Source organism: Pedobacter sp. JY14-1, assembly GCF_029269825.1.
Lineage (GTDB): Bacteria > Bacteroidota > Bacteroidia > Sphingobacteriales > Sphingobacteriaceae > Pedobacter.
In genome coordinates this window covers 335488-450830 of record NZ_JARJHU010000003.1, presented here as the reverse complement: position 1 = coordinate 450830, position 115343 = coordinate 335488, and the positions used below count along the sequence as shown (strand labels likewise).

General features: G+C 47.8%; 105 protein-coding genes (2 of these 105 only partly in view). 37 read left to right on the top strand and 68 right to left on the bottom strand.

The window, feature by feature from the left end:
- The 4 genes from P2W84_RS08035 to P2W84_RS08020 all read left to right on the top strand — a co-directional run.
- Positions 1-228, top strand: partial view of a DUF1398 family protein gene (locus tag P2W84_RS08035; RefSeq protein WP_276089606.1) — the 3' portion only. The gene continues 201 nt to the left of window position 1, outside the view; the window shows 228 of its 429 coding nt (coding positions 202-429); the start codon falls outside the window, past its left edge; the stop codon is at positions 226-228.
- 58 nt (positions 229-286) lie between these two features.
- Positions 287-850 carry a DUF4256 domain-containing protein gene (locus P2W84_RS08030; RefSeq protein ID WP_276089605.1) on the top strand — a complete coding sequence of 188 codons (564 nt, stop codon included), beginning with the start codon at positions 287-289 and terminating at the stop codon, positions 848-850.
- A 30-nt stretch (positions 851-880) separates the two neighbouring features.
- The gene (locus tag P2W84_RS08025; protein WP_276089604.1) at positions 881-1948 is read left to right on the top strand and encodes a HesA/MoeB/ThiF family protein; all 1068 of its coding nucleotides are present in this window, start codon (positions 881-883) and stop codon (positions 1946-1948) included.
- 98 nt (positions 1949-2046) lie between these two features.
- Entirely contained in the window at positions 2047-2469 is a 423-nt protein-coding gene (locus tag P2W84_RS08020) for a hypothetical protein (RefSeq protein WP_276089603.1), read from the top strand.
- A gap of 86 nt (positions 2470-2555) precedes the next feature.
- Here the strand turns inward: P2W84_RS08020 and P2W84_RS08015 are convergent, their stop codons facing one another.
- Positions 2556-3335, bottom strand: a complete 780-nt coding sequence (locus tag P2W84_RS08015) for an SDR family oxidoreductase (protein WP_276089602.1) — start codon at positions 3333-3335, stop codon at positions 2556-2558.
- An 87-nt stretch (positions 3336-3422) separates the two neighbouring features.
- Here P2W84_RS08015 and ileS point away from each other — a divergent pair, with 87 nt between their 5' ends.
- The 5 genes from ileS (at position 3423) to P2W84_RS07990 (ending at position 9013) form a co-directional block, all read left to right on the top strand.
- Entirely contained in the window at positions 3423-6809 is a 3387-nt protein-coding gene (gene ileS, locus P2W84_RS08010; protein WP_276090076.1) for an isoleucine--tRNA ligase, read from the top strand.
- Between the two features lie 5 nt (positions 6810-6814).
- Positions 6815-7195 carry a TraR/DksA C4-type zinc finger protein gene (locus P2W84_RS08005; protein WP_276089601.1) on the top strand — a complete coding sequence of 127 codons (381 nt, stop codon included), beginning with the start codon at positions 6815-6817 and terminating at the stop codon, positions 7193-7195.
- Entirely contained in the window at positions 7195-7797 is a 603-nt protein-coding gene (locus P2W84_RS08000) for a lipoprotein signal peptidase (RefSeq protein ID WP_276089600.1), read from the top strand. The genes P2W84_RS08005 and P2W84_RS08000 overlap by 1 nt, the downstream gene beginning before the upstream one ends.
- An 82-nt stretch (positions 7798-7879) precedes the next feature.
- A complete protein-coding gene (locus tag P2W84_RS07995) occupies positions 7880-8584 on the top strand; it encodes an SIMPL domain-containing protein (protein WP_276089599.1) in 705 nt (234 codons plus the stop codon).
- Positions 8585-8698: 114 nt separating this feature from the next.
- The gene (locus P2W84_RS07990; protein WP_276089598.1) at positions 8699-9013 is read left to right on the top strand and encodes a hypothetical protein; all 315 of its coding nucleotides are present in this window, start codon (positions 8699-8701) and stop codon (positions 9011-9013) included.
- Between the two features lie 83 nt (positions 9014-9096).
- Here P2W84_RS07990 and serS read toward each other — a convergent pair whose 3' ends face one another.
- Entirely contained in the window at positions 9097-10368 is a 1272-nt protein-coding gene (gene serS, locus P2W84_RS07985; protein ID WP_276089597.1) for a serine--tRNA ligase, read from the bottom strand.
- A 38-nt stretch (positions 10369-10406) separates the two neighbouring features.
- Between serS and rsmI the strand changes: the two genes are divergently transcribed.
- The 3 genes from rsmI to lnt are packed head-to-tail and all read left to right on the top strand — an operon-like array spanning position 10407 to position 13459.
- Positions 10407-11120, top strand: coding sequence for a 16S rRNA (cytidine(1402)-2'-O)-methyltransferase (gene rsmI / locus P2W84_RS07980; protein ID WP_276089596.1), 714 nt, complete (start codon positions 10407-10409; stop codon positions 11118-11120).
- 21 nt (positions 11121-11141) lie between these two features.
- Positions 11142-11792, top strand: a complete 651-nt coding sequence (locus P2W84_RS07975) for a PH domain-containing protein (RefSeq protein ID WP_276089595.1) — start codon at positions 11142-11144, stop codon at positions 11790-11792.
- A 20-nt stretch (positions 11793-11812) separates the two neighbouring features.
- Positions 11813-13459 carry an apolipoprotein N-acyltransferase gene (gene lnt / locus P2W84_RS07970; protein ID WP_276089594.1) on the top strand — a complete coding sequence of 549 codons (1647 nt, stop codon included), beginning with the start codon at positions 11813-11815 and terminating at the stop codon, positions 13457-13459.
- A gap of 12 nt (positions 13460-13471) precedes the next feature.
- Here lnt and P2W84_RS07965 read toward each other — a convergent pair whose 3' ends face one another.
- Positions 13472-15112, bottom strand: a complete 1641-nt coding sequence (locus P2W84_RS07965; protein ID WP_276089593.1) for an NAD+ synthase — start codon at positions 15110-15112, stop codon at positions 13472-13474.
- A 3-nt stretch (positions 15113-15115) separates the two neighbouring features.
- Positions 15116-15784 carry a porin family protein gene (locus P2W84_RS07960; RefSeq protein ID WP_276089592.1) on the bottom strand — a complete coding sequence of 223 codons (669 nt, stop codon included), beginning with the start codon at positions 15782-15784 and terminating at the stop codon, positions 15116-15118.
- Between the two features lie 54 nt (positions 15785-15838).
- On the opposite strand from P2W84_RS07960, the gene gldB reads away from it, so the two are divergent.
- A complete protein-coding gene (gldB, locus tag P2W84_RS07955; protein WP_276089591.1) occupies positions 15839-16897 on the top strand; it encodes a gliding motility lipoprotein GldB in 1059 nt (352 codons plus the stop codon).
- A gap of 30 nt (positions 16898-16927) precedes the next feature.
- Here the strand turns inward: gldB and P2W84_RS07950 are convergent, their stop codons facing one another.
- From P2W84_RS07950 to P2W84_RS07920, 7 genes are read right to left on the bottom strand one after another with little or no spacing between them, the layout of a single operon-like run.
- Positions 16928-17641, bottom strand: coding sequence for a 2-phosphosulfolactate phosphatase (locus tag P2W84_RS07950; protein ID WP_276089590.1), 714 nt, complete (start codon positions 17639-17641; stop codon positions 16928-16930).
- A gap of 28 nt (positions 17642-17669) precedes the next feature.
- Positions 17670-18749 (bottom strand): glycine cleavage system aminomethyltransferase GcvT, encoded by a 1080-nt coding sequence (gcvT, locus tag P2W84_RS07945; protein ID WP_276089589.1) that lies wholly within the window; start codon positions 18747-18749, stop codon positions 17670-17672.
- A 40-nt stretch (positions 18750-18789) separates the two neighbouring features.
- Complete coding sequence (locus tag P2W84_RS07940) at positions 18790-19953, bottom strand: glycosyltransferase family 4 protein (RefSeq protein WP_276090075.1); 1164 nt, start codon at positions 19951-19953, stop codon at positions 18790-18792.
- Between the two features lie 55 nt (positions 19954-20008).
- On the bottom strand, positions 20009-20620 hold the full coding sequence (locus P2W84_RS07935; RefSeq protein WP_276089588.1) for a ribonuclease HII: 612 nt from the start codon (positions 20618-20620) through the stop codon (positions 20009-20011).
- Positions 20621-20646: 26 nt separating this feature from the next.
- The gene (locus P2W84_RS07930) at positions 20647-21693 is read right to left on the bottom strand and encodes an ABC transporter permease (RefSeq protein WP_276089587.1); all 1047 of its coding nucleotides are present in this window, start codon (positions 21691-21693) and stop codon (positions 20647-20649) included.
- A 2-nt stretch (positions 21694-21695) separates the two neighbouring features.
- The gene (locus tag P2W84_RS07925) at positions 21696-22832 is read right to left on the bottom strand and encodes a glycosyltransferase (protein WP_276089586.1); all 1137 of its coding nucleotides are present in this window, start codon (positions 22830-22832) and stop codon (positions 21696-21698) included.
- The gene (locus P2W84_RS07920) at positions 22810-23787 is read right to left on the bottom strand and encodes a hypothetical protein (RefSeq protein WP_276089585.1); all 978 of its coding nucleotides are present in this window, start codon (positions 23785-23787) and stop codon (positions 22810-22812) included. Before P2W84_RS07920 ends, P2W84_RS07925 begins: the two co-directional genes overlap by 23 nt.
- 43 nt (positions 23788-23830) lie before the next feature.
- Between P2W84_RS07920 and ruvC the strand changes: the two genes are divergently transcribed.
- On the top strand, positions 23831-24394 hold the full coding sequence (gene ruvC / locus P2W84_RS07915) for a crossover junction endodeoxyribonuclease RuvC (protein WP_276089584.1): 564 nt from the start codon (positions 23831-23833) through the stop codon (positions 24392-24394).
- A 50-nt stretch (positions 24395-24444) separates the two neighbouring features.
- Here the strand turns inward: ruvC and P2W84_RS07910 are convergent, their stop codons facing one another.
- The 9 genes from P2W84_RS07910 to P2W84_RS07870 form a co-directional block, all read right to left on the bottom strand.
- Positions 24445-24660, bottom strand: a complete 216-nt coding sequence (locus P2W84_RS07910; RefSeq protein ID WP_276089583.1) for a hypothetical protein — start codon at positions 24658-24660, stop codon at positions 24445-24447.
- Positions 24661-24715: 55 nt separating this feature from the next.
- Complete coding sequence (gene atpG / locus P2W84_RS07905) at positions 24716-25600, bottom strand: ATP synthase F1 subunit gamma (protein WP_276089582.1); 885 nt, start codon at positions 25598-25600, stop codon at positions 24716-24718.
- Between the two features lie 4 nt (positions 25601-25604).
- Positions 25605-27179 carry a F0F1 ATP synthase subunit alpha gene (gene atpA, locus P2W84_RS07900; protein ID WP_276089581.1) on the bottom strand — a complete coding sequence of 525 codons (1575 nt, stop codon included), beginning with the start codon at positions 27177-27179 and terminating at the stop codon, positions 25605-25607.
- A gap of 54 nt (positions 27180-27233) precedes the next feature.
- The gene (atpH, locus tag P2W84_RS07895; protein ID WP_276089580.1) at positions 27234-27782 is read right to left on the bottom strand and encodes an ATP synthase F1 subunit delta; all 549 of its coding nucleotides are present in this window, start codon (positions 27780-27782) and stop codon (positions 27234-27236) included.
- A gap of 26 nt (positions 27783-27808) precedes the next feature.
- Complete coding sequence (locus P2W84_RS07890; RefSeq protein ID WP_276089579.1) at positions 27809-28303, bottom strand: F0F1 ATP synthase subunit B; 495 nt, start codon at positions 28301-28303, stop codon at positions 27809-27811.
- A gap of 85 nt (positions 28304-28388) precedes the next feature.
- Positions 28389-28604: an ATP synthase F0 subunit C gene (gene atpE, locus P2W84_RS07885; RefSeq protein ID WP_276089578.1), complete on the bottom strand. Its 216-nt coding sequence runs from the start codon at positions 28602-28604 to the stop codon at positions 28389-28391.
- Positions 28605-28645: 41 nt separating this feature from the next.
- On the bottom strand, positions 28646-29809 hold the full coding sequence (atpB, locus tag P2W84_RS07880; protein WP_276089577.1) for a F0F1 ATP synthase subunit A: 1164 nt from the start codon (positions 29807-29809) through the stop codon (positions 28646-28648).
- Between the two features lie 17 nt (positions 29810-29826).
- Positions 29827-30171: a hypothetical protein gene (locus P2W84_RS07875; RefSeq protein ID WP_276089576.1), complete on the bottom strand. Its 345-nt coding sequence runs from the start codon at positions 30169-30171 to the stop codon at positions 29827-29829.
- Positions 30172-30263: 92 nt separating this feature from the next.
- Entirely contained in the window at positions 30264-30488 is a 225-nt protein-coding gene (locus P2W84_RS07870) for an AtpZ/AtpI family protein (RefSeq protein ID WP_276089575.1), read from the bottom strand.
- Positions 30489-30660: 172 nt separating this feature from the next.
- On the opposite strand from P2W84_RS07870, the gene P2W84_RS07865 reads away from it, so the two are divergent.
- From P2W84_RS07865 to uvrC, 3 genes are read left to right on the top strand one after another with little or no spacing between them, the layout of a single operon-like run.
- Positions 30661-33321, top strand: coding sequence for a tetratricopeptide repeat protein (locus P2W84_RS07865; protein WP_276089574.1), 2661 nt, complete (start codon positions 30661-30663; stop codon positions 33319-33321).
- A complete protein-coding gene (locus P2W84_RS07860; RefSeq protein ID WP_276089573.1) occupies positions 33318-35543 on the top strand; it encodes a transglycosylase domain-containing protein in 2226 nt (741 codons plus the stop codon). The genes P2W84_RS07865 and P2W84_RS07860 overlap by 4 nt, the downstream gene beginning before the upstream one ends.
- A gap of 22 nt (positions 35544-35565) precedes the next feature.
- Positions 35566-37365 carry an excinuclease ABC subunit UvrC gene (uvrC, locus tag P2W84_RS07855; protein ID WP_276090074.1) on the top strand — a complete coding sequence of 600 codons (1800 nt, stop codon included), beginning with the start codon at positions 35566-35568 and terminating at the stop codon, positions 37363-37365.
- 71 nt (positions 37366-37436) lie between these two features.
- Here the strand turns inward: uvrC and gldN are convergent, their stop codons facing one another.
- The 10 genes from gldN to P2W84_RS07805 form a co-directional block, all read right to left on the bottom strand.
- The gene (gene gldN / locus P2W84_RS07850; protein WP_276089572.1) at positions 37437-38318 is read right to left on the bottom strand and encodes a gliding motility protein GldN; all 882 of its coding nucleotides are present in this window, start codon (positions 38316-38318) and stop codon (positions 37437-37439) included.
- A gap of 5 nt (positions 38319-38323) precedes the next feature.
- Positions 38324-39862, bottom strand: a complete 1539-nt coding sequence (gene gldM / locus P2W84_RS07845) for a gliding motility protein GldM (RefSeq protein ID WP_276089571.1) — start codon at positions 39860-39862, stop codon at positions 38324-38326.
- A gap of 48 nt (positions 39863-39910) precedes the next feature.
- Positions 39911-40723, bottom strand: a complete 813-nt coding sequence (gldL, locus tag P2W84_RS07840) for a gliding motility protein GldL (RefSeq protein WP_276089570.1) — start codon at positions 40721-40723, stop codon at positions 39911-39913.
- Between the two features lie 45 nt (positions 40724-40768).
- Positions 40769-42133 carry an SUMF1/EgtB/PvdO family nonheme iron enzyme gene (locus P2W84_RS07835; RefSeq protein WP_276089569.1) on the bottom strand — a complete coding sequence of 455 codons (1365 nt, stop codon included), beginning with the start codon at positions 42131-42133 and terminating at the stop codon, positions 40769-40771.
- 100 nt (positions 42134-42233) lie between these two features.
- Positions 42234-43004 (bottom strand): uroporphyrinogen-III synthase, encoded by a 771-nt coding sequence (locus P2W84_RS07830; protein WP_276089568.1) that lies wholly within the window; start codon positions 43002-43004, stop codon positions 42234-42236.
- A 16-nt stretch (positions 43005-43020) separates the two neighbouring features.
- Positions 43021-44016 (bottom strand): DUF4271 domain-containing protein, encoded by a 996-nt coding sequence (locus P2W84_RS07825; RefSeq protein ID WP_276089567.1) that lies wholly within the window; start codon positions 44014-44016, stop codon positions 43021-43023.
- A 1-nt stretch (position 44017) separates the two neighbouring features.
- Complete coding sequence (locus P2W84_RS07820) at positions 44018-44842, bottom strand: SGNH/GDSL hydrolase family protein (RefSeq protein ID WP_276089566.1); 825 nt, start codon at positions 44840-44842, stop codon at positions 44018-44020.
- 86 nt (positions 44843-44928) lie between these two features.
- Positions 44929-45609: a DUF4397 domain-containing protein gene (locus P2W84_RS07815; RefSeq protein ID WP_276089565.1), complete on the bottom strand. Its 681-nt coding sequence runs from the start codon at positions 45607-45609 to the stop codon at positions 44929-44931.
- Between the two features lie 114 nt (positions 45610-45723).
- Entirely contained in the window at positions 45724-46713 is a 990-nt protein-coding gene (locus tag P2W84_RS07810; RefSeq protein ID WP_276089564.1) for a glycoside hydrolase family 5 protein, read from the bottom strand.
- A gap of 8 nt (positions 46714-46721) precedes the next feature.
- Positions 46722-49502: a substrate-binding domain-containing protein gene (locus P2W84_RS07805; protein WP_276089563.1), complete on the bottom strand. Its 2781-nt coding sequence runs from the start codon at positions 49500-49502 to the stop codon at positions 46722-46724.
- A 120-nt stretch (positions 49503-49622) separates the two neighbouring features.
- On the opposite strand from P2W84_RS07805, the gene P2W84_RS07800 reads away from it, so the two are divergent.
- The 5 genes from P2W84_RS07800 to P2W84_RS07780 are packed head-to-tail and all read left to right on the top strand — an operon-like array spanning position 49623 to position 56126.
- Positions 49623-50954, top strand: a complete 1332-nt coding sequence (locus P2W84_RS07800) for a sugar porter family MFS transporter (RefSeq protein ID WP_276089562.1) — start codon at positions 49623-49625, stop codon at positions 50952-50954.
- A gap of 37 nt (positions 50955-50991) precedes the next feature.
- Positions 50992-51903: a carbohydrate kinase gene (locus tag P2W84_RS07795; protein WP_276089561.1), complete on the top strand. Its 912-nt coding sequence runs from the start codon at positions 50992-50994 to the stop codon at positions 51901-51903.
- A gap of 26 nt (positions 51904-51929) precedes the next feature.
- A complete protein-coding gene (locus P2W84_RS07790) occupies positions 51930-53582 on the top strand; it encodes a glycoside hydrolase family 32 protein (RefSeq protein ID WP_276089560.1) in 1653 nt (550 codons plus the stop codon).
- Positions 53583-53622: 40 nt separating this feature from the next.
- Complete coding sequence (gene hemW / locus P2W84_RS07785; RefSeq protein WP_276090073.1) at positions 53623-54762, top strand: radical SAM family heme chaperone HemW; 1140 nt, start codon at positions 53623-53625, stop codon at positions 54760-54762.
- Positions 54763-54806: 44 nt separating this feature from the next.
- Positions 54807-56126, top strand: a complete 1320-nt coding sequence (locus tag P2W84_RS07780; RefSeq protein ID WP_276089559.1) for a DUF3472 domain-containing protein — start codon at positions 54807-54809, stop codon at positions 56124-56126.
- 26 nt (positions 56127-56152) lie between these two features.
- On the opposite strand, the gene P2W84_RS07775 is transcribed toward P2W84_RS07780, so the two are convergent.
- The 3 genes from P2W84_RS07775 to P2W84_RS07765 all read right to left on the bottom strand — a co-directional run bounded on the left by P2W84_RS07775 (position 56153) and on the right by P2W84_RS07765 (position 61424).
- On the bottom strand, positions 56153-57421 hold the full coding sequence (locus P2W84_RS07775) for a DUF1501 domain-containing protein (RefSeq protein ID WP_276089558.1): 1269 nt from the start codon (positions 57419-57421) through the stop codon (positions 56153-56155).
- A 29-nt stretch (positions 57422-57450) separates the two neighbouring features.
- The gene (locus tag P2W84_RS07770; RefSeq protein WP_276089557.1) at positions 57451-59184 is read right to left on the bottom strand and encodes a DUF1800 domain-containing protein; all 1734 of its coding nucleotides are present in this window, start codon (positions 59182-59184) and stop codon (positions 57451-57453) included.
- Between the two features lie 92 nt (positions 59185-59276).
- Positions 59277-61424 carry an alpha-galactosidase gene (locus P2W84_RS07765; protein ID WP_276089556.1) on the bottom strand — a complete coding sequence of 716 codons (2148 nt, stop codon included), beginning with the start codon at positions 61422-61424 and terminating at the stop codon, positions 59277-59279.
- A gap of 155 nt (positions 61425-61579) precedes the next feature.
- Between P2W84_RS07765 and P2W84_RS07760 the strand changes: the two genes are divergently transcribed.
- The 7 genes from P2W84_RS07760 to P2W84_RS07730 all read left to right on the top strand — a co-directional run bounded on the left by P2W84_RS07760 (position 61580) and on the right by P2W84_RS07730 (position 68939).
- Positions 61580-62080 carry a DinB family protein gene (locus P2W84_RS07760; protein ID WP_276089555.1) on the top strand — a complete coding sequence of 167 codons (501 nt, stop codon included), beginning with the start codon at positions 61580-61582 and terminating at the stop codon, positions 62078-62080.
- A 120-nt stretch (positions 62081-62200) separates the two neighbouring features.
- Positions 62201-63082 (top strand): cupin-like domain-containing protein, encoded by an 882-nt coding sequence (locus tag P2W84_RS07755; protein WP_276089554.1) that lies wholly within the window; start codon positions 62201-62203, stop codon positions 63080-63082.
- Between the two features lie 91 nt (positions 63083-63173).
- The gene (locus P2W84_RS07750; protein WP_276089553.1) at positions 63174-64055 is read left to right on the top strand and encodes a cupin-like domain-containing protein; all 882 of its coding nucleotides are present in this window, start codon (positions 63174-63176) and stop codon (positions 64053-64055) included.
- Between the two features lie 69 nt (positions 64056-64124).
- The gene (locus tag P2W84_RS07745; RefSeq protein WP_276089552.1) at positions 64125-65219 is read left to right on the top strand and encodes a VWA domain-containing protein; all 1095 of its coding nucleotides are present in this window, start codon (positions 64125-64127) and stop codon (positions 65217-65219) included.
- Positions 65220-65222: 3 nt separating this feature from the next.
- A complete protein-coding gene (locus P2W84_RS07740) occupies positions 65223-66737 on the top strand; it encodes a sigma 54-interacting transcriptional regulator (RefSeq protein WP_276089551.1) in 1515 nt (504 codons plus the stop codon).
- Between the two features lie 2 nt (positions 66738-66739).
- A complete protein-coding gene (locus P2W84_RS07735; protein WP_276089550.1) occupies positions 66740-68014 on the top strand; it encodes a metallophosphoesterase in 1275 nt (424 codons plus the stop codon).
- A 19-nt stretch (positions 68015-68033) separates the two neighbouring features.
- A complete protein-coding gene (locus P2W84_RS07730; RefSeq protein ID WP_276089549.1) occupies positions 68034-68939 on the top strand; it encodes a hypothetical protein in 906 nt (301 codons plus the stop codon).
- Positions 68940-68943: 4 nt separating this feature from the next.
- On the opposite strand, the gene P2W84_RS07725 is transcribed toward P2W84_RS07730, so the two are convergent.
- From P2W84_RS07725 to P2W84_RS07715, 3 genes are read right to left on the bottom strand one after another with little or no spacing between them, the layout of a single operon-like run.
- Positions 68944-69636: a response regulator transcription factor gene (locus tag P2W84_RS07725; protein WP_276089548.1), complete on the bottom strand. Its 693-nt coding sequence runs from the start codon at positions 69634-69636 to the stop codon at positions 68944-68946.
- 2 nt (positions 69637-69638) lie between these two features.
- A complete protein-coding gene (locus tag P2W84_RS07720) occupies positions 69639-71309 on the bottom strand; it encodes a HAMP domain-containing sensor histidine kinase (RefSeq protein ID WP_276089547.1) in 1671 nt (556 codons plus the stop codon).
- 9 nt (positions 71310-71318) lie between these two features.
- Positions 71319-73208 carry a prolyl oligopeptidase family serine peptidase gene (locus P2W84_RS07715; RefSeq protein WP_276089546.1) on the bottom strand — a complete coding sequence of 630 codons (1890 nt, stop codon included), beginning with the start codon at positions 73206-73208 and terminating at the stop codon, positions 71319-71321.
- 88 nt (positions 73209-73296) lie between these two features.
- Here P2W84_RS07715 and P2W84_RS07710 point away from each other — a divergent pair, with 88 nt between their 5' ends.
- Genes P2W84_RS07710 through rfbC form a run of 3 tightly spaced genes read left to right on the top strand, consistent with a single transcriptional unit; the run spans position 73297 to position 75983 of the window.
- Positions 73297-75105: a tetratricopeptide repeat protein gene (locus tag P2W84_RS07710; protein ID WP_276089545.1), complete on the top strand. Its 1809-nt coding sequence runs from the start codon at positions 73297-73299 to the stop codon at positions 75103-75105.
- A 17-nt stretch (positions 75106-75122) separates the two neighbouring features.
- Positions 75123-75425 carry a DUF4286 family protein gene (locus P2W84_RS07705; protein WP_276089544.1) on the top strand — a complete coding sequence of 101 codons (303 nt, stop codon included), beginning with the start codon at positions 75123-75125 and terminating at the stop codon, positions 75423-75425.
- 3 nt (positions 75426-75428) lie between these two features.
- Positions 75429-75983 (top strand): dTDP-4-dehydrorhamnose 3,5-epimerase, encoded by a 555-nt coding sequence (gene rfbC, locus P2W84_RS07700; protein ID WP_276089543.1) that lies wholly within the window; start codon positions 75429-75431, stop codon positions 75981-75983.
- A gap of 78 nt (positions 75984-76061) precedes the next feature.
- On the opposite strand, the gene P2W84_RS07695 is transcribed toward rfbC, so the two are convergent.
- The 20 genes from P2W84_RS07695 to P2W84_RS07600 all read right to left on the bottom strand — a co-directional run bounded on the left by P2W84_RS07695 (position 76062) and on the right by P2W84_RS07600 (position 96066).
- Positions 76062-76904 carry an OmpA family protein gene (locus P2W84_RS07695; protein WP_276089542.1) on the bottom strand — a complete coding sequence of 281 codons (843 nt, stop codon included), beginning with the start codon at positions 76902-76904 and terminating at the stop codon, positions 76062-76064.
- A gap of 57 nt (positions 76905-76961) precedes the next feature.
- A complete protein-coding gene (locus P2W84_RS07690) occupies positions 76962-77618 on the bottom strand; it encodes a DUF2461 domain-containing protein (protein ID WP_276089541.1) in 657 nt (218 codons plus the stop codon).
- Positions 77615-78013, bottom strand: a complete 399-nt coding sequence (locus tag P2W84_RS07685; RefSeq protein WP_276089540.1) for a DUF983 domain-containing protein — start codon at positions 78011-78013, stop codon at positions 77615-77617. Before P2W84_RS07685 ends, P2W84_RS07690 begins: the two co-directional genes overlap by 4 nt.
- Positions 77997-78251, bottom strand: coding sequence for a hypothetical protein (locus P2W84_RS07680; RefSeq protein ID WP_276089539.1), 255 nt, complete (start codon positions 78249-78251; stop codon positions 77997-77999). The genes P2W84_RS07685 and P2W84_RS07680 overlap by 17 nt, the downstream gene beginning before the upstream one ends.
- Before the next feature lie 47 nt (positions 78252-78298).
- Positions 78299-78871, bottom strand: a complete 573-nt coding sequence (locus P2W84_RS07675) for a DUF420 domain-containing protein (protein WP_276089538.1) — start codon at positions 78869-78871, stop codon at positions 78299-78301.
- Positions 78872-78887: 16 nt separating this feature from the next.
- Positions 78888-79604: an SCO family protein gene (locus tag P2W84_RS07670; protein WP_276089537.1), complete on the bottom strand. Its 717-nt coding sequence runs from the start codon at positions 79602-79604 to the stop codon at positions 78888-78890.
- The gene (locus tag P2W84_RS07665) at positions 79604-79960 is read right to left on the bottom strand and encodes a cytochrome C oxidase subunit IV family protein (protein ID WP_276089536.1); all 357 of its coding nucleotides are present in this window, start codon (positions 79958-79960) and stop codon (positions 79604-79606) included. The genes P2W84_RS07670 and P2W84_RS07665 overlap by 1 nt, the downstream gene beginning before the upstream one ends.
- A 24-nt stretch (positions 79961-79984) precedes the next feature.
- Entirely contained in the window at positions 79985-80692 is a 708-nt protein-coding gene (locus P2W84_RS07660; protein WP_276089535.1) for a cytochrome c oxidase subunit 3, read from the bottom strand.
- A 30-nt stretch (positions 80693-80722) separates the two neighbouring features.
- On the bottom strand, positions 80723-81313 hold the full coding sequence (locus tag P2W84_RS07655; protein WP_276089534.1) for a cytochrome c oxidase subunit 3: 591 nt from the start codon (positions 81311-81313) through the stop codon (positions 80723-80725).
- Positions 81314-82195: a heme o synthase gene (cyoE, locus tag P2W84_RS07650; protein WP_276089533.1), complete on the bottom strand. Its 882-nt coding sequence runs from the start codon at positions 82193-82195 to the stop codon at positions 81314-81316. It abuts the gene before it with no gap.
- A gap of 3 nt (positions 82196-82198) precedes the next feature.
- A complete protein-coding gene (locus P2W84_RS07645; protein WP_276089532.1) occupies positions 82199-83266 on the bottom strand; it encodes a COX15/CtaA family protein in 1068 nt (355 codons plus the stop codon).
- Between the two features lie 93 nt (positions 83267-83359).
- Entirely contained in the window at positions 83360-85249 is a 1890-nt protein-coding gene (locus P2W84_RS07640) for a cbb3-type cytochrome c oxidase subunit I (protein WP_276089531.1), read from the bottom strand.
- Between the two features lie 20 nt (positions 85250-85269).
- Entirely contained in the window at positions 85270-86484 is a 1215-nt protein-coding gene (locus tag P2W84_RS07635; RefSeq protein ID WP_276089530.1) for a cytochrome c oxidase subunit II, read from the bottom strand.
- Between the two features lie 40 nt (positions 86485-86524).
- Positions 86525-87739, bottom strand: coding sequence for a quinol:cytochrome C oxidoreductase (locus P2W84_RS07630; protein WP_276089529.1), 1215 nt, complete (start codon positions 87737-87739; stop codon positions 86525-86527).
- A 14-nt stretch (positions 87740-87753) separates the two neighbouring features.
- Positions 87754-88344: a cytochrome c gene (locus P2W84_RS07625; protein WP_346348955.1), complete on the bottom strand. Its 591-nt coding sequence runs from the start codon at positions 88342-88344 to the stop codon at positions 87754-87756.
- The gene (locus tag P2W84_RS07620) at positions 88337-88873 is read right to left on the bottom strand and encodes a DUF3341 domain-containing protein (RefSeq protein WP_276089527.1); all 537 of its coding nucleotides are present in this window, start codon (positions 88871-88873) and stop codon (positions 88337-88339) included. The genes P2W84_RS07625 and P2W84_RS07620 overlap by 8 nt, the downstream gene beginning before the upstream one ends.
- Before the next feature lie 2 nt (positions 88874-88875).
- On the bottom strand, positions 88876-90348 hold the full coding sequence (nrfD, locus tag P2W84_RS07615) for an NrfD/PsrC family molybdoenzyme membrane anchor subunit (RefSeq protein WP_276089526.1): 1473 nt from the start codon (positions 90346-90348) through the stop codon (positions 88876-88878).
- Between the two features lie 31 nt (positions 90349-90379).
- Positions 90380-93475, bottom strand: coding sequence for a TAT-variant-translocated molybdopterin oxidoreductase (locus P2W84_RS07610; protein WP_276089525.1), 3096 nt, complete (start codon positions 93473-93475; stop codon positions 90380-90382).
- 48 nt (positions 93476-93523) lie between these two features.
- Positions 93524-94831 (bottom strand): c-type cytochrome, encoded by a 1308-nt coding sequence (locus P2W84_RS07605; protein WP_276089524.1) that lies wholly within the window; start codon positions 94829-94831, stop codon positions 93524-93526.
- A 254-nt stretch (positions 94832-95085) separates the two neighbouring features.
- Positions 95086-96066, bottom strand: a complete 981-nt coding sequence (locus P2W84_RS07600) for a deoxyhypusine synthase family protein (protein ID WP_276089523.1) — start codon at positions 96064-96066, stop codon at positions 95086-95088.
- Positions 96067-96405: 339 nt separating this feature from the next.
- Between P2W84_RS07600 and P2W84_RS07595 the strand changes: the two genes are divergently transcribed.
- Positions 96406-97536, top strand: coding sequence for a BamA/TamA family outer membrane protein (locus P2W84_RS07595; RefSeq protein ID WP_276089522.1), 1131 nt, complete (start codon positions 96406-96408; stop codon positions 97534-97536).
- On the opposite strand, the gene P2W84_RS07590 is transcribed toward P2W84_RS07595, so the two are convergent.
- A complete protein-coding gene (locus tag P2W84_RS07590) occupies positions 97533-98318 on the bottom strand; it encodes a class I SAM-dependent methyltransferase (RefSeq protein WP_276089521.1) in 786 nt (261 codons plus the stop codon). The two genes, P2W84_RS07595 and P2W84_RS07590, sit on opposite strands and share 4 nt — an antisense overlap.
- Before the next feature lie 52 nt (positions 98319-98370).
- Here P2W84_RS07590 and P2W84_RS07585 point away from each other — a divergent pair, with 52 nt between their 5' ends.
- Complete coding sequence (locus P2W84_RS07585; RefSeq protein WP_276089520.1) at positions 98371-99270, top strand: transglutaminase-like domain-containing protein; 900 nt, start codon at positions 98371-98373, stop codon at positions 99268-99270.
- Here P2W84_RS07585 and P2W84_RS07580 read toward each other — a convergent pair.
- Entirely contained in the window at positions 99265-100176 is a 912-nt protein-coding gene (locus P2W84_RS07580) for an alpha/beta hydrolase (protein ID WP_276089519.1), read from the bottom strand. The genes P2W84_RS07585 and P2W84_RS07580 overlap by 6 nt on opposite strands.
- Before the next feature lie 18 nt (positions 100177-100194).
- Positions 100195-101269, bottom strand: a protein-coding gene (gene prfB / locus P2W84_RS07575) for a peptide chain release factor 2 (protein ID WP_276089518.1) whose coding sequence is annotated in 2 segments (ribosomal slippage) — positions 100195-101208 and positions 101210-101269 — 1074 coding nt in all. Because the reading frame shifts where the segments join, the coding sequence is not laid out codon by codon here.
- A gap of 64 nt (positions 101270-101333) precedes the next feature.
- On the opposite strand from prfB, the gene pgi reads away from it, so the two are divergent.
- Both pgi and P2W84_RS07565 read left to right on the top strand, forming a co-directional pair.
- Entirely contained in the window at positions 101334-102980 is a 1647-nt protein-coding gene (gene pgi, locus P2W84_RS07570) for a glucose-6-phosphate isomerase (protein ID WP_276089517.1), read from the top strand.
- 83 nt (positions 102981-103063) lie between these two features.
- Positions 103064-103609 (top strand): DUF4251 domain-containing protein, encoded by a 546-nt coding sequence (locus P2W84_RS07565; protein WP_276089516.1) that lies wholly within the window; start codon positions 103064-103066, stop codon positions 103607-103609.
- An 87-nt stretch (positions 103610-103696) separates the two neighbouring features.
- Here P2W84_RS07565 and P2W84_RS07560 read toward each other — a convergent pair whose 3' ends face one another.
- The 9 genes from P2W84_RS07560 to P2W84_RS07520 form a co-directional block, all read right to left on the bottom strand.
- Entirely contained in the window at positions 103697-104788 is a 1092-nt protein-coding gene (locus tag P2W84_RS07560) for a glutaminyl-peptide cyclotransferase (protein WP_276089515.1), read from the bottom strand.
- Complete coding sequence (locus tag P2W84_RS07555; protein WP_276089514.1) at positions 104769-105131, bottom strand: YraN family protein; 363 nt, start codon at positions 105129-105131, stop codon at positions 104769-104771. Before P2W84_RS07555 ends, P2W84_RS07560 begins: the two co-directional genes overlap by 20 nt.
- A gap of 1 nt (position 105132) precedes the next feature.
- A complete protein-coding gene (gene dnaG / locus P2W84_RS07550) occupies positions 105133-107094 on the bottom strand; it encodes a DNA primase (protein ID WP_276089513.1) in 1962 nt (653 codons plus the stop codon).
- 11 nt (positions 107095-107105) lie between these two features.
- Complete coding sequence (locus tag P2W84_RS07545) at positions 107106-107771, bottom strand: SGNH/GDSL hydrolase family protein (protein WP_276089512.1); 666 nt, start codon at positions 107769-107771, stop codon at positions 107106-107108.
- A 67-nt stretch (positions 107772-107838) separates the two neighbouring features.
- Entirely contained in the window at positions 107839-108756 is a 918-nt protein-coding gene (locus P2W84_RS07540; protein WP_276089511.1) for a hypothetical protein, read from the bottom strand.
- A 35-nt stretch (positions 108757-108791) separates the two neighbouring features.
- Entirely contained in the window at positions 108792-109979 is a 1188-nt protein-coding gene (locus tag P2W84_RS07535) for a M20 family metallopeptidase (protein WP_276090072.1), read from the bottom strand.
- A complete protein-coding gene (locus P2W84_RS07530) occupies positions 109969-110424 on the bottom strand; it encodes an SPOR domain-containing protein (protein WP_276089510.1) in 456 nt (151 codons plus the stop codon). The genes P2W84_RS07535 and P2W84_RS07530 overlap by 11 nt, the downstream gene beginning before the upstream one ends.
- Positions 110425-110566: 142 nt before the next feature.
- Entirely contained in the window at positions 110567-113878 is a 3312-nt protein-coding gene (secA, locus tag P2W84_RS07525; RefSeq protein ID WP_276089509.1) for a preprotein translocase subunit SecA, read from the bottom strand.
- Between the two features lie 139 nt (positions 113879-114017).
- Entirely contained in the window at positions 114018-114323 is a 306-nt protein-coding gene (locus tag P2W84_RS07520; RefSeq protein ID WP_276089508.1) for a hypothetical protein, read from the bottom strand.
- A gap of 152 nt (positions 114324-114475) precedes the next feature.
- Here P2W84_RS07520 and purD point away from each other — a divergent pair, with 152 nt between their 5' ends.
- Positions 114476-115343, top strand: the 5' portion of a protein-coding gene (gene purD / locus P2W84_RS07515) for a phosphoribosylamine--glycine ligase (protein ID WP_276089507.1). The gene runs 404 nt beyond the window's last position; the window shows 868 of its 1272 coding nt (coding positions 1-868); it begins with the start codon at positions 114476-114478; the stop codon falls past the right edge of the window.

Here is a 115343-nt window from a genome sequence, read left to right as displayed (position 1 = left end):
TCAGAAGCCAGATATTCTGAACTTCCCATCAATGCTGATCCTGACCCTGAACTATTTCGCGCACACCTGCTTTTACATCAGCAAGGCGGCTCTGATTATCTTACTTTTTGCAGGCATTGCGCAGAAACAGGCATTACCAAATGGACCGCAGACCTCCAGGCAATGACTTGTATTTATTATGATGACGACGGCAATGAGGTCTTAACAGAAACCATTCCGTCGGTATAACTGCAAGAATTTCTTTCAGAAGTCTTAAATTAGCTTTCGATATAATCTGACAACTCTGATGACTCCCGGAAAAATACTTACCCCTGAAACGGCAACTGAGCTGCTCAGGATATTGAAGGACCGCTTTGAAAAGAATATGGACCGCCATAGCGGCATCGAATGGAATCAGGTAGCCGAAAGACTGGAAAAGCGCCCGGAAAAACTCTCGTCACTTGACGAGATGGAAGCGACCGGCGGAGAACCAGATGTCGTCGGCTTTGACGGGAAAACAGGGGAATATATCTTTTTTGATTGTTCGGCCGAAAGCCCCAGAGGCCGGAGGAGCCTTTGTTTTGACCCCCAGGCGCTGGAATCAAGAAAAGAACACAAGCCAAAAGACAGCGCCCTGAACGCAGCCGAAGAAATGGGCATAGAGATCCTGACTGAAGAAGAATACAGAAGATTGCAGGAACTCGGAAAATTCGACACCAAAACATCCAGCTGGATCGCCACACCAGACCGTATCAGGAAACTTGGCGGTGCCCTTTTTGCCGACCGCCGGTACGATACCATCTTTGTCTACCATAACGGGGCCGAATCTTATTATGCGGCCAGGGGTTTTCGCGTTTCGCTAAGGGTATAGGGGCTATCCGGATTTTCATAGGGCATAGAAATGATGTACAGCGAACGGTATGACAGACAGCTAAGGCTGGCCGGTTTCGGCCTCCAGGCACAAGAAAAACTGGGTGAAGCAAGGGTTTTAGTGATCGGCGCCGGGGGACTGGGCTGTCCGGCGCTCCAATACCTGGCTGCGGCCGGTATCGGAAATATCGGTATTGCCGACGACGATACCGTCAGCCTTTCTAACCTGCACCGCCAGATACTTTACCTGACGGAAGATATCGGAAGATCAAAGGTACAGGTGGCGGCGTCACGCCTGGACAAGATGAACCCCGAGGTGAGGATCAGGCCTCATGAGTTACGTATAGGAAAGGAGAATATTGTCAGCCTGCTTGAAGACTATGATTATGTCATTGATGGTACAGACAACTTCCAGACCAGGTACCTGATTAATGATAGCTGTGCACTGCTTGCCAAACCGCTGGTCTTTGCTGCGATAACAGGATTTACAGGACAGCTGGCTATTTTCAATATAGACCTGGGAGACGGAGCAGCCAATTACCGCGATATTTTCCCCTTGCCCCCTGCTGCAAGCGAGGTTCCCAACTGCGCAGAAAACGGGGTGATCGGCGTATTGCCCGGCATTATCGGGACAATGGCCGCCGCGGAGGTGATCAAACTCATTACGGGCATAGGTGAAGCGTTGATCAACAAGTTGTTACAGCTGGACGTGCTCACCTGGTCACAACACATCCTCAATATCAGACCGGGCAGCCTGTCCTCCTCTTCCCCTTCTGAAATTCCATCTTCGTCTGACCGCGGGGAATATACCGATATTGATGCTGCGGAGATGGAATTGCTGCGGCAGCAAGCGGATACCCTGATCATCGATGTCAGGGAACGGCATGAGCAGCCGGAACTGAAAGGAGAGCACATCCGGCAGGTACCTATGTCTGATTTCCAAGATCTCTTGTCTGAGGATATCCCCGCAACCCATATCATTGTCATGTGCCAGCATGGCCTGAGAAGCAGGGATGCTGCAGAAGCGCTGCAGGAAAAATATGGTGAAAAAAAGCAGATCTACAACCTCAGGGGCGGCATCGTAAGATGGATGAAGTAAGCGGCAGTTTCCGCGCAGTATAGATCTGCTTGATACTGACTGTAGCGTTTCATCTGCTGGTGCCGTTTGACCAGGTAAACCAGGATAATCAATCTGAAATGAAAAGGACCTCTATATTACTAATTGCGGGATTTGGCATGCTGACTGCCTGCGACAAAAAGAAAGATGAATGTGGCAAAGAACCCAAGATCTGCACAGAGGTGTTTGCCTTTGTGCCAGTCAGCTTTACTGACAAAGAAGGGGCAGCGGTCGGTGTTAAAGATTACAGTGCGGTTAATCAGCGTACCGGAGATACGTTGAAGAGCAATGTTGCGATGTACTCATCTTTTGTACCCGGCACTTATGTCATCGCAGATGACAGCCATCTGAAACAACTTTCAGCTGAGGGTGATGACATTAAGGTAAGCGGGACTTATCAGGCGACCGGTCAGACAAAATCGGCCATGGTGAAGGTAAAGGGAGGAAAATGCGCCTGTCATGTGGAAAAGGTTTCAGGCCCTGAAAAGATCGCCTTCGATTAACAGGATTTAAGCTGGGCGTACTATTCAATGTCGCGGACGGTTTCCCGTTTGGTGAAATTGCGAAAGCAGATGATATCAGGCTGCTCTCAGCGTTTATAGATGTTTGCCGTAATCTTCTCGATCCATGTCTTAGGCAGATGGGTGGCACCAAAGGCGGATACTTTATTCAGGAAGCCGGGAATGGCCTCTGCCTTTTTGTTGAACATGGCCTTTAATCCTGCCCTGGCCACCTCACCGGGCTGCATATTGAATTTTTTGGCAAGGTCTTCCAGCATATCGAGTCCTGCCCTGCTGGCAAAACCGGTTTCGGTGGGCCCGGGGGAAAGACAGGTTACCGAAACGTTGCTGTTGCGAAGCTCATAACGCAGTCCTCTGCTGAAGGAAAGTACAAAAGCTTTTGTAGCGGCATAGACGGTCATAGCGGGCATAGCCTGGTAGGCGGCAGTGCTGCACACATTGAGAATATACGACTGGCGCTGCTCCTTCAGCAGGGGCAACAATAAATGACTGAGTTCCACTACTGCGTTGATGTTGAGCTGGAGCATGGCCATCTGGTCGCTAAGTTTCAGCTCACTGAACCCGCCCCATACACCGAAACCTGCGTTATTGACCAGGACGCTGAGCGTACTGGTCTTTGCCTTACAGCGGGCGGCAAGTTCAGCGGCGGCACCGGGAAGGGAAAGATCGCAGGCAAAATACCTGGCTTCCACCTGGTAGGCATCGCTCAGTTCTTCACAAAGTGCCTTCAGTTCAGGTGCCGACCTTGCAGCAAGCAACAGGTGATAGCCTTTTGCCGCCAGCTGAATGGCCACTTCCCTTCCGATGCCCTTGCTGGCCCCTGTAACTAATGCGTATGTTTCCTTCATATCCGTTGCTGAACTAACAAAAGTAGGGTATTTTTTAATTCCAAAACCGTAACTTTGCAACCTTTAATTTTTGGAGATACTTTATTGATGTATAGGGAATTTAAACAATTAGAACTGGCTAAAATAGCGGAAGAGGTACTGGAATTCTGGAAGAAGGAAAACATCTTTGAGAAAAGCGTTTCGTCGCGCCCGGCAACCAATCCGTTTACGTTTTACGAGGGCCCGCCGTCTGCCAATGGCATGCCGGGCATCCATCACGTCATGGCCCGTGCTATTAAGGATATTTTTTGCCGTTACAAGACACAGAAGGGCTTCCAGGTAAAAAGGAAGGCCGGATGGGATACGCATGGCCTGCCTGTAGAGCTGGGTACTGAAAAGGAACTGGGCATCACCAAGGAAGACATCGGAAAGACCATTTCTGTGGAAGATTACAATGAAGCCTGCAAAAAAACGGTAATGCGTTATACCGATGTCTGGAACGACCTGACCGAAAAAATGGGCTACTGGGTAGATATGGGCGACCCTTACATCACCTATAAGTCTAAATACATGGAGTCGGTATGGTGGCTCCTGAAGCAGATCTATGACAAAGGCCTGCTATATAAGGGATATACGATACAGCCGTACTCACCTAAAGCCGGTACGGGTCTGAGCTCGCATGAGGTCAATCAGCCCGGGGCTTACCGCGATGTAACCGATACAACCATTGTAGCACAGTTCCTGACTTTACCCGAGACCCTGCCTGCATTTCTGCAGGGTTTCGGACCGGTGCATTTCCTCGCCTGGACGACTACGCCATGGACTTTACCTTCCAATACGGCGCTGACCGTCGGGCCTGCGATTGAATACGTGCTGGTGAAGACTTTTAACCAGTATACCTTCCTGCCGGTAAATGTGATTCTGGCAAAGGCGCTGGTGGGCAAACAGTTCAGCAAGGTATATTTTGAAAGTACTGCTGCTGAAGATTTTGAGAATTTTAAAGCTGGCGATAAGAAGATCCCTTACCAGGTACTGGCTTCCTTTAAGGGCAGCGAGCTGGTGGGTATCCGTTATGAGCAGCTGCTGCAGTATACCCTGCCTTATCAGTATCCGGAAAATGCCTTCAGGGTGATCTCCGGAGATTTCGTGACGACTGAAGATGGTACCGGCATCGTGCATACGGCCCCTACCTTTGGTGCAGATGATGCCCGGGTGGCCCGTGAGGCCAAACCTGAGGTACCACCGATGCTGGTGCTGGATGAGAACGGCACGCCTGTCCCTTTGGTTGACCTGCAGGGCCGGTTCACTCATCATATGGGTGAGCTCGCAGGCAAGTATGTAAAGAATGAATACTATGACGCGGGCAGCGCACCGGAGAAATCGGTGGATGTGGAGATCGCGATCAGGCTGAAGGAAGAGAACAAAGCTTTTAAGGTTGAGAAATATGTACACAGTTATCCGCACAGCTGGCGGACAGACGAGCCTTTGCTGTATTACCCGCTGGACTCCTGGTTCATTAAAGTAACGGATGTAAAGGACCGTATGTTCGAACTGAACGAAACGATCAACTGGAAACCAAAGGCTACAGGTGAAGGCCGTTTCGGCAACTGGCTGAAAAATGCTAATGACTGGAACCTTTCCCGTTCGAGGTACTGGGGTATCCCATTGCCGGTATGGCGTACCGAGGACAAGAAGGAAGAACTGGTAGTGGGTTCTGTAGAAGAGCTGTATAACGAGATCGAGAAGTCCGTTGCCGCGGGGATCCAGCAGGGAAATCCGTTCAGCGGATTTGAGATCGGCAACATGTCAGAGGAAAACTATGATAAAGTAGACTTGCATAAGAACGTAGTCGATCGTATTGTGCTCGTTTCACCCTCAGGTAAACCGATGAAGCGGGAGACTGACCTGATCGATGTATGGTTTGACTCGGGCGCGATGCCATATGCACAATGGCACTATCCATTTGAGAATAAGGACAAGATTGAGGGGAATACAGATTTTCCTGCTGACTTCATTGCAGAAGGCGTTGACCAGACCCGCGGCTGGTTCTATACTTTGCATGCGATCGGAACGCTGGTATTTGACAGGATTGCCTACAAAAATGTAGTATCGAATGGCCTCGTGCTGGACAAGAACGGGCAGAAGATGTCCAAACGCCTGGGAAATGCGGTAGATCCTTTCAAAACGCTTACGGAATTTGGTCCAGATGCTACGCGCTGGTACATGATCTCCAATGCAAACCCATGGGACAACCTGAAGTTTGACGCAGAGGGTATTGCTGAGGTGCGCCGCAAATTCTTTGGAACGCTGTACAATACTTATGCGTTCTTCGCGCTATATGCCAACATTGATAAGTTTGAAATAGATCAGAATAACCTGACTCCCGTTGCCGAGCGAACAGAACTGGACAGATGGATACTTTCCCTGCTGCAGAACCTGGTGGCTGAGGTAGACGAAAGCTACGCAGCTTATGAGCCTACCCGGGCGACAAGAGCGATCCAGAATTTTGTGGATGAACATTTGAGCAACTGGTACATCCGCCTCTCCCGCCGCCGTTTCTGGAAGGGCGAACTAACGGCAGACAAGAAGGCGGCCTATGAAACGCTGTATGCCTGCCTGAATACGCTTTCGCAGTTGATGGCCCCTGTAGCCCCTTTCTTTGCCGACTGGCTGTTCAGAAACCTGACGGCAGGCGATGCATCGAATACTGCGGAGTCCGTACACCTGACGGTACTGGCCCCTGCCGATCCCGCCTTGATTGACCGGGAACTCAACGAACGTATGCAGCTTGCCCAGGACATTTCCTCCATGGTATTGTCGCTGCGCAAAAAAACGGGCATCAATGTAAGGCAGCCATTGGCAAAGATTTTGATACCGGTGCTGGACAATGAATTTGCAGGTAAAGTGGAGAAAGTCCGCGAACTGATCTTATCTGAGACGAATATCAAGGGAATTGAGTACATTACCGACACTGCTGGTTTCATCACCAAGAAAATAAAGCCAAACTTCAAGGCGCTTGGGCCAAAGGTGGGCAGGGATATGAAGGCGGTAGCAGAGGCCGTGACCGGGATGACACAGGAAGAGCTAACGGCGTTTGAGCTTAAGGGCAGTTATGAAGTATTGGGATATTCGATTGACCTGACTGACGTGGACATTATTGCGGAAGATATTCCGGGATGGCAGGTTACCAATTCCGGCAGCCTGACGGTGGCACTGGATGTGACCATTACAGAGGAACTGAAACAGGAAGGATTATCACGTGAGCTGGTGAACCGTATCCAGAACCTGAGGAAGGAACTTGGCTTTGAAGTAACTGACCGCATCAGCGTGACTTTACAAAAGGATAACCTGATCGCAACTGCATTGCTTGCCAATAAGCACTACATTTGCGCCGAAATTCTGGCAGACGATGTCGTGCTGTCGGAGACATTGGACAGAGGAAACAAAATAGTGATCGATGATGTTGAACTACAAATTTTGATTGCACAACTATAAAAATTATGGAAAAAGAGAAAACAAGGTATTCGGACAGTGAGTTACAAGAATTCAAAGAGCTGATCCTCGAAAAACTACGTATCGCAAAAGAAGAGTTTGCAGACTTATCCAGCTCGCTGAGCAATCCGAATTCAAATGGCACGGAAGATACTTCAGGCACTTATAAGACCCTGGAAGACGGATCTGCTACCCTGGAAAAGGAACAGCTGAATCAGTTGGCTGCGCGTCAGAAGAAATTTATTGACAACCTGGAAGCCGCACTGGTACGTATTGAGAACAAGACTTATGGCATTTGCAGGGAAACGGGCAAACTGATCCAGAAGGAACGCCTGCGTGCAGTGCCGCATGCTACCCTGAGTATGGAGGCCAAACTGAAGCAGTCGTAATGAAGGGATATACCAAGCCGCTGCTCATTATTTTTTTTGTACTGCTGGCCGACCAGGCTTTGAAGACCTGGATCAAGACCAATATGTACATCGGCCAGGAGTTTAAGATACTTGGCAACTGGTTCATCATCCATTTTACAGAGAACAACGGAATGGCCTTCGGGCTGGAATTTGGTGGCGAGTTTGGTAAACTCTCCCTGTCACTGTTCAGGATTGCCGCGGTTGGCGGTATCGGCTACGGACTGCATTACCTGATCCAGAGAAAATACCACAGGGGACTTATCCTGAATGTGGCACTGATCTTTGCAGGTGCGCTGGGCAACATTATTGATTCGGTGTTTTACGGGGTGATCTACAAATATGCAGGCCTGTTTCACGGACGCGTGGTAGATATGTTCTACTTTCCCATTCTTGAAGGGGTATTCCCTAATTGGGTACCCATATGGGGCGGGGAGGATTACATCTTTTTCAGGCCAGTGTTCAATATTGCGGATGCCGCAATCTCTGTAGGTGTGATCATCATTCTGATATTCCAGAAATCTTATTTCAAGGAAGACTCCGTTGAAGAAATTGGACCTAATAATGAGGTTGTTGAGGAGTGATCAGCAGGCGTTTAACTTTTTCTTATGGAATTGGTATGATAATTTCATCTAATGATCAAACACAAAAAAGAATCAAATCGTTATGAAAAAGTTATTGACCCTTGCCTTCGTTGCCTTATTAAGCGTAAGTGCCATGGCACAACAAGTAGACCTGAGAAAAAAGATCAGTGTGAGCGGATCTGCAGAAACAGAAGTTACTCCTGATATTATTTACATCAGCATTTCCCTGAAGGAATATCTGAAGGATGGCAACAGCAAGAAAAAGGTGGACATTACCGAACTGGAAAACCAGCTGTATGCTGCAGTACAGAAAGCTGGTCTGGACAAGGAAAACCTGACCATCAACAATCTGAGCAGCTATACCATCACTACCGAGAAAAAGAAGAACCCTGATTACCTGGCCAGCAAACAATACCGCCTTAAGGTTTCCGATCTGAACAAATGGAATGCAATTATTGGCGCGATAGATCCTAAAGGCATTGCATACACCAATATCGATAGCTATGACTACTCAAAGATTGAGACATTGAAACGTGAGTTGAAGATAAAGGCGCTGCAGGCTGCAAGGGAAAAAGCCAGTTACCTGGTGGAAGCACTGGGTGATAAACTGGGTAGTGTCATCGACATTCAGGAGATAAACAATGAGGTTTACCCTCAGGCCATGTACCGCAACGTGATGATGAAGGCTTCCTTTGACGGTGCTGCAGAAAATGCACCGGCACCGGAAATCGACTTCAAAAAGATCAAACTGAACTATGTAATGAACACGGTATTTGAGATCAAATAATAGGGTGTGACTACAAGAATAGACAGTTTTAAACAAAAAACTGTAAGGGAACCTACCAAATCGCTTTGGTAGGTTTTTTGTTATGTATCCGGGGATCACTAAAACTTAAATGATATGAAAAAATTGATTTACACATTGGTACTCGTTTTCACATTGGTGGTAAGTGTAGACACCGTTTACGCTGCCAGCAATAAGGATAAGGTAAAAACTGAACTTACGGCAGCACAGCAGATTGAACTGAAACGGATCACTGACCGGGTCGAAGAGATCAAGGCGATGGACAAGTCGGAATTATCGAAAGATGAGCGTAAGGCGCTGAAGAAAGAGTTGAAAGAGCTTAAACAACAAGCCCGTGCGATGGGCGGCGGTGTTTACCTTTCTGTGGGTGCCATCATCATCATCATTCTGGTGTTGATCCTGATCCTGTAAAAGAATAACCACTTCCCTATATAATCATCACTGATAACACAAAAAAGCTTCCCAAGGGAAGCTTTTTTTATAGGTGGGTATTTTTAATCAATGTATTCAAAGCCGGTATATGGTACCAGGATCTCGGGTATCTTGATGCCCTTATCGGTTTGGTTATTTTCAAGTATGGAAGCAACGATACGCGGCAGGGCGAGTGCACTGCCATTGAGTGTGTGGGCCAGTTGGGTCTTGCCGGTTGCACCCTTAAACCTCAGCTTTAACCTGTTGCTCTGATAGGTTTCGAAATTGGATACAGAAGAAACCTCCAGCCAGCGCTGTTGTGCAGCGCTCCAGGTCTCCATGTCATAGGTCATGGCAGAAGCAAAACCGGTATCTCCGCCACAAAGACGCAATACCCGGTAGTGCAGACCCAGCTTTTGCAGCAGCGATTGAACATAGGCGCTCATTTCCTCCAGGATTTCATAGGAACGGTCCGGATGGGCGATCTGTACCAATTCTACCTTATCGAACTGATGCAGTCGGTTGAGCCCGCGCACATGAGATCCGTATGAACCTGCTTCCCTGCGGAAACAAGGAGTATAACCTGTATTTTTTACAGGAAGCTCTTCCTCCTTCAGAATGACATCGCGATAAAGGTTAGTCACCGGTACTTCTGCAGTCGGGATAAGATACAGCCCGTCGATGCCCACGTGATACATCTGCCCTTCCTTATCGGGCAACTGCCCGGTGCCGAACCCGGAAGCTTCATTGACCACATGGGGAACCTGCATCTCCCGGTAACCTTGCTCGGTAGCCTGGTCGAGGAAAAAATTGATCATAGCCCTTTGCAGCCTGGCACCCTTTCCTTTGTATACCGGGAAGCCGGCGCCGGTGATCTTGGTACCCAGCTCAAAATCGATGATGTCATACTTGGCAGCCAGTTCCCAGTGTGGCAACGCACCTTCAGGAAGTATTGCCGGACTACCGTGTTCCAAGATAACTTCATTGTCGTCTGCGCTGCTGCCTGCCTTTACCAGGTGGTGCGGCAGGTTGGGCAATTGCACAACTAAGTTGTGAAGTTGCTGTTCCTTTTCCGACAGTTGTTCGGATAGTTTCTTGTGTTGTTCCTTATTGGCTGTTGTTTCTGCCTTCAGGGCATCTGCCTCCTCCTTATTGCCGGTGCGCATGAGCTCGCCGATCTGTTTGGCGGCTGCGTTGGCTGCTGCCGAAAGGTTATCCAGCGAAGTCTGGAGCTGTCTGCGTTCTTCGTCGGTGGAGATGATCTCATCAACCAGTTCAGGGTGTTTGAAGTTGCGGACGCTCAGTCGTTCTAAAACTTTGTCTCTGTTTTCGCGGATATAGTTAACTTGCAGCATTATTATTGTTTTTTGCACAAAGATAAGATTGATTTGCGATGTCAGGTAAACTTTTTCTGGTCCCCACCCCAATAGGCAACCTCGAGGACATGACTTTCCGGGCCGTGCGTATCCTGAAGGAAGCTGATGTGATCCTGGCAGAAGACACCCGGACAAGCGCGCCGATGCTGAAGCATTTTGGCATTGAAAGAAAGGCCTATTCACACCATCAGCACAACGAACACCAGGCTTCTTCGGAGATTGTGCGTTTCCTTAAAGAGGGGAAAAAAGTCGCGTTGATCTCAGATGCAGGGACGCCAGCAATATCTGACCCGGGTTTCTTCCTGGTGCGTGAGGTACTGAAACATGACCTGGCGGTAGAATGCCTGCCGGGGCCTACTGCTTTTGTGCCTGCACTGGTGAATTCGGGCCTCCCTTGCGACACTTTTGTATTTGAAGGCTTTCTGCCGGTAAAAAAGGGACGTCAGACCCGCCTTAAAAAGCTCACTTCAGAACAACGGACGATGGTGCTGTACGAAAGCCCGCACCGGCTGCTGAAAACGCTGGAAGAATTTATCGGGTATTTTGGCGAAGACCGTCAGGCTTCGGTGAGCAGGGAACTGACAAAACGCTTTGAAGAGACTGTAAGGGGGAGGCTGGCCGAGATTAAATCACATTTCGAAAACAATATTTTAAAGGGAGAATTCGTAATTTGTATCGCAGGGGCACCTGAACCCGAAAAGAAGGCAAAATATAACCGGAACGACGAATAACCCGGCTTTAAAGAAAAAACCATGAATTTGATCGATAGATTTTTAAGTGACGAGCAGGACCCGAAGGCAGTTGAAAAGGTATTGGGAAAACTGAACGATATGCTGACCCAGGGGGAAGAACTGATCTACCTGGCTGTACAAAAAAAGCCCGCGGTGAACCTGTTGCCAGATTGCATCGCGGTAAGTACGAAACGTATGTTCTACTGCACGCCCGGCAACCTGGGCTTTACCATGAATTTCAAGGACATTTCCTGGAAGAGCATTAAGGAAGTATCCTTCAAGGAAGAGATTTTTGGTTCTAAGTTCATCTGTGTACCCCTACAGGGGGAAAACATCGTAACGGAATATATTCCCAAGGTACAGGCGAGGAAGCTATACCAGGCCGCATATGCGCAGCTGGAGGAATACAAGGAACAGCTAAGACAAACTGAACTGGAAGAACGGCGGTCGTCGACTTCTCCGGTAACAGTAAACACGGCCCCTGCTGCTGAGCCTGTGGAAGAACGTCCGGTACCGCCTGCCCCGGTATTTTCACCTCCCGCGGCGCCTGTTCAGGAACAGGAAGATGAGACAACGCTGAAACTCAGAAAGCTAAAGACCTTGTACGACAAGCAGCTGATCACGTTGGAGGAATATGAGTCAAAGAAGGCGGACATCCTGGACAGTTTATAGCCTTATAGCCGCTCTGTTGAATGAAAGCTGGTAAAAATCTGGTGCTTGCACTGCTGAGTGCCTTTCTGATGTGGCTCGCCTGGCCGCCGATCCCTTATACTACCCCCCTGCTGCTCGTCGGCTTGGTACCACTGCTTTTCGCTTTGCACCGAATTCGGGAAAGGGATCAGGCTAAACAGGGAAAACGCGTGTTCCTAACCGCCGGACTCACTTTCCTGGTATGGAACACGGCTTCGATCTACTGGGTGTACAATGCCATCAGCGCGGTAAATGACCCTTATTCGGCCATGGCGATCTCACTGATCCCTTTTGGCCTGGGCGCTCTGCTGATGACATTCGCTTTCTGGCTGTACGACCGCTTGTCAGGTATCAGCGGCAGGTTCCTGGCTTACGCAGGACTGATCTGTTTTTACATCAGCATGGAGTACCTGCATCAATCCTGGGACCTGGCTTTTCCCTGGATGACGTTGGGAAATGGCCTCTCCGGTATGCACCAGCTTGCGCAATGGTATGAATACACGGGTGTTTACGGCGGTTCCCTGTGGATCTTACTGAGCAATATCCTCGCATTTGAGGCCTTCCTTGCCCTTAAAGAAAAAGACAGGCACTTTGCCATCAAATTGCGCCGGATACTTGTCTGGCTGATCATTGTCTTGCTGCCCGCCGGATTTTCTCTATACCGTTATTACAGCTATGCTGAGAAAAGCGTTCCGGTAAACGTAGTTGCCGTACAGCCGAATATTGATCCTTATGAAAAGTTCGGACGTCTGTCATCTGCTGCGCAACTTCAGGTGCTTACCCATTTATCGGATTCCGTGGCCCAGCCCAATACAGAATACTTCATTTGGCCTGAGACGGCAATCCCCGACCCTACGGATGAGGAACGCATCCGGACGGACCGGAACTTTATAGCCGCGCAGACCTTCCTGGATAAGTATAAGAATGCAAGCCTGATTACGGGATTGGAGAGCATCAAGCTATACGGCACTAAGGAGACGGCTACTGCGCGACAATATGATTATCACACTTTCATGGATGTATTCAATGCCGCTGTCCAGATTGAAAATTCTGCGAATGTACAGTTCTATCATAAATCGAAACTGGTGCCCGGGGTAGAGAAAATGCCTTTCCCCAGTGTCCTCTCTGTGCTGAACCCGCTATTTGAAGGCTTTGGCGGCACGGTTGGCGGATATGGTGCACAGGACGAACCGGGTGTGTTTTATTCCTATAGTGGTATCGGTATGGCACCTGTGATCTGTTATGAATCGCTTTGGGGCAGCTGGATCGGCAAGGCAGTGCGCGATGGTGCACAGTTTATTGCCGTGATCACCAACGATGGCTGGTGGGGAAATACCTCCGGAAAGGACCAGCACCTGCTTTATGCGAAACTCAGGGCCATAGAAAACAGGCGTTACGTGGTCAGGTCGGCAAATACCGGGATTTCCTGTTTCATCAACCAGCGGGGAGATGTTGTAAAGAAAAGCAAATGGTGGACAAGGGCAGCATTGAAGGACGACATTAACCTGAACGATCTGCTGACTTTCTATACCCGGAATGGCGATCTGCTCGCGTTGGCCTGCTCCGCGGGAGCTGCCCTGCTGGCATTGTTCGTTATCCTGAAAAAATGGCTGGGCAGAAAAGCCCTGTCTGGTACGAAACAAAGCTGAAGACCTGTTCTGTTAAGACAGGTATTTCCCGACAATCGGCATTCTTCTTCCCATACCGAAAGCCTTGGGCGATACCCTTAGGATCGGTGGGGTCTGGTAACGTTTGAACTCCGCATTGTTGACCAGTTTGATGACCCTGTTCACCAAAGCTTCATCAAAACCCTGCGCAACGATGTTGGCGGAACTCTGCCTGCGCTCTATATACTGAAAAAGCACCTGGTCGAGGACATCGTATTCGGGTAATGAATCGGAATCCTTCTGGTCTGGCCTCAGTTCTGCCGATGGTGGCTTGACAATGGTATTTACAGGGATCAATTCCCGGTCTTTATTGATGTAACGGGCCAACTGGTAAACCTGGGTTTTGTACACATCGCCGATCACACCCAAGGCGCCGCACATGTCTCCGTACAGGGTACCATAACCTACAGCGCACTCGCTTTTGTTGGAGGTATTGAGCAGGATGTAGCCAAATTTATTGGACATGGCCATGACAACAATGCCACGGCAACGTGCCTGGATATTTTCTTCGGTAAGGTTTGGGGGCAACCCCTCAAAAACAGGGGCCAGCATGTGGTCAAAGGCTGCAGCGGCTTCTCTGATCGGCACGATCTCGTGTTTACAGCCAAAGTTCACCGCCAGGTCCAGTGCATCTTTAATGGAATGGTCAGAAGAATAAACGGATGGCATCAGAACAGCCATTACGTTTTCCGGGCCAAGGGCGCGGCAGGCAAGGGCACAGACCACCGCTGAATCTATTCCTCCTGAAAGGCCCAGGACAGCCTTTGTAAAGCCGGATTTTATGAAATAATCCTTTATCCCGGTAACCAGTGCATCATGGATCTGTTCAATATCAGGCACTTCGGTACGTTGCAGGGGCTGCAACCCGGTGAGCTGCTGTCCATCAAATTCAAACAACTGCAAGGCCTCCTTAAAATACGGCATCTCCGCGATCAGCTGACCTTCTTGGTTGAAAGCCAGCGATCCCCCATCGAAAATAAGCTCAGTCTGTGCCCCCACCTGGTTAACATAAAGTAAGGGCAACTGGTATTTGCGTGAATTTCCGGAAAGGACTTCGATCCGTTCGTCATCATGAAGATAGGAAAAGGGGGAGGCCGCAATATTGATCATGAGACCCGGTTGACCGCCGATCAGCACATCCATCGGGTTAGTCACATATTGCGGATTGCTGCTAATGTTCCACAGGTCTTCGCAAATGGTCAGTGCAATCCTGCTGCCTTTGAAATCGATACAGGCAAATTCAGTCGCAGGTTCGAAATACCGGTATTCGTCGAAGACATCATAGTTGGGCAGGAGTGCCTTCTTTACGATTTGTCTTACCTCACCATTTTCGATGAAATAGGCCGCATTGAACAGGTCCTTGCCGGCCTGCATCATATTTCTTGCCGGGGCACCGATGATACAGGCGATACCGGTGCAGTGTGATGCGATCTCTAATACAGATTTTTCACAAAGCCCGATAAACTCTTCAAATTCCAGGAAGTCCCTTGGCGGGTACCCGCACACCGCAAGTTCAGCAAAAACAACAAGATCTGCCCCCTGTGCCCTGGCACCGGAAATATGAGCGATGATCTTTTCAGTATTCCCGGCAAAGTTGCCGACATGGTAGTTGAGTTGGGCAAGTGCAATCTTCATATTTTAAAAAAACACGCCAAAGTTGAGCGCGATATAGTGGTTCCTGACGTTGTTGCCTTTATTATTGGTAATATTCGTAAACCCGTTATCGTAGCTGAGCCCGGCAGTAATGCTGGACTGTCCGCTAAGGTCAAACTCCGCTCCTGCGCCGATGATAAGTCCCGCACGGTAAAACTTAATGTCGTCGCTGATTTTCTTGTCACGGTAGACTGCACTTCCGTCGAGATCGGCATCCTGCTTTGCCCCTACATTGAAACCATTGGACAATCCGAACTGCCCATACCACCGTACGTCATTGATCCTGGCAGTACGAAGTTTCAGGGTAAGCGGAAGTTCTGCATACTGCAATTTATACTTCAGTTCGTAAGCAGCCTGGGTGGCCGGGTTACCCCCTGTTCCAGGTGTAGTGACGACCTCTGTACTCTTGCCGTTGATGGTCGTAATGGTAAGCCTTGTAGAAAAACTGTAATTCTCCGCAAAATTGAAGTCGCCCAGCAGGCCATAGGAGAAACCCAGTGAAACACTGTTGCTCTTCCCGATTTCGGGCTTTACCCAGCCTAAGGTAGGATGGGCCGTAAGCCCAAGCCTGAACCCGTAACTGCCTGCGGACTGCTGTCCGTAAGAAACGGTGGCTACAAATAAGAGCAATAATCCTGTAAGTATTCTTTTCATACAAATTCCTGATCAGTGTTCCGTATCGTGAGTTGTTTTTTATATTTGTCTGTAATGAAACATCATAAAAAACCCTGCCAAAGCTATTTATTTTTTCTTTTTATAGCGGCTTTTTTTTCGCTGCTCCTGTCTGGTTGCGGTAAAAGGGCTAAGCCTGACATCAGTAAAGTCATGATCGTCTTCCGGTCTGACCGCTTTGACCATGACCTGTATGCAAACCGCGACCGCCCCCTCGAGGTCACTGATAGTATCCTGGCTGCAAAATACGGGACTTTCTATCAGGATTATGCCTACCGTATGGTGGGCAACGGATCATATACTACCGCGCAAGTCATTAATTATGTCTATAAAGACAAGGCTTACCTGGATCTGCAAAAGGAAACAGACAGTGTTTTCAAAGACCTGAAGCCTTTTAACAATCAGCTGGAAGAGACATTTAAATACATCAAATATTATTATCCGGAAGTAAAGGTGCCACGTTTCGTCTACTTTGTATCCGGCTTTGCGGTTCAAACGCCGATTGGAGATGGCTATCTGGGTATCGGGCTAGATATGTTCCTGGGCAGGGACAGTAAATTTTACGGGGCTATTGTTCAAAGTGTACCGCGTTATATTTCCAGACGCTTTACGCCTGAATACCTGGTGCCTCGGGCAACGGAGACTTTCGCCAGGGAGGACCTCTTCCCGGAAAAGGATGAAGACAAAACGTTATTGTCTAAAATGGTCCACAACGGAAAGATCCTTTATTTCATGGACCAGGTATTGCCAGATAAGATACCGGACTCTGTGAAGATAGGTTATACCAAAAAACAGCTGGACTGGTGCAAAAAATATGAAGGCGACATCTGGGCCTATTATCTACAAAACAACCTCCTTTATGAAACCGATCCGCAGGCCATACAGGTTTATCTTACCGAAGGCCCTTTTACCCCCGGTCTTGGTGAAAAAAACGAATCTGCCCCCAAAATTGGCGTATGGACAGGGTGGCAGATTGTCAGAAAGTACATGGAGGAGCACAAGGAGATCACCCTTCAGCAACTGATGGCGGAAAAGGATGCGCAGAAAATCCTGAAGGACGCGAAGTACAAACCGAAGATGCAGGCCTGGAAGTAAATAGTCCGGGGCATCAGATAAACAGCTTTGTTATTGCAATGCGATGAGCGCGTCTCCCGTTAGCACCGGGATGGCGGTACAGAGATCCGTCTGAAGACAGAATTTCACGTCTTCTTCTATATTGAGCTGCTCCAGTCTGTGGCTGTGTGAGGATTTGCGCAGATAACCCCGCAGATCTTCCTTAGCCTGAAGATAAAGGTCTTCCGCTGCAACTGAGGCATCATCGAAATGGGTAAAGCCTGTCCTTAGCTTACTGACCACAGCCCCCGCAAACAGCGTGTCTTCGAGATTAAAATGATCTTTCCAGCCTGCACACAGCAACAACACACTGCGGTCCTGGGTCTTCAGCCAGTCACAGAGCGCCTGGAGGTTCAGAAAAGAACCAACCACTACCTGCCGTGCCGATGTCCGGGCCATGTGCAGGGCCTTGGTGCCGTTGGTAGTGGTCAGTACTATCGTCTTACCCGCAACCTTTTCCCTGGTATATGAAAATGGGGAATTACCGAAATCATAGCCTTTGACAACCTCACCGTCCCGTTCTGCAGCCAGAAGGTATCCTTTTCCGGCGTAGGTAAGACAATCTTCAACGTGTGCTACAGGAATAATCGCGGTAGCTCCGTTATCGATACCATAGACCATGGAAGAAGTAGCCCTCAGCACGTCTACGACAACAACAATATGTTCGCTGATGTCATAAAGATGGAGCAGGGCCGGGGTAAGGCAGACTTCGATTCGTTTGTGCATCTGAAATAAAAGCGGGCTTATTGACAGGTTATCTGTAGAAGGGAAACTTAACGACTTTCGCCGCGACCTTCGCGTTACGGATCAGGATGAACACCTCTGTACCTTCTTTAGCAAATGCCTTGTCTACATAGCCCATGCCGATGGCCTTTTGCAGAGAAGGTGACTGGGTACCAGAAGTTACTTTCCCGATGATGTTGCCTTCCGCATCTGCAATCTCATAGTCATGGCGCGGAATACCTCTCTCCGTCATTTCAAAGCCGATCAGTTTACGGCTAACGCCTGTTTCTTTCTGCTTTTGCAGCGCTTCCGAATTGGTAAACGGCTTGCTGAACTTAGTGATCCAGCCCAGCCCGGCCTCAATTGGAGAAGTCGTATCGTCGATGTCATTACCATAAAGGCAGAAGCCCATTTCCAGGCGCAGGGTATCCCGGGCGCCTAAACCTATCGGTTTGATGTTGAACTCCTTTCCAGCCTCAAATATGGCATCCCATATCTGATCGGCATATTGGTTTTCAAAATAAATCTCAAAACCTCCGGCACCGGTATAACCGGTCGCAGACACGATGATATTATCTATGCCCGCAAATCTCCCTTTGATAAAGCTGTAGTATTCCATAGAGCCGAGGTCAATGTCGGTAAGCGTCTGCAAGGCTTCAGCAGCTTTGGGGCCCTGAATGGCGAGCAGGGAGGTCTTGTCCGAGATATTGTGCATTTCAACGTCCTTATCGTTGAACTTGCTGATCCAGTTCCAGTCCTTTTCGATGTTGGAGGCGTTGACCACCAGCATATAGGTCTTCCCATCTATACGGTAAACCAGCAGATCGTCTACAATACCGCCCACAAGATTCGGCAGACACGAATACTGTACCTTACCATCATAAAGTTTCGAAGCATCGTTACTGGTTACACGCTGGATCAAGTCCAGTGCATTTTCGCCCTTGAGTATAAATTCTCCCATATGACTCACATCAAACACGCCTACACCTGTCCTTACGGTTATATGTTCGGCATTGATCCCTTCGTACTGGACTGGCATGTTATATCCTGCAAAAGGCACCATTTTGGCACCCAAAGTGACGTGTCTTTCTGTTAAAGCGGTATTCTTCATTTTTTTTACTCAATAAGTTTGGCCAAAAGTAAGTAAAAATTCATGCAATGGTCACCTTTTGGTAGATATCGAACATTCTTTTGGAAATTACAGAAATATCATGGTCTCTTTCCGCCGTCTTTCTGGCATTTTCACCGATATCCCGCCATTTATTCGGGTTGGTGATGCATTGCAGGATAGACCTGTAAAACTCGTCTGCCGTATCTGCGATCAGAATGTCCCTGCCATGTACACATCCGATACCTTCAGCAGCCATACTCGTGGCGATGATACATTTCCGCATGGCCATACCTTCGATGATCTTCACCCGCATACCACTACCGGATAAAAGTGGCACGATCATAATGGCTTTGGAGTTAATGAACTCAACGGCATCAAAAACCTCGCCCTCTACGACCAGGTTATCGGAATCATATTCGAAAAACTGCTTTTGCATGCTCTTGCCAGCAATATAGAAGCGCAATTCGCTGCTCAAGGTTTCAATGTCAGGCCATATTTCATCCAGAAACCATTCTAAGCCCTCCTTATTCGGCCTCCAGTCCATAGCACCCAGGTGAAACAATGTGGGAAAACTTGTCTTGGCGTTGTCTGTCTTATACTTTTCAAAGTCAAGGGCCACGGGCAAGACCTCGATACTGGCATCTCCTCCAAAACGCAGGATACTTTGTCTGTCCTGTTCACTGATCGCGAATATATAATGAAAACGATTGATCTGTTCAGTCTCATAAGTCTTGAGTCTCCTGGACAAAAATTGCAGGTATCTTCTCCGGGGTGTAAATTTTTCTTTCTGAGCCAGACGTTCCCATACATCAGATTCGATATTGTGTGCCCGGTAGATAACCTTGGCCTTGCTGTTGGATTTTACGATGTCCAGATAAGGTACGACAAAAAGCCCTTCAAACTGGATAATGTCAAAGTCCGTTTCCTTAAGCACTTCTTCCAGCAACCGGGCTGCATCCTCATCATAATACCTGGAAACATTATAAGACTGATTGGAAAAGATATTAAAAAAAGCATCCCAGACGTTTACTTCTGTATCCACCATCGTAGCATGAAAACGGATGGTCTCAAATACCGGATCATAGATGTCGTCTGTATCAACCCTGTGTTTGCTTGGGTTCAGACTGAATAAGGTAATATCCACACCCAGGCGCAACAGACCTTTCATAGTATTATAGACTACTATAGGATACCCGCTGTTCACGGGAAATGGCACCCGGCTGGTAAGGATCAGTGTTTTCAACAAGTGAAAATACGAATTATATGCCGTTTTCGGAAAAAAGCTCCAGTTGAGGATCGGTAATCGAAAAAGTCTTACGGTGAAATGGCGAAAGCCCATATTCAAGTGCAGCCCGGCGGTGCACTATGGTAGGATAGCCTTTATTCTGGTGCCATTGGTAGTGCGGGTAATCTGGTGAGATCCGTTCCATATATTCGTCCCGGTGGGTCTTGGCCAATACAGAGGCCGCGGCGATATTGAGGTATTTGCCATCACCTTTAACGATACAGGTATGCGGAATCTCGGGATAGGCTCTGAATCGATTGCCATCTATTGCCAGGTGCAAGGGACGGATATGAAGCTGCTGTATCGCCAGGTGCATGGCCAGGAAAGAAGCATTCAGGATATTGATCCTGTCTATTTCTTCATTATCTACTGCTGCTACTGCCCATGCAATTGCCTCCTTTTCAATAACCAGCCGGAGTTCATTGCGCTGATAATGGGTCAGTTTCTTAGAGTCATTCAAGCCATCAGACTGAAAATCAGCCGGCAGGATCACGGCAGCAGCGAAAACAGGCCCTGCAAGGCAACCCCTTCCGGCTTCATCGCAACCCGCTTCTACTACCTCCTTTTGATAACAGTTCAATAACATCGTTACAAAGTTAGGAGATAGGTATATTAAACGGAAACATTTTGTGTTCTGACATCAAAGGAATCTCTTAGCCCCGTTGCCAGCAGGTTAAAGGCATATACGGTGAGCATGATCGCCAGTCCGGGTAATATAGCCAGGTAGGCCGCATCCATCACAATATACCCGTAGTGCTCACGGATCATTCCACCCCAGCTGGGCACAGGCGGCTGAGCACCAAAACCCAGAAAGCTCAGACCGGTTTCCAGCAGGATCGCCGCGGCAAAATTGGCAGAGGCGATCACCAGAATAGGGCCGGCAATATTCGGCAGAATATGACGGATAATGATCCGGGCATCGGAATAACCCAGTGCACGGGCGGCTTCAACAAATTCCACCTGTTTCAGAGCCATTACCTGACCCCTGACCAACCTGGCAACATCCACCCAGGTAGACAGGCCTATGGCAATGAATATCTGCCAGAAGCCTTTCCCCAGAGCAAAGGAAATGGCAATGACCAGTAGCAATGAGGGTAAAGACCAGATCACATTTGTCAGCCAACTGATCATGGTGTCTGCCCCGCCCCCGAAATAGCCTGCTACAGCGCCGAGACTTACGCCAATCAATAAGGAAATACAAACCGCGACAAGTCCTACTGAGAAAGAAACGCGTATCCCCAATATCAGCCGGCTCAGCATATCTCTGCCATAAATATCTGTACCTAACCAGAAGGTTTGGGTATAGAGATTATCTTTTCCGGTAAACGGATACTGGACTTCCTCCCCGGTTTCATCGTCGCCGGTATACGCTCTTGCATAAACTTTACCCCCCGAAACTCTGTACGAAGTAATGGGGATGCTTTTAAAATCTGCATCCTCACCGTAAAGCATACGTCTGATCGGACTGCCTGCATTTTTATTCGCTCTGCTGATGATCAGGAACTTAAAGGTACGGCCAGGCTTCTTATTGCTCAGCTGAAGGTGCATGGTATTGGCGTTTGGGGTTTGATCCGGTATGATCAGATAACCCAATATACCCGCGATCGCCATTAAGACGATGAACAGCAGCCCTGCAAATGTCCATCTATTGCCAAACATAGCTACTTTACCATTCGGTCTTTCCAGTTGTATTTACCTGAATTTCCTGCAACCCCAATATAAATCATATAAATGATATGCAGAAAATTAAGTACAGGTAGTAGTCTCAGCAATTCACGGCGCTTAGCAAACGCAGTCACCCTTGCCAGAAATATAAATTCCATCAGCATTTTGGTGAGCAACTGTATCGCCGCAAGCTTGAGGAAAAAGACTGACCCCAGCCCTAATATAAGGTTAATTACTATCGTGACATTGAAAAGCCAGATTGCCACCCCCAGGAAAACAATGGACTTGTCTTTATATCTGGTGCTTTTTGAGGCCCAGCGTTTCCGCTGCTGGATAAAGGCTCCGAGATCAGGCTTTGCGTGCGTGTATACAATGGCCTGCCTGCTCTTCAGAAAGCCGATCTGTCCATCAAACGCAGCAGCCATTTTATGCAGCAGCAGTTCGTCATCGCCGGATGCAAGATCATCAATTCCTTTAAAACCCCCGACCTTATAAAAGGCCTTCTTCTCGTAACTGAGGTTAGCCCCGTTACAGGTCGAGGGGCGCTTATTTCCAATGGCCGAAGCGCCGAGACCAATCAGGAAAAGAAATTCAAGGGACTGCGCCCTTTCAAAGAAGCTCTTCTCCTCAAAATAAGCCACCGGTGAGGAGATCATTTTGTAATTTCCTGTCTCATAAAATGACACGACAGTACTCAACCAGGCCGGCCCCATCCTGCAATCGGCATCTGTAGTAACGATCAGATCTCCTGAAGCTCCTGCTATAGCGGTCTGAATTGCTTTCTTCTTATAAGAATTGAGTGCCTGGTCTTCATCGAGCACGATCAGCTTCACCCCCCTGTCGCTGAAAGAACGGATAATCTCTGCTGTCCTGTCTGTAGAATGATCGTCTACGATAATGATTTCGGTCAGGGATTTATCATAATCCTGTGCAATCAGATCTGTTAAAGTAAGTGCGATATTGTCCTCTTCATTACGTGCGGCAACAATTACAGAAACCTTTGTTCTGCCCGGGTCTCCCTTAGGCTGAAAGGGCTTCAGTTTTCGCCATCCCATGATAAATACAGCAAGAACAAATGCATATAAAAGTGTAAGAAAAACAGAAGTGAAACTAATGACGCTGATTGCTTCCAAAGAAATTAAGTTTAGAGACGAAATAAGTGCCTAATATAGCAGGAATAATGAGATTTATCAGCCATATACTCGCCGTACAGGCAATAACGGCTACTTCCTGATCTGTGACGGAACTAAAAAGATAAGCGGCCGTCAGGCTTCTCACACCAACATCAAATAAATCGAGAGAAGGTAATGTTGACTGTACAAAAAACAGGATACTTACCATCATCAGGATATCAAGGACATGTAAGCCGGGTATCAGCCAGTTGAACAAGATAAAATACTGAGAACTGAATACCAGGTAGCGGGCCAGACAATAACCCAGGATATTTAACAGTTCCCTCTTTTTGTATCTTGAAATGATATGATAAAATTTCTTGTATTTACGTGTAAAACGCATGGAAAGCAGAATGCTGTTCAGCCATCTGATGTTAAAGTAGAATACAATAAAGAACAGACAGAACATTACAGACAACACCACAACCGCGTAAAACAGACGATAGTCAATATCAACAAAACGATATATAAATATGCACAGGGCGATCGCGCCGAAAACATTGGTCAGCACCATCTGACCGATGTTACCAACCGCCATGGCCACGACTCCTATAATTCTCCTCTTTGGAGAAAGGAAAAATACCCTGCCACCATATTCTCCTATCCTGTTAGGGGTGAATACCGCCCAGGTCAGTCCGCAGAACACCGACTCCATAGCACTCCATAAACTGATTCTTTCGACCTGCCGGATCAGGCGTCTCCATTTCATCGCTTCAAGCCCCCAATTCAGCAGCATCAGCAAAAAAACAGAAGTCATAATAACACCGATCTCTATCCCTGGCAGCTCCCCGAGCAAATGGCCAAAGGTTCTTAAGTTCTCGTTAACCACAAGCTTCCGGTAAATGAACCAGAATGCAAGGATAACAATAACTGCCTTAATGCCAAGAGAAAGAACTTTCCTGATGTTAGCTGTCAAATTTAATCGGTTTACTCTTTACAAATATGCTTAATATTGTGCTATGTTGACAGGAAAAAAGGAAAGGGTGATTATGGGCATCGATCCGGGGACCACAATTATGGGATACGGAGCGATACTCGAAAAAGGTAATAAGATTGAACTGATTACACTTGGCGTGGTCAGGCTCGACCACCTTGATGACCATTTTCTTAAACTGCAGCGGATATTTGAAAGGACCACCGCCTTACTTGCGCAATACCAACCGGATATACTTGCGCTGGAAGCTCCATTTTACGGCAAGAATGTACAGGTCACACTCAAGCTGGGCCGTGCCCAGGGTGTAGCTATGACAGCTGCGCTCGCACGTGACATCCCTATAGCAGAGTATGCACCAAAAAAAATCAAGCAGTCTATAACCGGCAACGGAAACGCCAGTAAAGAACAAGTAAGTGCAATGCTTCAGAGATTACTCAATTTCAAAGAAACACCTGAATTTCTTGATGCCACAGATGGACTTTCAGTAGCTGTTTGTCATTCCTTTCAGCGAAGTAACAATGATGCTAAGGGAAAAAGCTATTCCGGATGGGAAGCGTTTGTCAGAGACAATAAAACACGGCTAAAATAACAAAGCCCCTCAGTATAACTGCAGGGGCTTTAAATCTATTTTAAGATAACTTAGGCAGCCAGAATCCTGAATACACCTTTACAGGCAATGATTGAACCGATCAGCAGAATCGCCCAGGATACAATAGAAAGCATTGTAGAATCAGCAGCAAAACGAAGATATACGCCAACAATACCTATAAGGGTACCAATCGTAATCAACTTGTAAATTGAAAGCTCATTAGCGCGCTTCATGCTCTCTGTGTTGTGCTTTGGTGTCTGTTCCATTTCAAATTCTGTTTATACCTGTAAAAGTAATATTTATTTAATAATTCCGTATAACTTATCCGTTAAGAGCAGCTGCACCGCTCACAATCTCTGTCAACTCGGTAGTAATCGCCGCCTGACGCGCCTGGTTATAGGAAAGCTTCAGGGCCTTCAGTAGGTCTCCGGCATTTTCTGTCGCTTTATCCATAGAAGTCATCCTTGCTCCGTGTTCCGAAGCATGTGAATCAAGGACAGCCTTATACAATTGAATCTTGATCGACTTAGGAATTAGCTGCGCTACGATTTCTTCCTGAGAAGGCTCAAGAATATAATCTGCACCAGAGATCTTGGCATCTGCATCCGCTTCCTGATTTTTAGGTAAAGGAAGTAGTTGCTCGGTTGTCAATATCTGCACGGCTGCGTTCCTAAACCTATTATAAACCACTTCAACCCTGTCAAAATCACCTTTTACAAAGCCATACATTATAGCCTCGGTAATTTTAGTAACATTTTCAAATGTAAGATCCGTATAGATATCGTTATTATTGCCGATTACCTTATAGTTACGCTTCTCGTAAAAATCCTGGGTTTTCTTACCTATTGCAATAATGCTAACATTGCCCTTTTTATATTGCTCACTGTATTTTTCAGCGATCAGGTTATTTGCCGTCTTGATTACATTCATGTTGAACGCACCCGCCAGGCCACGGTTAGAAGAAACGGTAACGATCAATACCTTGTTCGGTTCACGCTCCTGAATAAAAGGTGAGGAAGAACCTTCCAGGCTTGCAGAAAGGTTTCCCAGGATCTCCTTCAGCTTGGTTGCATAGGGCCGTAGCTGCACAATCGCGTTGGTGGCACGCTTAAGTTTCGCAGCCGAAACCATCTTCATGGCCTTAGTGATCTGCTGCGTGGACTGAACAGATGCAATACGGTTTCTTACTTCTTTTAAATTTGCCATTTACTTAATATTTTCCTGAAAGCTCTTTGGCTACAATCTCCAATACCCCTGTAATTTCATCATCAAACTTACCGGCTTTAAGGGCCTTCAAAGTCTCAGGGTGACGCAATTCCAGTTGCTGCAAATATTCAGCCTCAAATTCCTTCACTTTATTTACCGGGACAGAACGCATCAGGTTCTTAGTTCCCACATAAATAATCGCTACCTGTTTTTCAACAGTCATTGGCGAAAATTGTCCCTGCTTCAGGATTTCGACGTTACGTGCACCCTTATCCAGTACAGATTTAGTCGCAGCATCCAGGTCTGATCCAAATTTAGAGAAGGCTTCCAGTTCACGGTACTGGGCCTGGTCAAGTTTAAGCGTACCAGCTACTTTCTTCATCGACTTGATCTGGGCATTACCACCTACACGGGATACAGAAATACCCACATTGATCGCAGGACGTATACCAGAGTTGAACAGGTTACTTTCCAGGAATATCTGACCATCGGTAATAGAAATTACGTTAGTTGGAATATAAGCAGATACATCACCAGCCTGTGTTTCAATGATCGGCAGCGCAGTCAGTGAACCACCGCCTTTCACGATACCTTTGATGGACTCAGGGAGATCGTTCATTTCACGCGCGATATCGTCGTTTGAGTTAATTTTAGCAGCGCGCTCCAGTAAACGGCTGTGCAGGTAAAATACGTCGCCCGGGTAAGCTTCACGGCCAGGAGGACGACGTAGCAGCAGAGATACTTCACGGTAAGCTACTGCCTGTTTAGAAAGATCATCATAAACAATCAGCGCAGGTCTTCCGGTATCACGGAAGAATTCACCGATAGCTGCACCTGAAAAAGGTGCGTAGAACTGTAGTGGTGCAGGTTCTGCAGCAGAAGCCGATACGACAACCGTATAAGGCATCGCGCCGTTCTCCTCAAGCGTACGCACAATGTTCGCAACCGTACTTGCCTTTTGGCCACAAGCTACATAGATACAAAAAACCGGCTTGCCTGCTTCATAAAACTCCTTCTGGTTAATGATCGTGTCGATACATACCGCTGTTTTTCCGATCTGACGGTCACCGATCACCAGCTCACGCTGACCACGGCCGATAGGGATCATTCCGTCGATAGCTTTAATACCAGTTTGCAGAGGCTCAGTAACCGGCTGACGATAAATTACACCGGGCGCTTTGCGCTCAATCGGCATTTCGTAAGTATCGCCAAGGATAGGTCCTTTACCATCGATAGGCTCACCCAGTGTATTAACTACACGGCCCAGCATACCTTCACCCACCCTGATCGAAGCGATCTTCTTTGTGCGCTTAATGGTATCACCTTCCTTGATATTATCCGAAGGTCCCAGAAGAACCACACCAACGTTATCTTCTTCAAGGTTAAGAACGATACCCTGCAGGCCGTTCTCAAATTCAACTAGCTCACCGGATTGTACCTTGGTCAAACCATACACACGGGCAATACCATCACCCACCTGTAATACGGTACCAACTTCTTCCAGTTCAGCCTCTGATTTGAAGCCCGCCAATTGTTGCCTGATAATTGCCGATACTTCGTCTGGTCTTACCTCTACCATAGTTTTATGTTATTTCTTTTGTAAATCAGTAATGTTATTTGTTACCCCTGGGCACTACGCGATACCCTGGGCAAATTCTCTTTTAAGTTTGTTCAGTCCATGCAGGATACTTGCATCAAACTGACGGTCACCAACCTTCAGGATAAAACCGCCGATCAGTTTCTCGTCTATCTTCTGCTTTAGTACTACTTCGCTTGCACCGGTTTCACGCTTAACAATAGTTATAATTTCCGACAAACTAGATTCAGAAAGCTGGGAAGCAGAAGTCACATCAGCCGTAACGATACCCTTTTTTGCATTGTATTGTGTAATAAATGCCCTGGATGCGCCGAAAAGGATTGAAGAACGGCCTTTACGCACAAGTTGCCTGAAAAAAGCACTGGTGATTGCATTTACCTTACCATCAAACAAACCAGATAAAATACCAGTTTTTTTATCCAGTGGTACTATCGGGTTTTTCAGTATCGCTTCAAGCTCTGGATAGCTGTCTATTACCTCTACGATCAGCGCCATGTCATCCCTTACTTCCTCAAGCGCATGGCGCTCAACAGAAAGATCCAGTAATGATTTTGCGTATCTTGATGCTGCCTTATTTTCTAACATGATCCTTATATCTTATCAACTGCCGCTCAGTTCAGTTCTACGTCCTTTAAAAGATTAGATACCAGTTCCTGTTGTTTAGACTTATCATCCAGTTGGTTGCGCAGCACACGCTCAGCAATGTCCAGCGAAAGTGCAGAAACCTGGCTTTTCAGCTCAGACAAAGCCGCTTTCTTTTGGTTTTCAATCTCAATGCGGGCCTTTTCAATAAGTTTCGCACCTTCATTGTGGGCCTGAGTCTTTGCCTCCTGAACAATGCTATCCTTCAAAGTCTTCGCTTCCTTCAGTATACGGTCACGTTCTGCACGGGCCTCCTTCATTAATTCTTCATTCTGCGCAGTAAGACGAGCCATTTCCTGCTTCGCAAGTTCAGCCTTGTTCAAGGCCTCGTCAATTGACTGCTCACGTTCATGGATTGCAGAAAGAATAGGCTTCCATGCAAATTTCTTCAGCAAAATCAACAAGCAGATAAATGCTATCGCGGTCCAAAAAACTAATCCTATACTGGGGGTTACTAATTCCATCTTATATTACTTTATGCTTACTCTTCTACGTTAAAAACTGTTGGATAACCAATCGTCATCCAACAGTTTGTAATCTCAGTTTGAATTATTGAGGATTGATTCCTAATAATGCAACTACCACACCGAACAGCGCAGCACCCTCGATAAGGGCAGCAGCGATAATCATTGCAGTCTGAATTTTTGATGCAGCCTCTGGTTGACGGGCAATACCTTCCATTGCCTTTCCACCTACCTGACCGATACCGATACCGGCACCGATTACTGCTAAACCGGCGCCTATCGCCGCGATTGAACCTACCATAACTAATTTAATTTATATAGTTTTTAAAAAATAGTTTTCAATTAATGATGCTCTTCCACCGCCATCCCAATGAACAGTGCGGTAAGCAACGTGAATATAAAAGCCTGCAAAAATGCCACCAGCAGTTCCAGTACGTCCATAAACAACACGAAAGCGACAGAAACAGGGGCAATGGCCAAAGTCTTAAAAATAAAGATTAGCGAGATCAGACTAAGCACGATAATGTGACCAGCAGTAATATTCGCAAACAAACGGATCATCAGGGCGAAAGGTTTAGAGACCACACCGACCACCTCTACGACCACCATTAGCGGCCATAACCAGAAAGGAACATGAGGAAGGAAAATATGTTTCCAGTAATATTTGTTACCATTGATGTTTACAATGATCATAGTAAACAGTGACAATGTAAAGGTGAGTGATATGTTCCCGGTGACATTCGCGCCTCCGGGGAAGATCGGGATCAGACCCAGCAGGTTATTCACCCAAATAAAGAAGAAAACCGTAAGCAGGTAAGGCATGAACCTCGCATGCTTATGACCAATATTCGGCTTCGCAATATCATCCCTTACAAAAATAATAATGGGCTCGATCAGGGACTGCAAGCCCTTAGGAGCCTTACCGGAACGTTTTTTATAAGCAGCAGCAACCGACACAAAGATCACAACAATAATCAGCACTGCCAGAAACATCGCCGCAACATTCTTGGTGATCGAAAAATCCACTACTTTACCGGAAATCGCCTCGTCAACATGACCATCAGCACCGACAACCTTTATCTTGTCCTCTACTAACCTGTAAGTATATTTTGAAGTATAATCATGTTCGCCATGATGAAATTGGCCTGACGAGAAAAAATCCAGCCCCTGAGGAGTATAAAGGATTACAGGGAGCGGAAGCGAAGTATGACCCCACAAATGCCACATATGGGAATCCGCAATATGTTCCATGATTACCTTGGTGGGCTCAAACTTTTCATTTTCATGACCACCTGCCGCATGTTCGCCTTCACTGTGAACAGCCGCATGACCAGCCCCGGAAGTGACAGTATCAGCATGGACAACAGCAGCCACACTGTCAGCAACCACACCTGTAGAGTCTGCCTGAGCAAAAGCAACGGACGAACCTGAGAAAACCGCTAAAAAAAGCGCAAAAACAACAATTAACCTATTCACTTTAAACTCGAAAACGTGGCTACAATCCATTTAGTCGCAGATTTTTACTATTTATTTTGGTGGCGCAAGTTACGTAACAGAGCGTATATTTCAAAGAAGGAAAACAATAAATATAAAGAAAAAAAATTCAACACAAAAACCAACCCTCTTTCCTGCGTTTTAAGACTGAAAATCAGCACAAAAGCCATTAAAAAAAACATTTTAACTACAATCGCGCCCATAATCATCATTATCCCAGATTCAGGGCTTTTTTTCAGACCAAAATCTGCCACCAGGTAAGCAATTAAAGTAGCCCCTGACACTATTCCGTAAATCAACCAGAAATGCCTGGTCAGCAAAACCTCGTCCGGGAATAAAAACGGAACAGCATAGGCCACCAATGCGATGAACAAGCAATATATTAAATAGGAAAGAGAGAAACGGGCTATACTCAAAGTCAGATCTTTTTTTTGCAAAAGTAAATAGAAACCAACACTTTCAACAACTATGACCCGTTTTTATTTAATTGCTTCACCACCTGATAAAGTGCAACCCCAACCCCGATCAGACTCAACCCGGCAGTAAACATGGGCGTCTTACTCCCGCGGAATTTGTCAATCTTATAGCCTGCCAGGGCAAAAAGCCCGATGATAGCGATCATTTGAAAACTAATTCCTGAATACCGTGCAAAAACACCAAGTCCATTTTTCCTGCGATTATTGTCGTCCATCACTCAAGTTTTAAATAAAATATCTTTTGATGAAGAAGTTAGAAATGAATAGAATATTTTTGTATGCATGAGATACTATGCCATCCCTGGTTTAAAGTTATTATTATTTTCTTTTTGCATATGCATCATTTTTGCGTGCAGCCCGCAAAAAGACACCGCGCTTGGCAGAGGTATGCAAAACCTGACGGCACGTTACAATTATATCTATAATTCCGGAGTATTACTCACCGACCATCAGCAGTCCCTGCTCGAAGAAAACGACGACAACTACGATCAGATCCTTCCATTATACATCGGACCCGAACCGGACAACAGTCAGCCCGGTGGCTCACTTAACCTGAAACCAATGGAAGATATCATCAGAAAAGCCCAGGCCATCATTCTTGAAAAAAGCAACAGTAACTATCTTGATGAAGCCTATATCCTTCTTGGCAAGGCCAATTTCTTCAACGGGAATTATTATAATGCGGTAGAGTATTTCGATTATACAGCGAAGACTTACCGGAACAACACCGGCAGTTATCTCGAAGCCCTCAACTGGAAAGCGCGCAGCCTTATGCAACTGAAACGCATCAGTGAAGCCAATGATGTACTCGATACGCTTGAAGCTGTAATACCTGCTATAAAGCAAAAGAAAAAACTTGCGGATGGTTATGCCACCCTTGCCCAGATGTGCATTTACCTCAAAAATCACGAAGCAGCCACATCTTATCTTAAAGATGCGATCAGGACAACTGCCCAAAGCCAGAACAAGATACGCTGGACTTACATTCTTGCACAGCTCCTGGAAAGCCAGAAACAGTATAAAGATGCTTTCTCTTCTTATAAGAGGATACAGCACAGCAATGCTCCGTTTGAAATGTACTTTAATGCAAACCTTAGCCAGATCAGGCTACGTAACCTGCAGGGAATACCAGGTTCGGACAATGACAAAGCATTATTATCCTTACTGAAAGACGACAAGAACACAGAATACAACGACCAGATCTATTTCCAGGTTGCAGAAAACCACTTTGCCAAAAGCGAATACGGGGAAGCAGAAAAATTCTACGGCCTTTCTATCCGGAAAAGTACCAGCAATCCCTATCAGAAGGGACTTGCATATCTCAGAATAGCCGACCTCAGTTTTAAGCATTTGAAGAACTACCTCAAGGCAAAAGCCTATTATGACAGCGCCGTAAACACGTTACCCAAAAGCTACCCGGGCTATGACCTCATTCTGAAAAAAAGTCAGAACCTCCGGTACCTTACCAACCGGCTTGAACTCATTTCTATTGAAGATAGCCTGCAATATATTACTCAACAGCCAGAAGAAGTTCGTGCAGCATTGATCGATGCACTGGCAAGCACTGCAACAGACAAACAACCTGTACAGCCTGCAAATAATGGTTATAGCAACACAGTCCCATTGACGCCCGGCACCGGCAGGCAGCAGGTTCAGAGCACTTTTTACTTCAGTAATCCCGCTGCAGTCAGTATGGGATTTAATGACTTTAAAAAAAGATGGGGCAACAGAAAACTAGAGAACAACTGGCGGCAAAGCGTCAGGTTATCTTCACAGGAAACCACCCAGGAAGTTATCGCCAATACAAGCAATCTCCAAGACCCTGACCTGGTAGTTCCGGTTTCCAGAGACAAAGAAACCCTGATCAGGCAATATACCGAATCCCTCCCGCTCAACCCGGAAAAATTATCAGTATCCAACCAAAAGATACTTGATGCCTATTATGAAATTGCCAATTTCTACCTGCAGGAACTGCAGGACCCGACCGAAGCAGAACGCACCTACCAGGCCTTACTCAAACGGTTCCCGCAAAATAAATATCAGGACGCCATATACTATAGCCTCTTCCTCATTAACAAAAGTTCAAACGAAGCAAAGGCAAATGAGTACAGAGAAAAAGTACTTCGTGATTTCCCGGCCTCTGTTTATGCCAGGACCATACTCGACCCCTCTTTTTCTGTTAAACAATCCGCGCTGGAAGCGGCTGTCAATCAAAAATATAATGAGGTTTTCGACCTTTATCTGAAAAAGGAATTCCCAAATGTCATCCATCAGGTCAATGAAAATGATCAGAGAAACAAAAATCACTTGTCTCCACAGTTTGCCTATCTGAAAGCTATTGCCATAGGGCGCACCAGCAATGTCGACAGTCTGATCAGCGCATTCGATTCCATCACTACTCAATTCCCTGAAGACAAGCTTATTACACCACTTGTAAAAGAACACCTGGGATACATCAACGCCCACTTGTCCGATTTCCGGAAACGGCCAGTAGCATTAATCGATTTCGACCCTAACGAACCTCCGTTTGTCCAGCAGAATACTCCGGGCCCCATCATAACACAAAGCCAGCAGGTAAGCAAAACCACTCCGCCAATAACTTCACCGGTCAGTAAACCTATACCCGACGCTGCTGTCGCTGACACCAGGATCAAACCAGTGGAACCGCCTAAGGTAACTGGTCCTTTCAGTACCGCGAAATCCTCTGTTTATTATTATGTCATTGAAGTTTCTGATGCTTCACTCACGCTCAGCTCCTCCCGGTTCGGTATCGGACAGTTCAACCGCGGCAACTACGCAAGCAGCAATTTAAAGCACCAGCTCAAAGAATTTGACAATGAACAGCTCATTTATGTAGGTAACTTTAGTAATTTTGAAGACGCTGAAACCTATTCAGGCGGCATTACACCTCAGCTAAAACAGATCATGAAAGTTCCTGCAGGTATCTACAGCAGCTTCATTATCAGCAAGGAAAACTTCGACAAGATCTCCAGTAAAAGGCTGCTTGACCAGTATTTAGAATTTTATAAAAGCATTTATCAGAAATGAACAAACCACTTTCCCAGGCAGACATCAGAAGATACAATTTTAACCTATGGAAAATTCTTATAGGAGCACTGTTGATATTTGCCTTGTTCATCGTCGCCATTGGCTTTGGCGTATTTGGTGAGTTGCCTTCCTTCCGCGATATCGAACACCCGAAGAGCAATCAGGCTTCAGAGATCGTTACCGACGATGGCAGAGTACTTGGCACCTATTTTATACAAAACCGGTCCAATGTCGCTTACTCCGAGATCTCTCCAAACGTCATCAACGCCCTTATTGCTACCGAAGACATCCGCTTTCTGGAACATTCCGGTATAGACTTCAAAAGGACATTTACCATTGTCCTATACAACCTGATTGGAAAAAAACAAGGTGGCAGTACCATCACCCAACAGCTTGCCCTCAACCTTTTTTCTGAAGAAGGCCGGCAAAGAAATATCTTCAAACGTATGCTGCAGAAGTTTAAAGAATGGGTCATTGCCGTCAAACTTGAACGTAACTATACTAAGGAAGAGATTATTGTCATGTACCTCAACACCGTAGATTTCGGGAACCAGGCATTTGGCATCAAATCAGCAGCAAGGGTATATTATAATACGACACCTGACAAGCTCACCGTCCCACAGTCAGCGACGCTCATCGGCATCCTGAAAGGCATTACCAGGTATTCTCCTACCAGAAATCCCGACCGGGCATTTGCCAGAAGGAATACGATTATGGGGCTTATGGCCGATGCGGGGTTCATTACTTCCCAGCAGTACAATAAAGACAAAGAACAACCTCTTGGCCTGCAATTCAACGCAGCAACTGTAAATGAAGGTATCGCCCCTTATTTCAGGGCCGTACTGAAAAGCGATATCAAGAAAATATTTGAAGAGCGCTCCATTACGAAACCTGACGGAACACCCTATGATCTCGACCGCGATGGCCTGCGTATCATTACTACCATTAACTACGACATGCAGGTGTATGCAGAAGAAGCCCAGAAAGAATATATGAAAGAACTCCAGGCGTCCTTCATTAAAAGCTGGAAAGGGCGCAACCCATTCAAGGGTAAGGAACTGCAGATTGAGATGGGCATCAAACGTTCCGACCGCTATAAAGCCCTGCAGCTTGAAGGAAAATCAGAAGAAGAAATCCGCCAGGACTTTAATACCCCTACAAAACTATCCATATTTACCTGGAAAGGCAATATAGATACACTGATGAAACCCATCGATTCCGTCCGGTACTATAAGATGCTGCTCCGGAATGCCATGATGGCAATGGATCCCCAAACCGGCTATGTAAAAGCCTGGGTGGGTGGCATCAACTATGAGCATTTCAAATATGATCAGGTAAAAATGGGCACCAGGCAGGTTGGTTCTACCGCCAAGCCATTTACTTATACGGTAGCGGTGGAGAACGGTTACTCACCCTGCTTTACGGTATTGAACGAACCCGTTACCATAGAAGTACCCGGAAGCCAGCCATGGACCCCAAGATCAAGCGGTACGGTACCTGGCTATCTTACCCTCCAAAAGGGGCTTGCATTATCTCAAAACTATATAGCAGCCTATCTGATGAAGCAGGTTGGCCCAACAGCTGTTGCTACCCTGGCCAAGAAAATGGGCATTACCTCTGAAGTACCCGCTTACCCATCCATCGCACTCGGCTCATTTGATGCTTCCGTCTACGATATGGTAGGTGCCTACAGTACGTTTGCCAACAAAGGGGTCTGGACTAAGCCAACTTATATCCTGCGCATCGAAGACAAAAACGGCGTGGTATTGCACACAGAGAAACCAATTCCCGTACCCGCCATGAATGAAGAAGTTGCTTATGTCATGACGCGCATGCTGCGCGGCGTGGTTACCAACGGCACCGGCTGGCGACTGGCAGGACGTTATGGCGTCAAGGCACCTATAGGAGGTAAGACCGGCACCACCCAAAACAACTCAGACGGATGGTTCATGGGCATTACGCCGCAATTGGTAGCAGGAGTATGGACAGGTTGTGAAGACCGTGCATTTCACTTTACCAGCACTGCCCAGGGAGATGGAGCAACTACTGCACTGCCTATTTTCGCAGGCTTCATGAAACGTGTGTATGCGAATCCGAAGCTCAAAATCAGCCAGGCCGATTTTGAGCCACCTAAGAATGGCGTTTCCATCATCTACGATTGCAACCAGTATCAGCAACAGCAAGACCAGACCACTGAACTAGATGAGAAACTGGGTTTCTGATCCAACTTATCCCATATTTTACATGAGTGCCTTTGAGTATAAGAAAGCGATCGCCGATATCCCTCATAAACCTGGAGTTTATCAATACTGGGATGCTGAAGGTACGCTAATTTATATAGGCAAAGCCAAAGACCTCAGAAACCGCGTCGGTTCCTATTTCAATAAGGACACTCAGATGAATGGTAAAACCCGTGTGCTTGTCTCGCGCATCCGGAAGATCACCTTCACCATTGTTGATACTGAAATAGATGCCTGGCTACTTGAAAACAGCCTCATCAAAAAGCATCAGCCGCGGTACAATATCATGCTCAAAGATGATAAGACCTACCCTTGGATCATCATCAGAAAAGAACCCTTTCCCAGAGTGTTCTGGACACGTAAAATGATCAAAGACGGCTCTACCTACTTCGGTCCCTATGCTTCGGTAGGTATGATGCACACCATACTCGACCTCATCAGGGAAACCTATCCATTGCGCACCTGCAACCTGCCGCTTACACCTGAAAATATCAGCGAAGGCAAGTTCAAGGTATGCCTGGAATACCAGATAGGCAACTGCAAAGGCCCTTGCCAGGCCTATCAGTCTACTGATGATTATGACAACAACATTGAAGAGATAAAAGATATCCTTAACGGCAAGGTAGGCAATGTCATCAAAAATGTCCGAAAAGTCATCAAGACAGCAGTCGAAGCGCTCAATTTCGAATACGCCCATCAGTACCAGCTTAAGCTGCAGATACTCGAAAAATACCAGAGCAAGTCCACTGTCGTCAATAGTGCCATTACCAATATTGATGTCGTCAGCATAGCCTCCGATGAACGATATGCCTTCGTCAATTACCTCAAGGTAATGAACGGAAGCATTATCCAGACCCAAACCATCGAGATTAAAAAGCGTCTTGATGAAACAGACGAGGAATTGCTCACCATCGCCATTACTGAATTCCGGACCAAGTTTCACAGTACCTCCAGAGAAATCATCGTTCCTTTTGAAATTCCCTTCCTCGATGAAAACCTGAAGTTTACCGTACCTAAGCTGGGGGAAAAGAAAAAATTACTTGAGCTTTCACAAAAAAACGTCCTCTTCTTCAAAAAGGAAAAACTCAATCAATACGAAAAACTTAATCCAGACCTCAGGACAGAGCGTATCCTGTCTCAAATGCAAAAGGATCTGAGACTAACTCAGCTCCCCCATCATATCGAATGTTTCGATAACTCCAACTTCCAGGGCAAATATCCAGTTTCAGCTATTGTTGTATTTAAAGATGCAAAGCCTTCCAAAAAGGACTACAGGCACTTCAATGTCAAAACCGTGGAGGGCCCCAACGATTTTGCGACCATGGAAGAAGCAGTCTATCGCCGTTATAAGAGAATGCTGGAAGAGGAAAATACACTCCCCCAACTGATCATTATAGACGGCGGTAAAGGACAACTCTCCTCTGCTTTAACTAGTCTCAGGAAACTCGGCATAGAAAAACGTGTCACTGTCATTGGCATTGCAAAAAAACTTGAAGAACTCTATTATCCCGGCGACTCTTATCCGCTTTATCTTGACAAGAAATCTGAAACCCTGAAAGTTATCCAGCAACTGCGTGACGAGGCACATCGCTTCGGCATTACCTTCCATCGCAAAAAAAGAGATCAGGGCACCTTAAAAACCGAACTTGAACAAGTCCCTGGTATTGGAAAAACGACTGCAGACAAATTACTGCGACATTTCAAATCTGTCAAAAAGATAAAAGAAGCCAGTGAATCCGAGCTTTCAGCAATACTGACTAAAAAGCAAGTCCAGACATTACTTACCCATTTCGCACCGCAATAAATACAGATGGTCAATCCCGCGCATTACCCGGAACCACAGTAGGGAACGCGAAAACTCAATTGATAAACGCCCTAATATTCCCAGAGACTCTGTTCAAAATCTGCGACCGACTTCTTGATCCGCTCAGACTCATAAAGCTTTCTCGGATCCTTTGGATCCGTTATCCCCAACATTTCACCAATGTTCTTATTGCTTGGATTGCTCTCTTTCACAATATAACTGTAGAACAACCTGCGCACAAAGAAATCATCAAAAGTCAGCGTTGAAGCATCATTAAACGGATTCATTAACCGCTTAGCGCTTAGCAATTGCCTGGCTTCATCATAATAGATCCAGAATACAGGCTGCCAATTCCCCTCGACCATTTTCATCGGTGCAATGCCCACGATCCTTGGTTCAAAAATGGACCGCTTTGTGTCCAATATCCAGTCTTCCTTGATCCTGTATTTCAAAAACTCCTCTGATCTCAGCCGTCCAAGTTTAGGCGCTGCAATCTGGCCCGTAAGCGAATCAGCTTCACCTTCTACCATACCTCTTGCATTTTGCAATGCCTGTTGTGCAGTTAGTGCAATTTTAAAGGAGTCATTATCATCAAGTAACTTTCCAGCAGTTGTATCCTTGCTGGAATACGCAGTAAGCTCCTCATTGCCAATTGCCTCCAGTAAAACATCGATCAACTTTGCACCTTCTGCGCCCAGTACCGAATTCATGGTATCCCTCAGGTCAATTTCCCGCCATATGCGCTTAGAATAAAACACATCCTCATCACGTACGTCAGGATACGGTACCATGACATTGCTATCGATATCCTTCCTTGCAGAAAAACCATCCTTAGGCGGTGTCTTTAACTTAGACCGCTTTGCGGAATCCGTACGGACAGAAAGGCTGTCCTGGGCAATTAGGCCTGTACTCAACAGGACCAGAAAAACCAAAATACCAAAGATCCTTTTCATAACTGCTATTTTGCACTAAATGTGATCCCATCCAGCACTTTCTGTCTGCCATCCGGTCCTTCACATACAATATCCTTAAAAATAATTGTCGCACCAGGTTTCAATGAATTTAACGCTCCCTTTATCTGTGCGCTAAATCCTGCACCTGAGTTCTGCATGGTTACCGCATCCGATCGAGGATTGATGAAAGTCACAGCAAAACGGACAACATTGAACTTTACATCAAATACAAAGTCCTCGAGCTGAGTTTCCAGCACATTAGAACCAGAAATAAATTCTAGGGGAACATTTCCGCCTGATTTACCTTTAACATAAGCCCTTGGTGTAGGTAAGGCCTTTACTCTGAATTGCTGAGTCCCCAGGTTCAAAGTCTTGCCGCCGTTACTTGCCGAAACATTGACCGACAAAGTCTTACCCACCTGTGTGCCTGGAACGTTAACCGTGTATTTTCCATTACTGCCTGATATTGAGCCTCCGGAAATCGTCGCATGTACGCTTTCAAGCGGAAAACCCGCAGCCGAAACCGAGAACGGGTTCGGTATACCTGCATAAATCACATTCATTTTATCCGGGGAAACCGTAGCAGATGGCTTAGCAACCTGGTAAGTCTGCTCCGCTGTAGGATACTCCTTGATCTGCCCGTCGGTTTGTCTCACACGCACTACACCTTTCCACTTAAACACGCCAACACTACCCGTAGGTCCTGTATAAAGTGCCTTACCATCCTTGACAGGCAGGCTGCTGCCATTCACTGTAATCTCTGGGTTAGACCTGGAATCACTTGCCGTCAGGAAAACCTCTGCTGTATACGGCTGGCCCTGAACAATGTAGGAACTGGGTGCCACAGCAACCGCTGAAAACTGGTCCAGATTTACCATCGCTTTGTCCATGTTGCCAAACAGCTTCTTCACAATCTCCGCCTCAGCGTTCTTAACATCTGATTGGATCTTAGTCAAAATCGTATTCGCGGCAGTCAGGGGAGTGCCCTCACCAAAATTGATCTCCTCCCATTTTTTTGTCCTGTTGATCGCCTTCTCTGCATCCTTTGCCTCCAGTGTAAAGGTCACACCGGCCCGGTCCTTTTCATCCAGCAGTGCAATCAGCTTTTGACGGGTTTCATTGATCTTCGCCTTCAGCTTCACTCCCTCCTTCTGATTCAGCATGATGCTTTGCGCAATATCCATATTGTCGCGGCGCTTAAGGTCGCCAGTCTCCTCATCTATACCGTCACCCTCACGCTCAAACCTGTCCTTCAGTTTCTGCACATAATTATTCAGATCATCTGCGTAAGCCTTCGCCTGGTTAGCCTTTTCCCATATCGGTTTCGCCCTGGCCGGCTCATCTTTCAGCTTTGTATTTTGGAAAGAAGAAAATAACTGGTCAATACTGGTATTTACATTCGTCCTGGAATTCTCAAGACTATCATTAATATTTTTAAATGCGTTTAATATAGTGTCCGATACATTCAACGCAAGCATTGCCAGCAACACCAGGTACATGATGTTGATCATCTTCTGCCGCGTCGTTTCTTTTCCTCCAGCCATTTTAAAGATCTGTTAGTTTATAAAAATAAGAATAATTCGGGCCATCAATTATACGCGCGGCTGGTTCATCGCAGAAAGCATATTGCCGTAAATCGCATTCAAAGAAGCCAGATTTTTCGCCAGTTTACCAACTTCTTCTTTAAACTGCTTAGAATCCTCCATCGACTCATTGAAGTTATTCATCGTTAGTGAAAGATTCTGATAAAATTTGTTCATCGATTTCAGGTGTGCACTTGAATCCTGAAGTTCCAGCTCATACACTGCATTCAAAGCGGAAAGATTCTTAGCGAGTGTGTTTACCTGTTCATGATATGCCTGTGATGCCACATTACTTTCACCCATTTCTACCAATTGAGCCGTAGCCTTTGCAAATGCATTGTTTAAGTTGTCAAAGCTCGCCGAGGCGTTCCTTACTTTACCCGTAAACTCCGAAGTTGCCGCAGAAGCATCCGCAACACTAGAGATCGAAGCCACCTTATCACCAAAAGTCCGCAGGCCATTGCCCAGACTCTCGATCAGTTCAGGTCCGATCTTTGCGTCCGTCAGCATTTTATCCAGAGCGGCGGTCGAAGAAAAGGAAGGGGCAGCAACAGCTGCCGGCCTTGCAGAAGCTTTAGGAAGTTCTCCGTCAAAGTCATCACGAAGTTCCGGGTAGACCCGATCCCAAGGCAACTCTGATTCCGGCTGTCTGAAACCTGTCAGGAAGAACAGGAAAGCTTCCACAGCCAACCCTGCACCGATCGCCCAGTTACCAAATGCCCCGCCAATGTGCAAAATCTTAAACAGAGCTCCCAGAATCACCACACTAGCACCCCAGGAAATTGCCACATGCAACCAATCAAATTTTTTCTTTGCCGCCATATAAGTTTAATAAAATTAGAAAATAGGAATAATTAAGATTAGTAATTAGTTTCTGTAAGAAATATCGGTACCCGGATAAGCCGAAATACATCTGAAACCGATATATGACCTTGCCTGATCCTGATATTCATAGGTAGCAACGGCATTTTGCAGAAAAAAACCGATATCCTTCCAGGAACCGCCTTTAACTACCTTTCGCTTCATGTATTTACTATCATTAGTCTTAGCCACATAGGTGAAGTTCGGGTTAAAGTCCATGAGCATCGGAGAAGCACTCTGATTATAAGCGGTCACCGTCCATTCGGCAACATTACCTGCCATATTATATAATCCATAGTCATTTGGGAAATAAGACTTTACATTAACTGTATACATACCTCCGTCATCAGAATAGTTTCCTCGTCCAACTTTAAAATTAGCTTGCATACATCCCTTCGCATTGCGCACATAAGGTCCACCCCAGGGGTATTTAGTTTTCACGTTTCCACCCCTCGCCGCATATTCAAACTGCGCATCACTGGGCAACTGGTATTCGGGCCTTGCATTCAGCGGTTGTTTTCTAGCTACGGCAACAGATTCATAGAAACGGGTCCTCCATACGCAAAAAGCAGATGCTTGTTCCCACGTCACCCCTACTACCGGGTAATCATCATAAGATGGATGGTTAAAGTAAGTCTTCACCATCGGATCATTCTGGGAATAGGAATAGTCTGCTTTCCATACCATAGTGTCAGGGTATACCTGGATCGAAGGATGATGGTTCGGGTTGTTCGGATCGGGTGTATCTGTATAGGTAACGATGAAATCCTGTCTTTTTTTGTTAGGATCCTTTCTTCCTTCAGCAGCAAGATCCATACTCACATAGCTATAAGCATAACGCAATCTCCTAATGTCAACTTCATTCCTTCCAGGAATAGCGTCTGCACCGCTATAATACATGTCCGTCAGTTTATTGCCAAGCCCGTTACCTTTCGTGCTCCAGAGTGCGGAACCATTACCTACCTTGCGCCAGTCAATATTACGTTGTGCCGTTGCCGCACCAGGTCCCGCATTTGCAGGCGCCGGCTTATAGTATTGCGGTGCGCCGCCGGGCCCGAGCATCGTAATCGCCACAGAATCACGCACCCAATTTACAAACTGGCGATATTCTGCATTTGAAATCTCGGTCTGGTCCATAAAGAAAGCGCTAAACGAAGTCATCTTGCTGGGCGAAGTCTGACCACCTGTAATATCCTCATCCGACATCCCGATCAATGTACGTCCGGGTGGAATGTAAACCATTCCAAGCGGTATACGGTTATTCCTGAATTTCTTATTATAAGCACCGACCAGTTCTCCCTGGCCACCTTTCCCGCAGCTGGCAAGCATAACGGTAACAGCAAGGCAACCCAGCAAGTATATATTCCTCATAGTATAGTCAAAGCAATTTTATAACAATTTTATCGATAATCATTGAAATATACAATTATTAATGATAAAAGAACGCTTTAAATATAAAATCAGGCAGTAGCTATTTATTGGATTTCTTAATATAATTCTCGATGGCCATGATCATCGACGGAGCTTCGGGAGTTGGGGCTGCGATATCCACAATCAGGTTCGCATCTAGAATTGCCTTGTTCGTATTGGCCCCAAAAGCAGCAAGGCGTGTATTATTCTGTTTAAATTCGGGAAAATTCACAAATAAAGACTGAATGCTCGAAGGGCTGAAAAAGGCGATTACATCATAAAACACCTCCGCCAGATCAGAAAGATCGGAAACTACTGTGCGGAACAACACTGCAGGCGTAAAATTATATCCGTTCTTCTGCAGGAAGTTCATCGTATCCTCTGTAGCCACATCAGAACACGGATAAAGGAATTTCTCTCCGGCATGCTTCTTCAGTACCTCTGCAAGGTCAGCCGCAGTTTGTTTACCAAAAAAGATCTTACGCTTCCTGTACTGGATATACTTCTGCAAATACAATGCGGTCGATTCAGAAATACAAAAATACTTGAGATCGGCAGGGACATCATATCTCATTTCCTCACAAATGCGAAAAAAATGGTCAACAGCATTACGACTGGTGAAGATCACAGCAGAAAAATCGCCCAGATTTACTTTATCCTTTCTGAATTCCCTCGCCGGGACACCTTCAACATGGATAAAAGAGCGAAAATCAATTTTCAGGTTGTATTTCTTTGCCAGGTCAAAATAAGGAGACTTCTCAGTTTCCGGTTTTGGCAAAGTCACCAAAATACTCTTCACCTTTCGCAGTCTATCTTCTGTCTTTTCTTGCATTTTAACAAATTACAGCTTACAATCCTATTCCCTTGACCAAAATCAAAATTGGGCAAATTTCGAGGGCACAAAAGTACAAAAACAAATAGACTTTTGAAAATCGGTAATGGGATAAAATGTTTACTCCGGCCCTGATGAACTGAAAGGCAAAAATTATACATAACAGTACAAAGGAAGCGGCAACGTAAAAAGAGCCGTACTTTAGGGGAGAAAGTGCAAAGGCAAGCACCAGCGGAATAAACACTAAAGACAGGTTAAAATAACTCAAATATAATATGGTCACATACTCATTAACAGGTTTCTGCACATTAAAAAGATGCCCCAGTAACCGCAAGACGACTATCTTAAGTATGTACAACAAGATGATCATTACCGAGATACTGACATAAAACTGAAAGCCTGTTCCCGGAAAAGAGATATGATAGAACTGCGAGACCAGGTAGAAAAACATACCTACCGTAAAGCCAAACTGTATAAACAACAACAGAAAAGGCCATGAGGTAAACAAATTATCCTCCTTATTGAGATTATTGAGTACACGGTTACTAAAAAACGACTGCACGATCGAGTGTAGCTGCTTGGCGAACGAAACTCTCAGTGTAGCAAAAAGCAGTAGAAGCGTCAACACTACAGCCGGCACCCAGGATTGTCCTTTTGGCACCAGATCACCCAAACGGTATTTGCTTGCTTTCCTGGAAGTATAATCTTTATAGCGGTTGAGCAAGTCAGACACACCAATCGTGTTTGCCCGGATGATGCTGTCTATTATCATGTGCCTGTTCAGTAAAGAATCCGGGAACAGCCATGTATTCCTGATGATTGAATCCGTAACAAAGGCCTGCCGTTGCCTGAATGCTGCATCCTGTTGTTTCCAGCGAGCCATTTTCGCTGCCACTAAAGAATCTGCTGAATTTTCAGCCGGCTCCTGTATACCGGCATCTGGCTCCTGTGCCTTCACACACAGTGTCAATAAACCCATGGCCAGTATCAGCAAAGCCCGTTTCAGAACCATTCTATTGACCAATTGCCTTTATCAACAACTTAGTAATGACCTGATACCCCTCGTCAGAAGGATGCAAGCCATCGTAAGTCATGGCAATCGACTCCTTAGGATAAGGATATTCATCTTTCTCCGGCTCAAACGGCACATCGATAAAATCCGGATAAGTATATCCCCTGTAAGTACCGTTCGAAGGGTCCTTCAGCCATTTATATTTTACGAGGTGCTTCATCGCCAGCTTCCGCTCACGATACAAGTCCACTACTTTTAACCCTTCTGTTCTCCCGATCTCCCTGATTGCCTGCGCAAATTGCTCCAGTGATTGCCCGTTCTTTTTCTTATAAGATCCCCAGGCATTGTTCCTTGCATCCCGAAGGTACACAAAATCTACCCGCTGCATTGGTGTGATCAGAATAATCTGTGCCTGAGGGTTGAGGCTGCGCAGTTTATCTATAATAATTCTGAAAGAACCGTAGACCGTCACATTACCTCTGCGCTCCCTGTAGTCTTCAATTGTTCCCAATGGTCTGCCCTGCCACCAGTCATTCGTACCCAGAAAAACAGAATAAATATCAGATTTCACGAGCCCCAGCTGCTCAATATGTTCCGCTATACCTCCCGAAGTCCATCCGTTATGCCCCTGATTAATATACTTCAGTCCGGGCAGCCGGGCTGTCACCATTGTCATATATCCTTTTGTGATCCGGTTTCCTGCCTCATCCTGATGTTCGTTCATATAAGTAATCGAATCCCCTATCGCCGTCCAGAGGCGCTCCTTTTTTTGAGGAACGAAAGACATCAGCAAAAGAGCCAGGGCCACAAACAGAAGCTTTCTCATATTAATAATGATAATATGCACAAATGTAGCACAAATTCCAGGGCAAAAAAAAACGGCAAAGATGCCGTTTTTCTTTCGTCAAGGATTCAGTTATGTACAACCTGCCTGATCTGAATACTCGCGCCTGTAGATCCGGTCACATAGACGGTGTATATTTTTCCCGCGGCGAAGGCACTAAGGTCAAACGTTCCTAAACTTGCACTTTGTCCTGTTGCAAAAACCTGCAGTGACATTACCGATGGATCCACTTCAATATAATTGCTAATGTCATCCCGCTTCAGATTTACTACCAGGTTAGTCCCCGAACTTGTCCTGATGTCTATGTTATCAGGCGCTGCATTACTCAGATGTACAAAACGTATCTTTGCCTTTCCCGATGTCGGTGCGCTGAGATTGTCTTCATAAACCTTCACCCGGGCCGTCTGCCCCTCTCCAGCAAGAAAGATCGTATAATATTTGTTTTTATCGAGGTCATGCTCAGTAGTTGCGTAACCAGTAGCTGAGCCATCGTTCCTGAACTGCAACTCCAGGTTATTCCCTGAGTTTACCGAGATGTACCCATCACTCGTTTCTCCGAAAGCTAGTCCTCCCTGCACTACCACATTACCAGCCAGGTAGAAACCCTGATCGGTCGATGTATTCGCAGCATTCACGATCTTTACATTTGCCATTCCTTTTTCATCAATGTCATTTTTCTTACAAGACACCAATGCCACCGCTGCTACTATAGCAAGCGACAGTCCTTTTTTGTACCAATTGTTTTTCATTTTGTTAAGTTTAGTAGATGTATTAATTACTGCTTGAAAGCGGCAATTGCAGATGGGTATCAGACATAAACCAAAACCGTTCCAAAACATTGCTATCCCTTAACAATTTATCAATTACTTGTCATTATACTCTCTTAACTGCTCCCTGATATAAAAACCAGCAGGGCTCAGCTTATCTGGCGGCCAGCGGCCTTCAGGATTGGCACCCGGCAGCAACAATGCCGTCGTTTCATTTTTATCAGTGAGGTTCCAGTTTACCGAACTTAGCCGGTTCGCCTCTAACCAGTCAAACCACGTTTTCACCTTCTCCCGGTCAAAAATGCCATTGCCATCAGCTTCACCCACCCCCCATTCCGTAACTATTAAAGGCAACCCTGCTTTCAAAGCCACGTCCGCCTTCGCCATCAGCTTTTCCTGATGATGAGGATCAGAGGCATAAAAGTGAAAAGAATAAGCAATCTCGTCATAACCTGTGACCGGGTCTTTCGCGACCACATCCACATCCTGGTCCCAGTGCGGGCTTCCCACCACGATGAGGTTATGACGGTCGTTCTTCCGGATTACAGGGATCAGCTCCAGCGCATAATCCTTCACCACTTTCCATTCCTCACGCTCAGGCTCATTCCAGATCTCATAGATCACATTCGATTTCCCCGCATAACGCCTCGAGATCTTCTCAAAAAACCGCTTGGCCATAGCGGCATTTTTGCTGGCATGATGGTCATGCCAGTCCAGAAGCACATAAATTCCCTGCTTAATCGCCTCATCAGTAACCGCGACCACCAGCCGCTCCTGCGCTTCCGGCTGTTGTAAGTAACCGCCGTCAGGCTCCACACCCATTGCCACCCGCAGCAAGCTGACCTTAAAATCAGCAACCAGCCAGCGTACAACTTCCGGAGTATAATATTTTTTCCCCTCCCAGATACTCCAGGAAAGACTTATACCCCGAAGTTGTGGAGCCTTGCCATCAGCATCAACTATCTTTCCGTTCCTCACACTCAGCTGGCCGTGCCGCTCCACAGGCGTTCTCTCCTTCAGCTGATGCCCCTGTGCGAAACCGGCAACCGAATAAAAAACAATAAAAAATAAAATGACCTGTTTCATAACTGTTATCATGTCTGATTTCTCCTGTACGCTGAAGGCGTCACGCCAAAATACCCTTTGAAGATTGTAGAAAAATAGGCAGGCGATGAAACCCCAACCTGGTAGCTGACCTCAGAAACCGAATATTCCCCTGTGTCCAGCAGGTATTTCGCACGCTGCATACGGCGCTCCAGGATATAATCACTCACACTGCAGTTGAGCAGTGCCTTTATCTTACGGTAAAGCTGAACCCTCGATACCCCGATACTCCGTGCAATATCATCCACACTGAGGTCTTCGTCATCAAGATTTAATTCCACCAGGTCCGAAAGATCATTCAGGAATTTCTTGTCCAGCACACTGAACCCCGTCTTCTTCAGCACCGCGGAGGAGGAGACCGCACCGTGCCCCGCATATCGCTCCCTGAGCATCGCGCGGTTATGCAATAAGCTCTGCATATTTGCCTTCAGATGTTCAAGATGAAAGGGCTTTGTCAGGTAAAGGTCCGCATGGCTCTGCAAACCACTTATCTGCTGTTCCATACTGCCCTGTGCCGTCAGCAGAATTACCGGGATGTGAGAAGTCCGCAGGTCCGACTTCAGCCGATGAGCCAGCTCACGGCCCGAGATTCCAGGCATCAGCACATCGGAAATGATCAGATCAGGCACCTGTTCATAAGCCAGCACCAGCCCTTCATCACCCGAAGCAGCGCAGAATACCTCATATTCTGCTTTCAGTTTATCGGAAAGGTAATCCAGCAATTCGGCATTGTCTTCTACAATCAATACCGAATGTACATTAAAATACACAGGCAAGGATACCGTCTCCACCTTCGAATCCTGTTCCATCCCGGCAGTATAAACCTTCAACTCATCATAGGGCTTTTCGCTATGCTGCACCAGCGCCACTTTTTCCTCCTCTTGAAAATGGGACTCTCCCAAAGGCAATCTCAGTATAAATGTAGTACCTTCAACCTTACTGCTCTCGGCTACGATACTGCCATGATGCAGTTCCATTAACTCTTTGGAAAGCGAAAGCCCTAGTCCAGATCCCCTTCCAAACTGCGCATCCGACTGGTAAAAACGCTCAAATATCCGCGACAGTTCCTGCTCCGTCATCCCCACCCCGCTATCCTTCACACGAATCAGTACTTCATCCGGAGCAAGCGACAAATTCAGGTGTACGTAGCCCCCGTCCGGAGTAAATTTCAGCGCATTGCTCAGTAAGTTAAAGAACACTTTATCCAGCATATTTACATCAAACCAGACGGCAGGAAGGCCGCTGACACCAAACAACCGCAGGTCGATATTCCTTTTCTCGGCGTGGTGCCCGAAGCTTTCCACCACCCCTTCCAGAAATCTTAAAAGGTCATTAGGCGTCACATGCAGCCTGAATAGCTTCTGCTCAATCTTCCGGTAATCCATCAGCTCATTTACCAGCCGCAGCAGACGATATACATTCTTGCGGATCAGTTCCAGTGCCTTCGGTTTCTGGCCGCCTTGTCCAGCAAGCTTCAGCAGGTCTTCCAGCGGAGAAAGGATCAGTGTAAGCGGCGTGCGGAATTCGTGAGAAATATTCGTGAAGAAATTCAGCTTGGCTTCTGTAGCGGCCGCGGCCTTTTCCGACATATCAATCAGCTGGTTACGCTGGATAAGGATCTCCTCGTTTTTCTGCGCCAGGCTTTTGTTGATCTTGCGGTTTTCCAGCAGCGCAAAAAACGCCAGACCACCAAAAACGACTGCCAGCACAAGGGTAACGACGATAACGTTCAGCACCAGCCGCTGGTGCTCATAGATCCGGAACTGATCTGCCAGCATGGCCCGCTGCCGCTCGATGTCCTTTTGCTGGCTGCTGATGCGCGCCCATTGCAGCTTCATTGGCTGCACAGTACTACTGTCGATAACCATTGTCTGCAGAATGTTCTCTTTCCGGAAGCGCTTCCTGCCCAGTATATTTATGGCAATGCCGATGGCCTCCTTGCCACCGGTAGGATAAAGTACACTTGCATCCAGCACCTTGCTGCTGATCATATCAAGACCTCCTCCCACACCGGGAAGGGCATCTACGCCGATGACCTTCACTCCGTTATCAAGTCCCAGCTCACGCAGTACCTGACGGGCACTTGCGGCCATCTGGTCATTGTGGGCAAATATGGCCCTGACATCCCGCAGCTTTTCACGATTGGTGAACAGAATCCTGCGGGTATCTTCAGGTAGCCAGTTGCCATAAAGCCTGGCTGTCACCCTCAGCCCCGGATATTCACGGAACACATCGTCCATGCCCCTCGCCCTTTCAATGGCCGGCGAAGATGCCGGCAGCCCCATGATCTCCAGTACGTTTCCTTTTCCGGCAAGCTGCGCTGCCAGGTATTCTCCTGCCATGCGGCCCACCTGGTAATTCTCTGCGCCTACATAGGCTGTATAAAGCGATGAAGCCGTCTTACGGTCAATTACAATTACGGGTACACCCTGTTGGTAAGCCCGCTCCACTATACCTGTCAAAGGCTGTGCCTCATTGGGTGAAATGATCAGCAGGTCAATACCACCTTCCAGCATCGCGCAAACCTGCTTCACCTGCAGGGCACTGCTGTTGTTTGCATCGGCATAGACCAGTTCATTACCGGGATGCAGTGAAAGCTGCATCTGCATTTCCTGCAGCATCGTACGGCGCCAGAGGTCGGATCCTACACATTGAGAAAAGCCTATCCGGTAAGTCTTCCGCTCCGCATTCGGGCCCTGCCCTCCACACCCGGAGAAACCAGCCGCCAGGCACAGCAAAAAAAAGTAACAGACAAGATGAAAGGGCCTCATAAAAGGGAGAAATACTGGTCAGGGAGCATTAAAGGTAACAAAATTAAAAGCATTTGAAACCAATTTATACTTCCGGCAGGCCATCCGCACTGATCTTGCAGGCCAACCATTTATAAATATTTGTATATGAAAAATTCTGTTCTTGTATGGGCAATCTTGGTCGCACTTGGCGGCTTTCTGTTCGGCTTCGACACCGCTGTAATCTCCGGTGCCGAGAAATCCATACAGCAATACTGGAACCTCAGCGTATTCGAGCACGGGCTCACCATTTCCATCGCACTCATTGGTACCGTGATCGGCTCCCTGCTGGGTTCTGCCCCATCCGACCGCTTTGGACGTAAGAAAACGTTATACTTCGTCGCCATCGCCTACCTGCTCTCCTCGTTAGGTACTGCTTTGGCGCACAACTGGAGCTTCTTCCTGGTCTTCCGCTTCCTGGGTGGTCTGGGCGTAGGTGCCTCCTCAGTTACTGCACCCATTTACATCTCAGAAATATCACCCGCTGAACGCCGCGGCAGACTGGTCGGACTGTTCCAGTTCAACGTCGTTCTGGGTATCCTCATCTCCTATCTCTCCAATTACCTGATCAGCCAGAATGGCGAATCCTCCTGGCGCTGGATGCTGGGCGTACAAGCTGTTCCATCGCTTGCTTTTCTCATACTGATCGGTTTTGTACCCGAAAGCCCGCGCTGGCTCGTCCTGAAGAAAGGCATGAAGGAAAAGGCCCTCGGCATTCTCAAGATCATTAACCCGCTGAATGCCGAACAAGAACTGGAGGCCATCAGCAGCACCAGTCTTGGCGAAGGCAATAAAAGCAAAGAAAGCCTTTTCTCCGGTCAGTACACCAGCCCAGTCGTATTCGCCGTATTGTTCGCCTTCTTCAATCAGGTCTCCGGCATCAACGCCATTATATATTATGCGCCACGCATTTTCGAAATGGCCGGGCTAGGCGCACATTCCTCCCTGCTTTCTACCGTTGGCATCGGTCTCATCAACTTTGTCTTTACCTTGCTGGCCCTGAACTTTATCGACAAAGTAGGCCGCAGAGTACTTATGCTCATCGGCTCCTTCGGACTCATTGCCGCGCTCTTCCTCGTAGCGTTCACCTTTGCTTCCGGCAAGTTCAGCGGTCTGGCCATTCCCATCTACATGATGGTATTTATCGCATTTTTCGCTTTCTCACAGGGTGCCGTCATCTGGGTATTCATCTCAGAGATCTTTCCCAACCAGGTGCGCGCCAAGGGGCAGACACTCGGCAGCTCAACACATTGGATCATGGCAGCGATCATCGCTTTCAGTTTTCCTTATTTCGCGGAAAGTCTGGGCGGAGCCGTTACCTTTTCCTTCTTCGGCACCATGATGGTCTTACAGCTCATCTTCGTGTGGCGCTTCATGCCCGAGACCAAAGGCAAGTCGCTGGAACAAGTCGAAAAAACCATAGTTTTACATTAAGTTCAGGAATAGTTCAAAGCAGGACAGATCAAGAAACATGGAAAAAACAGCACAACATGACCGGATTATATGCTTCGGGGAAATCCTTTGGGACGTACTGCCTACCGGTGCCCAGCCTGGCGGAGCACCGCTAAATGTAGCCTATCACCTGAATAAACTTGGTGTCCCCGCCAGCCTCATCAGCAGGGTAGGCACCGACAACAACGGCGTTAAGCTCGAACAGCTCATGAACGACTGGAACATCCCCATTTCATTACTGCAAAAAGACCCGGCGCATGATACCAGCGAGGTCCTTACCCGGATGAACAACGGTAACGAAGTCACTTATGAGATTGTGTTCCCGGTTGCCTGGGATTTCATCTCGGCCACCGAAGCAGCTAAGACTGCTGCCGGCAATGCAGATTACTTCGTCTACGGCAGTCTTGCCTCCCGCAACGACATTACACGCAACGCATTACTGCAATTGCTGAACACCGGCGCCACCAAAGTATTTGACATCAACCTCAGGCCACCCTTCATGAACCGCGGCCTCCTGGAAAGCCTTTTTCTCAAAGCCGACATCGTCAAATTCAACGAAGTAGAACTCGACGTCGTACAGACCATGTTCCGGGGCACCTATACCAGAGAAGCCGGTAAAGTGGCCTTTATCAGTGAACGCTTCGGCATTCCGGAAATCATCGTAACCAAGGGCGAATTCGGTGCAGCTTATTACAAAGCTGGCAAAGCCTATCATGCCTGGAGCCATGAGGTTAAGGTAAGTGACACCATCGGGAGCGGTGATTCCTTTCTTGCCGCCTTTCTGGACAGCCATGCCAAAGGGCTTGACCCGCAGGAAACGCTGCTGAATGCCGTCGCCATGGGAAGCTTTATCGCCACACAAAAAGGCGGTTGCCCGCACTACGACATCAGTGATTACCTGAATTTCAGAAACCAGCTATTTAAACCCTAAAACAACTATAGAACCATATGCACCCAATGAACAAATACTTGCTGACAGCCATGCTGTTAACCGTTACACTACTTACCATTATGCAGCCGGCCGCAGCAGCCGACATCACCATCAAAGTCACCAAACGCTACCTCAACTTGCCGGTATCGCACAAGCAGGAACGCAAGGCAATGACCTATACTATCGGAGGCAAAGAAGCGCAACGCTTCGTCATCCGCCTCAGTGCCGAACCCGAATACTGGGTATTTTCCGATCTGAGTGCCTATAAAGGTAAAACCATTAAGATCAGCTATGAAGGCGATGCCGCAGGACTCGGCAAGGTTTATCAGGACGATAAGATCAATGGACAGGATTCGCTGTACCATGAACAAAAACGCCCGCAATATCACTTCTCCACACGCCGTGGCTGGATCAACGACCCCAACGGACTCGTTTTCTATGAAGGCGAATACCACCTGTTTTACCAGCACAACCCCTTTGAGCGCGACTGGGAAAACATGTCCTGGGGCCACGCAGTCAGCAAGGACCTGATACATTGGGAAGAACTGCCGGTTGCCCTGCATCCGGACAAGATCGGCACCATGTTCTCCGGATCAGCAGTGATCGATTACGACAATACCTCCGGCTTCGGCAAACCTGGCAAACCCGCAATGGTGGCCGCCTACACAGCAGATAATCCCGACCGTCAGGTACAATGCATCGCCTATAGCCTCGACAAGGGACGCACCTGGACCAAATACAACGACGGCAAACCGGTCATCGACTCTAAGGAAAAATGGAACAGCAAGGATACCCGCGACCCGCGTGTGTTTTGGTACAAGCCAGGCAAGCACTGGGTAATGGCGCTCAACGAACGTGATGGCCATTCGATCTATATCTCCGACAACCTTAAAGACTGGAAATTCGAAAGCCATACCACAGGCTTCTGGGAATGCCCAGACTTGTTCGAACTACCCGTAGATGGTGATCAGAACAATAAGAAATGGGTCATGTACGGTGCCTCCAACACTTATATGATTGGCTCATTCGATGGCAAGGCCTTTAAACCTGAAGGCGGAAAATACTATTTCTCCTCCGGCTCCATTTACGCCGCACAGACCTACAACAATATTCCCGAAGCTGATGGCCGCAGGATACAGATTGGCTGGGGTCGCATCCCGCAGCAAGGCATGCCCTTTAACAATATGATGCTGCTGCCCACCGAACTGACCCTGCGTAAGACTAAGGATGGCATCCGTCTGTTCAGCGTACCGGTAAAGGAAGCAGAACAGTTATTCAGTCCTGTACAAAAATGGACCAATCTTAGTTCCAGCGAAGCCAACCAGAAGCTAAAGGAGTTCTATAAAGCCGATAAGCTGCGCATTAAGACTACCATTAAGTTGTCCCATGCCACAGATGCAGGCTTCAACCTGTTCGCGCAGCGGATGATCGGTTACGACATGAACTTCAACCAGCTCAATGGCATGTTCTATTCACCACAAGATCCGACCAGTATGGAACTGACCGCAGACATCTTCATTGACCGTTCCTCTATCGAGGTATTCATCGATGGCGGTACCTACTCCTACTCCATGGAGCGCAGACCCGACCCCGGCAATACGGAAGGGTTCCATTTCTGGGGCAACAACATCGAGGTCAAAAACCTGGAAGTGTTCTCCGCTAAATCGATCTGGAGGTAAGTACCGGTGCCATTTGGCCCGGAAATCCTATCTTTGCGCCGTGGCCGGCATTTATATCCATATTCCCTTTTGCAAGAAAGCCTGTACGTATTGCGACTTCCATTTCAGCACTTCACTGAAATACATGCCGGATATGGTGGCTGCCATCTGCAGGGAACTGGAGCTGAAAAAAGAACGCATCGGCGGAGCAACAGGAAGCATCTATTTCGGCGGCGGCACGCCATCGGTGCTTCCTGTTGCTGCTTTTGAGCAGATCTTCAGTACAATCTCGAAGCATTATCAGATATCCTCAGATGCGGAGATCACCATCGAGGCCAACCCCGACGACCTGGACACCCGGAAGATCAGCGAGCTCCGGCAATTGCCTGTTAACCGCTTCAGCATCGGTGTCCAGTCTTTTTTCGACGAGGACCTGCTCTGGATGAACCGAGCGCATAACTCGGGGGAGGCCGACTCCTGTATCAAACGCGCACAGGACGCCGGTTTCGAGAACCTGAGTATAGATCTTATTTATGGTTACCCATTGCTGAGCGACCGGAAATGGCAGGACAACATCCGCCAGGCCCTGGGCTACCAGGTACCGCACATCTCCGCCTACTCCATGACCGTAGAACCCCGCACCGCGCTGGCCAGTGCCATCAGGCGCGGCAAAGACGTACCGCCCAGCGACGAGCAGTCAGCTGCGCAGTTCAGCAGCCTGATCGAAAAGCTCGGCGGGGCAGGTTATGAACATTATGAGATTTCCAATTATGCCCTTTCCGGTCATTATGCCGTGCACAACACCAATTACTGGCGCGGCGTGTCTTATCTTGGCATAGGGCCCTCAGCACATGGCTTCGATGGGTACAACCGCTTTCACAACGTTGCCAACAATGCCCTTTACCTTGGCAAACTCTCAGGTGGACAGCTCGCTGAAGAGATAGAAGCGCTCAATCTTTACGACCGTTTCAACGAATACATCATGACCTCGCTGCGCACCATATGGGGTACGAGCCTGCAAAAGATTGAAAGCGATTTCGGTAGTCAATTCCTCAAAGATACCCGTCGTTATGCCATCCAGTTCCTGGAAAAAGGCTGGCTCCTCGATACCGGCGGCCACCTGCTGCTGACTCCGGCGGGTAAACTGTTTGCCGACCATATTGCTTCCGAACTCTTTTTGACACAAGAAGATCACGATTAGAAAATTTTTCACTATATTCATTCAACCAAACACAAAGAAACCGAATGAACAGAACCACCACCATGGTTCTGCTGGGCCTGCAGCTGCTATGCATATCACTTTGCTTTGCCTCCGGACACCCAGCCGAGCCAGCAACCATTACCGTACCCCTTGGCGGCAACGGATGGGTAAATAAGAACGCAAAAGCCAGGATCAAACCCGAAGGCATCACCAACTGGTCTTCCGCGAGCGATGTCATCTCCGTATATTTTAAGGTCAGTACACCCGGCAATGCCGATCTATCTATCAGGGTCAGCGTACCTGAAGGCAGAAGCAAGATCAGCCTGACTGCTGGTGAAACTACACTGATCAGGGAAATTGGCAATCTGGGTGCGGCAGTCGTACCCATAGGTAGTTTCGAGATCAGAAAACCTGGCTATGTGCGGGTGGACTTTAAAGGCATATCCCGTACCGGCGTAGTCTTTGGCGAGATTTCCGATCTCATTGTTAAGGGCAGCACCGTGGCCAATGAACCGGCTTATGTGAAAAACAACGAAGGTAATTTCTTTTACTGGGGACATCGCGGACCTTCCGTGCATCTGGGCTATTCGATACCTGAACCGGAAAATAAAACCGAATGGTTTTACAGTGAAATCGTTGTACCACCCGGCGAAGACAAACAGGGCTCCTATTACATGGCCAACGGTTTCGGTGAAGGCTATTTTGGGATACAGGTGAATTCGGCTACCGAACGCAGGGTACTATTTTCGGTATGGAGCCCCTTCCACACTGATGACCCGAAGGTCATTCCTGAAAATCAGAGGATCGTGCTGAAAAGAAAGGGTAAGGCCACGAAAACCGGAGAATTCGGCAATGAAGGTTCCGGAGGACAAAGCTACCTGGTCTACCCCTGGAAAGCCGGCAGAACTTATGCTTTCCTGACCAGGGCACAACCAGATTTTGCACACAACACTACTACCTACACGGCTTATTTCAGGGAAGCAGGAAAGCCCGCTGAAGCTGGCAAGCGTGAATGGATACTGATCGCAAGCTTTGAACGCCCGCTGCTGGCTACCTATCTGAAAGGGTTGCATTCCTTTCTTGAAAATTTTGATCCCGAAACCGGCGACCAGTCACGTATGGCAAATTATCAGAACCAATGGGCTATAGATTCGCAAGGACATTGGCACGAAGTGACCAAAGCCGTCTTTACTGCAGACCAAACTGCCCGTTCAAATTACCGGAAAGATTATGCAGGCGGAATCTCCGACGAGGGGTTTTATCTCAAAAACTGTGGCTTTTTCGACGATTTTACGCCCATCAGAACCACCTTTATACGTAAGTCTTCAGGAAAGCCTGTTATTGATTTCTCAAAACTGCCTTAGCGTATTTCAGTCCGGGAATACCAGCCCTATACCATAACGCCGATCCGAGTGGCCTGCCAGTCAGGGAAAAGCACTTTATCGTTACCTATACCCAGATGTCTGTCTGCTACTTCGCTGAACACGGCCCGGAAATCCGTTGTCACCGCAAGGTCTCGTCCGTCTTCCAGGTTTTCGACAGCCAGCACATCTACCTTTCCATGTACCAGGCCACCCTTTACACCGCTACCAAGAATAAAATTACAGGAAGCCCGGCCATGATCGGTACCACCGGTACCGTTTTGCTTCACCGTACGGCCAAATTCAGTCATGGTCATTACCGTGACGTCATCCTGCAGGGTACCCATATCATTCCAGAATGCCATGATGCTTTCGCTGAGGTCATTCACGTTACGCGCAAAGATTCCTGTATCCCTTCCCTGATTAAAGTGCGTATCCCAACCCCCGGATTCAGCAAAGGCAATTTCGAGTCCCACATCCATTTTGATCAGCTGTGCGATCTGCTTTAATGAGTTTCCCAGTGAGGTATTCGGATAAACCACACCACTGACAGGTTTATATGCCTTCAGATCTGTCTTTTGCAACATCCTGATGGCATCGAAGCTTTCCTTGCCTGTTTCCCTCAGTAGTCCCGATGAGGTCTGGTCGTAAAGGTCTTCAAAACTCCTGGCCGCAATACCGGCGGCCCTTGGATTGCCGCGCATCTGCAGGTTGAAATCCTGCAGGTTACTGATGGCGAGCGCCGCATTTTCCCCATAAAATGACCGGGGCAGCGAAGAAGTAAGGCTGACACCCTGAAACGGGGTAGCTCCATCATGTCCAAGCAGACCGACAGCCCGGTTCAGCCAGCCGCTCTGTGTACTCTTTTTAAATGGAGTACCTGATTCCATAAAATCCTGGGCATCGAAATGAGATCTGGTATTATTGGGAGAACCTATCCCATGCACAATTGCCATCTGTTTGGTTCTGAACGCTTGTTCAAAAGCCGCCATAGCTGGATGTAATCCGAAATGCCCGTCCAGATCAATCAGCGGCTTACCTTGCCCATTGCCCCTGGCTGCAGACATGAAAAGCCCGGGCCTGGCGGCTTTGAGATACTCGTCTGTAAATGGTGTTATCGCCATTAGTCCATCCATTGCCCCACGCTGGAAAATGCACACCATGATCTTTCTGCGCTTAAACAATCCCGGTGCTTTAGTCCCTGCAACGGCGTCGGCTAAAAAACCGGGTACACCACCCAGGCCGATACCAAACAACGCGAGCCCCCCGGCCTTAATAAATCCTCTTCTTGAAGTCATGACATTCTGGTTTTATTGACTTAGTCAGTTTATTTCCGCTGAAACTCCGGCGACCCGATAATAACACCTACCACCTGTGCCAGCATATTTTCGTTCACCACCGGCAATTCTGTCTTTTGCATCTTATCCTTATCCTGCCCGGCCACCACATTCTTTTCAGCCGCCTGCTGTAAACGATTTGCCAATCCAGGGTTACTGAGCATAGGCTTCAGTCGCTTCATCGTCTCGGTAAGGTTCCGTTCAGGCATGATCAGTCTGCTGTAAATGAGCAGGGCCGAATCGGCACTCTCTGGCTCCCGGTTATTGTTCAGGGCTTTCAGATCAATATGTACCCCTGGAATACGCTGCGTCGCCAGTGCCAGGCCAAAATTCATCCTGCTCAGCAGGGAACCGGTATTGATCCAGTACTGGCCACGGTCAGGAAAACCAGTAGGAGCCTGATAATAATAGATCTTCTGCCCCATTTTATTGATCCAGGAAAATAGCTGGTATGGCTGCGTAATCTTTGCATCCAGGCTCCTTACCGCACTTATTACCAGTTCGAAAGGAGATTTGGTCTTTTCACGCAAGGCAGCCCTATCCCAGAATTCCGGTTCAGATACCATCGTCATCAATACCTGCGCAATATCACCGCCGCTTTGCGTAAAGGTCCTGGCCATCTTATTTATCAGCTTAGGTGAGGGGGCATCGTTTACAAATCTGACAGCCAGCTTATGGCTGATGAACATAGCTGTAGCAGGATGCCGGGCCAGCAGCGCCAATAACTCCACCCCCTCTTCATAACCGCCCCCGGCCGAAAACTGGTGTCCAAGTACCACTTTTTCGCCCTGATCATGTCGCCTTGGTGTAAATAGAAACTCCTTGCTCGCAGGTGCGATAGTCCAGCCTGTCAGTACCCTCGCTGCCTGCGTCACGTCATTCTGGGAATATCCCCCGTCAACACCCAGGGTATGTAACTCCATCACTTCACGGGCATAGTTCTCATTCAACCCCGATTTTTTCGGCTTATCCGGTTTTATTCCCGCCTGTCCGCCGCTGCTGGTAAAATTATCAAGGTAAGTGAGCATCGCCGGCGATTTTGCCGTAGCGAGCAGTAAATCGCCAAACTTTCCGGTCACATTCGGACGGATTACATCACGCTCAAACGCAGGAACAAATGAAGCACACTGGTTCTTGGTCAGGGAAACGTTAAAGTGGTTAAACCAAAAATCAGTCAGTATTTCTCTTAACTGGTTCCGGGTATACACTGCCCGGAGTATTTTCTGGTTGATAAACTGCCTGTAAAGTTCCTGCTGCGGCTTCAGACCATTCTCTCTCCTGTATTCCTGCAACTGCGCGCGATAAGCTTTCTGATCTCCCTTGTTCACCGAATCTTTACTGATGCCCCCGTCCCTGATGGCCATCCGCAGCACCTTAGCATTTCCCGGGAATCTCTCTTCGACCTCAGCATTGCTCAGATTAATATCTTCATATCCCGCAAGCAGGGTGTCCAGCTGCCGGTCTTCCAAGCCACCCTTCAGCTGCTGCGTAAACCACTTCTCCAGACCAGTTTTCAAGACCTCATCTACTTCACCTTTCTCTGCACCATAAGTGAACCGGCTCAGCAGGTGCGCTGCCGCCTGCCTGTCGGTGAGCCCTGCGTGCCTGTAAGGAAAGGCCAGTACGGCATGGTTGTTACCATAATTGCTATTAAACGATGAGAAAAACAGTGCAGCACAAAACAGCACCATTGACAAGCCGCATACATTCAGAAATGTTTTCATCTTTCAGTCAGGGTATTCACACCTATGACTTGATCAACGATGAAAAGATTAATGAGGTATAAAATTTAATGCTTTCTTACCTCAGGAGTAGTTCACTCTATTACGAGCCAGGTATAGGTTTCCGGCTCAAGGATCAGCTCATATGCTACACTATAACTGCGATCCAACCGGTAAACGCTCGATTTTCCGTCCTTTTCCCTTATCCTGGCAACATCCGTCAAGCCGGTATAATATAAAGGGATATTTACTTTTCGTCTGATCTTCTCTTTTAACGGATTGAATAACAACACCATACCCTTTGTCCCTAAGGTGGGGTCGGCATGCATAATGCCGTCCCAGTCGCGACCGTCAGCCCTGCGCAAATGAATAATATCTGCATTCAGAATATCTCTGTACTTCTTGTACCAGGTCACTACCCCGGAAACCATTTTACGGGTTGTCTCGGTATCATATAACCTGGGGCCGCGGTAGCAAGCTTGCACCCCAGCACCATAATACTGAAACATAAGATTCTCATAATCAGAAATATGGTCATTCAGAGGTTCGAGTACCGCCTCCTCGCTGCCACCGTGATAAGCAGTTAATGGTACAAATCCCCAGCCCATAGAAGGCGTTTTTTCCCAGGTACCGTCAAAGATATTCTGACGGTTAAGTATTTTCTGATTTTCCCTGGGCAGCGAAAAATTCACTTCCCGGTAGCCCAGCGCGATCTTATGGGTACCGTCAAGAAAATACCAGTCTGGCGCATTGATATACACCCCCATGTTATTAAGCCAATGATAAAGTTCCTTCTGGATCTCCATCTGACGCCACTGCGAATCTTCCAGCCCCCTATGTCCGGGATGCGAGACAGAAGCACATACATCTCCGGGGTAGGGTCCGTCATTCTCCCAAATATCAAAACCCGTCAGACGGTAAAACGTCTTTACCTTATCACGGAAACCCAATCCCCACTTACTTCCGAAACAGGGGGCATTACCAAAAAAAGCACCCCCAGGCTTTCCCGTAGCAGGATCAATGACATCGTCTTCAGGACTGATCTTTCTCGAGCTGAATAATGTATAGCTCCCGATAAATATCTTTTTACTGTGCGCATAGTCCGCCAGCCGTGTCCATCTTGCGATATTGGCCGCACTTGTGTCTTCGGTATTACAGTGGCTGCCAAAACTCAGGATCAGTGCTTCATAGCCAGTAGCAACACATTGGTCAACCGCCGCCTTAACTTCGTCATCATTTTTACTGACCAGGTGCATAAAAATAGGATTGGCCAGGGTCCAGGGCGCTATCGTACGGTACATCTTCCTGATCGCCAACCCCCTTCTTTCCCTGTCATAACTGTCCATCAGCAATTCGTGCGTCCGAACAGATTCAAATTTTTCGCCCGGAGCAAGGCCTACGCCCGGCCCCTTGTCAGGATAAACCTCAAGGAGGCAAGGAGTCTCATAATTGTAATTTACCTGCGAAGTATAAACGGAGTCCGTCTTCCAGTGTGTCGTCTGGTCGCTCAGGTCATAGCGCATGGCATTATTGAAGGCATAATTAGTTTCGAAATAAATACCCAGGGGCTTAACCATCTGTTCAGGTTTGCCAACTACTGCACTCTGCTCTTCAACCATACCCAGTATTTCACTCACCACCCGGTCTATTCTAAAAGTTCTGCCTGAACTGTTCATGATACCTAACGATTTTACTATAAGTGGAAGATGGTCATATAATTCATAAGCAACCATAACTTCCAGTCCTTCTAGCTCATGTAGCTCCGACCGATAATAAAAGACTATCCGAAGTCCCGAAGGCTGCAGGTAACGGCCTGACCAGAATTTACTTTTCCATTCCTGAACCGGATGAATCATCTCTTGCGAATACCGCACCATATGGAAATTATTCTGCCCTGGTTTCAGGTGATCTATCCATTCACTTTTCAGGTAGGCCTGTTCTTTTTGCCCGTAAAGACCCCCGATATTATATTCCCTGCCGTCAATCCTGATACGGGCTTCAGGTTTAACCGCTCTTAACAGTTGTTGTCCGGTTGACACGTTCACATAGCCGGTACAGGCAACATCCGGCTGTAGTCTGAATGTCCGCCTTACCAGCCCGTTGTCCAGGGTTAGTTCTCCTTCTTGCGTCCTGACGCCCGCCTTGTATGGTTGCGGATCGATCAGCCAATCATTACCTGCAGGGGACTGCGCACAAGTTCCCAGCGCTGTGAAAAACAGATACAAAAAAAATATTCCTCTCATCAGCTATCTTTGGGTTTACCAAAATAAATATAGGCAAAACAATCTTTATCACATCCTTTAGCTTATCAGGAAATCAGCCTGTTCATTTTGTTCATTTCCTCTTGCTTTGTGCTGCAAACTTTCTGAAATTAGCGCCCACCAAATACTAAAGAAAAATGTACCGGAGTATAGATGATTTCCTGAAAGACTGGAAAAACGAGGAAGCTTTTACGCTGAAGATTTTTGAGATGATCACCGAACAGGCGAAATCAAGTAAGGTATTTGGGACTGTACGCTCTCTTGAACGTCTGGCCTGGCACCTTACCCAGACCATTACCGAAATGGGCCACCGGGCGGGCTTACTTGCCGAAGATATGTTGGAACAGCAGTCCCTCCCCGATACGATGCAGGAAATCGCCGACCAGTATAAAACCAGCGCCGAATTGCTCTGCAAATCAGTAAAACTGAAATGGACAGACTCCGCCCTGGGCGATAAAGTGCCGATGTACGGTGAAGACTGGCCTAAAGGACAGGTACTGCGCGTGCTGATCGCACATCAATCGCACCACCGCGGGCAGATGACCGTGATCATGCGTATTCTCGGTCTCCCTGTACCCGGGATTTACGGTCCGTCCCGTGAAGAATGGATAGAGATGGGTCTCGAAGCACAGGATTAAACTGACTTTCACCTGCTTTTTGTCAGGATATTTTAAATTTTTATCCGTTGATAAACAGCGCAGTCGAATATTAAATAATTTAGCTCGGTTTTAACATTGCATTAACATAGCACGAGCAATATGAATTTCGACTTGTCTCCCATCGACGTTGTAAACGAGATTTCTAAAGAAGATTTTGAAAAAAACTACCTCAGGCCGCGCAAGCCACTGGTCATTAAAAATATGGCTAGAACATGGCCTGCTTATGGCAAGTGGGACCTCGATTACATGAAAACAGTGGTAGGTGACCAGACCGTACCCCTATATGACAGTGCTAAGGCAGACCCTTCCAAACCCATTAACGCTTCCGCAGCGGAAATGAAGTTTGCCGATTATATCGACCTGATTAAAGAAACCCCCACCGACCTGCGCATCTTTTTGTTCGATCCGATCAAACATGCGCCAAAACTGCTTGATGACTACCGGGCACCAAAAGACCTGATGGGCGGCTTCCTGGACAGTTATCCTAACATGTTCTTCGGAGGCAAAGGGTCGGTCACTTTCCTGCATTACGACATCGACCTCGCGCATATTTTTCATACTCATTTCAATGGCCGCAAACACGTGATCCTGTTTGACTATAAGTGGAAAGAAAGGCTCTACCAGATTCCATTCGCAACCTATGCACTTGAGGACTATGACGTCGAAAAACCTGATTTCGACAAATTCCCTGCACTGAAAGGTGTAAAAGGTACGGAAGCGTTCCTGGAACATGGCGACACACTTTTTATGCCTACCGGCTACTGGCATTGGATGAAATACCTGGACGGTTCTTTCTCCATCAGTTTGCGCGCCTGGGACCGGAGCTGGGCGGTAAAGGCAAAAAGCCTCTACAACCTGACCCTGCAACGCAAATTTGATGATTTCATGAAAGCCAATTTCCGGGAGAAATATATGAGCTGGAAAGAAGGACTAGCCGTGAAGCGTGCAAACCGCGCACTCGCCGGCCAGAAACCTTACTAATACACTCTTTTATTTTGGATTTTAGTTTACATTTGCGCTAATAAGGTCAGTAACTGCATTCAGCCGTTAACAGGTATCTTACTCAATTAATATGAGCTTTATTTTAGAGCCGGTGGATACTGTTGAAAATATCAGCCCCGCTGACTTCAAAAAAAACTATCTGGACGCGGGAAGACCCCTGGTCATTAAAGGTCTGACCAAAAACTGGCCTGCCCGTGAAAAATGGACTACAGACTATTTGAAAAGTCTGGCAGGTGAAGTGAACGTGAGCCTGATGGACAACTCCAAGGCCGACCCCAGTAAACCCATCAATGCTTCAGTAGCCAATATGCGCTTCGGCGATTACCTTGACCTGATCCGCTCTCAGCCTACCGAGTTACGCATCTTTTTCTTCAACCTGTTTAAGCATGCCCCCGGCCTGGTAGACGATATTGTAATTCCCAAAGATCTGATGGGTGGCTTCATAGAAAGTATGCCTGCTATGTTTTTCGGTGGCTCAAATTCAGTGACCTTCCTTCATTACGACATCGACCTCCCTCACCTTTTCCATACGCACTTCGGCGGCAGAAAGCATATTATCTTGTTTGACAACAAATGGAAGAAAAGGCTGTATTGCATCCCCAATGCCACTTATGCGCTGGAAGATTACGACGTAGCCAACCCGGATTTCGAAAAATTCCCGGCCCTGAAGGGCGTTGAAGGCTACGAAGTGATCCTGGAACATGGTGACACCCTCTTTATGCCTACCGGCATGTGGCACTGGATGAAATATCTGGATGGCTCTTTTTCACTGACGCTGCGTGCCTGGGATGCTTCATTTGTCAGGAAGGCACAAAGTGTATTTAACATTGCTGTAAAAGGAGGTCTGGACAGCGTCTTAAAGATGACCTTCAAGGCCCCCTATGCGAAATGGCGGGAACGTCTGGCCGTGAAACGTGCCAACCGCGCGCTATCCTCGAACAGCCCGCGCTGATTTTTACAAGCACTTAACATTTGTACAGCAGTAAACATTTACCTTCGGTATACCGTTGATCAAGGTATTATGAGAGGATTCAGCTTTTCCGACTTTACACCCAGTGATTTGCCCAGGGGTAGTTTCGATGACCTGCTCAAACTGTTTACCCAATTGCTCAATTATACGGCCGGCGACGCCTCGGAGGCACTGTCCTGGATGAATGAACTGGACAAAAAATACCAGCTGACCACAGACGAATATGGCATGGGCGATTTCATTGAAGACCTGAAAAACAAAGGATATATTAATGAAAATGGCGACGGGGACCTGAAGATCACCGCTAAAACCGAGCAAACGATCCGGCAATCGGCACTTGAAGAGATCTTCGGCAAGCTGAAGAAAGCGGGTAAAGGCAACCACAACAGCAATATTTCAGGAACAGGCGAAGAAAAGAACGCAGACAGGCGCGAGTTTGCCTTCGGCGACAGCCTGGATCAGATTGACATGACTGCTTCGATACAAAATGCACAGATCAATCATGGCCTCGGCAATTTCACCCTGACAGAGCGCGATCTGGAAGTAGAGGAAAAGGATTATAAAACCTTAACCTCCACTGTTCTGATGATCGACATCTCGCATTCGATGATTCTGTATGGTGAAGACCGCATCACCCCGGCCAAGAAAACAGCAATGGCGCTGGCTGAGCTGATCCGGACACGCTATCCCAAGGATACACTGGATATTGTGGTCTTTGGTAATGACGCCTGGCCGATTACGCTGAAAGACCTTCCTTATTTACAGGTGGGGCCATACCACACCAACACCTTTGCGGGACTCGAGCTCGCGGCCGACCTGCTCCGAAGGCGAAAAACCCATAATAAACAGATCTTTATGATCACCGATGGTAAGCCCACCTGTCTGAAAGAAAACGGACGCTATTACAAGAACAGTATGGGGCTCGACAGAAAGGTCGTGAACAAGACGCTGAATATGGCTGCGCAATGCAAGCGGCTGAAAATCCCCATCACCACCTTCATGATCGCCCGGGATCCCTATTTACAAAGTTTTGTGAGGCAGTTCACCCAGATCAACGGTGGCAGGGCCTTTTACAGTTCCCTGAATGGCCTGGGAGAATATATTTTTGAGGACTACATAAAAAACAGAAGGAAAACAGTAAGGTAGCAAATGGACAACAACATAAAAATACACGAGATAAAGACGCTTGGCGACCTGAAAGCCTCCGGATACCAGCCCCTTTCCGTAAAGGATGAACTGCGGAGGAATCTGATCAGACAGCTGAAAGACAAGAAAGAAGGCTTCGAAGGTATTCTGGGTTATGACGAAACAGTAATCCCTGAACTCCAGACCGCGATTCTTTCAAGGCACAATATCCTGTTGCTTGGGCTGAGAGGCCAGGCAAAGACACGCATCGCCAGGCTGATGGTCAACCTGCTGGATGAATACATTCCGTACATAAGCGGCAGCGAAATCTTTGACGATCCGTTAAACCCCATCAGTTGGGCAGCCAGACATGAAATCCATATCCACGGCGACAATACCCCTGTCAGCTGGCTGCACCGTTCAGAACGCTATACTGAAAAACTCGCAACACCTGATGTGACCGTTGCTGACCTGATCGGCGATGTAGACCCTATTAAAGCGGCCTCATTAAAGCTCACCTATAACGATGAACGCGTTATCCATTTCGGGCTGATCCCTCGCGCGCACCGCAGCATCTTCGTGATCAACGAACTGCCCGATCTGCAGGCCAGGATACAGGTGGCCCTTTTCAACATGTTGCAGGAAAAAGACATACAGATCAGAGGCTTTAAACTCAGGTTACCGCTTGATGTCCAGTTTGTATTTACGGCAAATCCTGAAGACTATACAAACAGAGGTTCCATTGTGACCCCGCTGAAGGACCGTATCGAGAGTCAGATCCTGACCCATTATCCCAGAACAGTGGCCGTTTCCCGCAAAATCACCTTTCAGGAAGCCAGACTGACCCCCGAGCAAAAATTGATTGAGGTGGACGGCCTGGTTAAAGACCTGGTGGAGCAGGTAGCCTTCGAAGCCCGCAAAAGTGAGTTCATCGACCAGAAATCGGGAGTTTCTGCCCGCCTCACAATTTCCGCATATGAAAACCTGGTAAGCACTGCAGAACGCAGGATGCTGGTCTGCGGAGAGGAAAGCACTTTCGTACGCATGTCAGACCTGGCGGGTATCATTCCTGCAATAACCGGTAAAATCGAGCTGGTCTATGAAGGCGAACTGGAAGGCCCGGCAAAAGTTGCCAATATTCTGATTGGAAAAGCCATAAAGAGCCTGTTTATACTTTTCTTCCCGGACCCGGAAAAGGCAAAGAAAAGCAAAATAGCCAATCCCTACACTAAAATTACGGACTGGTTTACCGAAGGCAACACGCTGGACATCTCCGACAGCCTGAACCTTCAACAATACAGGAAAGTACTGATGGGAGTAAACGGCCTCTATGACCTGGTAAAGAAATTCCATGCCAAACTAAGTGAGAACCAGACGCTGCTGCTCATGGAATTTGTTCTCCACGGACTGGCAGAACATTCCCAGCTGAGCAAAAATTACCTCAACAGCGGTTTCGGTTTCTCAGACATGTTTGAAAGTCTTTTCAGTCCGGGTACTGCAGACTACGAAGATGACGATAACGAGGATACAGGATACTGATCATGGGGCGGCTATTTCTGATCCTGGGCCTGTCGGCTTTTCTGCTTGTATTTGATTATTACTGCTTTCGTGCTATACTAGGCGTGTTTCCTGGTTGGAAACACCGTACAAAACGATGGTTCAGCACCATCTGGTGGAGCTATACATTCCTGCTGATACTAGGCGTCTTCGTCTCCATCTATATAACCCTGCCCATATTTTACCTCTCGTTGCGTTCCATAGTACTGGTAGCATTTTTCCTGACCGTAGTTTGCAAATTTGTTATGCTGCCTTTTCTCCTTGCCGACGACATCAGGAGGCTGGTGATCAGGTTGCGCAGGAATCCATCCTTTACAAAACCCACTACCGGGGAACCCTCCTCCGGACAGATGAGCGCAGGTGAGCCGATAAGCCGTTCTGCTTTCCTGATAAAGGCAGGGCTGATTACTGCCGCCGTACCGCTGGGCTCACTCACCTGGGGAATCACCTCGGGGGCCTATGATTATCACGTAAAAAGGCGCAAGCTCATATTGCCAAATCTGCCGAAAGCCTTCGAGGGCATTCGGCTGGGCCAGATTTCTGATATCCATTCCGGAAGCTTTTACAACCCACGTGCGGTAAAAGGCGGGGTGGAAATGCTAATGGCGGAAAAACCCGACTTCATCTTTTTCACCGGTGACCTGGTCAACAGCCTGGCTTCCGAAATGCGCGATTACCAGGATATCTTTACAAAGGTAAAAGCTCCGCTGGGTGTTTATTCCAGTCTGGGCAACCACGATTACGGCGATTACTATTTCGGGAAAGGGCCTTCTGCTGAAAAGGCAAAAAATCTGCAAAGTCTGATCAGGACCCACGAGCTGATGGGTTGGGACCTGCTGATGAACGACAACCGGAGACTAAAAGTGAACGGTGAGGAAATTGGCATCCTTGGCGTTGAAAACTGGGGCACAGGCCGCTTTCCGAAATATGGCAAAATGGACCTCGCGGTAAAAAACACCGCCGATTTACCGGTCAAACTATTGCTTTCGCACGACCCTTCACACTGGCGGGCGGAAATATTGGAAAAATATCCGCAGATCGACGCCATGTTCAGCGGCCATACCCATGGGATGCAGTTCGGCCTGCAAACAGAACATTACCAGTGGAGCCCCGTTCAGTACCTTTACAAAGAATGGGCAGGGTTCTACCGCGAGGGAACACAACAGTTATACGTCAATGTGGGGTACGGCTTTCTGGGTTATCCGGGCAGGGTTGGAATTCTGCCGGAAATCACGATATTTGAATTGAAGCGGGCCTGATTTCCCTGTTTCAAAGCAGATGATAAAGCGAATCTCCCTTTCTGTTCTTGACTTCCTGCTATTCAGTAATGTGTTCATCGCCTTGTGTGCAGTCGCCCAGGGAATGGTGACTTATCATCTGCTCAAAATGCCGGCAGACAAATATGTGCTGGCTTTCCTTTTTTTCTCTACACTTGCCCTTTATAACTTCGCCATGCTGCTGTCCAAACCAGCCGCTCCCGAAAAGTCACCGTACGTCAGGGTCAGATGGATCTTTTCCCACCACAGGATGATCATTTCCATGACCATGATCTCAGTGCTCTGTCTCATCCCTCTTGGCCTATGGTACCTGAGCATCGAGTCTAAAATGCTGATGCTCTTTACAGGTTTGCTGGCAGTAGGTTATAATATGCCCTTTCTGGTGCTCAACCAGCAGAAGATCGGCCTGCGCAATATCCCGGGTATAAAACTCTTCCTCATTGCGCTGATCTGGGCAGTAAGCTGCGTACTGCTGCCCATCGTAGAGCTGGAACGCAACCACCAGGTCAATATCTCTTCAGCAGAAACATTATTACTCGTATTCAAACGCTTCCTATTCGTTGCGGCCATTACGGTGCCCTTCGACATCAGAGACCTGTTCCAGGACAAGCTTTATGCGCTAAAGACGATTCCGGTCATGCTCGGAGAACGCAAGGCATACATCTTCTGCCAGTTTCTGCTACTCCTGTATCTGCTGCTGCTCATCCTTTTTGACCAAGCCGCGGTTCCAGACATCATCGGCCTGGGCCTTACCCTTTTGCTCACCGGCTGGCTCATCTTCAAATCAGAGATCAGGAAAGATGAATATTACTATTTTCTATACCTGGATGGTACTATGCTGCTTCAATATATCGCATTGCTTGTCGCTTCGGGTATCACACCCCTGCTTTGTATGCTGGGTGTATAATTTCTCAGGAACCAGGATTAAACCGGTAGCCTACGCCACGTACAGTCTGCAGCAGTTGTGGGTTATCCGGGTTAGACTCAATCTTTTTCCGCAACCTGACAATATGCATATCCAGCGTGCGCGTATTGACATCGGAATTATAGCCCCACACCACCAGCATCAGTTCATCTCTGTTAATGACCTTATGCGGGTTTCGCAGAAAGTACAGCAGTATCCTGTTCTCCAGTATCGTCAGCTCTATCTTTCTGCCGTTCTTAAATAAGGTATGTACATTAGGGTGGTGCTCCATATCCCCGAAACGATGGATCTCCGAACGGTCATTATTGAGCAGGAACTTCACTTTATTGTCAAGCATGGCTACCAGCACATCCATATTAAAAGGCTTGGTCACATAGTCGGATACGCCGAAATTATACGCATCGATCTTGTCTACATCCTGGGCCTTGGCCGTCATCATAATGATCAGGTTGTCGAAGCCCTGCGCCCGTACATGCGCACAAACCTCTGATCCCTGCTTTCCAGGCAACATCCAGTCCAGTAATACGATATCCGGCTTCTCTCCCAGGATCATACGCTCTCCGGCTTCCCCGTCGCCCGCTTCCAGCACCTCATAGCCCTCAGCATTCAGGCGGTGTACAACCAGAAAACGCAGGTTCTCATCATCTTCCACGATCAGTATTTTAATTCCCTTAGACATATTCAATCATTAAATGGTAATACGATTTTAAATTCGGTGCCCTTATCCACTTTACTTCTTACCGTGATCTCACCCTCCATAAAGTTAACGACTTCCTTACAGAAAGCCAAGCCAAGGCCCACGCTGCCGTTTTGGTTGTATTGGTTTTGTACACGGAAGAATTTCTTGAAGATATTCCCCAATTCCGATGCCGGGATACCGATACCCTGATCAGTAAAATGGAATACGACCTTACCCTTGATCAGCTTAGCAGCAACATGCAGTTTTTTACGATGGGCAGGAGAATATTTATAAGCGTTTTCGGCCAGGTTGTCAAAAAGGCTGCCCAGTAATACAGGATCGGTAACAAAGCTGCTGAAACCCTGGACTTCATAGGTAAAATCGAAATCAGGATGTTTCAGCCTGTGCGTATCGACCGTGCCCGACAGGAACTCATCTATATCCACACGGTCCCTGTTCAGCTCAATGGACTTGTTTTCGATCTGGGTAAAGGCGAGCAGTTTATTCATCAGGCCATTGAGCTTATCGGCTTCCTCATCCAGTATCTTCCCATAAGTACTCAGTTCCTTCTGTGAAAGGCTGCCTGCACTCCTGATATTATTCCCCGCAATCTTAATGACACTCACAGGCGTCTTAAACTCATGGGTCAGGTTGTTCATAAAATCATACTGTAGCTTGAACATCTTCTGATTGATGTTCAGGTTCCGGTAAATCAGAAAAGCCACCAGCACGACAATACCGTAAAACACCAGGATACCGGTAGCAACCGGCAGGAAATAACTGAGTATTTCCCGGTCAATGAAAGACCGCGAAGAAACAAAGTAAAGCTTATAGTCTGAAAAAGGGCCGGGCAAAGTAATTTCCGTTGTCAGGTAGGCTTCGGAAAGGGTCAGCGGATCATAGGTGACCGGTTCAATGCGGATGTTCTGATACAGCAGGGGCCTGGAATTAATGATGCGTATTTTGCCCGGGTCAAGCTGGAAAGTCATCATGTCCTGCTGGTACACCGGCATTGACTTCAGTTCGCGCCTGATCATCGTCTTATAAGTTTTCAGATCCTCGATACGGGGAATATTGAGATAGGTGATCTTGTTCGATCTAATATTACTGAAGTTGCTGAACAGTTCTTCCTGACTGGGTGTTTTACTGGTATCCAGGGTTTCAATATAACTCACCAGCTTAATGGCCAGCGCATTAAAATCATCACCGATGACGAAGTTTCGTGGCCGCTCCCGTGAGAAAAGCTTCACCGAGTCCAGTGGTACAAGCGGCCCGAACTGATAGATGCTTTTAGGACCAAATGAAAACCTGCCCGTGTTGAGTCCGTCAGCTACAGGTGTGTTCCGTACCTCCGAATCGTAAAAGATCACTTTAGAGACAAAGGGGTACTGCATCAGCAGTGTATCCGCAAAGCTCCCGGCGGTAGCAGAATCAAGATAACCGTTATAGTAAGAAACCTCGGGCAGCTTCTTCTGAAAGAAATCATTATAAGGCCTGATACTCTGTTCAAGTACATTTACCTTCTCCGAGACAAATTCATTTTCAATAAACTTTGTACTGAAGCGGTAAGCAAGGGCGAGCGAAAGCAGAAAGAGTACCGACATCAGGATAATGAAGGTAATGATCAGGGAAAAATTTTTCCTATAGCCCGTCTTCAGATCCTTTGCCGCCATAGCCGCTACTTATTTCTTATTCAGGTTTATTTCCAGGAAAGCTTCCAGTGCCGTATAGAATTTCCTGCGGTTCTCTTCGTTCTTGCCGAAAACAGGGTTACCCTCGTTCTCCAGGTAGGTCACGGCAACGCCCCTCTTCTGCAGGTTTTTGACAAACTGTATCGTTTCCCCTAAATTGACATTGGGATCTTTGACATCTTGGGCGACAAACAGCGGTGCATTGATCTTATCCGTCTGGAAAAGTGGCGAAGTCTGTTTCATCCGGTCCGCATCGGTCACCGGATCGCCAATGATCTCATAGAACATCTGCAGGTTGGGTTTCAGAAATGGCGGAATAGACTTCAGGTATGTAAATAAATTGATGACTCCTGAATTGACAGCGGCACAGGCATAGGTACCCTTACCGGATGATAAACCACTCAGCGCAATGAAGCCCCCGAAACCAGTACCATAGACCCCGATCCTTTTCGGATCAGCGATCTTCTGACCGATGAGCCACTGCACTCCGTCATTGATGTCGTGCTGTACCTTGCAGCCCCATTGCTTAAAACCCGCGGCACCAAAAGCCTTGCCATAACCTGTGGAACCACGATAATTGATCTGAAACACCGCATATCCCCTGTTGGCCAGGAATTGCACCTCAGGATTATAACCCCAGAGATCCCGCCCGAAAGGTCCATCATGCAACAGCACTACAACCGGCAGCTTTTCGGGCTTTCTGCCACGCGGCAAGGTTACATAGCCCTGTAACTGAAGACTGTCACGGGTTGCGAAAGTGACCGGCCTCATTTCACACATTTCCTCTTCACGTATAGCAGAGTTAAAATCACTTAGTTTACGCAGACGCCGGGCCTTCTCAAAATAAAGGTAATAAGATCCGGGATTACGGTCTGTAAAAGTCCTGACGATAAATACCGACTCTGCCCGGTCACGCTCAAATACACGACATTCCGTTTTAGGCAGCAGACTGTCCAGATTATGGTATAGGTGTTTTACCGAGTCGTCCAGGAAGTACTTTTCTTTTTTCCAGGTTTCATAAACAACAAATGAAATGCGCTTTTTCCGCTTAGAGTACTGAGCCTCAGTAACATTTAACTTAGGATTACTGAACAATACCTTTTGCTCCCTGCCCGTATTGCAGTCCACCTGTACCAGTGCAGATTTATCCCTGTTAATATTGGAGATCGCATAAACAGAGCCAGGCTGTCCCGGCACAAAGGCCACCGGCCGGAATGTCGTCTGAAAATTATTGGTGAAGACCGGCTTAAAGGACCGGCTTTCGTTTTCACGGTACAGCAGGGTCTGGTTCACCCCGTCGCTGCTGATTGCCAGCCTCAGCTTACCTTCAGCATCCGTGATCCAGTCGGTTATGTTTCCAGGGTTGCGCGCAGCCATTTCCATGTTGCCATTACGTACATTGAGCCGGTACACATCAAATACGGTCGAATCCCGTTTATTGGACGACACCAGCAGGTAACGGTCATCGATCAGCTGATCTTCAAGTATCTTGATCCTGCTCTTTTCGTTATTGGTCAGCTGCCGTTCATTACTGCCATCTTTGTTGATGATGAACATATCAGCCCGCCGCCTCTCCGCATCAAACTCTTTATAATACACCAGTTCGCTGTTGCTGACCCAAAGATAAAAGACAATGTTCCTCTCCTCAAGACTCGTGATCTTCCTTGGCTTTCCGGTAGCGATCTCCTCAATGTAGAGGTTTTGACTCTTTCCCTCCAGTTTCAGATAAGACAAATGCTCGCCATCAGGAGATAACCGGTAAGCAATCTTATCCTGTGATTTGAAGAAAGCATCCACTGGCAGCAGTCTGGCCTTGTCCTGCCGGCAGGAAGCCGCAAAAACAAGCAGGAGTAACAGAAAGCAGCGCAGGTAACCAGTCATATTTTATTTCTTCCTGCAAAGCTACACAACAGGGTCTAAGTGTGAACATTATCCACCAATATTGTTACTGAATGTGTACTTTAGGCTTATGAAGAAAAACATCCTCTTCCTCTTGCTGCTGTTCAGTTGTCTGTATTCCAGATCGCAACAAGGCATAGATGATGCACTTGGTTTTCAGTATTATCAACAGGGACAGTATGAACAGGCGGCAGAAATCTTCAGCAGACTCTTCAGCAACACCAAGAACGATACTTATTTCGATTTCTGGTACAATTCCCTGATTCGGCTGAAACGCCTGGACGAGGCCGAAAAAATAACCACCAAGCTGGCCAGGCAAAACCCAAAGAATTTTCATTACAGCCTCGCATTGGGCAGACTTTACCAGGAAAAAGGACAGGCAGAGCAGGCCACCAGGCAGTTTTTGAGTACCATTAATGAACTGCCTGCCGAGGAATTTAAAATCAGGGAACTCGCCAATCTCTTTTATGGCTTTCAGGCTTATGACCTGGCCATCACAACCTTTCTGCAAGGGCGGAAGCTGCTTAAAGATGAAAAACGCTTCACTTATGAACTCCTCAGCATATACCGTTTTAAAAAGGATAAGCAAATGCTCATCCAGGAATATATCACTGCCTTAGGCAGCGAGCCGGAATTGCTGCTGCAGGCAGAAACCGTATTGGCTTCGGTCTTTGAGGACAATGCCGACTACCAGTTACTGCAGGGTGCACTGCTCAAAAAAATTCAGAAAGAACCGCAAACCGAGACTTACAGCAAACTGCTCATCTGGGGGTACCTTCAGCAGCAGCAGTATGAAATGGCACTGCGGCAGCTCATCGCCCAGGACAAACGCATAAAAGACGATGGAGGCATTCTTTTTAATACAGCAGGCACCTTCCTTGCCAATAAGGCTTATGCCGTGGCTATCAAAGCCTATGAGTACCTCCTAAGCAAAGGTAAAGACAATGCCTGGTACCTGCCGGCCCGGGTAGAACTGGTAGAGGCAAGATATCAGATGGTCATCGGAGACCAGTATGACAAGGCCGCTATCGCAGCGCTTGCCGCAGAATATGAGACCATTCTGGCAGAATACGGCAAAACACCCAATACCGTCTACGCCATCAGAAAACTGGCCAGGCTGCAGGGCTATTATCTGGGTGAATTCGACAAGGCCGAAAGATCACTGGAAAGTGCCCTGGAGGTGCCCGGTGTATCAACCTCAGAATCAGGACAGATCAAGCTTGATCTGGGTGATATTTATATCCTGACACAGCAGCCCTGGGAAGCCTTTCTCATCTATGAACAAGTCGCTAAACAGTTTGAAGGCCAGCCTACAGGGAATGAGGCCCATTACCGCGCCGCAAAATTGTCCTTTTACCAGGGCAACTTTCAGTATGCCAAGTCACAGGCTGATATTTTGAAAGCCTCCACGTCGCAGCTTATCGCCAATGATGCCCTCAATCTCAGCCTTCTGATCTCTGATAACCTGCAAACCCCGGCAGATAGCAACGCCCTGAAGATGTATGCAGATGCCGAACTGCTCCTGTTCCGGCACCGCTACGCACAAACACTGGCCAAACTTGACAGCATTCCTGTCGCCTATCCGGGCAACAGCCTTGCAGACGACATTATGATGTCGAAATGTAAAGTATACCTGCAGATGAAGGACACTGACCATGCCATAAAAGTCCTAAAAGAACTGATCTCCGGGCAGCCTGGCAGCATCTGGATGGACGACGCGCTGTTTACCCTGGCCGGCCTTTACGAAAACGAGCTGAAAGACACGGCCCAGGCCCAGGTACTTTACCAGCAGATCATCACTGAGCATCCCGGCAGCATGTTTGCTGCAGAGGCCAGAAAACGCTTTCGAAAACTTAGAGGCGACAATATTGGCTCATAGTTCCTATCTTTATGCCCATGCTATTGTACAACGTTACCTCAATCCTGGAGGAAAGCATCGCCGAAGAGTGGTTGCAATGGATGCAGGAAGAACACATTCCCAAAGTTATGGAAACGGGCAAGTTCGTGTCCTACCGTTTACTCCGCGTGCTGGACTCGCCTAATGAAGGCGTTACCTACTGCGCTCAGTATGTTGCCGAAAACATCGGAGAATACCTGGAATACCGGGACAGCTATGCCCATGCGCTACAAGCCGAAGCCTTAGAAAAATTCCAGCAACGTGCACTGGCATTCAGAACCTTAATGGAGTATATCGCCTGACCCATGACCATTACCGAAACCCCGATCAAAGACCTCCTGGTCATCGAGCCCAAAGTCTGGAAAGACAGCCGCGGCTACTTTTACGAAAGCTTCAGTGCGCGCCAACTGGCCGCTGCAGGCATAAGTACCACTTTTGTGCAGGATAATCAGTCTTTTTCCCAGAAAGGAGCCCTGCGCGGCCTGCATGCCCAGGTCCAACCCTTCGAACAAGGCAAGCTCGTAAGGGTCATTAGCGGCAGCGTACTCGATGTTGCCGTTGACATCCGCAAAGCCTCAGCTACCTACGGACAATATTACAGCCTTGTGCTGAGTGGAGAAAACCACAAGCAATTATGGATACCTCCAGGTTTTTTGCATGGTTTCCTGACCCTTGAAGACCAGACCATCTTTACCTATAAAGTTACTAACTATTACGATAAGGCATCCGAAACCGGGGTTATCTGGAACGATCCCGACCTGGGTATCGACTGGAACAGCGACCTCTCACCTGAAGAGCTGTTGCTTTCAGAAAAAGACCTGGTCCTGCCCGCCTTTAAAGATTTCAGCAGTCCGTTTTAGTCAAGCCGTCATTTCGGGGAAATAAGAGGGGCATTCTCCTATTCTAAAAAAACAAAAGACTTTCTATGCAGGCATACGCTATTGTTTGATCAGATCGTACAGCTCATCCAACTTAGGTGAAAGCACGATCTCAATACGCCTGTTCCTGCTTCTGCCATCAGCAGAGCTATTGGAATCCAGCGGCTGAAACTCGCCCTTGCCGGTAGCGGTCATACGTACACTTTCTACTTTACTCACGTCAGTCAGAAAGCGCACGACAGAAGTTGCCCTGAGTACGCTCAGATCCCAGTTGTCTTTGATCTGCCCCAGATTGGTAATCTTCTGAGAATCTGTATGACCTTCGACCGCAATATTGATCTCAGGCTGCTGTTTCAGTACATCTGCCAGCTGGCTCAGGGCCTGCTTTCCTTTTTCATCAATAATGATACTTCCGGAGGGGAACAGTAACTTATCTGTAAGAGAAACATACACCTTTCCATTGCGGATATCCACACTCAACCCGCTCTTGGTAAAGCCCAGCAGAGCCTGCTGCAATTTTTCCTTGAGCTGATTGGTCGCCTCATCGCGCTTACGTAAAATCTCCTCCACCTCTTTCAACCGTTGTTCACGTTTTTTCAGGTCACTGCTCAATTTGTCGATTTCTGAAGAGCTGTTTGTCTTCAGTTTACTGTAATCATTCCCCATTTTGGCATATTGATCTTTCAGATCCGCCAGGGCACTGCTTAAGCCGGTTGTATCTCTTCTCAGCCTCGCAATCAATTGTTCCAGGCTCGCATTCTTTTCCTGCGAGGCCGTCCAGCCCCTGTCCAGGGAATCCTGTTTGGACAATAATGATTTATACTTTTTTGTAGAAAGGACAACACAGGAACTGAATGCACTTGCAAACAGTACTGCAAACAAAAATAAAATGATCTTCTTCATCCGTGTATATAGGTCATTGTGTGTAATCGTAATCAGCCTGAGCCTTCAGGCAGCCCTTCATTGCGCTACAGCATTCCTCAAAAATAAGACAAAGGGATAAACCGCACTAAAGGCAGTTTTCAACTTTTTCACGATATCCTTTTTCAGCAACTCCTCATCCCTTAAGGGACAAATGGCAATGTAACTTTTCAGCTTAAGCAGTTCAATGGCGGGATGGTCATGCTCATAGCCCTTCGGCGCCTTCTTCAGTTTATCTTCTTCACTAAGTTTGAACAGGCTTCCAAATTCCCTGGCACCAACAATGGCTTCAAATTCCGAAGTATTATAATCGATCTCCTCGCGGATCTTCTTAAGGATATCTGCCTCAGGCATCCAGAAACCTGCGGCAAGAAAACTCTTTCCCGGTTGCACATGCAGGTAATATTCCGGTTCGGACACTCCTTTCATACGGAACGAAGTCCCGAAATTAGTCTTGTAGGGATCTTTATTCTTGCTGAACCTGATGTCCCTGTAAATCCTCATAAGACAGCGTTTGGCAGAAATATCGGCAGGGAAGGCAGGATCTATCGCTGAAAGCTCCGGGATGAGCTGATCAATGAAGGCCAGCATATCCTCCCTTGCAGCTTCGTAGCGCTCCTTATGCTCAGCAAACCATTCACGATTATTGTTGACGGCTACGTCATTAAGAAAAGTTAAGGTATCTTTCTGGATCATGGCTTATCATATTCAGGATCATATTTGATCTTTGGCGAGAGCCAATGTAGCAAAATCACCCGTGAATAACGATAATTAATAGGGGCCAAAAGTAAACAGCCGGTAAAAATCACCAGCAGGTAAAGCCACAGCGATTCAAATTCAAGGTTACCTCCTGAAAACACATAAGTAGCGATTCCTACCGTAAGCATTTCCGCCACGTTCATTGCATAACTCACATACATCGCTGCATAAAAATATCCGGGTTCAATCTCAAACCGCTGGCCGCAATGATCACAGTTTTCCTTTGTACGCTGTACATCAAAGCCATAGAGTGTACCTGTAAAAATATCACCGCGGCGGCAATGCGGGCACTTTGCCTGGACAATGGCCCTGAACTTAGCTGTTTTCGGCATACCGGACAGTCTTTTTTCGGTATTTAAGGTACCAGAGGACACCTACTCCTGTAATCATCAGGTAAGGTATGGCCAGCAGGTAAAGAATACCTGAGTTCAGGCCTTTTCCCTGGGTGTTGCCATTTTTAACACTTTGCTCTGCATTAACCGTACACATGGAACATTGCGCACTGACCGGACTGATCTGCGAACCCGCCAGCAGCAACACCAACATCACGATATATACTATCCTCTTCATTTCACAAATATAGGGAAAATCAATGCAAAAGCCTTTCGTCCAATGCCTTAAAAATTATAATAGGGCGATATCATTACATACACCACTACACCTGTTACCGCTACATACAGCCACACGGGGTATGCCCAGCGAACGATCTTCCGGTGCCGCTCAACCTGCATGCTGAATCCCCTCAGAAAACTGATCAGGATCAGCGGCAGCACAACTACCGCAAGGATAATGTGAGTGGCCAGGATAAAGAAATAGATATAGCGCAAACCGCCCACTGCCGCCAATTCAGCTGCAGACAGCACCCCGTTATGGTCTATATCACCAAATTTGGTGTCCTTTTCATAAAGATGGAAAACAATATAAAATACAAGGAACAACGCAGAAAGCACAAATGTAATCACATTGGTCACCTTATGTGCCTGAATCTGCCTTCTTTTGATAAAGAACAGCGACACCAGCAACAGGATTGAGCAAGTCGCATTGATCCCGCCGATAATATGTGGCAGCAGGTAAATAAACCCCGGTTTATACTGAGGTGGGGGTACAAGTTTTAAGGCGATTACCACCAGCAGTACCACTGCTGTTAAGATCCAGATTAACCGGATAAAGAACCTGTCGTTAAATTTCATTTTTCTTATTTATTTACTATCTGCCGTCTTCGGTATTACGCAGTATCTCTGCAATCAGTACCTTGATTTCATCGTCCAGCTTGGAAAGTGCCTCCTGATTAGTTGCTTCATAATAGCCCCGGATGTGGTGCTGAGGATCAACCAGCACAAATAAATTACTATAGGTATAACTTACGGGTGTTCCCTGGCCAATACCTGGTATACGGTGCGCATCCACCTGCAATTGCTTATTAATAAAGTCGAAGATCTGCGTGCTGTCGCCTGTAACCAGATCCCATTTACCGGCCTTTGCATGGAGGTGATCTGCATATTTAGCCAATACAGCAGGTGTATCCGCTTCCGGGTCCATGCTCAGGCTTACAAAATGTACCCGTTCGTTAGTCGCATAAGTAACATCGAACGCACGCATCGCCTTCATCGCAAATTCCACACCCTTTGTCTTCGCCTTCGAGTAAAACAAGCCAAATACGACCACTTTCCCCTTATAGGCATCCCAGTTTACCGAATCCCCATGCTGGTTGATACCGGAAAGGTCCTTCACCTCATGGTAAATGGTATCGCGGACCTTTTTTCCCATTACCGAATGAAAAGTTTGCGCGATGACCTTTGGCCCGAAATAGGGCAGCGGCTTGTAACGGTTCTTGCCCTTTTCCTGGAGCAGATAATATAAAAATCCTGGTACCGCTAAAATGGTGACCAGGATCAGTATTTTTTTAAAAGAAACAGGCTTCATTAAATAACAGGCATGTGCAGGTGCAGGTATCCGCCTTCAATCATCATCAGCACAATGAAATAGATAATGAATATGAAACCTAAGGTCACTGCAAGCTGAAAGCCTGTTTTTTCAAATTTAAGGTGCATGAAATAAGCCACGATGTAGTAGGCCTTGAATAAAGTCAGCACGATATAGAAATAATTACCTACTTTCTGGGTAAGATACCCGTGAGGGATTACCCAAAGCGCAATGATAAATTCAATAACGGTGATCAGCAACAGGATGCCGAAAACCTGCCAGATCTTTCCTTTTGAAAGTCCTGCATGGTCATCGTGACCGTGAGCTTCTTCAGTATGTACGTGATGTTCAGACATGGTAATATTTTTAAAGAATTATAATTAAACCAGGTAAAAGAAGGTAAATACAAATACCCATACCAGATCAACAAAGTGCCAGTACAGACCTACCTTTTCAACCATCAGATAATGTCCCCTTCTCTCGAAGGTTCCGTTAATGGTCATGCAAAGGATAATGATATTGATCACCACACCACTGAACACGTGGAAACCGTGGAAACCAGTAATGGTGAAGAACAGGTTCGCAAACTGCTGCGCGGCTACCAGAGATACCGGCCCGTTAAAGAACTCCTTCAGATGCTCCGCAGAAGGGATCTCTCCCCACCAGAAACCGTCATGGTGCAGGTGAGTCCACTCAATCGCCTGACAGCCCAGGAACATCAGACCTCCGATGATCGTAGCTACCATCCAGCCGATCACTTCCTTTTTAGAGCGCCTGTGCCCGGCCTCCACTGCAAGTACCATCGTTACCGAACTCATGATCAGGATAAAGGTCATAATACCTACGAATACCAGGGGGGCTCCGTGGTCCATAACACCAGGAATGGATTGAAATACCTTATCAGGTGCCGGCCAGGTAAACTTACTGAAGCGCTGCGCTCCGTAGTAAATCAGTAACGAAGAAAAAGTAAATGCATCAGAAACCAGGAAAAACCACATCATGATCTTACCATATTCTACTGACCATGGTGAGCGGCCTCCCGCCCATGGGGTAGTTTTTACCTGATCTAATTGTGTTAGTGAACTCATCTTGTAAATAGTAATGGTTTGTTAAAAAATCTAACTGTTCAAAAGTAAAAAAACATAGAGATATATCCATAATATATCTATAAAATGCCAGAATATACCGGCGATATCCATACGGAACTTCCTCCGCTCAAAAGAAATGTTCAGATAGCTGCCCACCAGCGCACTAAGCACCAGGCAGAGACCCGCTACAATGTGCAGCAGGTGAACCCCCGATACCACATAGATCATCGAGATCGCTGCGTTGTTATTGGAAAAGAACGCTCCCGTCCTCACCATACTGCCCCATGCCGAAACCTGCAGATAACCGAACACTAAGCCAAGTGCAAGTGTCACAAACAGGAAAATCCGCTGACGACTGATATCGCCGCCCTTCAGTGCCCTGGAAGCCAGGAACAAAAACAGGCTGCTCAACAGCAGCACCGCGGTGCTGTACATGAAAAGATCAGGCAGCACCAGGCCATGTCCCTTACCTTTGGCCGCTGAAAATACAATATAATAACTCGTCCATCCTCCGAACATGATCAGCGACGAGACCACAAATAACCAGACAACAAACTTTTTCGGTTTAAGGTCAGGCTGAGCATTATCCTTCAGATTTTTTTTATCCAATGTATATACCATTTATTTAGTTATAAAATCAAACAATAAAACCAACTGCACCACCGGCAAATAAAAAAAGGAGCAGAACATTACTTTCCTTGCATCACCCAGTTCCATATCGCGCCACATCCTGAAGGCCAGCCAGGCAAAGATAAGCCCCGCCACAAGAGAAACCCCGGCAATGAAATAACCACCGAACCCGTAAAATGTCGGCAACAGGCTCACAGGTATCAGTATCAGTGTACTGAGCAGCGTAATGAAAGCGCTTACCTTGTCCCTGTGCGTAGTCGGCAGCAGACGGAACCCTGCCTTTTTGTAATCATCGTCCAATACCCAGGCAATGGACCAGAAATGCGGAAACTGCCAGACAAACTGGACCAGAAATAAGATCACGGCAATCTTATCGATCTTTCCATGGGCGGCGACATAACCGATCAGCGGGGGTAGTGCCCCGGGTATCGCTCCAACAAATACCGCAACCGGCGACTTACGTTTCAATGGCGTATAAGCAAAAGCATACAGAAATATGGAGAAAACGGACAACAATCCAGTCTCAATGTTCAGACGGCCAAGCAGCCAGGTACCCAGCATACCCATGACTAGACCAGAGACCAGCCCCTGTCCTGTAGTCATATGCCCGGCAGGCATCGGCCTGTCCTTTGTTCTGCTCATCAGTTTGTCCAGGTCCACTTCGATGACCTCGTTAAAGCAATTAGCCGCCGAAGTCACCAGGAAGCCACCCGCGATCAGTATCAGCCAGTTCATCCAGTCTATACCCGGCGCTTCGCCTCCTCCCACAGCAACCTTGGAACCGATCAGGAATGTGATCGATGCCGAAAATACCACCAGGAAAGTCAGGCGGAACTTAATGAGCTTGGAGAAATCTTTAAAAAACTGTTTCAAATCCTAACTGATATTTTGTTGGTATGTACGGGTCCTGTAGACCAGCAGATACAAATAATATTGCAAAGTAAACAATACCGTACTGAAAAGGATGTGTATTCCCTGTGCATAAGGAGGCAGCGCCAGCTTAGCGAGCACCACACCACTTACAATCTGTATAATCAACGTTATGGCAATGCCGTTTGCAACATTCAGTTCGACTGCTTTTCCGCTGAACCGGTCCTTCACCATCTTGTAAATGATGATATTCACAATAAGTACGGCAATGGCCAGATCACGGTGATAGTGGAACACCGCTCCCACTTCTTTCAGCCAGCTTTCACGACCGGAATACGCCATATTCCTGGATACCTCGTCTACACCTTCCCTGACTTCGGTACCCAGCACGATCTGCACGATACTGATGACGATCGCTACCAGCAACAGGGATTTCGGCCAACCCACCCTTGCCATCACTACGGTAGGCTCACGGTGAAGACGCTGTGCGTAATTGTAAGTATAGACCTGTATAGCCAGGATAACCAGCGCCAGCAGCATATGTACAGTCACTATCCAGGCCAGAAGGTTGGTCGAAACCACGATGGAACCCAACCAGGCCTGATAACCGACCACAAAGATATTCACTATGCTCAGCACCGTGATGCGCGTAGCCAGCCGCCTGTAGGTAAGCGACATTATCGCCAGGGTCAGCATTAAGAGACCGGTTAAAGCCCCTACCAGCCGGTTCACATATTCCGTCCAGGTCTTTGCCGCATTAAAAACCTCGGGTTCACGGATAGACTGGTCCCGGCGAATCTCCTCTGCAAGATGCGACCTGCCCATTCTGTCAAGCGTCTTCGCAAAACGTTCGTTCTTAGCGACCCGTTGCTCCACAAATTTCTCCTGGTAATCACGGGGAAGCTGGTTCACGGAAGTAGGTGGTATATATTGCCCGAAACATTTCGGCCAGTCCGGACAGCCCATTCCGGATCCGGTACTCCGCACCACACCCCCGGCGAGCACTACCAATAGCGTTACCACTATCGTGATCAGGTTCAACCTGATGAATCTCCTTTCAGCCCTGGAAAGCATGTATATCCGTCCTTTATTATCTTTATAAAAACGGGGTATCTGTTGTAAGTATTGACCTACTGCAGATACCCCATAATAAGTTAACTAATAAGTTTAGTCTAATCTTGATTTAGCTGCAGCAGCTTCGTGCTCCTCCCATTCCCGCTGAATACGTTCTGCATCCGCATTTCCTTCAAAATCATGCGGCATGTTTGAACTCATGGTCTGAGAGAAAGGAACAGTCTGAGGAATAAAGTCCTCTTCAGCACCTGGCTTGCTGTAATCATACGGCCAACGGTAAACTGTAGGAATTTCTCCGGGCCAGTTGCCGTGCAGGCGCTCCACCGGTGTTGTCCACTCCAGCGTATTTGCCTCCCATGGGTTTTGCGGCGCACGCTTTCCGACAAAGATCGAAGAGAAGAAGTTCCATAGAAACGCTACCTGTGCCAACGCGCCCAGAATTGCAGACCAGGTAACAAATACGTTAACCGTCAGCCATTTGTGCATAAACTCAAATTCAGTGAACGCATAATAACGGCGCGGTACACCATCCAGTCCGAGGAAGTGCAGCGGGAAGAACACCAGGTAAGCAGCGATAAAGGTCAGCCAGAAATGCAAGTAACCCAGTTTGGGGTTCATCATCCGGCCGAACATCTTCGGAAACCAGTGGTAAACACCTGCAAGCATACCAAATATTGCAGCCGAACCCATTACCAGGTGGAAGTGGGCAACCACAAAATAAGTATCGTGAAGATTGATGTCCAAAGATGCGTTACCCAGGAATATACCGGTCAAACCACCTGAAATAAAGAAGGAAACCATACCAATTGCAAACAGCATACCCGGTGTAAACCTGATATTACCGCGCCACAGGGTAGCAAGCCAGTTAAATGTCTTTACGGCTGAAGGAACAGCGATGATCAGCGTTGTGATCATGAACACGCCACCCAGCAACGGGTTCATACCTGTTACAAACATGTGGTGTCCCCAAACGATGAACGAAAGTATCGTTATGCCGATCAGCGAATACACCATCGCATGATAACCAAATATGGGCTTCCTTGAGTTTACAGACATAATCTCTGAAGACAGACCCATTGCAGGCATAATTACAATATATACTTCCGGGTGTCCCAGGAACCAGAACAAGTGTTGCCAAAGGATCGGTGAACCGCCTTCATTCGGAAGCACCTGAGTACCCATTACGATATCAGAAAGATAAAAGCTGGTGCCAAAGCTACGGTCAAATACAAGCAACACCACGCCCGCTACCAGTACAGGGAACGAAAGGATACCGAGAATAGCAGTCAGCAGGAAAGCCCAGATGGTCAGAGGCATTTTCCAAAGGTCCATACCTTTTGTACGCATGTTCAGCACAGTACTTACATAGTTAATACCACCCATCAGTGAAGAGGCGACAAAAAGCACCATACTGATCAGCCAAAGTGTCATACCCAGACCGGAGCCACTGATCGCAGTAGGCAATGCGGATAACGGCGGATAAACCGTCCAGCCCGCACTCGCAGGACCTGTCTGGATAAAGAACGAACTCATCATGATCACACAGGCCAGGAAGAAGAACCAGTAAGACAGCATGTTCAGGAAAGGCGAAGCCATATCCCTTACACCCAGCTGCAATGGGATGAGCAGGTTACTGAAGGTACCGCTCAGGCCCGCAGTCAGTACGAAGAATACCATAATCGTACCGTGGATGGTTACCAGGGCCAGGAAGAAGTCCGGCTTAATCCTGCCGCCCTCAGCCCATTTCCCGAGGAAAGTCTCCAGCAAAGGGAAGTTCTTGTCCGGCCAGGCCAGCTGGATACGGAACAATATAGACAAGCCCATTGCGATTACAGCCATGATAATACCAGTTATCAGGAACTGCTTCGCGATCATTTTATGATCCTGGCTAAAGACGTATTTTGTAAAAAACGTCTCTTTGTGATGTCCATGATCATCATGGCCATCGTGGTTGTGGGTATCGTGTAATGATATAGTTGACATAATGCGCTATTCCGGTATTATTATTTTTTTAAAGCTATTTGATTGGCAGCAGTTGCTGCAGTGTCAGCGGTGGCAGGAACTGCTTCCGGTGCCGATGTTACCGGCAGGTGGAACTGCTTCCTCAAATCATCAGTTAAATAAGTGCCTTGCTCAGCAATCCAGCTGTCATACTCCTCTTGTGAAACTACTTTCACCTCTCTTTGCATGTTATAGTGACCCTGGCCGCAGATTTTTGAGCAAAGGAACAGATATTTGAATGCCGGATCATTTGTCTTTTTCTTCATTTCCTCCGTGGTAATTGTCGGAGTGAACTCGAAATAAGAAGTCATGCCCGGAACAGTGTTCAGCTGTACGCGGAAATGCGGCATATAAAAACTGTGGATCACGTCTTTACTGTTCAGGATCAGACGAACCGGTTTGTTTACGGGGATTACCATCAGATCGGCAACCTGGTCATCCAGCGACTTCTTATCATTAAAGTCGATACCAAGTGCGTTGGCTGCGCTGATCAGTTTGTAGTTCTTCACACCGACCACGCCATCAGCTCCCGGATAACGGATAGCCCAGGCAAACTGCGATGAAGTAACCTCGATATTGATCGGCTTGTTATTAGGGTCTTCAACCTTGTAGAATATAGATCTCCAGGTCAGGAAGCCCATTAATACCAGAACAGTAAGCACCAGTGCAGGAATAATGGTCCACAAACGTTCCAGCGTATTGTTGTGCGGGTAAAAATAAGCCCTGCGCTTACCGCTGTACTTGTAGATATAAGCAAAAGCAAATAAAAATATATGTGTCAGTACAAATACGATCGTCGTAATGATCAGCGTAAGGTTGAACATTTTGTCAATCTTCTTTCCGTGTTCCGAAGCAGCTTCAGGAAGGATCATGCTTCCGTGTACGGTATATTCCCAGTATGCACCATAAAGTCCGACGATCAGAAAAATGGCGAACAGCGTACCGTTTACGGCATTCCAGTTGATTCCCTTCGGCTTGTCCTGTACCTCTCTGGTCAGTTCATATACCCGCAGCGCCTTTCCGACAATGGCGACAAAGAGGCAAAGTACCAGGAAAGCCAGTACATAAAAGACAGCTGATTTGTAGACAGGTCCCATATCGACAGGCTTGGCAGCAGCTTCAGCAGCCTGCGCAAATACACTGGTATTTCCGAACGCAGCCACGATTACTGCCAGCGCCGCTATTGATTTATTACTAATTGATTTTCTTAGACTCATTTCCTTAAAAGTAATTATTTATATCCAACAGACACCAGTCCTACAAATGATGGTTCAGGCTCTCCTGCAGGAACGGGTGGTTCCTGGCGATCAAAGGTTTCTTGCTCAATGCGTTCAGTACTGTAAAGGTAAACAAACCTACAAAACCTAATGCAATTCCGATTTCCAGTGCACCGAAACCATGGTGTTCCTCAACAGTACCCGGCATAATCATCTGATAGTAATCTACCCAGTGTCCGCAAAGCACGACGATTGATACCGAAAGCAGCACATTTTCATGACGCTTGTTGTCTCTGTCCATCAGCAGCAATACTGGTGAAAGGAAGTTCATAATCAGGTTCAGGTAGAACCAGAACTCATAATGTTCAAAACGTTTGTAGAAGTACACGGTCTCTTCCGGAATGTTTGCATAATAGATCAGCATAAACTGTGCAAACCAGGTATAGGTCCAGAAAATAGAGAAACCGAAGATAAATTGTCCGAGATTGTGCAGGTGGCTGTTGTTGACCCAGCTCATATAACCGGCCTTTCTCAGCAGGATGATGATCACTGCTATGGTAGCCAGGCTGCTCACCCACATTGCAGCGAAGTTGTACCAGCCGAACATCGTGGAGAACCAGTGTGCTTCCAGTGACATCACGGTATCAAAAGCAAATACAGGCGTAGTGAAGCCATAGATGACCAGGAATATGCAGGAATACTTAAAGCTCTTCCTGTAAGAATTCAAGCCGCCTTCAACATCCTCGTTGGCCGAAAGTTTAGAAAGCAACACCGCAAATATGCTGTACAAACCCAGGAAAATTACCTGCCGCCCCATAAAGAAAGGCACGTTCAGGAAAGAAGACTTTCCGTCGATCAGCTTGTCATAATTAGGGCTGTTCGGGTCTGTAAGGCCGTCAGCGTGCCAGTGGTGGTAAAGGTTATGTGTATATAAGCCTGCGCCAATTACAGCGATCAGGATCACTACCGCTATCGGCAGCGTCTTTGCCATAGCCTGAGGTACACGTAGTATAGAAGCAGACCAGCCGGCCTGTGCAACAAACTGTACAGCAAGGAAAAAAGCTCCGGACATACATACGCAGGCAAAATAATAGGCCATCAGCAGCAGGTTAGCAAAAGTACGCTCATGGAGCTCCTTCACAAATAAGCCATAGATGATCGCTGCGGCACCGATAGCGATACCGAGAATGCTCAGCGTTTTGGCTTTACCTGTAAACTCAAACTGCTCGGATAAATTATAATTATGAGTTCCCATTTATTTCTTCTTTACTATTTAGCTTTTTGTAATTCCTGTACATAAAGTACAACTTTCCATCTCTCATCAGGTGTCAGCTGCGATGCGTAAGAACCCATCATGTTCAGACCGTATTTAATGGTATGATAGATCTTACCGGCAGTCAGGTCCTTCATCAGGCCACCCCTTGAAGAGGCTTTCTCAGGATCGTGGAAAGAAGGTACTCCGCTGAACTTTTCGATCTTCACCAAGTGTCCCTGTCCGTCGCCCTTTTCGCCATGGCAGGGTCCGCACATGACCATATAAAGATGCTGGCCCTGTTTAAGGTTTTCCTCTGTGGCCTGGAGCTTATTCACCAGACTGGCACCTGCGGCCTCATAGCCCTCTTTGTTGTTCGGGTAAGTATCCTCTTCAATAAATCCTACAGGAGCAGTGTGTGCCGGTGGAACCTGCGCAGTCTGTCCGTTCGCAAAGTTCCTGTTCGGCTGGTCATAATTATACGCCAGCGGATCATACATGTTCCTTGCATATTCCAGTCCTGTGCTCTGCTTGTCCCGGCAGGCAGAAAATACTACCGCACTGGCCAGGATACAAAACGAGGCTAAAACTACTCTGTTCTTATTCATAGCTAACATACTTCCTTTCATTGTACTTTACTTCCAAAGCACCGGCATCTTTTAATAAACCATCAATTTTACTGTGTTCGATGTTCTGCTTCGCATCTATCGCAATGATGAACCTGTCGTCAGTAGCCCTAAGGTCCATAACCCTGGGTGCCCTTCCCGGGAACAGGTGTGTCGATGCATAATAAGCGCCCACAAGGCTGAACGCACAAAACAATACGGTAAGTTCGAACATGATCGGAATGAAATCCGGAAGAGCCAGTGCAGGCTTACCGCCAATATTGTGTCTCCAGTCCACCACAGAGGTCAGGTAGATCAGCGCAAAAGCTGAAGCCGTACCGGTAAGACCGCAGAAAAAAGCCAGCACATCCAGTCTGGACCGCTTCACACCCAGCTTTGCTTCGATACCGTGGATGGGCATTGGTGTATATACATCGTAGATTTTAATGTTGTTCTCCTGCAGCTTCTCGATGCCGTGCATCATTTCGTCAGGATCACCAAAACTGCCTAAAATATATTTGATATTACTCATTGTTATAGCTTTGCGTATTCCTCTTGTTTAACACTATCAAACTTGTTCAGCGAGTCGATGTACTCGGCAACATACTCCTTGTTCAGATGGCCTTCCCTGATCTCCTCCATTTTGCTCTGCTCGCTTGCAGACTTCAGCAGGAGCTTCACTTCGGCGATCGCGATAGAAGGCAGCGCCCTCAGGAACAGCAGGAATAAGGTAAAGAACACACCGATGGAACCGACGAATACACTCACATCCACCCATGTCGGATAGAACATCGCCCAGCTGGACGGAATGTAGTCCCTGTGCAGCGAGGTCACGATGATCACGAAACGCTCGAACCACATACCGATGTTCACCACGATCGAAAGGATCCAGGTAGCCGGGATATTGGTACGGATCTTTTTGAACCACAGCAGCTGCGGAGAGATCACGTTACAGGTCATCATCATCCAGTAAGCCCACCAGTAAGGACCGGTAGAACGGTTGATGAACGCATACTGCTCATATTCAGAACCTGAATACCAGGCAATGAAAAATTCTGTAAGATAAGCCACACCCACGATAGAACCGGTCAGCATCACAATCTTGTTCATGGACTCGATGTGGAACATGGTAATATAGTTCTCCAGTCCAAGTACCTTACGGGCAACCAGGAGCAGCGTAAGTACCATAGCGAAACCCGAGAAGATCGCACCGGCCACGAAGTAAGGCGGGAAGATCGTCGTATGCCATCCAGGGATGACCGAGGTCGCAAAGTCCATAGATACGATCGTGTGTACCGAAAGTACAAGAGGGGTAGAGATACCGGCAAGAATCAGCGAAACCGCTTCAAAGCGCTGCCAGGTCTTTACGCTACCGCTCCAGCCCAGTGAGAAGATCGAATAGATCCTGCGTCTGACACCAGTTGCACGGTCACGGATGGTTGCAATATCCGGCAAAAGACCGGTATACCAGAACAACAGCGATACCGAGAAATAAGTAGAGATCGCAAACATGTCCCAAACCAGTGGCGAGTTAAAGTTGACCCAAAGCGAACCGAACTGGTTTGGCAATGGAAGTACCCAGTAAGCCAGCCATGGGCGACCCATGTGCGAGACCACATAAGTAGCGGCACAGATTACTGCAAAGATCGTCATCGCCTCAGCAGAACGGTTGATCGAGTTCCTCCAGTTCTGGCGGAACAGCAACAGTACCGCAGAGATCAGCGTACCCGCGTGACCGATACCTACCCACCACACGAAACCGGTAATGTCCCAGGCCCAGCCTACAGTTTTGTTCAATCCCCATGCACCGATACCGAACCAGAATGTATAGCTCACGGCAACCACCCAAAGTGTAGCACCGCAGAGCGCCATGATAAATCCAATCCACCAGGCTCTGTTCGGCTTGTTCTCTACCGGCATCAGGATATCATCCGTAATCTTTGCATACGTGATGTCGCGGCCGGTAATTAGTGGTTCTCTTAATATTGATTCCTTATGTCCTGACATAATCTATATTCTATTTAATATCAGTATCTGCTTATGCGTGAACTGTTGTACCTGTATTTCTAATTTTTGTCATGTAACCAATGCCTGGCTGAACGTTGATCTCTTCCAGCACATAGTAAACACGTTCGCTGCGCAATGCTTTCGAAACCTCAGAATCCGGATCATTGCCGTCACCGAAAATGATCGCATTCGCAGAGCAGGCCTGCTGGCATGCCATCTGGATATCGCCATCTTTCAACGGACGCTTCTCGATCTTGGCCTGCAGTTTTCCGGCCTGGATACGCTGGATACACATCGAGCACTTCTCCATAACACCCCTTGAACGTGCGGTCACATCCGGGTTCAGCAGTAACTGGGTGAACTCATTGTTCAGGTAATTATCGAAACGTGAATCGTTCCAGTAGTTGAACCAGTTGAAGCGGCGCACTTTGTACGGACAGTTGTTCGCACAGTAACGGGTACCTACGCAACGGTTGTAAGCCATATGGTTCAGGCCGTCCGAAGAGTGTACCGTAGCCAGTACCGGACAAACCGTCTCACAAGGCGCATGGTCGCAGTGCTGGCACAGCATCGGCTGGTGCACTACAGACACGTCGTTCATGTCCTTCTCCTCCAGGTGGCTGATCTCTTTCTCCTTTGTCACCGAACTGATGCCCGCAGAATGTTCGCTATGCTTACCTCCGCTTCCAGCCGCACCTTCCTCATCATGTCCGCTTTCTACGTTATAGCTATAATAACGGTCAATGCGGATCCAGTGCATCTCCCTGCGGCGGCGTACCTCGTCCTTACCCACAACCGGGATATTGTTCTCTACGTTACAGGCTACAATACAGGAACCGCAACCTGTACAGGCATTCAGATCGATTGCCATTACCCAGTTGTTACCCGGTTTTTCGTATTTGTCCCAAAGGTCGTAGGTCTTATGCTTTGCATGATCGTTGCCCGATCCTGCTGCAGGATTCTTTTTATAAGCTTCGAACGTAGCTTCACGGATCACGTTCCTTCCCTCAAATGAGTGGTGGGTCTGTGTCTGCGCAAGCTCTTCGCGGCTTCCGGTACCACTCAGTTTAACTGTCGTGGTATATTTTGTCGTACCATTGGTGAAGCTGGTAAAAGGATAAGCATTCTTACCTACTCCGTCGCCGCATTTACCTGACTTCGTACGACCGTAACCCAGCGCAACGGCAGCGGTTCCCTTAGCCTGGCCAGGCTGGATCATCACCGGAAGATCTATAGAATAACCTTTATCATCCTTAATGTTCACCACATCGAATTCCTTGAAGCCAAGCTCTTCCGCAAACTTAGGTGAAAGTGCGATGTAGTTATCCCAGGTCACCTTAGATACAGGATCAGGCAATTCCTGCAGGAATGCGTTATTGGCATATTTACCATTACGGATCGGCGCACTCTCGTAAACGATCAGCTCAATATCCTTGGCCAGTGACTTGCTGTTGCTCAGAACGGCAGGCACAACTGCAGACAACGAAAGCGAGAAGGTATAGCTGCCCGCAGGTTTGGCAGGCGTATTGATCACACCGCTTTGCAGCAGGTCTGCCCAAGTCTTACCGGCTGCAGGCAGGATATTTGCCTCCCAGTAGTTGCGCACATACTGATAGTACTCCTTAACCGGAGCGTCAGACCAGGCCAGCAAGCTTTCCTCAGCCTGTCTCGAGTTGAATACCGGGTTGATCGTTGGCTGAACGATGGAATAAAAACCTTCGTAGCTGTTGGCATCACCCCATGACTCCAGATAGTTGTTGCTGATTGCAACGACATCGCAAAGTGAGGCTGTTTCATCCGCACGGTCAGCGAAGGACACTTTCAGACCAACTTTAGCCAGTCCATCTGCAAAGCCTTTGGCATTTGCCGTATCATAAGCAGGGTTGCTGTCGAGCACGAATACCGCGCCGACCTCACCTCTGTTCATTTCATTGATAAATTCCGCGAACTCCGCATCGTTGCCCGCAAAACGCTTACATGGATTATCCAGGTCGATCGTCGTTCCGTAACTTCCGATCGCAGAGTTAATCGCATTCACCAGGATCTGGGTAGAGACGTCGTTTGATCCGCAGACCACCAGCGCCCTGCCCTTGTTCTGCAGCAGTTCTTTAGCAACCAGTTTGATGGCCTTGTCGGCCACCGTATTGTTGCCCAGGGTACCGCCTGAAAGACCTGCCCCTGTCAGTGCATTATATAATGCGATCAATGCAGGACCTTCCTCAGAAAGTTTGATCGGCACGCGCGTATCCGCGTTGGTACCTGTCAGGCTCATGGCCGCCTCAAACTGGAAGTGGCGCGACATCTTACCATTCTTCAGTGACTTCATGTCCCGGTTGGAAACATACTGCGCAGTGAATTCCTCGCCGCTGATCCAGGTACCCAGGAAGTCGGCGGCAAAGCTGACGATCAGGTCGGCTTTGTCAAAGTTATATTTAGGCACAACCGCCTTGCCGAAGCTGTTCTCATTGGCCTTGATGATACCGGTATAGGAAACTGCATCGTACTGGACGTGCTTTGTATTCGGATAAGCACCAGTGAAATCGGCAATCACGTTTCTGGCAGAAGGACTGTTCACCGAAGCGGAAACAATACGGATCTTTTTGCCGGAAGCCTTCACCTTGTTCAACTCAGAGGTAACAAACTTATCGATCTCTGCCCAATTGCTTTCCGCGTTTTTCAATACCGGGTTTTTCAGTTTCGATACGTCGTAAAGGTCGAGTACAGAAGCCTGCGCCTGCGCGTCAGTTCCCCTGAAAAAGCCACCCGCATTTGGGTTCGGCTCAATCTTGATCGGCCTTCCTTCCCTGGTTTTTACCAGTACGGGCTGACCGTTAAAGCTCGACACATAATAGTTCGGAATACCCGGAACAACCTCTTCAGGCTTGATCAGGTAAGGAATAGACTTGTGCACCGGGGCAGTCTGACAAGCTGCCAGTGATACCGCGCCCAGGCCAAAGCCCAAAGCCTTCAGGAAATCACGGCGAGGGGTCACCGTGCTCAGCCCTGCTTCACTTAAAACATCTTCAATCGGAAGCGGTTCAGCAAATTCGTTCTTGTTTTTCTCAACAAAATCCGGAGTCCTGTTTAACTCTTCTAAACCCTTCCAGTATTTTTTATTGCTTTCCATTTAAGCTATATTACTGTTTATCGAACGTTCTTCTTTTACTTAACTCTATTAATAGTGACACTTACCGCACTCCAGTCCGCCCAATGCAGCAGGCGTAAGTTTTTCACCTTTTTTGATCTTCTCGTGTGCCTCGATGATCTTGTCATAGAATGCGTTGCCTTTTACTTCCAGTTGCGTTTCCCTGTGACAATTGATACACCACTTCATGGTCAGCGGAGAATACTGGTAGATCTCTTCCATGGTATTTACCGGACCGTGGCACGCAAAGCACACCGGCTCGTTCGGCTGCAGGCCTTTTGCCTTTCTGATAGCTTCCTCGGCAACTACTACGTGTTGTGAGTGGTTGAAGTAAGCAAAGTCAGGCAGGTTGTGTACACGTACCCACTCGATAGGCTTTTCCTTGGATTTATCATAAGTCATGGTCTCCGGATCGTAACCCACCGCAGTGTAGATCTTCTGAATCTCTGGCGAGATCTGACCATCGTATTTATCGGTAGCCTGAACAGCCTTGTGGCAGTTCATACAGATATTGGCCGAGGGTATGGTCGAATGCTTCGATTTGAACGCACCCACGTGACAGTACTGACAGTCGATCTGGTTTACGCCAGCGTGCAGTTCGTGGGAGAATTTAATCGGCTGCACCGGCTGATAACCCGTATGCACACCCGTATCCCACATACCCATCCACCCGTAGGTACCCAGGGTAATTACCAGCATCAAAATGAAGAAGAACACAAATTTCTTGTTCCTGAACAATCTTTTTGTTCCTTCCGCAAAGGACACTTCCTCTTCTTCCACCACTTCAACGCCACGTTTCTTCAGGATAAGACGCTCCAGCAGCTTGATCGCGCGGCCCAGTACCACCAGGACAATGATCGAAATGATGATGATCGCCGCAACGCCTGCAATAGAGAAGTTGGACACGCCTTCAGCGGCAGCTTCGCCTCCGCCCTGCGCACCGCCTTCCGCAGCACCATCCTTCTTAGGCTCGCCTGCCTGCGCATAGGCAATGATGTTTTTGATCTGCTCGTCAGTCAGACGCGGAAAGGCAGTCATCTCTGCAGGAGAGAATTTGGAAGCCTCCACTGCCTGAGGATCGCCGGAGGCGATCAGTGCAGGAGAATTCCTGATCCACTTGATTGCAAAGGCCTCGTCAAGTTCTTTCAGCTTAGGGGTCAGCGCAGGGCCGGTACTGTTGCGGTCCAGCTGGTGACAGGAAGCACAATTTTCCTTGAACAGCTTGCGGCCCTCTACCGGATCTTGCGCCCGTGTTGCAGAAACGATTAAAACAGATAGAGCCGTAAATAGTAGCGCCGACTTCCAAACTCTTCTAACGATCAATGAGATATCCCTCATAATGAGTGTTTTATACTATTTTTTAAATAACTTAATATACGATGTTGATGTTTAAACTCAGGTCCTCCATCAAAACGTCCACAAAAGTAAAATTTATAAACTTACCAATGACAAAGAAATGACAGTAAATACAATTTATAATCAGTCTAAACAACCTCCTTAATCCCCCTTTAAACGAAGAAAATCAGCAATTTTTAAAAGATTGCTGATTCTCTTTTCCCATCCTTTGCACAGACAGGATTTGTGAATATGAATTACATTTTTAGTATCCAGGCAAACATAAGCGGAGCCACGATTGTTGCATCGGATTCCACGATGAACTTAGGCGTATGGATGTCCAGCTTGCCCCAGGTAATCTTCTCATTTGGCACGGCGCCGGAGTAAGAACCGTAGGAAGTAGTCGAATCAGATATCTGGCAGAAGTAGCTCCAGAAAGGGATATTCTCCATTTCCATATCCTGATACAACATCGGTACCACACAAATCGGGAAGTCGCCTGCGATACCTCCGCCGATCTGAAAGAAACCAATGCCCTTGCCTTCACTGTTGGCCACATACCAATCCGCAAGCCAGGCCATGTATTCGATACCACTCTTCATCGTAGCAGCCTTCAGTTGTCCCTTGATCACGTACGAGGCAAAGATATTGCCCATGGTGGAATCCTCCCAGCCCGGCACTACGATCGGGAGGTTCTTTTCCGCTGCCGCCAGCATCCAGGAATTCTTCGGATCGATCTCATAATACTGTTCCAGATCACCGCTCAGCAGCATCCTGTACATGTATTCATGAGGAAAATAACGCTCGCCGGCGTCCTCGGCATCCTTCCAGACCTTGTAAATATGCTTTTGTAATCTTCTGAAAGCCTCTTCCTCAGGGATACAGGTATCCGTTACCCGGTTATAATGGCTTTCCAGCAGGTCCCACTCGTCCTGAGGGCTCAGGTCGCGGTAATTGGGCACCCGCTTATAGTGAGAATGTGCGACAAGGTTCATAATGTCTTCCTCCAGGTTGGCGCCGGTGCAGGAAATAATGGAAACCTTATCCTGACGGATCATCTCTGCAAGGGATATACCCAGTTCGGCGGTACTCATGGCACCTGCCAGGGTGATCATCATTTTACCCCCTTCGTCCAGGTGGGCCTCATAGCCTTTGGCCGCATCCATCATGGCCGCAGCGTTAAAATGGAGGTAATTACGCTCCATAAACTGAGATATAGGTCCTCTCGTAGTACTCATCTTGCTATATTCGATTAACAGTTATTGCTTTTTTCCGCAAAAATAGTCATTAATTCCTAACCCGCGCCATTAAAACTTCGGCATCCGGGCCTCCGCCTTATCAAGGCCCTACCAAAGCGCGCACTCAACCCACCTCCCACCCACAGTCAACCCACAGTGAACCCACGTTTTTGCTAAGAAAAAGGTGGGTTCACCATAGATAGCGCATTTGCAGACCCTGGGTTGAAACCGGCCAATGCCCGTGCCTTCTTTGGTTCCAGCCGCAAAGCCGGGCATCCGGCCTGGCCCCAAAATTGCCGGTGGCCTTTTAAAACCAAAACTTTATACTATTTTAGTCAGATGAAGAGAGTCTCGCTTTGCACAGCACTGGTTGTTATCGCTGCAAACGTATCCGCACAAAAGAAACTGATCGAACGCTACCTGTCCAGCAAAACGGACTCCTCAAGAAAGGCCAGTTTTATGCCTGTGCCCGTATTCCGGTACAGCCAGGAGATCGGCGCCGAATTCGGCCTGGGTGCCATTTATTCGACCTATCTCGACCGCAAGGATCCGGAAAACCGGAGTTCAAATTTCTCTACAGTACTTTCAGCATCGACAAAGGGACAGTACAACATTTCCCTCAAAGGCGATATCTGGACTGAGAAAAATACACATCACTACATCAGCGAGATCCGTTTCCGCAAAATGCCGTTTGATTTCTTCGGTATTGGCAACGAAACGCTGGAAGCCGATAAAGACCGCCTGGAACAAGGTTCTGTAAAGATGATCTTCGAAGCAGAAAAACGACTTGCACCCAAGCTCTATACGGGTGTCTCCGCTGGTTTTGAAACCTATCACTTTGAAGACCTGGAACCCGGGGGCACCTTTCCCGCCAATGATGCCCTGGTGCACAAAATAGGAGGGTCAGTAGTCTATTTCGGACTTTCCGAGAGTTACGATACCCGCAACTCGAACAACTATACGACTAAGGGCTTCATGGGCCGGGTAACTTATCAATATGCTCCGGATTTCTTTGGCGGCGAGAACTTTACGGGCAGCCTGATCCGCGTGAATGTGCGGAACTTCTGGCCCCTGTCCAAAAAATTCGTATTGGGTATAAATGGCCTCTACCATACCGTACAGGGCAAAAGAACCCCTTTCTATATGCTTCCGCAAATGGGTAATGATGAAATGATGCGGGGTTATTATACCGGACGTTACCGCGACCGTAACCTGCTGGCTGCACAGGCAGAGCTGCGTTACCGGTACAACAGCCGCTTCGGGCTGGTGATCTTCGGTGGCACAGGACAGGTATTCGGCTACAGCGATTTTGCCATGAAAGCTTTTAAACCTTCTTACGGCGGCGGCGGCCGTTATTTCTTTGATCCGGAAAAGGGGCTCAGCGTACGTGTCGATTATGGCGTTGGTGAAAAACGCCCCGACGAAAAACGCCAGACTGGCTTTTATATTAGTCTGGCTGAGGCGTTTTAAAACTTCAGCTTAAAATGCTCTTTTGCCTGACCCTTTCTGAAATAGACCAGTCCGATCCAGAAAAGGTCTACGGTAACCGTCACTTCGGGGTGTGCCTTGATCTCCTCCCAGGCTTCCTTCATACCCTGGCTCCAATAGATGTCATCAAAAATAAGTAAAGTCTCTTCATGAGCCTTTGGCAGGCACCATTGAAAATAATTGAGCGTTGCTTCCTTACGGTGATTGCCATCAATGTAAACGAAGTCCAGCTTGCCTGAAAGCGAGCCCAGTACTTCGGGAAACACCTGATCGAAATTGCCGACCTTCAGGGCAATATTCTGCAATCCCAGCTCGCCGAAATTGCGCCCGGCTACCGCAGCTGTCTGGGGACAGCCCTCAATGGTAAGTACATTGGCTTGCGGACAGGCCCTGGAAAGATAAGCGGTAGTAATACCCAGACAAGTCCCCAGTTCAATGATATGGTGAGGCTGATGGTACCGCGCCAGCCTAAAGATGAGCTGGGCAAGCGATGGCTTCTTCAGCGCGTTCTTTGCAATCTGGCTAACCGTTTTGGTACGGTTTGTATTCAGATGCGATCCGGCACCCAGATCAGTCACCGTGACTTCAGAAGCGTCATTAAAAAGTTTTTTTCTTTGTTGCTCGATCTCTGTATATTCGGTTTTCGGCTTAAAGTCGTAAATTACTTCGTCCGCTAGCTTATAAATAAAGGGAGAATGAGTACCGTGACGTGTATTTGCCGTCAGACGGTGTCTGAGGTAGTCCAGGAGAAATGCAAAAGCCATGGCCCAAAAATAGGCATTCGGATCGTTAATAGTAAAGAGAAAACAGGAGTATATGGCGGAGGAAAAAAACAGGGAATTAGCGGCACTGGTAAGTTTGCTGGATGATCCTGACCAGGAAGTCTATCTGCAGGTGGAGCGGCGTTTGCTGGAATACGGACCGGAAGTGGTGGGGCAGCTGGAAAGCGCATGGGAGCATTCGCTGGACGCGCTGCTTCAGCAGCGCATCGAAAATATAGTACACAAGATACAGTTTACAGGAGTCAGGGAAGATCTGAACTTATGGTACCAGAGCGGGGCTTTTGACCTGCTCCAGGGCGCGCTCATCATCAACCGCTATCAGTATCCCGACCTGGATGAAGATAAGGTCAGGCTTCAGATCGAAGAAATGAAGCGGGAAATATGGCTGGGGCTGCAATATGAGATGAGTTCGATCGAAAAGATCAAACTGATCAATCACGTCTTCTATAATACCTACGGCTTCAGTGGGAATACCAAGAACCACCATGACCCGCAAAATTCTTATATCAGCCAGGTCATCGAAAGCCGTAAGGGCAACCAGATCTCGCTGGCCATTATCTATTCAACCCTGGCGCAAAAGCTGGACATCCCGGTGTATGGCGTGAACCTGCCGCAACATTTTATCTTAGGATATATCGATGAATCCAGGCGTGAGGAGGCCGATACCGGCGTACTCTTCTATATCAATGCCTTTAACAAAGGGGCTATCTTTGGCAAACACGACGTAGACCAGTTCCTGCGTCAGCTGAACCTCGATCCGATGCCTGGCTTCTATACGCCCTGCAGCAACGTAGAGATTATTCGTCGCGTGATCAGGAACCTGGTCTCTGCCTATGAAAACCTGGGCTCTGAAGATAAGGTACTGGAACTGAAACAGCTGCAGGACATTCTGACGGAAGAAGGAGCTGCGGGGGAAGACAAGGCTGACCTATAGCCAGCTATTGGCCGCCATCCAGTTCTTCAGGCGTTCGAACCAGTCATCTTTAGTGGTCTTGTTGTTGAGCCCGAAGCCGTGCCCGCCACCCTGATAGAGGTGCATTTCTGCTTTTACCTTATTCCGGACCAGTGCCTCGTTGAACAGGATGCTGTTCTGTACGGGCACGCCACCATCGTCATTGGCATGTACCAGGAAAGTCGGCGGCGTACCGGGCGTAACGTGCAGTTCGCTGGAAAAGTAGTCCCGCTGGGCTTCTGTTCCTTCCTTACCGATCAGGTTAATGGCTGAACCCTGATGGGTATAGTTCCTGAAGGAAATAACGGGATAGATGAGGATAGAAAAATCGGGTCTCAGGCTGATATTTTCCTTATTGGGTATTTTCGGGTCATCGTAATGCACGGTCAGCGCAGAAGCCAGATGTCCTCCTGCCGAAAAACCCATGATCCCTATTTTTCCCGGATCTATATTCCATTGTTTTGCCTGCCTGCGCACCTGGTATATGGCCTGCTGGGCATCCATGAGCGGGCCGATGGATTTATCTTCCATGATGGCATCGCTGGGCAGGCGGTATTTGAGCACGAATGCCGCAACGCCGAGTTCAACAAATCTTTTGGCTACATGATAGCCCTCGTGGTCTATCGCCAGTATACCATAACCTCCGCCAGGACATATAATGACCGCAGCTCCCCTCGCTTTCTCCTTTGCAGGCAGGTAAACGGTCAAAGTGGGCGCGGAAACCTTTGCCACACGGGTGATCTTGTCCTGGCCCAATGGCGCTTCTTCCCGGTAATCTGCAGGTGCAGGCTTTGCCCCGGGTATCTTACCACTATAAAGCGGAATGACTTGCTGTGCAGAGAGTTGTATAGAGACCAGGGCCATAAGCAGGATAATTGCGTATTTCATATCCGAAATGCTATCAGTTTAAAATTCCATGAGATAAGCCTTAAGAAAGCCATTGATGTCGCCGTCCAGTACTGCCTGCGGATTTGAGGTCTGGAAGTTGGTGCGATGGTCTTTGACCCTTCTGTCATCGAGCACATAACTCCTGATCTGGGAACCCCACTCGATCTTCTTCTTACTGCCCTCAATGGCCGCCACGGCCTCCATACGTTTACGCATTTCCAGCTCGTAAAGCTGAGACTTAAGCAGGCGGATGGCATTCTCCTTATTTTGCAGCTGCGAGCGCGACTCCTGGTTCTTGATAATGATGCCTGAGGGCTTGTGATAAAGCCGCACCGCAGTCTCTACTTTGTTTACGTTCTGACCGCCGGCACCACCTGAACGAAAAGTCTCAAATTCGATATCGGCATCCTTAATTTCAATGTCGATCGTATCGTCTACCAGGGGATAGACATAGACAGAAGCAAATGAAGTATGTCTGCGGGCATTGGAATCGAAGGGTGAGATGCGCACCAGGCGGTGTACGCCATTTTCCCCCTTGAGGTAGCCGTAAGAGAAGTCCCCGTTAAACTGGAGCGTTACCGACTTTACACCGGCCACATCGCCTTCCTGGTAATCCTGCTCGGTCACCTTATAGCCATTCTTTTCGCCCCACATAATATACATGCGCATGAGCATACTGGCCCAGTCGCAACTCTCGGTACCTCCTGCACCGGCAGTGATCTGCATCACGGCCTGCAACTGGTCCTCCTTGCTGCTGAGCATGTTCTTCAGTTCCAGCTCCTCGATAATACCGAGGGCTTTGTCATATTGCTCCTGCATTTCCTCAGGGCTGGCATCACCGGCCTGAAGGAATTCAAAAAGTACTTCGGTGTCTTCCAGCGCCCCGTTGGCCTGTTGCCAGGCATCGGTCCATTTCTTCTTGGAATTGATCTCCGCAAGGATCTGCTCGGCTCTTTTGGGGTCGTCCCAGAAGTTGGGGTCGAGCGTGCGCTGTTGTTCTACATGTATTTCTTCAAGTCGTGTTTCGACGTCAAAGATGCCTCCTCAGGGACGCTACTCTGTCCCTTAAATCCTGAATCTGTTCTTTTGTCATAAATGCAAACATAGCTAAAAGACTAAAAGAAATGCATTACATTTACACAAACACAAATTTTATTATGTTCCCTACAATCAATTTTACAGAAACCGCTGCTTATAAATATCTTGCTGATCACTTCATCAGTATCAATGAAAAGAACCTGAAACAACTGTTTGCAGAAGACGAAGGCCGCTTCGAGAAATTCTCCCTGATCTTCGGGGATATCCTGGTAGACTACTCTAAAAACCGGATCGATGACACGACGCTTGCCCTGCTGATCCAGCTGGCCCGTGAGTGCAAACTGGACGAGGCGATCAAGGCCATGTTCAGTGGGGAGAAGATCAACCAGACAGAAGGCAGGCAGGTATTGCATATCGCGCTTAGGGCCCCGGAAAACGCAGAAATCATTGCTGAGGGGAAGAATGTAGTAGAAGATGTGCACCGGGTGCTGGCCAAAATGGAAAAGTTCAGTGAGGCTGTCATATCGGGTGAATGGAAAGGTTATACCGGGAAGGCCATTACCGATGTGGTGAACATCGGCATCGGCGGCTCCGACCTGGGCCCGGTCATGGTGACCGAAGCGCTGAAGGCCTATAAGAATCACCTGAACATGCACTTCGTATCCAATATCGACGGTACGCACATTGCCGAGACCCTGAAGGGCCTGGATCCGGAAACGACTTTGTTCCTGGTGGCGTCCAAGACCTTTACCACACAGGAAACGATGACCAATGCACATACGGCGCGTGACTGGTTCCTGGGAAAAGGGGGCAGTCAGGAAGACATCGCGAAGCACTTCGCCGCACTGTCCACCAACGCAAAGGACGTTTCGGCCTTTGGTATCGATACCGAAAACATGTTTGAGTTCTGGGACTGGGTAGGCGGGCGCTATTCCCTGTGGAGTGCGATAGGCCTTCCGATTGCGTTAAGCATTGGCTTTGATCACTTCAAACAACTATTGGCAGGCGCGCATGCCGCAGACGAACATTTTGAGACGGCAGAATTCGAGATCAACATACCGGTGATCCTGGGCATGATCGGGGTCTGGTACATCAATTTCTTTGGGGCCGAAACCCAGGCGATATTGCCTTATGACCAGTATATGCACCGTTTTGCCGCGTATTTCCAGCAGGGTGACATGGAAAGTAACGGCAAGCATGTAGACCGTAACGGCAATGACGTGACGTACGAAACCGGGCCGGTCATCTGGGGCGAACCGGGCACCAACGGCCAGCATGCTTTTTACCAGCTGATCCACCAGGGCACCAGGCTGATCCCATGTGACTTTATTGCACCTGCACAAAGCCTGAACCCGATCGGGGAACACCATCCGATCTTATTGTCCAACTTTTTTGCGCAGACCGAAGCCCTGATGAACGGCAAGACCTATGAACAGGTGGAAGAAGAATTGAAAAAGGAAGGCAAGTCTGCCGGAGAAATTGAAAAACTGGCGCCTTTTAAAGTCTTTGAAGGCAACAGGCCGACCAATTCCATCCTGCTGAAGAAGGTAACACCATTCAGTCTGGGCAGCCTGATCGCCTTCTACGAACATAAGATATTTGTGCAGGGCATCATCTGGAATATCTTCAGTTTTGACCAGTGGGGTGTAGAACTGGGCAAACAACTCGCAAAGAGCATTTTGCCTGAACTGAAAGGCGATGCCCCGGTATCTTCACATGACGGTTCCACCAACGGGCTCATCAACCAGTATAAGGCCTGGAGGTAAGATTCTCAGAAAAAAGTAATTTAGCCCGGTGAACTAAACATTTACCAGGCTTTTTTGTATATTGAGTTATAAATCCATTGGTTATGAAGAATTTAAAAAGCTTTTTAGTCGCTGCTGCAGTTTTGGCAACAGTGCAGGTATCGGCACAGACCGATAAGGAAACCACCGCGAGGCTGGTAGAAAGCAAGAACCTGGTGTTTAACGCTACAACTGCTTACCCATTGTCCGGTGCAGACATTAACGCTGTCTTAAGTAAAATGCCAGGCGGGCAGTCCGGCAATGCCATCCAGTTGAATGGCTCCGACTACCAGCTGAAGATCGGCAAAGAACAGGTAGAAGCTTATCTGCCTTATTATGGCAGGGCTTTCTCTCCGCAGCGTGACATCAACGATTCGGGCATTAAACTGAAGTCGGAAAATTTCAGCTATATCAGCGAAAAGAAAAAGAAAGGAAACTACGTCATTACCATTAAGCCTAAGAACGACCGTGACGTACAAACGATGACACTGAATATCAGCCAGAACGGTTATGCCTCTCTGAGCGTTACCAGCAACAACAGGCAGCCCATTACCTTTAACGGGTATATCAGCGAACCGTCCGCTCCCACGAAAAGCGAACTGAGTAGATAATATAAAAGGCCGGGTTCTCCGGCCTTTTTTGTTTTATTTGTTTTTCCTTTAATTACTTTTTTTTCAATTGCTTTGTTTCGGCTGCGCCTACTTAGGCACTACCGCGATCTCAAACAGATGCGGCCATTTCTTTCCCGTTACAAAGAGCCGTTTGCCTTGTTTATCCCAGGCGATACCATTCAATACGTTGTTCAGCACATCGATCTCTTCTTTAAAATAACCCTGTGGCAATAGCCCGTTCAGGTCTATCTTTTCTTCTACAATACCGGTATTCGGATCGATCACCACGATATAGTTCTGCTGGTAAACATTGGCGTAAAGCTTTCCGTTGATGAGTTCCAGTTCATTGAGCTGATCTACCGGACCTTTATCGTCATATACATCAATGACTTTTTCATCCTTGTACGTATCCTTGTTCATGAAGTACAACCGGTTTGATCCGTCAGACATGATCAGATGTACACCATCAAAACAAAGGCCCCAGCCTTCCCTGCTGGTACTGTAGGGAAATGTGCCCAGGCGCTTGAAGGTCTTTGCGTCATACACAAAACCTGCATTCTGCTTGTAGGTCAGCATCGGGATTTTGTCGCCGGCCAGGGTTGCACCTTCCCCGAAATACTGAGGTTCCAGGTCGATGCGCTGCAGCGCTTTTCCGGAGTTCAGGTCAACCCAGCGCAAAGTAGAGTGGCCTTCCTGCCCGGTGCTCTCCAGCAGACGGCCCCCGTGATATTCCAGTCCCTGGGTATAGGAGCTTGTATCGTGCGGATAGGTCCTGATTACTTTATAAGTGTATTCCTTCGGCGCCCTGCCCGATGTGAGCAGTATGTTTATGGTAGCCGTGTCCTTTGTACCCTCACGATCGACAATGGCAGTAATGATCTTGTAACCGACAGCCTGTCCTTCCGTTTTAAGATGAAAAGTACCTGCGCTGCCGCTGGTGCCCGCGGGTTTGCCATCGATCAGGTAAGTTACACCGCTCACTTGTTCACCTTCGGGAATATCAAGTGCAACCGGGACGCTCTGTCCGAGGCTAAACTTCTGTCCCTGCTCCGGGGTGGCAAAACTGACCCCTGAAACCTGAGGCTTGTCCTTGCAGGAATAAAGAAGGGTAAAGGCAATGCTTAAAATGAAAACTATGGCGGTAAAGCGCAGGTTGTTGTTAACTGGGCCAGAATGCATCTTCAATATGGTTTAGGGTGTAAATGTCTTTATTTTCAAATAGAATTGCAATAACATCAAAGCGGATCTCTCCCTGATGACCGGTCATTTCGATATAGCCGGATGAGGCATATTCCAGCTGACGTTCCTTTTTGATGCAGACAAAATCTTCCGGCATTCCGTAATCTGCGGAGGTCCGGGTCTTCACCTCAATAAAAATAACGACTCCATCCTGGTCAGCGATCACATCTACCTCGGCACGTCCATATTTCCAGTTTACATGCAGGATGCGGTACCCCAGGTTTTCCAGGTACTCCTTTGCAATCTGTTCCCCACGCTTTCCAAGGTCGTTATGACTGGCCATATTATTTGAGGATTACCGTTCCCAGGTATTTTGAGATATCGCGTTCAACTCCTTTAATGAGCATATACCGCTGCATCAGTATCTCCTGGTTCACAGGATCTGCCTCTTTTTCCAGTTCTCTGGTAATCTCCGAAAGCATTTTACCGATCTTACTCTTTTTAAGGTGATACAGCCCCCCGAACACCGTTGACTTCAGATTCACCGTCTCGTCCCTGACATAAATATTGTGTTTGTTTTCCCAGTTTTCACTCAGCGCATAAGGCGAAGTGGAAAGCGTGATGGCCAGATTGGCGATCTCCCGGTCCGGCCCCTGGATAAACTGGTTCGCCACGGGCAGGTGCCCGTTTTCGATATCTTCCCGGTAAGTATCGATCACCCGCCTGCAGAGCGGATCCTCAAAGTTGACATCGGCGAGGTTCTGCATAATAAAGGAACCGATATACAGGTTGTCTATCCCATCCCAGTTGACCAGCTCGTGCCCGTAGGCCAGGAGCAGCCGGACAATCTCTCTTTCCTGTATGGCGTTATTTTCCTTTTCGGTGTCAGGAGCAAACGGGGCCTGTTCGTCCGGGCTTTCAAAAAGATCGTCAGGCGGAAGGTCCTGTGGATAATCCTGCTGCGCCTGCCTGTTCTGCGTTGCATTTGCGGACTTTTTAAGTTTGGCAGCGCGAATTTTATTAAGCTCCGACAGCAGTGTCCGTTCTTCGATCTGCAGCAGACCGCTGCATTCCCTGATGAACACCGAAGCTTTGATCTCGTCGGGTATCTTAGCGATACTTTCTACAATATCCCTGATGATACCGGCCTTCCTGATCGGATCATTACCCGCTTCCTTCAGCAGCATATCCGCTTTGTACAGGATGAAATCCTTACGGTTTTGCTCAATATATTTCCGGAACTCCCCTGCGCCTACTTTATGCATATAGGAATCGGGGTCATCGCCGTCCGGAAAAGAAACGACCTTTACGTTAAGCCCTTCCTCCAGGATCATATCCAGCCCGCGCAGCGAAGCCTTGATCCCGGCCGCGTCACCATCGTATAAAATGGTTACGTTCTGGGTAAACCTGGCGATCAGCCGGATCTGTTCGGTAGTCAGCGAAGTCCCCGAAGAGGCAACTACGTTCTCTACACCCGCCTGGTGCACCGAAAGCACATCGGCATAACCTTCCGCCAGGTAACAGTTGTCCGCATCCCGGATGGCTTTCTTGGCATGAAAAAGCCCGTAGAGCACATTCGACTTGTGGTAAATGTCGCTCTCCGGTGAGTTTACATATTTGGGAACACTCTTTTCGGTCTTCAGTGTCCTTCCGCCAAAGCCGATGATCCGGCCCGTGAAATTGTGGATAGGGAACATTACTCTTCCCCTGAACCGGTCATATAGTTTACCCTTGTCGTTGCGTATCGCAAGACCGGTCTTCTCGAGGTATTCTTCCTTATGCCCTGCGTGTCCGGCAGCCTGGATCAGCGCATCCCAGGCTTCCGGCGAATAGCCCAGCTGGAATTTCCTGACGATGTCTTCCCGGAAACCCCGCTCCTTGAAATAGCTGAGGCCGACGGCTCTTCCTTCCGCTTCCTCCCACAATTGCTTTGCGAAATAATCTGCAGCGAATTCAGAAACGATGAACAGGCTTTCGCGGGCATTTTGTACTTCCAGGTTCTGGGGCGACTGTGCGATCTCTTCAACCTCAATATTGTATTTACTGGCCAGGTAGCGCAGTGCCTCGGGGTACGAGTATTTCTCATGGTCCATGATAAAATGGACCGAATCGCCGCCCTTTCCGCAACCAAAACATTTGTAAATGCCTTTGGCTACGGAAACATTGAAAGAGGGTGTCTTTTCGTTGTGGAAAGGACAATTGCCAATCAGACTGGAACCCCGCTTTTTAAGCGCGACAAAATCGCCCACCACTTCCTCAATACGGACGGTGTCCATGATCTTGCTGATGGTATCCTGGCTGATCATAACGGCGAATCCTATTTTACCAGCGGCAGTAGTTTCTCTGCCAGTGTCTGGTTGCCCTTTTCGTTCAGGTGGACACCGTCAGTTGTGAGTATGCCTTTTTCCTTGTCTTCCGGATTGTTTTCGCGGTCGTAGGTTTTGAAGATGTTTCTCAGGTCGCAAAGCGGCAGACTGTTGTTGGCTGCAATGTTCCTGATGGCATCTGAGTATTTGTCCAGATCGGCATCCATTTCATTAGCGTTGTCCTTTTTCTCGCCGATCACTGCCGGTGTGCAGAGTACGACCCTGGCACCGTTGTCCTGTATCTTTTTGATCAGGGCATTATAAAAACCAATGAATTTGTCATAGTCTGTCCCGGTTTTACTGAGTTTTTTATGCCATACGTCATTTACGCCGATATAAATGACCACAACATCCGGCTTTTTCTCCAGTACGTCCTTTTCCATCCGCAGGTAAAGGTCATAAACCTTATTTCCGCCAATGCCGGCACCGATTACTTCATATTTTGCAGCATCTAAAGCTTTTTTGACCAGGTCTACATAGCCCCCCGGCTGTACGCCAGCCTGGGTAATGGAATCTCCGAAGAAAATGATCTTCTTAGGTTTTACTTTCATGGCCATAAAGATTGTTGCGAACACAACGATTGCGCACATGGCAAATGGTTTCGAAAATTGTTTCATAGTGGTTTTCACGTTATTTTGAGTATTTGGTTTCAGGATGCATATGCTGTGTAGCGAAGTTAGCCAATTACTTCCCTTTTTCAAGGTGATAATCCCGGTGAAGGATCAGAAAACTTGCCCGTTCCTTCTTCTTAAAGGGGTAATCCCAGTTGCCCTGATAAGTTACCTTTGCAGGTAATTTTTCGCCTTCAAAGTAGCTGGTCTCAATATTCATCTGCACATCAAAGTTGAAAAGCAGGTTGTCGTATTTCATATCTACATACCGGCCCAGTATCTCAAAGTTACGCTTATCAAAGATGGTGGTGAGCTCCTTGATCATCAGACCATCCTTTGTACGCGCACTGAGCTCCTTTTTTACCGTTACGCTGAACCAGTAAACTGGTATAGAATCCAGATAGGTACCACTCTTATAGGCGTAATCGTAATACCGGCGCATATCCGGAGTGAATATCTGCGTCTTGCTGCCGATAAAAGGCAGGCCCTTAATCGGTTTGCCAGGTGCAAAGATCAGTGTCTTCAGCTTGTCCTTATAACTTTCATTGGAACTGCCTGCTTTGCCGGCAGTCATGGGCCCCTCGTCTACAAAACCAGTCTGGTACGCATTCATGAAGATATAGTCAAACATTTCGAGGGTATAGAGCTGGTACTTCCCGTTTCTTTTGTACACATTTCCCGTATCCTGTCTGGCCAGGTATTCCATCTTCTTAGGCCCCGTATTGGTATGCCTGATCTTCCGGTAAATGCGTCCATCTACCTTATTTTTCCGGTCGTAGGTATAAATGTTGTTTTCTGCAATGAACGTGTATTTCTTCATGTTACGAAAGGCCTTGTAAAAGCTCGTATCCGTAACGATGGCATTGATAAAAGTTTCCACACCAAACTTTTGCGCCCTGATATTAATGACAGAATCCAGCTGGATCGTCCGGATCGTATCCGGATTGTAGCGGTCTATCTCCTGTGTAAACCCATAGGCGGCAAAGAGCATTAACGCTATGCAAATTATTATCTTCTTCGCCACCATTAATTTCCCAGTTGCTTCAAGGCCGCATAGGCCATCAGTCCGGTAGAAAGCTTCAGGGCATCCTCATCGATATCGAACCTTGGCGTATGGACGGAATAACAAGTATCTTTTTCCTTATTTCCTGTACCCAGCCGATAAAAACAGGCGGCTGTTGCCTGTGAGTAATAGGCAAAATCTTCTGCCGCCATCCAGATGTCCAGATCGACCACATTTTCCCTGCCCAGGTAATCTTCCGCATAAGCGCGTATGTTTGCGGTCAGGGCTTCTTCATTGATCAGGAAAGGATATCCGTCTTTAATGTTAAAGTCACAGCTCCCGCCCATACTTTCGGCAATGCCCTCGGCCATTTTACGCATCAGGCGCTTAGCTTCCCTTCGCCAATCCTCATTTAAGGTGCGAAAGGTCCCCTCTATCTTTACCTCATTGGGAATAATATTGGTTGCCCCGTTGGCCTGCACCTTGCCAAAAGACAGGACTGAAGGTAACCTCGGGTCGGCATTGCGGCTGACGATCTGCTGCAAGGCGATGATGATGTGCGAGGCAATGACCACCGGATCTATGTTCTGGTGCGGCTGTGCGCCATGGCCGCCCTTGCCATGCACGGTTACGTACAGCTCATCTGTGGAAGCCATGTATATCCCGGAGCGGAACCCGACCTTGCCTGCATCGATCAGCGGCATCACATGCTGTCCGACGATGTGCTGCGGTTTTGGGTTGTCCAGTACACCTTCCCTGATCATAATGCTGGCCCCTCCGGGCAACAGTTCTTCAGCAGGCTGGAAGATCAGCTTGACTGTTCCCGCGAAATCGTTCCTGAGGCTGTTCAGAATATATGCCGTACCCAGCAACGAGGAAGTATGTACATCATGTCCGCAGGCATGCATCACACCGGGGTTTTTAGATGCATAAGGCTTATCATTCTCTTCGAGTATAGGTAATGCATCCATATCTGCACGCAGGGCAATCACCTTTTCTGAAGGCAGGGCGCCGGTGATCAGCGCCACCACACCGGTATCCGCCATCTCTGTAAACGGGATTCCCCATTCCGTCAGCAGCCCCTTGACATAGGCTGAAGTCTGGTGCTCGTGAAAGGATAGTTCCGGATTGGCATGCAGGTGCCTGCGATAGCCTACCACCTGCTCAAATATGGCGGCCGACAATTGTTGTATAGCAGCTTTACTGATCATCTTCTTGGTTTTCAAGTGCGGGTGGGTTTATTTTTTCCCTGAAGACAAATAAGGTCGGGAAATCAGGCCTTAGTTCGCTCATCAGCTTTTGGGCATCCAGGCGTGACCTGAAGTCACCCACACGCAGATAATAATTCGGTTCCTTATAGGTGATATAGGTATTCAGTGCAGGAAAAAGCGATTTGAATTTAGCCTGCTGACTGAACACTTCTCTACGGTCAGAGCCATAGAACACCTGTACCCGGTAGCCCATCTGGGAAACGATTACCGGAGGTTTAGCAGGCGCTGTCCCGCTTTCACGAATACTGTTCAGGGCTATTCTTTTCGCGATCAGGCTATCGATCTTCGGGTCCTTAATCACCGTAACCACTCCTCTGGACTGGGCATACAGACCCGTGGTGAACAACAGGCAAGATATAAATACACTGGCAATCGCTTGTTTCATCAGTTGTTTTGTTTACTGACAGAAAGGTCTGTCCCCATACATCCCTGCAAAAACAAGAATGCCGGATTTTTTTCAAAATTCGGCATTCTCGACGGGTATTACAATAGCCTGCCTGTTTTATGCAGACAAGTACAGCGGCGCATTATATACCTGCGCCGTGACAGTTCTTATATTTCTTCCCGCTTCCGCATGGGCAAGGCTCATTCCTTCCAATCGTTGCCTCCTTGCGGACAGGCTGCTGAGGCGCGGGTTCACGCGTATCTTCAAATTCAGGCATCCCTGTTCCGCCTGCCTGGGCAAGCTCCGGCCTGGAAGCCTTGATCTGTGCGGGCTGCGGGCGCGGTACGGGTGCTTCCCTTACTTCATCCGGATCAGCATGGACAGGAATACCACCTTTAAACAGGAAGCTCACCACTTCCTTGTTCACTGCATTCAGCATATTCTTAAACAGGTTAAACGCCTCCATCTTATAGATCACCAGCGGATCTTTCTGTTCGTAAACGGCGTTCTGCACCGACTGTTTCAGTTCGTCCATTTCACGCAGGTGTTCCTTCCAGGAATCATCGATCAGCGCCAGTACAATCGTTTTCTCGAAAGAACGTGTTACCTCGCGGCCATTGTTCTCCATCGCCTTTCTCAGGCTCACCGGAATCTGTACATGGCGTATACCATCTGTGAAAGGTACGATCACCTGCTCTATCTGGGCTCCCCGCTCTTCGTAAACCTGGGTCAGTACCGGCATGGCCTGCGCGATGATCGCTTCAGACTTGCGCTGATAAAAGTCCGTTACCTCTTCAAAAAGCTTATCAGTCAGATGATGGATACCCTTTGCGCTGAATTCAGCCTCATCTATGGTGGTATCTACCGAGAAGTTCTTGATCACTTCCAGCTTAAAGCCTTCGTAGTTTGCGGTTTCCTTATATTCCGTTACCACATCTTCAGCCACATCAAACACCATGTTGTTCATGTCCACGTCCAGGCGTTCGCCGAACAAAGCGTTCTTACGTTTTGCATAGATCACGGTACGCTGCGAGTTCATCACATCGTCGTATTCGAGCAGACGCTTACGGATGCCGAAGTTATTCTCTTCTACTTTCTTCTGCGCACGCTCGATAGATTTGGTGATCATCGAATGCTGGATCACCTCGCCATCCTCGATACCCATGCGCACCATGATGTTGGATATCCTTTCTGAACCAAAAAGGCGCATCAGGTTATCTTCAAGCGAGACGAAGAACTGGGAAGAACCCGGATCACCCTGACGTCCCGCACGGCCCCGCAGCTGACGGTCTACACGGCGTGATTCATGCCGTTCGGTACCTACAATGGCCAGGCCTCCTGCTTCCTTAACGCCAGGCCCGAGCTTAATGTCCGTACCACGGCCCGCCATGTTGGTGGCAATGGTCACCTGGCCCGCCTGACCGGCTTCAGCCACAATGTCGGCTTCTTTCTGGTGGAGCTTTGCGTTCAGCACATTATGCTTGATCCCGCGCAGCTTCAGCATACGGCTCAGCAATTCAGATATTTCCACAGAGGTAGTACCCACCAGTACCGGTCTTCCCGCTTCGGTCAGCTTTACGATCTCTTCAGCCACCGCATTGTATTTCTCACGCATTGTGCGGTAAACGAAATCCTGCTGGTCCTTCCTCGATATGGCCTTATTCGTCGGGATCTCTACCACATCCAGTTTGTAGATTGACCAGAATTCGCCAGCTTCCGTAGTCGCCGTACCCGTCATACCGCAAAGCTTGTGGTACATCCTGAAGAAATTCTGCAGCGTAATGGTTGCGTAAGTCTGTGAAGCGTCTTCTACCTTTACATTTTCCTTTGCTTCGATCGCCTGGTGTAAGCCGTCTGAATAACGGCGCCCGTCCATGATACGACCAGTCTGCTCGTCAACGATCTTGATCTTGCCCTCATCGACGATGTACTCTACATCCAGCTCGAACAGGGTATACGCCTTCAGCAACTGGTTCACCGAGTGGATACGTTCGGCCTTGATCGAATAATCACGCATCAGGGCGTCCTTCTGGGCAATCTTTTCTTCACTGCTCTGCGATGATTTCTCAATTTCGGCAATTTCCGTACCTACATCCGGCAGGATAAAGAAATTGTGGTCTTCGCCGGATTTGGTGATCAGTTCGATACCCTTTTCGGTCAGCTCCACCTGATTGTTCTTCTCGTCGATATGGAAATACAGCTCGGCATCTACCTTCGGCATGTTTTTCGACTGGTCGGCCATGTAATGGTTTTCAGTCTTTAATAGAATCTGCCTTACGCCACCCTCGCTTAAAAACTTAATGAGTGCCTTGTTTTTCGGCAAACCACGGAAGGCACGCAACAGCGCCAGGCCTCCCTCGCCCTCCTCGGTACCGCTCTTTCCCTCGTTGATCAGTTTCTTGGCCTCGTTCAGGGCCCGGGTCACATACTCCTTCTGAGCGGCAACCAAACGCTCGATACGCGGCTTCAGTTCATAAAATTCATGCTGGTCGCCGAAAGGCACCGGTCCGGAGATGATCAGCGGCGTACGTGCATCGTCGATCAGTACAGAGTCGACCTCATCGACCATGGCGAAATGCAGTTTGCGCTGTACCAGCTGATCAGGGGTCTGCGACATATTATCACGCAGGTAGTCAAACCCAAATTCGTTGTTCGTGCCATAAGTAATATCCGCCAGGTAAGCATTCCTTCTTGCAGGCGAATTCGGCTCATGCTTGTCAATGCAGTCTACCCTCAGGCCGTGGAACTCAAACAACGGACCATTCCACTCCGAGTCACGGCGGGCCAGATAATCGTTCACCGTTACAATATGCACGCCCTGTCCGGCCAATGCGTTCAGGTAAGCCGGCAAAGTACTCACCAGTGTCTTACCTTCACCTGTAGCCATCTCTGCGATCTTACCCTCGTGGAGTACCGTACCGCCAATGAGCTGTACATCATAATGCACCATATTCCAAACGACCTCGTTGCCTGCGGCCTCCCAGCGGTTGGCCCAGAATGCTTTATCGCCTTCGATCACCACATTCTTCTTACGTGCGGCAAGTTCGCGGTCGAACTCCGTCGCGGTCACTTCAAGACGCTCGTTTTCTGCAAGACGCCTGGATGTTTCCTTCACCACGGCGAATGCGGCCGGCAGGATGTCCTTCAGGATTACTTCCAGTTCCTTGTCGCGGTCTTTGCCCAGCTGGTCGATCTGGTCGTAAATCGCCGTCTTTTCTGCCAGAGAAAGCTCCGTTTGCTCGGCATCAGCCTTTAACGCATTGATCTTACTGTCTATATCTGCAAGGCCATCGGCAATGGTCTTTTTAAATTCTAAGGTTTTTGAGCGCAGCTCGTCATTGCTGATCGCAGACAGCTTCGCATATTCTTCATTGATACGGGCAACAACCGGCTGAATGGCCTTAATGTCCCGCTCAGATTTGCTCCCAAATATTTTGGCCAGGAATCCTAACATCTCTCTTCGTATTAATAATAAAATATAATTGATAAAATTTTGATAATCAGCAACAACCAGGCCATCTGGTTTTTTTAAGCCAGATTGTCAGCCATGTAAAGGTTGTGCAAAATACTCCGGGAATCCGGAACCGGAACGGTTAAGGACTATTGTTCCTTGGTCCTTCCCTGATGGCCGGACTTGTTTCCACATGGCCGCAAGGCATATAAAACGTTGAGGCTTCAGCAGGCTGGACACCGATCAGTGTCAGCTGGCTTGAAGACAAGAAATGCGGATGGTGCTGTACCTGGTCTTGCTCGGGACGGGCAACGCGCTGTTCTGAACCGCCGGACTGCTGTTTGTCACAGTATTTCTCCGCAATGAGCCTTAACCCCTCCACACGCTCAGCTTTCGCCAGGTGCGTAAGACTAAAAAATACAAGGGATAAGGTGATAATATGTCTCATCTTGCGGGCAAATCTATACTTAATCTTCAATATACCAAAATCTCGGGGCCCAGGCGTTTAAAAGCCCCTGTCATATTGAACTGGATAATGTGCGCCAAAGCGGTATATTTGCCGGACAACATTATCGTTAAACAACCAATTACAGCATCAAGATGAATATATTATTGTTAGGATCGGGCGGCAGGGAGAGTGCTTTCGCATGGAAGATCAGCCAGTCCGCGCTTTGTTCACAGCTCTTCATTGCACCCGGCAACGGCGGGACCGGCGCCTATGGCAAGAACGTCAACATCAACCCTAACAACTTTGAAGCGCTGAAGGCCCTTATCCTAAAGGAAAAGATCGGCATGGTCGTTGTCGGCCCGGAAGAACCTCTGGTCAACGGGGTGCACGACTTCATCGCCGGAGACAGTGAACTATCGCATATTCCGGTGATCGGGCCAAAAAAAGAAGGCGCCATCCTGGAAGGCTCCAAAGATTTCTCCAAGCAGTTTATGGCCCGTCATGGAATTCCGACCGCAGCTTCGCGTTCCTTTACCAGCGAAACGCTCGCTGAAGGGCTTGCCTACCTGGAAACACACGACCTTCCTGTTGTCCTGAAGGCTGACGGGCTCGCTGCCGGCAAGGGTGTGCTCATTATTGACAATACTGCCGAAGCACAGGAAGAACTCAAACTGATGCTGGGCGGCAAATTTGGTGCAGCAGGCGCCACAGTAGTGATCGAACAATTCCTGTCCGGCATAGAGCTTTCCGTCTTCGTGCTTACCGATGGTGACAGCTATGTGGTCCTGCCGGAAGCTAAGGACTACAAGCGTATCGGCCAGGGCGATACCGGTCTGAATACCGGCGGCATGGGTTCAGTTTCACCTGTACCGTTCGCAACTCAGGAATTCCTGGACGAAGTGGAGAAAAGCATCATTATCCCAACTGTAGAAGGCCTTAAAAAAGACAACATCGATTATACGGGCTTCATCTTCTTCGGGTTGATCAAGGTAGAGGGCAAGCCTTACGTCATCGAATACA

What these genes read in the sequence shown, in the direction of transcription:
- P2W84_RS07630 (WP_276089529.1), bottom strand. Translation starts at nt 87,739, where the DNA reads ATGGGAACTCATAATTATAATTTATCCGAGCAGTTTGAGTTTACAGGT.
- P2W84_RS07740 (WP_276089551.1), top strand. Translation starts at nt 65,223, where the DNA reads ATGGACAACAACATAAAAATACACGAGATAAAGACGCTTGGCGACCTG.
- P2W84_RS07540 (WP_276089511.1), bottom strand. Translation starts at nt 108,756, where the DNA reads ATGCTCTTTGCCGCCTATGGGTTTACACAGGAGATAGACCGCTACAAT.
- P2W84_RS07520 (WP_276089508.1), bottom strand. Translation starts at nt 114,323, where the DNA reads ATGAGACATATTATCACCTTATCCCTTGTATTTTTTAGTCTTACGCAC.
- P2W84_RS07795 (WP_276089561.1), top strand. Translation starts at nt 50,992, where the DNA reads ATGGAAAAAACAGCACAACATGACCGGATTATATGCTTCGGGGAAATC.
- atpH (WP_276089580.1), bottom strand. Translation starts at nt 27,782, where the DNA reads ATGTTAGAAAATAAGGCAGCATCAAGATACGCAAAATCATTACTGGAT.
- P2W84_RS07620 (WP_276089527.1), bottom strand. Translation starts at nt 88,873, where the DNA reads ATGAGTAATATCAAATATATTTTAGGCAGTTTTGGTGATCCTGACGAA.
- P2W84_RS07935 (WP_276089588.1), bottom strand. Translation starts at nt 20,620, where the DNA reads ATGTTATTGAACTGTTATCAAAAGGAGGTAGTAGAAGCGGGTTGCGAT.
- P2W84_RS07580 (WP_276089519.1), bottom strand. Translation starts at nt 100,176, where the DNA reads ATGAAATACGCAATTATCCTGCTTATGGCCCTGGTCTCTATACAACTC.
- uvrC (WP_276090074.1), top strand. Translation starts at nt 35,566, where the DNA reads ATGAGTGCCTTTGAGTATAAGAAAGCGATCGCCGATATCCCTCATAAA.
- P2W84_RS07725 (WP_276089548.1), bottom strand. Translation starts at nt 69,636, where the DNA reads ATGTCTAAGGGAATTAAAATACTGATCGTGGAAGATGATGAGAACCTG.
- P2W84_RS07780 (WP_276089559.1), top strand. Translation starts at nt 54,807, where the DNA reads ATGAACAGAACCACCACCATGGTTCTGCTGGGCCTGCAGCTGCTATGC.
- P2W84_RS07675 (WP_276089538.1), bottom strand. Translation starts at nt 78,871, where the DNA reads ATGAAATTTAACGACAGGTTCTTTATCCGGTTAATCTGGATCTTAACA.
- P2W84_RS07535 (WP_276090072.1), bottom strand. Translation starts at nt 109,979, where the DNA reads ATGATCAGTAAAGCTGCTATACAACAATTGTCGGCCGCCATATTTGAG.
- P2W84_RS07565 (WP_276089516.1), top strand. Translation starts at nt 103,064, where the DNA reads ATGAAGAATTTAAAAAGCTTTTTAGTCGCTGCTGCAGTTTTGGCAACA.
- P2W84_RS07680 (WP_276089539.1), bottom strand. Translation starts at nt 78,251, where the DNA reads ATGAAGAGGATAGTATATATCGTGATGTTGGTGTTGCTGCTGGCGGGT.
- P2W84_RS07820 (WP_276089566.1), bottom strand. Translation starts at nt 44,842, where the DNA reads ATGAGAAAGCTTCTGTTTGTGGCCCTGGCTCTTTTGCTGATGTCTTTC.
- P2W84_RS07605 (WP_276089524.1), bottom strand. Translation starts at nt 94,831, where the DNA reads ATGAGGGATATCTCATTGATCGTTAGAAGAGTTTGGAAGTCGGCGCTA.
- P2W84_RS07685 (WP_276089540.1), bottom strand. Translation starts at nt 78,013, where the DNA reads ATGCCGAAAACAGCTAAGTTCAGGGCCATTGTCCAGGCAAAGTGCCCG.
- rsmI (WP_276089596.1), top strand. Translation starts at nt 10,407, where the DNA reads ATGTCAGGTAAACTTTTTCTGGTCCCCACCCCAATAGGCAACCTCGAG.
- P2W84_RS07590 (WP_276089521.1), bottom strand. Translation starts at nt 98,318, where the DNA reads ATGGCTTTTGCATTTCTCCTGGACTACCTCAGACACCGTCTGACGGCA.
- P2W84_RS07655 (WP_276089534.1), bottom strand. Translation starts at nt 81,313, where the DNA reads ATGGTATATACATTGGATAAAAAAAATCTGAAGGATAATGCTCAGCCT.
- ruvC (WP_276089584.1), top strand. Translation starts at nt 23,831, where the DNA reads ATGTTGACAGGAAAAAAGGAAAGGGTGATTATGGGCATCGATCCGGGG.
- P2W84_RS07860 (WP_276089573.1), top strand. Translation starts at nt 33,318, where the DNA reads ATGAACAAACCACTTTCCCAGGCAGACATCAGAAGATACAATTTTAAC.
- P2W84_RS07835 (WP_276089569.1), bottom strand. Translation starts at nt 42,133, where the DNA reads ATGAGGAATATATACTTGCTGGGTTGCCTTGCTGTTACCGTTATGCTT.
- P2W84_RS07990 (WP_276089598.1), top strand. Translation starts at nt 8,699, where the DNA reads ATGAAAAAATTGATTTACACATTGGTACTCGTTTTCACATTGGTGGTA.
- P2W84_RS07975 (WP_276089595.1), top strand. Translation starts at nt 11,142, where the DNA reads ATGAATTTGATCGATAGATTTTTAAGTGACGAGCAGGACCCGAAGGCA.
- secA (WP_276089509.1), bottom strand. Translation starts at nt 113,878, where the DNA reads ATGTTAGGATTCCTGGCCAAAATATTTGGGAGCAAATCTGAGCGGGAC.
- P2W84_RS07865 (WP_276089574.1), top strand. Translation starts at nt 30,661, where the DNA reads ATGCAAAACCTGACGGCACGTTACAATTATATCTATAATTCCGGAGTA.
- P2W84_RS07720 (WP_276089547.1), bottom strand. Translation starts at nt 71,309, where the DNA reads ATGGCGGCAAAGGATCTGAAGACGGGCTATAGGAAAAATTTTTCCCTG.
- P2W84_RS07810 (WP_276089564.1), bottom strand. Translation starts at nt 46,713, where the DNA reads ATGAAACAGGTCATTTTATTTTTTATTGTTTTTTATTCGGTTGCCGGT.
- P2W84_RS07960 (WP_276089592.1), bottom strand. Translation starts at nt 15,784, where the DNA reads ATGAAAAGAATACTTACAGGATTATTGCTCTTATTTGTAGCCACCGTT.
- P2W84_RS08005 (WP_276089601.1), top strand. Translation starts at nt 6,815, where the DNA reads ATGGAAAAAGAGAAAACAAGGTATTCGGACAGTGAGTTACAAGAATTC.
- P2W84_RS08000 (WP_276089600.1), top strand. Translation starts at nt 7,195, where the DNA reads ATGAAGGGATATACCAAGCCGCTGCTCATTATTTTTTTTGTACTGCTG.
- P2W84_RS07750 (WP_276089553.1), top strand. Translation starts at nt 63,174, where the DNA reads ATGAGCTTTATTTTAGAGCCGGTGGATACTGTTGAAAATATCAGCCCC.
- atpG (WP_276089582.1), bottom strand. Translation starts at nt 25,600, where the DNA reads ATGGCAAATTTAAAAGAAGTAAGAAACCGTATTGCATCTGTTCAGTCC.
- gldM (WP_276089571.1), bottom strand. Translation starts at nt 39,862, where the DNA reads ATGGCTGGAGGAAAAGAAACGACGCGGCAGAAGATGATCAACATCATG.
- P2W84_RS07645 (WP_276089532.1), bottom strand. Translation starts at nt 83,266, where the DNA reads ATGCTTTCCAGGGCTGAAAGGAGATTCATCAGGTTGAACCTGATCACG.
- P2W84_RS07770 (WP_276089557.1), bottom strand. Translation starts at nt 59,184, where the DNA reads ATGAAAACATTTCTGAATGTATGCGGCTTGTCAATGGTGCTGTTTTGT.
- P2W84_RS07555 (WP_276089514.1), bottom strand. Translation starts at nt 105,131, where the DNA reads ATGGCCAGTCATAACGACCTTGGAAAGCGTGGGGAACAGATTGCAAAG.
- P2W84_RS07595 (WP_276089522.1), top strand. Translation starts at nt 96,406, where the DNA reads ATGAAGAGAGTCTCGCTTTGCACAGCACTGGTTGTTATCGCTGCAAAC.
- P2W84_RS07640 (WP_276089531.1), bottom strand. Translation starts at nt 85,249, where the DNA reads ATGTCAACTATATCATTACACGATACCCACAACCACGATGGCCATGAT.
- P2W84_RS08015 (WP_276089602.1), bottom strand. Translation starts at nt 3,335, where the DNA reads ATGAAGGAAACATACGCATTAGTTACAGGGGCCAGCAAGGGCATCGGA.
- P2W84_RS07890 (WP_276089579.1), bottom strand. Translation starts at nt 28,303, where the DNA reads ATGGAATTAGTAACCCCCAGTATAGGATTAGTTTTTTGGACCGCGATA.
- P2W84_RS07965 (WP_276089593.1), bottom strand. Translation starts at nt 15,112, where the DNA reads ATGAAGATTGCACTTGCCCAACTCAACTACCATGTCGGCAACTTTGCC.
- P2W84_RS07625 (WP_346348955.1), bottom strand. Translation starts at nt 88,344, where the DNA reads ATGAATAAGAACAGAGTAGTTTTAGCCTCGTTTTGTATCCTGGCCAGT.
- P2W84_RS07670 (WP_276089537.1), bottom strand. Translation starts at nt 79,604, where the DNA reads ATGAAGCCTGTTTCTTTTAAAAAAATACTGATCCTGGTCACCATTTTA.
- P2W84_RS07665 (WP_276089536.1), bottom strand. Translation starts at nt 79,960, where the DNA reads ATGTCTGAACATCACGTACATACTGAAGAAGCTCACGGTCACGATGAC.
- ileS (WP_276090076.1), top strand. Translation starts at nt 3,423, where the DNA reads ATGTATAGGGAATTTAAACAATTAGAACTGGCTAAAATAGCGGAAGAG.
- P2W84_RS07560 (WP_276089515.1), bottom strand. Translation starts at nt 104,788, where the DNA reads ATGCATTCTGGCCCAGTTAACAACAACCTGCGCTTTACCGCCATAGTT.
- P2W84_RS07530 (WP_276089510.1), bottom strand. Translation starts at nt 110,424, where the DNA reads ATGAAACAAGCGATTGCCAGTGTATTTATATCTTGCCTGTTGTTCACC.
- P2W84_RS07545 (WP_276089512.1), bottom strand. Translation starts at nt 107,771, where the DNA reads ATGAAACAATTTTCGAAACCATTTGCCATGTGCGCAATCGTTGTGTTC.
- atpA (WP_276089581.1), bottom strand. Translation starts at nt 27,179, where the DNA reads ATGGTAGAGGTAAGACCAGACGAAGTATCGGCAATTATCAGGCAACAA.
- gldB (WP_276089591.1), top strand. Translation starts at nt 15,839, where the DNA reads ATGAAACATCATAAAAAACCCTGCCAAAGCTATTTATTTTTTCTTTTT.
- P2W84_RS07790 (WP_276089560.1), top strand. Translation starts at nt 51,930, where the DNA reads ATGAACAAATACTTGCTGACAGCCATGCTGTTAACCGTTACACTACTT.
- P2W84_RS07610 (WP_276089525.1), bottom strand. Translation starts at nt 93,475, where the DNA reads ATGGAAAGCAATAAAAAATACTGGAAGGGTTTAGAAGAGTTAAACAGG.
- P2W84_RS07760 (WP_276089555.1), top strand. Translation starts at nt 61,580, where the DNA reads ATGTACCGGAGTATAGATGATTTCCTGAAAGACTGGAAAAACGAGGAA.
- P2W84_RS07660 (WP_276089535.1), bottom strand. Translation starts at nt 80,692, where the DNA reads ATGAGTTCACTAACACAATTAGATCAGGTAAAAACTACCCCATGGGCG.
- atpE (WP_276089578.1), bottom strand. Translation starts at nt 28,604, where the DNA reads ATGGTAGGTTCAATCGCGGCGATAGGCGCCGGTTTAGCAGTAATCGGT.
- lnt (WP_276089594.1), top strand. Translation starts at nt 11,813, where the DNA reads ATGAAAGCTGGTAAAAATCTGGTGCTTGCACTGCTGAGTGCCTTTCTG.
- P2W84_RS07830 (WP_276089568.1), bottom strand. Translation starts at nt 43,004, where the DNA reads ATGCAAGAAAAGACAGAAGATAGACTGCGAAAGGTGAAGAGTATTTTG.
- P2W84_RS07910 (WP_276089583.1), bottom strand. Translation starts at nt 24,660, where the DNA reads ATGGAACAGACACCAAAGCACAACACAGAGAGCATGAAGCGCGCTAAT.
- P2W84_RS07635 (WP_276089530.1), bottom strand. Translation starts at nt 86,484, where the DNA reads ATGAGTCTAAGAAAATCAATTAGTAATAAATCAATAGCGGCGCTGGCA.
- serS (WP_276089597.1), bottom strand. Translation starts at nt 10,368, where the DNA reads ATGCTGCAAGTTAACTATATCCGCGAAAACAGAGACAAAGTTTTAGAA.
- P2W84_RS07775 (WP_276089558.1), bottom strand. Translation starts at nt 57,421, where the DNA reads ATGACTTCAAGAAGAGGATTTATTAAGGCCGGGGGGCTCGCGTTGTTT.
- P2W84_RS07585 (WP_276089520.1), top strand. Translation starts at nt 98,371, where the DNA reads ATGGCGGAGGAAAAAAACAGGGAATTAGCGGCACTGGTAAGTTTGCTG.
- rfbC (WP_276089543.1), top strand. Translation starts at nt 75,429, where the DNA reads ATGACCATTACCGAAACCCCGATCAAAGACCTCCTGGTCATCGAGCCC.
- P2W84_RS08030 (WP_276089605.1), top strand. Translation starts at nt 287, where the DNA reads ATGACTCCCGGAAAAATACTTACCCCTGAAACGGCAACTGAGCTGCTC.
- P2W84_RS07870 (WP_276089575.1), bottom strand. Translation starts at nt 30,488, where the DNA reads ATGGACGACAATAATCGCAGGAAAAATGGACTTGGTGTTTTTGCACGG.
- P2W84_RS07825 (WP_276089567.1), bottom strand. Translation starts at nt 44,016, where the DNA reads ATGGTTCTGAAACGGGCTTTGCTGATACTGGCCATGGGTTTATTGACA.
- P2W84_RS07690 (WP_276089541.1), bottom strand. Translation starts at nt 77,618, where the DNA reads ATGATCCAGAAAGATACCTTAACTTTTCTTAATGACGTAGCCGTCAAC.
- P2W84_RS07710 (WP_276089545.1), top strand. Translation starts at nt 73,297, where the DNA reads ATGAAGAAAAACATCCTCTTCCTCTTGCTGCTGTTCAGTTGTCTGTAT.
- P2W84_RS07735 (WP_276089550.1), top strand. Translation starts at nt 66,740, where the DNA reads ATGGGGCGGCTATTTCTGATCCTGGGCCTGTCGGCTTTTCTGCTTGTA.
- nrfD (WP_276089526.1), bottom strand. Translation starts at nt 90,348, where the DNA reads ATGTCAGGACATAAGGAATCAATATTAAGAGAACCACTAATTACCGGC.
- P2W84_RS07755 (WP_276089554.1), top strand. Translation starts at nt 62,201, where the DNA reads ATGAATTTCGACTTGTCTCCCATCGACGTTGTAAACGAGATTTCTAAA.
- P2W84_RS07705 (WP_276089544.1), top strand. Translation starts at nt 75,123, where the DNA reads ATGCTATTGTACAACGTTACCTCAATCCTGGAGGAAAGCATCGCCGAA.
- gldL (WP_276089570.1), bottom strand. Translation starts at nt 40,723, where the DNA reads ATGGCGGCAAAGAAAAAATTTGATTGGTTGCATGTGGCAATTTCCTGG.
- P2W84_RS07715 (WP_276089546.1), bottom strand. Translation starts at nt 73,208, where the DNA reads ATGACTGGTTACCTGCGCTGCTTTCTGTTACTCCTGCTTGTTTTTGCG.
- dnaG (WP_276089513.1), bottom strand. Translation starts at nt 107,094, where the DNA reads ATGATCAGCCAGGATACCATCAGCAAGATCATGGACACCGTCCGTATT.
- P2W84_RS07600 (WP_276089523.1), bottom strand. Translation starts at nt 96,066, where the DNA reads ATGAGTACTACGAGAGGACCTATATCTCAGTTTATGGAGCGTAATTAC.
- P2W84_RS07765 (WP_276089556.1), bottom strand. Translation starts at nt 61,424, where the DNA reads ATGAGAGGAATATTTTTTTTGTATCTGTTTTTCACAGCGCTGGGAACT.
- P2W84_RS07695 (WP_276089542.1), bottom strand. Translation starts at nt 76,904, where the DNA reads ATGAAGAAGATCATTTTATTTTTGTTTGCAGTACTGTTTGCAAGTGCA.
- P2W84_RS07745 (WP_276089552.1), top strand. Translation starts at nt 64,125, where the DNA reads ATGAGAGGATTCAGCTTTTCCGACTTTACACCCAGTGATTTGCCCAGG.
- P2W84_RS07815 (WP_276089565.1), bottom strand. Translation starts at nt 45,609, where the DNA reads ATGAAAAACAATTGGTACAAAAAAGGACTGTCGCTTGCTATAGTAGCA.
- P2W84_RS07730 (WP_276089549.1), top strand. Translation starts at nt 68,034, where the DNA reads ATGATAAAGCGAATCTCCCTTTCTGTTCTTGACTTCCTGCTATTCAGT.
- atpB (WP_276089577.1), bottom strand. Translation starts at nt 29,809, where the DNA reads ATGGATTGTAGCCACGTTTTCGAGTTTAAAGTGAATAGGTTAATTGTT.
- gldN (WP_276089572.1), bottom strand. Translation starts at nt 38,318, where the DNA reads ATGAAAAGGATCTTTGGTATTTTGGTTTTTCTGGTCCTGTTGAGTACA.
- gcvT (WP_276089589.1), bottom strand. Translation starts at nt 18,749, where the DNA reads ATGAAGAATACCGCTTTAACAGAAAGACACGTCACTTTGGGTGCCAAA.
- pgi (WP_276089517.1), top strand. Translation starts at nt 101,334, where the DNA reads ATGTTCCCTACAATCAATTTTACAGAAACCGCTGCTTATAAATATCTT.
- P2W84_RS08025 (WP_276089604.1), top strand. Translation starts at nt 881, where the DNA reads ATGATGTACAGCGAACGGTATGACAGACAGCTAAGGCTGGCCGGTTTC.
- P2W84_RS07950 (WP_276089590.1), bottom strand. Translation starts at nt 17,641, where the DNA reads ATGCACAAACGAATCGAAGTCTGCCTTACCCCGGCCCTGCTCCATCTT.
- P2W84_RS08020 (WP_276089603.1), top strand. Translation starts at nt 2,047, where the DNA reads ATGAAAAGGACCTCTATATTACTAATTGCGGGATTTGGCATGCTGACT.
- P2W84_RS07805 (WP_276089563.1), bottom strand. Translation starts at nt 49,502, where the DNA reads ATGAGGCCCTTTCATCTTGTCTGTTACTTTTTTTTGCTGTGCCTGGCG.
- P2W84_RS07995 (WP_276089599.1), top strand. Translation starts at nt 7,880, where the DNA reads ATGAAAAAGTTATTGACCCTTGCCTTCGTTGCCTTATTAAGCGTAAGT.
- P2W84_RS07930 (WP_276089587.1), bottom strand. Translation starts at nt 21,693, where the DNA reads ATGTTTGGCAATAGATGGACATTTGCAGGGCTGCTGTTCATCGTCTTA.